The organism is Enhydrobacter sp. (assembly GCA_025808875.1).
Classification (GTDB): Bacteria; Pseudomonadota; Alphaproteobacteria; order Reyranellales; family Reyranellaceae; genus Reyranella.
This window is the reverse complement of sequence record CP075528.1, coordinates 4948309-5063304: the sequence shown is the minus strand read 5'-3', so window position 1 is coordinate 5063304 and position 114996 is coordinate 4948309. Positions and strand designations below refer to the sequence as shown.

The 114996-nt window shown below is 66.9% G+C and carries 102 protein-coding genes, 1 tRNA gene and 1 pseudogene (1 of these 104 only partly in view); 45 read left to right on the top strand and 59 right to left on the bottom strand.

Annotation, left to right across the window (positions count from 1 at the left end; translation table 11 throughout):
- Positions 1-380 precede the first annotated feature (380 nt).
- The 12 genes from KIT25_25065 (at position 381) to KIT25_25010 (ending at position 14341) form a co-directional block, all read left to right on the top strand.
- Positions 381-1013 carry a LysE family translocator gene (locus KIT25_25065; GenBank protein UYN95239.1) on the top strand — a complete coding sequence of 211 codons (633 nt, stop codon included), beginning with the start codon at positions 381-383 and terminating at the stop codon, positions 1011-1013.
- Positions 1014-1034: 21 nt separating this feature from the next.
- Positions 1035-2507: a M81 family metallopeptidase gene (locus tag KIT25_25060; protein UYN95238.1), complete on the top strand. Its 1473-nt coding sequence runs from the start codon at positions 1035-1037 to the stop codon at positions 2505-2507.
- A gap of 10 nt (positions 2508-2517) precedes the next feature.
- Complete coding sequence (locus tag KIT25_25055; protein UYN95237.1) at positions 2518-3333, top strand: universal stress protein; 816 nt, start codon at positions 2518-2520, stop codon at positions 3331-3333.
- Between the two features lie 142 nt (positions 3334-3475).
- The gene (locus KIT25_25050; protein ID UYN95236.1) at positions 3476-4408 is read left to right on the top strand and encodes a ribose-phosphate pyrophosphokinase; all 933 of its coding nucleotides are present in this window, start codon (positions 3476-3478) and stop codon (positions 4406-4408) included.
- Positions 4409-4510: 102 nt separating this feature from the next.
- Positions 4511-5251, top strand: coding sequence for a 50S ribosomal protein L25/general stress protein Ctc (locus KIT25_25045; GenBank protein ID UYN95235.1), 741 nt, complete (start codon positions 4511-4513; stop codon positions 5249-5251).
- A 9-nt stretch (positions 5252-5260) separates the two neighbouring features.
- The gene (gene pth, locus KIT25_25040) at positions 5261-5884 is read left to right on the top strand and encodes an aminoacyl-tRNA hydrolase (protein UYN95234.1); all 624 of its coding nucleotides are present in this window, start codon (positions 5261-5263) and stop codon (positions 5882-5884) included.
- A gap of 4 nt (positions 5885-5888) precedes the next feature.
- Positions 5889-6986 (top strand): redox-regulated ATPase YchF, encoded by a 1098-nt coding sequence (gene ychF / locus KIT25_25035; GenBank protein ID UYN95233.1) that lies wholly within the window; start codon positions 5889-5891, stop codon positions 6984-6986.
- A 32-nt stretch (positions 6987-7018) separates the two neighbouring features.
- Positions 7019-7474: a formate dehydrogenase subunit gamma gene (locus KIT25_25030; GenBank protein ID UYN95232.1), complete on the top strand. Its 456-nt coding sequence runs from the start codon at positions 7019-7021 to the stop codon at positions 7472-7474.
- The gene (locus tag KIT25_25025; GenBank protein ID UYN95231.1) at positions 7471-8973 is read left to right on the top strand and encodes an SLBB domain-containing protein; all 1503 of its coding nucleotides are present in this window, start codon (positions 7471-7473) and stop codon (positions 8971-8973) included. Before KIT25_25030 ends, KIT25_25025 begins: the two co-directional genes overlap by 4 nt.
- Positions 8974-8979: 6 nt before the next feature.
- On the top strand, positions 8980-11823 hold the full coding sequence (gene fdhF / locus KIT25_25020; protein ID UYN95230.1) for a formate dehydrogenase subunit alpha: 2844 nt from the start codon (positions 8980-8982) through the stop codon (positions 11821-11823).
- Between the two features lie 27 nt (positions 11824-11850).
- Positions 11851-12051 carry a formate dehydrogenase subunit delta gene (locus tag KIT25_25015; protein ID UYN98058.1) on the top strand — a complete coding sequence of 67 codons (201 nt, stop codon included), beginning with the start codon at positions 11851-11853 and terminating at the stop codon, positions 12049-12051.
- Between the two features lie 19 nt (positions 12052-12070).
- Positions 12071-14341, top strand: coding sequence for a xanthine dehydrogenase family protein molybdopterin-binding subunit (locus tag KIT25_25010; GenBank protein UYN95229.1), 2271 nt, complete (start codon positions 12071-12073; stop codon positions 14339-14341).
- Here KIT25_25010 and KIT25_25005 read toward each other — a convergent pair.
- The 3 genes from KIT25_25005 to KIT25_24995 form a co-directional block, all read right to left on the bottom strand.
- Positions 14338-16215, bottom strand: coding sequence for a PhoX family phosphatase (locus KIT25_25005; GenBank protein ID UYN95228.1), 1878 nt, complete (start codon positions 16213-16215; stop codon positions 14338-14340). The genes KIT25_25010 and KIT25_25005 overlap by 4 nt on opposite strands.
- Positions 16216-16303: 88 nt before the next feature.
- Entirely contained in the window at positions 16304-17650 is a 1347-nt protein-coding gene (clcA, locus tag KIT25_25000) for a H(+)/Cl(-) exchange transporter ClcA (GenBank protein UYN95227.1), read from the bottom strand.
- A 68-nt stretch (positions 17651-17718) separates the two neighbouring features.
- The gene (locus tag KIT25_24995; GenBank protein UYN95226.1) at positions 17719-18339 is read right to left on the bottom strand and encodes an FMN-binding negative transcriptional regulator; all 621 of its coding nucleotides are present in this window, start codon (positions 18337-18339) and stop codon (positions 17719-17721) included.
- A gap of 67 nt (positions 18340-18406) precedes the next feature.
- Between KIT25_24995 and KIT25_24990 the strand changes: the two genes are divergently transcribed.
- From KIT25_24990 to KIT25_24980, 3 genes are read left to right on the top strand one after another with little or no spacing between them, the layout of a single operon-like run.
- Positions 18407-19075 carry a dienelactone hydrolase family protein gene (locus KIT25_24990; protein UYN95225.1) on the top strand — a complete coding sequence of 223 codons (669 nt, stop codon included), beginning with the start codon at positions 18407-18409 and terminating at the stop codon, positions 19073-19075.
- Positions 19065-20288 (top strand): CoA transferase, encoded by a 1224-nt coding sequence (locus KIT25_24985; GenBank protein ID UYN95224.1) that lies wholly within the window; start codon positions 19065-19067, stop codon positions 20286-20288. Before KIT25_24990 ends, KIT25_24985 begins: the two co-directional genes overlap by 11 nt.
- Positions 20285-21199 (top strand): CoA ester lyase, encoded by a 915-nt coding sequence (locus tag KIT25_24980; GenBank protein UYN95223.1) that lies wholly within the window; start codon positions 20285-20287, stop codon positions 21197-21199. The genes KIT25_24985 and KIT25_24980 overlap by 4 nt, the downstream gene beginning before the upstream one ends.
- Here KIT25_24980 and KIT25_24975 read toward each other — a convergent pair.
- Together KIT25_24975 and KIT25_24970 are read right to left on the bottom strand one after the other, a co-directional pair.
- Positions 21175-22593, bottom strand: a complete 1419-nt coding sequence (locus KIT25_24975) for an FAD-dependent monooxygenase (GenBank protein ID UYN98057.1) — start codon at positions 22591-22593, stop codon at positions 21175-21177. The two genes, KIT25_24980 and KIT25_24975, sit on opposite strands and share 25 nt — an antisense overlap.
- Before the next feature lie 46 nt (positions 22594-22639).
- The gene (locus tag KIT25_24970; GenBank protein UYN95222.1) at positions 22640-23662 is read right to left on the bottom strand and encodes an amino acid ABC transporter substrate-binding protein; all 1023 of its coding nucleotides are present in this window, start codon (positions 23660-23662) and stop codon (positions 22640-22642) included.
- Between the two features lie 153 nt (positions 23663-23815).
- Between KIT25_24970 and KIT25_24965 the strand changes: the two genes are divergently transcribed.
- Positions 23816-24223: a response regulator gene (locus tag KIT25_24965; GenBank protein ID UYN95221.1), complete on the top strand. Its 408-nt coding sequence runs from the start codon at positions 23816-23818 to the stop codon at positions 24221-24223.
- Here KIT25_24965 and KIT25_24960 read toward each other — a convergent pair.
- A complete protein-coding gene (locus KIT25_24960; GenBank protein ID UYN95220.1) occupies positions 24178-24456 on the bottom strand; it encodes a hypothetical protein in 279 nt (92 codons plus the stop codon). The genes KIT25_24965 and KIT25_24960 overlap by 46 nt on opposite strands.
- A 145-nt stretch (positions 24457-24601) precedes the next feature.
- On the opposite strand from KIT25_24960, the gene KIT25_24955 reads away from it, so the two are divergent.
- The gene (locus KIT25_24955; protein UYN95219.1) at positions 24602-24829 is read left to right on the top strand and encodes a hypothetical protein; all 228 of its coding nucleotides are present in this window, start codon (positions 24602-24604) and stop codon (positions 24827-24829) included.
- Positions 24830-24856: 27 nt separating this feature from the next.
- Here KIT25_24955 and KIT25_24950 read toward each other — a convergent pair whose 3' ends face one another.
- From KIT25_24950 to petA, 3 genes are read right to left on the bottom strand one after another with little or no spacing between them, the layout of a single operon-like run.
- Positions 24857-25639, bottom strand: a complete 783-nt coding sequence (locus KIT25_24950) for a cytochrome c1 (GenBank protein UYN98056.1) — start codon at positions 25637-25639, stop codon at positions 24857-24859.
- Between the two features lie 27 nt (positions 25640-25666).
- Positions 25667-26902: a cytochrome b N-terminal domain-containing protein gene (locus KIT25_24945; protein ID UYN95218.1), complete on the bottom strand. Its 1236-nt coding sequence runs from the start codon at positions 26900-26902 to the stop codon at positions 25667-25669.
- Between the two features lie 34 nt (positions 26903-26936).
- Positions 26937-27503, bottom strand: coding sequence for a ubiquinol-cytochrome c reductase iron-sulfur subunit (gene petA, locus KIT25_24940; protein UYN95217.1), 567 nt, complete (start codon positions 27501-27503; stop codon positions 26937-26939).
- 197 nt (positions 27504-27700) lie between these two features.
- Here petA and KIT25_24935 point away from each other — a divergent pair, with 197 nt between their 5' ends.
- The 3 genes from KIT25_24935 (at position 27701) to KIT25_24925 (ending at position 30277) form a co-directional block, all read left to right on the top strand.
- On the top strand, positions 27701-28159 hold the full coding sequence (locus KIT25_24935; GenBank protein UYN95216.1) for a tRNA (cytidine(34)-2'-O)-methyltransferase: 459 nt from the start codon (positions 27701-27703) through the stop codon (positions 28157-28159).
- A 90-nt stretch (positions 28160-28249) separates the two neighbouring features.
- Positions 28250-29101, top strand: a complete 852-nt coding sequence (hemF, locus tag KIT25_24930) for an oxygen-dependent coproporphyrinogen oxidase (protein UYN95215.1) — start codon at positions 28250-28252, stop codon at positions 29099-29101.
- A gap of 798 nt (positions 29102-29899) precedes the next feature.
- Positions 29900-30277, top strand: coding sequence for a hypothetical protein (locus KIT25_24925; GenBank protein UYN95214.1), 378 nt, complete (start codon positions 29900-29902; stop codon positions 30275-30277).
- A gap of 11 nt (positions 30278-30288) precedes the next feature.
- Here the strand turns inward: KIT25_24925 and KIT25_24920 are convergent, their stop codons facing one another.
- From KIT25_24920 to KIT25_24890, 7 genes are all read right to left on the bottom strand, one after another.
- Entirely contained in the window at positions 30289-31254 is a 966-nt protein-coding gene (locus KIT25_24920; protein ID UYN95213.1) for a hypothetical protein, read from the bottom strand.
- 29 nt (positions 31255-31283) lie between these two features.
- Positions 31284-34598, bottom strand: a complete 3315-nt coding sequence (locus KIT25_24915) for a DUF499 domain-containing protein (GenBank protein UYN95212.1) — start codon at positions 34596-34598, stop codon at positions 31284-31286.
- 3 nt (positions 34599-34601) lie between these two features.
- Positions 34602-37481: a DUF1156 domain-containing protein gene (locus tag KIT25_24910; protein UYN95211.1), complete on the bottom strand. Its 2880-nt coding sequence runs from the start codon at positions 37479-37481 to the stop codon at positions 34602-34604.
- 3 nt (positions 37482-37484) lie between these two features.
- Entirely contained in the window at positions 37485-39185 is a 1701-nt protein-coding gene (locus KIT25_24905; protein ID UYN95210.1) for a DUF262 domain-containing protein, read from the bottom strand.
- A gap of 57 nt (positions 39186-39242) precedes the next feature.
- Positions 39243-39818, bottom strand: coding sequence for a hypothetical protein (locus KIT25_24900; GenBank protein UYN95209.1), 576 nt, complete (start codon positions 39816-39818; stop codon positions 39243-39245).
- A 59-nt stretch (positions 39819-39877) separates the two neighbouring features.
- Complete coding sequence (locus KIT25_24895) at positions 39878-43456, bottom strand: DUF3883 domain-containing protein (GenBank protein ID UYN95208.1); 3579 nt, start codon at positions 43454-43456, stop codon at positions 39878-39880.
- A 150-nt stretch (positions 43457-43606) separates the two neighbouring features.
- Complete coding sequence (locus tag KIT25_24890) at positions 43607-44095, bottom strand: hypothetical protein (GenBank protein ID UYN95207.1); 489 nt, start codon at positions 44093-44095, stop codon at positions 43607-43609.
- A gap of 650 nt (positions 44096-44745) precedes the next feature.
- Here KIT25_24890 and KIT25_24885 point away from each other — a divergent pair.
- Entirely contained in the window at positions 44746-45681 is a 936-nt protein-coding gene (locus KIT25_24885; protein ID UYN95206.1) for a glyoxylate/hydroxypyruvate reductase A, read from the top strand.
- Positions 45682-45969: 288 nt separating this feature from the next.
- Here KIT25_24885 and KIT25_24880 read toward each other — a convergent pair whose 3' ends face one another.
- The 5 genes from KIT25_24880 to KIT25_24860 all read right to left on the bottom strand — a co-directional run bounded on the left by KIT25_24880 (position 45970) and on the right by KIT25_24860 (position 50049).
- Entirely contained in the window at positions 45970-47187 is a 1218-nt protein-coding gene (locus KIT25_24880; GenBank protein UYN95205.1) for a class I SAM-dependent methyltransferase, read from the bottom strand.
- 84 nt (positions 47188-47271) lie between these two features.
- Complete coding sequence (locus KIT25_24875; protein ID UYN95204.1) at positions 47272-47670, bottom strand: hypothetical protein; 399 nt, start codon at positions 47668-47670, stop codon at positions 47272-47274.
- A gap of 136 nt (positions 47671-47806) precedes the next feature.
- Positions 47807-49099 carry a CCA tRNA nucleotidyltransferase gene (locus KIT25_24870; GenBank protein UYN95203.1) on the bottom strand — a complete coding sequence of 431 codons (1293 nt, stop codon included), beginning with the start codon at positions 49097-49099 and terminating at the stop codon, positions 47807-47809.
- On the bottom strand, positions 48985-49218 hold the full coding sequence (locus KIT25_24865) for a hypothetical protein (protein UYN95202.1): 234 nt from the start codon (positions 49216-49218) through the stop codon (positions 48985-48987). Before KIT25_24865 ends, KIT25_24870 begins: the two co-directional genes overlap by 115 nt.
- Before the next feature lie 198 nt (positions 49219-49416).
- Entirely contained in the window at positions 49417-50049 is a 633-nt protein-coding gene (locus KIT25_24860) for a CoA pyrophosphatase (protein ID UYN95201.1), read from the bottom strand.
- On the opposite strand from KIT25_24860, the gene KIT25_24855 reads away from it, so the two are divergent.
- From KIT25_24855 to KIT25_24825, 7 genes are all read left to right on the top strand, one after another.
- The gene (locus KIT25_24855; protein ID UYN95200.1) at positions 50048-51130 is read left to right on the top strand and encodes a MoxR family ATPase; all 1083 of its coding nucleotides are present in this window, start codon (positions 50048-50050) and stop codon (positions 51128-51130) included. The genes KIT25_24860 and KIT25_24855 overlap by 2 nt on opposite strands.
- A gap of 178 nt (positions 51131-51308) precedes the next feature.
- On the top strand, positions 51309-52232 hold the full coding sequence (locus KIT25_24850; protein UYN95199.1) for a DUF58 domain-containing protein: 924 nt from the start codon (positions 51309-51311) through the stop codon (positions 52230-52232).
- A 130-nt stretch (positions 52233-52362) separates the two neighbouring features.
- Positions 52363-55158 (top strand): DUF4159 domain-containing protein, encoded by a 2796-nt coding sequence (locus KIT25_24845; protein ID UYN95198.1) that lies wholly within the window; start codon positions 52363-52365, stop codon positions 55156-55158.
- Between the two features lie 70 nt (positions 55159-55228).
- Positions 55229-57343, top strand: coding sequence for a hypothetical protein (locus KIT25_24840; protein ID UYN95197.1), 2115 nt, complete (start codon positions 55229-55231; stop codon positions 57341-57343).
- A 110-nt stretch (positions 57344-57453) separates the two neighbouring features.
- Positions 57454-58170, top strand: coding sequence for a pirin family protein (locus tag KIT25_24835; GenBank protein UYN95196.1), 717 nt, complete (start codon positions 57454-57456; stop codon positions 58168-58170).
- Between the two features lie 149 nt (positions 58171-58319).
- The gene (locus tag KIT25_24830; GenBank protein UYN95195.1) at positions 58320-59093 is read left to right on the top strand and encodes an SDR family oxidoreductase; all 774 of its coding nucleotides are present in this window, start codon (positions 58320-58322) and stop codon (positions 59091-59093) included.
- Positions 59094-59119: 26 nt separating this feature from the next.
- The gene (locus KIT25_24825; GenBank protein UYN95194.1) at positions 59120-59641 is read left to right on the top strand and encodes a hypothetical protein; all 522 of its coding nucleotides are present in this window, start codon (positions 59120-59122) and stop codon (positions 59639-59641) included.
- 32 nt (positions 59642-59673) lie between these two features.
- On the opposite strand, the gene KIT25_24820 is transcribed toward KIT25_24825, so the two are convergent.
- A complete protein-coding gene (locus KIT25_24820) occupies positions 59674-60822 on the bottom strand; it encodes a Rieske 2Fe-2S domain-containing protein (GenBank protein ID UYN95193.1) in 1149 nt (382 codons plus the stop codon).
- A gap of 10 nt (positions 60823-60832) precedes the next feature.
- Positions 60833-61588: a glucose 1-dehydrogenase gene (locus KIT25_24815; protein ID UYN95192.1), complete on the bottom strand. Its 756-nt coding sequence runs from the start codon at positions 61586-61588 to the stop codon at positions 60833-60835.
- A 74-nt stretch (positions 61589-61662) separates the two neighbouring features.
- Between KIT25_24815 and KIT25_24810 the strand changes: the two genes are divergently transcribed.
- On the top strand, positions 61663-62259 hold the full coding sequence (locus KIT25_24810; GenBank protein ID UYN95191.1) for a 2-hydroxychromene-2-carboxylate isomerase: 597 nt from the start codon (positions 61663-61665) through the stop codon (positions 62257-62259).
- Positions 62256-62687: an OmpA family protein gene (locus tag KIT25_24805; GenBank protein UYN95190.1), complete on the top strand. Its 432-nt coding sequence runs from the start codon at positions 62256-62258 to the stop codon at positions 62685-62687. Before KIT25_24810 ends, KIT25_24805 begins: the two co-directional genes overlap by 4 nt.
- Here KIT25_24805 and KIT25_24800 read toward each other — a convergent pair whose 3' ends face one another.
- From KIT25_24800 to KIT25_24780, 5 genes are all read right to left on the bottom strand, one after another.
- A complete protein-coding gene (locus tag KIT25_24800) occupies positions 62688-63665 on the bottom strand; it encodes an NADPH:quinone oxidoreductase family protein (GenBank protein ID UYN95189.1) in 978 nt (325 codons plus the stop codon).
- Between the two features lie 6 nt (positions 63666-63671).
- Positions 63672-65510: a carbamoyltransferase gene (locus tag KIT25_24795; protein UYN95188.1), complete on the bottom strand. Its 1839-nt coding sequence runs from the start codon at positions 65508-65510 to the stop codon at positions 63672-63674.
- Between the two features lie 17 nt (positions 65511-65527).
- Positions 65528-65680 carry a hypothetical protein gene (locus tag KIT25_24790; protein UYN95187.1) on the bottom strand — a complete coding sequence of 51 codons (153 nt, stop codon included), beginning with the start codon at positions 65678-65680 and terminating at the stop codon, positions 65528-65530.
- Positions 65681-65700: 20 nt separating this feature from the next.
- Positions 65701-66132, bottom strand: a complete 432-nt coding sequence (locus tag KIT25_24785; protein UYN95186.1) for a hypothetical protein — start codon at positions 66130-66132, stop codon at positions 65701-65703.
- A gap of 81 nt (positions 66133-66213) precedes the next feature.
- Positions 66214-66870, bottom strand: coding sequence for a TetR/AcrR family transcriptional regulator (locus KIT25_24780; protein UYN95185.1), 657 nt, complete (start codon positions 66868-66870; stop codon positions 66214-66216).
- Positions 66871-66988: 118 nt separating this feature from the next.
- Between KIT25_24780 and KIT25_24775 the strand changes: the two genes are divergently transcribed.
- Genes KIT25_24775 through KIT25_24750 form a run of 6 tightly spaced genes read left to right on the top strand, consistent with a single transcriptional unit; the run spans position 66989 to position 72310 of the window.
- The gene (locus KIT25_24775) at positions 66989-67663 is read left to right on the top strand and encodes an HAD-IA family hydrolase (protein ID UYN95184.1); all 675 of its coding nucleotides are present in this window, start codon (positions 66989-66991) and stop codon (positions 67661-67663) included.
- Positions 67660-69207, top strand: coding sequence for a methylmalonyl-CoA carboxyltransferase (locus KIT25_24770; GenBank protein UYN95183.1), 1548 nt, complete (start codon positions 67660-67662; stop codon positions 69205-69207). Before KIT25_24775 ends, KIT25_24770 begins: the two co-directional genes overlap by 4 nt.
- The gene (locus tag KIT25_24765; protein ID UYN98055.1) at positions 69195-69752 is read left to right on the top strand and encodes a RecX family transcriptional regulator; all 558 of its coding nucleotides are present in this window, start codon (positions 69195-69197) and stop codon (positions 69750-69752) included. The genes KIT25_24770 and KIT25_24765 overlap by 13 nt, the downstream gene beginning before the upstream one ends.
- Positions 69749-70099 (top strand): arsenate reductase (glutaredoxin), encoded by a 351-nt coding sequence (gene arsC / locus KIT25_24760; protein ID UYN95182.1) that lies wholly within the window; start codon positions 69749-69751, stop codon positions 70097-70099. Before KIT25_24765 ends, arsC begins: the two co-directional genes overlap by 4 nt.
- A 4-nt stretch (positions 70100-70103) precedes the next feature.
- Entirely contained in the window at positions 70104-71774 is a 1671-nt protein-coding gene (locus tag KIT25_24755; GenBank protein ID UYN95181.1) for an adenylate/guanylate cyclase domain-containing protein, read from the top strand.
- Positions 71775-71827: 53 nt separating this feature from the next.
- Complete coding sequence (locus tag KIT25_24750; GenBank protein ID UYN95180.1) at positions 71828-72310, top strand: tetratricopeptide repeat protein; 483 nt, start codon at positions 71828-71830, stop codon at positions 72308-72310.
- Here KIT25_24750 and KIT25_24745 read toward each other — a convergent pair.
- Genes KIT25_24745 through KIT25_24735 form a run of 3 tightly spaced genes read right to left on the bottom strand, consistent with a single transcriptional unit; the run spans position 72307 to position 76114 of the window.
- Complete coding sequence (locus tag KIT25_24745; protein UYN95179.1) at positions 72307-74070, bottom strand: patatin-like phospholipase family protein; 1764 nt, start codon at positions 74068-74070, stop codon at positions 72307-72309. The genes KIT25_24750 and KIT25_24745 overlap by 4 nt on opposite strands.
- On the bottom strand, positions 74067-75062 hold the full coding sequence (locus KIT25_24740) for a hypothetical protein (protein ID UYN95178.1): 996 nt from the start codon (positions 75060-75062) through the stop codon (positions 74067-74069). Before KIT25_24740 ends, KIT25_24745 begins: the two co-directional genes overlap by 4 nt.
- A gap of 2 nt (positions 75063-75064) precedes the next feature.
- On the bottom strand, positions 75065-76114 hold the full coding sequence (locus tag KIT25_24735) for a peptidoglycan-binding protein (protein ID UYN95177.1): 1050 nt from the start codon (positions 76112-76114) through the stop codon (positions 75065-75067).
- A gap of 245 nt (positions 76115-76359) precedes the next feature.
- On the opposite strand from KIT25_24735, the gene KIT25_24730 reads away from it, so the two are divergent.
- Complete coding sequence (locus tag KIT25_24730; protein UYN95176.1) at positions 76360-79881, top strand: indolepyruvate ferredoxin oxidoreductase family protein; 3522 nt, start codon at positions 76360-76362, stop codon at positions 79879-79881.
- 180 nt (positions 79882-80061) lie between these two features.
- Here KIT25_24730 and KIT25_24725 read toward each other — a convergent pair whose 3' ends face one another.
- Positions 80062-80661, bottom strand: coding sequence for a YqgE/AlgH family protein (locus KIT25_24725; GenBank protein ID UYN95175.1), 600 nt, complete (start codon positions 80659-80661; stop codon positions 80062-80064).
- 119 nt (positions 80662-80780) lie between these two features.
- On the opposite strand from KIT25_24725, the gene KIT25_24720 reads away from it, so the two are divergent.
- Positions 80781-81263: a peroxiredoxin gene (locus KIT25_24720; protein ID UYN95174.1), complete on the top strand. Its 483-nt coding sequence runs from the start codon at positions 80781-80783 to the stop codon at positions 81261-81263.
- A 70-nt stretch (positions 81264-81333) separates the two neighbouring features.
- Positions 81334-82143, top strand: a complete 810-nt coding sequence (locus KIT25_24715) for an SDR family NAD(P)-dependent oxidoreductase (GenBank protein UYN95173.1) — start codon at positions 81334-81336, stop codon at positions 82141-82143.
- Here KIT25_24715 and KIT25_24710 read toward each other — a convergent pair.
- Positions 82133-82894 (bottom strand): SDR family oxidoreductase, encoded by a 762-nt coding sequence (locus tag KIT25_24710; protein ID UYN95172.1) that lies wholly within the window; start codon positions 82892-82894, stop codon positions 82133-82135. The genes KIT25_24715 and KIT25_24710 overlap by 11 nt on opposite strands.
- A 16-nt stretch (positions 82895-82910) precedes the next feature.
- Positions 82911-82987: transfer RNA gene (locus KIT25_24705), tRNA-Arg, on the bottom strand.
- A gap of 439 nt (positions 82988-83426) precedes the next feature.
- On the opposite strand from KIT25_24705, the gene KIT25_24700 reads away from it, so the two are divergent.
- Genes KIT25_24700 through KIT25_24690 form a run of 3 tightly spaced genes read left to right on the top strand, consistent with a single transcriptional unit; the run spans position 83427 to position 85418 of the window.
- Positions 83427-84038, top strand: coding sequence for a hypothetical protein (locus tag KIT25_24700; protein ID UYN95171.1), 612 nt, complete (start codon positions 83427-83429; stop codon positions 84036-84038).
- Between the two features lie 51 nt (positions 84039-84089).
- Entirely contained in the window at positions 84090-84521 is a 432-nt protein-coding gene (locus KIT25_24695) for a DUF4864 domain-containing protein (protein ID UYN95170.1), read from the top strand.
- Between the two features lie 12 nt (positions 84522-84533).
- Positions 84534-85418 carry a DMT family transporter gene (locus KIT25_24690; protein UYN95169.1) on the top strand — a complete coding sequence of 295 codons (885 nt, stop codon included), beginning with the start codon at positions 84534-84536 and terminating at the stop codon, positions 85416-85418.
- 244 nt (positions 85419-85662) lie between these two features.
- Here KIT25_24690 and KIT25_24685 read toward each other — a convergent pair whose 3' ends face one another.
- Both KIT25_24685 and KIT25_24680 read right to left on the bottom strand, forming a co-directional pair.
- Positions 85663-86505, bottom strand: a complete 843-nt coding sequence (locus KIT25_24685; protein UYN95168.1) for a GNAT family N-acetyltransferase — start codon at positions 86503-86505, stop codon at positions 85663-85665.
- Between the two features lie 7 nt (positions 86506-86512).
- Positions 86513-87841 (bottom strand): LLM class flavin-dependent oxidoreductase, encoded by a 1329-nt coding sequence (locus tag KIT25_24680; protein UYN98054.1) that lies wholly within the window; start codon positions 87839-87841, stop codon positions 86513-86515.
- 144 nt (positions 87842-87985) lie between these two features.
- On the opposite strand from KIT25_24680, the gene KIT25_24675 reads away from it, so the two are divergent.
- Complete coding sequence (locus KIT25_24675; GenBank protein UYN95167.1) at positions 87986-88297, top strand: BON domain-containing protein; 312 nt, start codon at positions 87986-87988, stop codon at positions 88295-88297.
- 7 nt (positions 88298-88304) lie between these two features.
- Here KIT25_24675 and KIT25_24670 read toward each other — a convergent pair whose 3' ends face one another.
- The 4 genes from KIT25_24670 to KIT25_24655 are packed head-to-tail and all read right to left on the bottom strand — an operon-like array spanning position 88305 to position 91213.
- Positions 88305-89696, bottom strand: coding sequence for an amidase (locus tag KIT25_24670; protein UYN95166.1), 1392 nt, complete (start codon positions 89694-89696; stop codon positions 88305-88307).
- Positions 89693-89875, bottom strand: coding sequence for a hypothetical protein (locus KIT25_24665; GenBank protein UYN95165.1), 183 nt, complete (start codon positions 89873-89875; stop codon positions 89693-89695). Before KIT25_24665 ends, KIT25_24670 begins: the two co-directional genes overlap by 4 nt.
- Positions 89876-89892: 17 nt before the next feature.
- Positions 89893-90738, bottom strand: coding sequence for a 6-bladed beta-propeller (locus tag KIT25_24660; GenBank protein ID UYN95164.1), 846 nt, complete (start codon positions 90736-90738; stop codon positions 89893-89895).
- Between the two features lie 4 nt (positions 90739-90742).
- On the bottom strand, positions 90743-91213 hold the full coding sequence (locus KIT25_24655; protein ID UYN95163.1) for a nuclear transport factor 2 family protein: 471 nt from the start codon (positions 91211-91213) through the stop codon (positions 90743-90745).
- 57 nt (positions 91214-91270) lie between these two features.
- On the opposite strand from KIT25_24655, the gene KIT25_24650 reads away from it, so the two are divergent.
- Positions 91271-91915: a glutathione S-transferase family protein gene (locus KIT25_24650; GenBank protein ID UYN95162.1), complete on the top strand. Its 645-nt coding sequence runs from the start codon at positions 91271-91273 to the stop codon at positions 91913-91915.
- 12 nt (positions 91916-91927) lie between these two features.
- On the opposite strand, the gene KIT25_24645 is transcribed toward KIT25_24650, so the two are convergent.
- Genes KIT25_24645 through KIT25_24630 form a run of 4 tightly spaced genes read right to left on the bottom strand, consistent with a single transcriptional unit; the run spans position 91928 to position 98597 of the window.
- On the bottom strand, positions 91928-92497 hold the full coding sequence (locus tag KIT25_24645; protein UYN95161.1) for a disulfide bond formation protein B: 570 nt from the start codon (positions 92495-92497) through the stop codon (positions 91928-91930).
- 6 nt (positions 92498-92503) lie between these two features.
- A complete protein-coding gene (locus KIT25_24640; protein ID UYN95160.1) occupies positions 92504-92659 on the bottom strand; it encodes a hypothetical protein in 156 nt (51 codons plus the stop codon).
- Between the two features lie 38 nt (positions 92660-92697).
- Positions 92698-96738 carry a translocation/assembly module TamB domain-containing protein gene (locus KIT25_24635; protein ID UYN95159.1) on the bottom strand — a complete coding sequence of 1347 codons (4041 nt, stop codon included), beginning with the start codon at positions 96736-96738 and terminating at the stop codon, positions 92698-92700.
- Positions 96738-98597, bottom strand: coding sequence for an outer membrane protein assembly factor (locus KIT25_24630; GenBank protein ID UYN95158.1), 1860 nt, complete (start codon positions 98595-98597; stop codon positions 96738-96740). Before KIT25_24630 ends, KIT25_24635 begins: the two co-directional genes overlap by 1 nt.
- A gap of 111 nt (positions 98598-98708) precedes the next feature.
- On the opposite strand from KIT25_24630, the gene KIT25_24625 reads away from it, so the two are divergent.
- Entirely contained in the window at positions 98709-99554 is an 846-nt protein-coding gene (locus KIT25_24625; GenBank protein ID UYN95157.1) for a TauD/TfdA family dioxygenase, read from the top strand.
- Between the two features lie 30 nt (positions 99555-99584).
- On the opposite strand, the gene KIT25_24620 is transcribed toward KIT25_24625, so the two are convergent.
- The 15 genes and pseudogenes from KIT25_24620 to KIT25_24550 all read right to left on the bottom strand — a co-directional run.
- Complete coding sequence (locus KIT25_24620) at positions 99585-100427, bottom strand: ABC transporter permease (GenBank protein ID UYN95156.1); 843 nt, start codon at positions 100425-100427, stop codon at positions 99585-99587.
- The gene (locus KIT25_24615) at positions 100424-101371 is read right to left on the bottom strand and encodes an ABC transporter permease (GenBank protein UYN95155.1); all 948 of its coding nucleotides are present in this window, start codon (positions 101369-101371) and stop codon (positions 100424-100426) included. The genes KIT25_24620 and KIT25_24615 overlap by 4 nt, the downstream gene beginning before the upstream one ends.
- A 46-nt stretch (positions 101372-101417) precedes the next feature.
- Positions 101418-102914 (bottom strand): ABC transporter substrate-binding protein, encoded by a 1497-nt coding sequence (locus KIT25_24610; protein UYN95154.1) that lies wholly within the window; start codon positions 102912-102914, stop codon positions 101418-101420.
- Between the two features lie 32 nt (positions 102915-102946).
- Entirely contained in the window at positions 102947-103954 is a 1008-nt protein-coding gene (locus KIT25_24605) for a P1 family peptidase (protein ID UYN95153.1), read from the bottom strand.
- 7 nt (positions 103955-103961) lie between these two features.
- Positions 103962-105137, bottom strand: a pseudogene (locus KIT25_24600) (class I SAM-dependent rRNA methyltransferase).
- Positions 105138-105158: 21 nt separating this feature from the next.
- Positions 105159-106787 carry a gamma-glutamyltransferase gene (gene ggt, locus KIT25_24595; protein ID UYN95152.1) on the bottom strand — a complete coding sequence of 543 codons (1629 nt, stop codon included), beginning with the start codon at positions 106785-106787 and terminating at the stop codon, positions 105159-105161.
- Positions 106784-107503: a methyltransferase domain-containing protein gene (locus tag KIT25_24590; GenBank protein ID UYN98053.1), complete on the bottom strand. Its 720-nt coding sequence runs from the start codon at positions 107501-107503 to the stop codon at positions 106784-106786. The genes ggt and KIT25_24590 overlap by 4 nt, the downstream gene beginning before the upstream one ends.
- A gap of 85 nt (positions 107504-107588) precedes the next feature.
- Entirely contained in the window at positions 107589-107987 is a 399-nt protein-coding gene (locus tag KIT25_24585) for a carboxymuconolactone decarboxylase family protein (GenBank protein UYN95151.1), read from the bottom strand.
- A gap of 18 nt (positions 107988-108005) precedes the next feature.
- Entirely contained in the window at positions 108006-108731 is a 726-nt protein-coding gene (gene phbB / locus KIT25_24580) for an acetoacetyl-CoA reductase (protein UYN95150.1), read from the bottom strand.
- 63 nt (positions 108732-108794) lie between these two features.
- The gene (locus KIT25_24575) at positions 108795-110024 is read right to left on the bottom strand and encodes an MFS transporter (protein ID UYN95149.1); all 1230 of its coding nucleotides are present in this window, start codon (positions 110022-110024) and stop codon (positions 108795-108797) included.
- 150 nt (positions 110025-110174) lie between these two features.
- Positions 110175-110597 carry a VOC family protein gene (locus tag KIT25_24570; protein ID UYN95148.1) on the bottom strand — a complete coding sequence of 141 codons (423 nt, stop codon included), beginning with the start codon at positions 110595-110597 and terminating at the stop codon, positions 110175-110177.
- A 40-nt stretch (positions 110598-110637) separates the two neighbouring features.
- The gene (locus KIT25_24565; GenBank protein UYN95147.1) at positions 110638-111819 is read right to left on the bottom strand and encodes an acetyl-CoA C-acetyltransferase; all 1182 of its coding nucleotides are present in this window, start codon (positions 111817-111819) and stop codon (positions 110638-110640) included.
- Between the two features lie 34 nt (positions 111820-111853).
- Positions 111854-113008, bottom strand: a complete 1155-nt coding sequence (locus tag KIT25_24560; GenBank protein ID UYN95146.1) for an acyltransferase — start codon at positions 113006-113008, stop codon at positions 111854-111856.
- A gap of 274 nt (positions 113009-113282) precedes the next feature.
- A complete protein-coding gene (locus KIT25_24555) occupies positions 113283-114122 on the bottom strand; it encodes a LytTR family transcriptional regulator (GenBank protein UYN95145.1) in 840 nt (279 codons plus the stop codon).
- Positions 114122-114996 carry the 3' portion of an alpha/beta fold hydrolase gene (locus tag KIT25_24550; GenBank protein ID UYN98052.1) on the bottom strand. Its footprint extends 160 nt past the window's final position, so 875 of the gene's 1035 nt are visible here — the last part of the coding sequence; its start codon lies beyond the right edge, outside the window; the stop codon is at positions 114122-114124. Before KIT25_24550 ends, KIT25_24555 begins: the two co-directional genes overlap by 1 nt.

The following is a 114996-nucleotide window of genomic DNA, read 5'->3' as shown; positions in this document are numbered from 1 at the left end:
AAACCTGCCGAACAGCTTCGGATGCGGGGCGTGGGCACATGGCCTGTCGTCCTGATCCGCAGGCGAAGGACCTACCAGCACGACCAGCGGCTCTGCGGCTGGCGCGAGATCCTTCCCGTCGACTTCCCTCAGGGCAGGCGTTGCGCTCAGGATGACAAGTTGGGCCAGGGAGTTGGCGCAGTTCGCGCTACCCTGCTACCCCCTGCCATGGGCGTTCGAGGACTCTCTGCGCCGAGCCGTGCGCCGGGCGCGGGGCTCGACTATGCGATAATCCGAAAATCCCCCTCGCAGTGTCCTGCGGAAAGTCCACCTCCCATTTTTCCCATTATTTTAATGACCGCGGTTCAGCTTCCCTGAATCTCTGGTGATAGAGTCAGCCCATGCTCGATCTTTCTACCCTCGCCCTGTTCGCCGTCGCCTGCCTGGCGCTCACCGCAACGCCCGGACCCGACATGCTGCTGATCGCCTCGCGCAGCGCCAGCCAGGGCAGGGCGGCCGGTTGGGCCACGCTTGCCGGCATCCAAGTCGGCACCTATTGCCATGCCCTGGCGGCCGCACTCGGCCTGTCGCAACTCTTCCTCGTCGTGCCAGTCGCCTACGACATCGTGCGCTATGCCGGTGCCGCCTATCTTCTCTACCTGGCCTGGAGGGCCTTTCGCTCCGACGGCACGCCGCTGTCGCCGACGACCGGCCTGTCGCGACTGCCGGTCGGAACCGTGTTTCTGCAGGGCCTCCTGACCAACATCCTCAACCCCAAGATGGCGTTGTTCGTGTTGGCGCTCTTCCCGCAGTTCGTCGATCCGGCCGCCGGGTCGATCGTCCTGCAGATGATGGTGCTGGCGACCGTGATCAACCTGTTCGGCATCGTGGTGAACGGCGGCGTCATCCTGATGGCGAGCCGCCTCGGACGCCTGTTCGCCGGACACGGTCGCCTGCGGCGGTTGCCGCAGATGGTGCTGGGGACGGTGTTCGCCGGCCTGGCGTTGCGGCTTGCCTTCGACAGCAAGCGCTGAGGCACGCTACAGTTACCGACGATGAAGAAGATTTTCACCGCTTGTCTCGGCACCGAGACCAACACCTTCGCCTCCATCCCCACCGGCCATCAGCTCTTTCAGGAGACCTGCCTTTACCGCAAGGGCAGCTACGGCAAGAATGTGCCGATGTTCGGCGCGCCGCTCGCCGTTTGGCGCCAGCGCGCCGAGGCCAAGGGCTGGCAAGTCGTCGAGAGCCTGTGCGCCTTCGCCCAGCCCGCCGGCAAGACGGTCAGGAAAGTCTACGAGTCGTTTCGCGACGAAATCGTCGCCGACCTCGAGGCGGCGATGCCGGTCGACGGCGTGTTCCTGTCGATGCACGGCGCCATGGTCGCCGAAGGCTACGACGATTGCGAAAGCGACCTGCTCGCGCACGTTCGCGGGGTCGTCGGGCCGGAGGTGCCGGTCGGGGTGGAGTTCGATCTACATTGCAATATCGGCGAAGGCACGCTTCGCGACGCGACGGCCCTGGTGCTGTTCAAGGAATACCCGCATGTCGACGTGCCCGACCGCGCCGACGATCTCTTCACGGTGATGGAGGGCGCGATCGAGGGCCGCACAAAGCCGGTGATGGTGGCCTACGACTGCAGGATGATCGGCGTGTTCCACACCACGCGCCAGCCGATGCGCGGCTTCGTCGACAAGCTCAAGGCGATGGAGGGTAAGGACGGCGTACTCTCGCTCTCCATCGGCCACGGCTTCCCATGGGCCGACGTGAGGGAAATGGGCACCCGCATCATCGCCATCACCGACGGCGACAAGCCGAAGGCGGAGAAAATCGCCCGCGAACTCGGTCGCGAATTCTTCGCCATGCGTGCCGAGACCCAGCCGCCTTACGTCACGCTCGAAGCCGCGATGGCCCGGGTCAGCACCCACAACCTGCCTAAGCCCATGGTGTTGGCCGACGTCTCCGACAACGCGGGGGGCGGCGCGGCGTCCGACTCGACCTTCCTGCTCAAGGCGCTGCTCGATCGCAAGGTCAGGGACGCGGCGCTCGGCATGGTGTGGGATCCCGGTGCCGTGAAGCTCGCCTTCGAAGTCGGCGAAGGTGCCGAACTCGACATCCGCCTGGGCGGCAAGCTAGGACCGCAATCCGGCCCGCCGGTCGACGCCCGCGCCAGGGTGCTGAAGGTCGAGAAGGACGTCACCATCGAGTTCGGTGGCGAGCGCAAGAGCGTCGGCTCCATCGGCGACGCCGCCGCGCTCGAGATCGACGGAGTAACCGTCATCGTGAACTCGAGGCGGACGCAGTGCTTGAGCCGTGATTGCTTCACCAAACTCGGTGTCGATCCATCGACCAAGAAAGTCGTCGTGGTCAAGTCGATGCAGCACTTCCATGCCGCCTATGCACCGATCGCATCCGAGGTGGTGTACGTGGCCGCGCCCGGCGCGCTCGTGCCCGACTGGTCTCTGCTGCCCTACACGAAGGTCGACAAGGCACAGTGGCCGTTCCTTGCCGATCCCGACAAGGCGTGAGGATGGCGCCGTGATCAAGTCGATCCTCGCCGTCGCCGAGGGCGGCCCCGATTGTGCCATGGCCTTTCGGACGGCGTCGCAGGTCGCCCGGAACTTCGGCGCTACCGTCGAAGCCGTCTACTTCGCCGCCAAGACGGCCGACGGCGCGAGTCTCGGAGCGCAGGCGATGCCGTTCCTCGCCGAGATGGAGCGGACGCGACTGTTGGCACGCGCGCGCAACGCCAAGTCCGCCTTCGCCGAATTCCTCGCCGCCGATGGCGACAACAGTTTCGACGACGGTGGAGTCGTGCTTTCAAGTCTCGTCGACCGCGGTCGTCGCGCCGACCTGATCGTTCTCGGTCGTCCCGGCATGGATACCGAGAACACCGAACCAGCCAGCGTAGGCGCCGCGATCCACGGCTGCGCCCGCCCGGTGATGATCGCACCACCCGACCCGCAGCCGCGCCCGTTCGGCTCGGTGATCGTGGCCTGGAACGGCAGCCAACAGGCGTCGCGTGCAGTGCATCACGCGTTGCCGATCCTGGCCCGCGCCAACAAGGTCGCGGCGCTGGTGGTGGACGAGGAGCCCGACATCGTGGGCGCCCCTGCGCTTCTCACCTATCTCGCGCGCCACGGAATCGCAGCTTCGGTGCAGGCAATTCGTCCCAATGCAGCGACCGGACGCTCACGTGGCAGGGCATTGCTGGAGTACGTCAGGGCCGAGGGCGCCGACTGCCTGGTGATGGGCGCCTATGGAGGCGGACAGCTCCGCAGCTTCCTCGGCCTCGGCGGCGCGACGGCCAAGGTGGTCTCAGCGTGCCCGATTCCCCTGCTGCTGGCGCACTGAACCGCTACAAAAGGTCCGGTTTCAAGCCGTTTACAGACTTCGGGCGCATTGGTATGTTCCGCCCCGTCGCGGCCGGGGATGGCCGCTTTGTCGTCTCATATCAACGACTTAGCAAGGCCCCGCCCGGCGTGAGGGGCACGCGATGAAGATCATCACCGGCAACAGCAACAAACCGCTGGCGGAAGCCATCTCGGCGAAGCTGGCGTTGCCGCTGGTCAAGGCCAACATCCGGCGCTTCTCCGACAATGAGATCTTCGTCGAGATTCTCGAGAACGTGCGCGGCGAGGACGTCTTCGTCATTCAGTCCACGAGCTTCCCTGCCAACGACCACTTGATGGAACTGCTGATCACGATCGATGCTCTGAGGCGCTCGTCGGCACGCCGCATCACGGCGGTGATGCCCTATTACGGCTATGCCCGACAGGACCGAAAGACCGGATCGCGCACGCCGATCTCGGCCAAGCTGGTCGCCAACCTGATCACCCACGCCGGCGCTCATCGCGTGCTGACCCTCGACCTTCACGCGGGCCAGATCCAGGGCTTCTTCGACATACCGCTCGACAACCTCTATGCCGGCCCGGTCTTCTCGAAGGACATCAACGAGACGCTGTCCAACCGCAACCTCACCGTCGTGTCGCCGGACACCGGTGGCGTGGTGCGGGCCAGGGCGATCGCCAAGCGCATCGAGGCCGATCTGGCCATCATCGACAAGCGGCGCGAGCAGGCCGGTGTCAGCGAGGTCATGAACGTGATCGGCGACGTGAAGGACCGCGATTGCATCCTGATCGACGACATCGTCGATTCGGCGGGCACGTTGTGCAACGCGGCCGTCGCCTTGATGGACCATGGCGCCAAGTCGGTGTCGGCCTATGTCACGCACGGTGTTCTGTCGGGCGGCGCAGTGGCGCGCGTCGCGGCCTCGCCGATGGAGAAGCTGGTCATCACCGACTCGATCCAGCCGACGGAGGCGGTGCGGGTGTCGCCGAACGTGCGGCCGCTCAGCATCGCGCCCCTGATGGCCGAGGCAATGAAGCGCATCGCCGACGAGGCGTCGGTGTCGAGCTTGTTCGACTAGGCCCATTCGACCGAGAAGTTTCAGGAGATCCGGCGCTTGGCACCCCTGGAGGCCACGCCGCGATGACAGAGAGCAACAGAGATAGAGATAGGAGAAGTTGAGATGGCAGAGACGACCAAAGTCGTCGCGAAGAAGCGGGACCGGGCCGGCAAAGGGGGCGCCCGGGCCAGCCGTCGCGATGGACTGATTCCCGCCGTGATTTACGGCGACAAGCAGGCCCCGCTGATGATCGCGGTCGAACCCAAATCGATCGAACGCGAACTGCACAAGGAGGGTTTCTTCAATCACCTGATGAAGATCGACGTCGACGGCCAGGGATTCGATGTCCTGCCGCGGGACGTGCAGGTCGATCCGGTGACGGACAAGCCTCTGCATCTTGACTTCCTGCGCGTCGGTCCCGATTCGGTCATCACCGTGCAGGTGCCCGTGCATTTCAAGAACGAGGCGGCGGCCCCGGGCATCAAGCGCGGCGGCGTGCTCAACATCGTTCTGCACGAGATCGCGGTACGCACCAAACCCGCGACCATCCCGGAGTATTTCGAGGTCGACCTGACCGGCCTCGAGATCGGTCATTCGGTGCACATCTCGGCGCTCAAGGTGCCCGACGGCGTGCGCCTCGTGACGCGCGAGAAGGACGCCACCGTGGCCTCGATCGCCGCTCCGACCGTGGTCCGTGAAGCTGCCGCCGAGGCCGCGGCCGCACCGGCCGCAGCTGCCGACGGTGCCGCCGCTCCGGCGGCCGGGGGTGCTGCCCCCGCAGCAGGCGCCGCGCCGGCCACCGGCGCGTCACCGGCAGCGGGCACCGCTGCAGGTGCCAAGGCGCCGGCACCGGCCAAGAAGTAAGCGCATCCTTTGCTGCTGCTGGTCGGCCTCGGCAATCCCGGGCCGCGCTACGCGGGGCACCGGCATAATGTGGGATTCATGGCGGTGGACGAGATCGTCCGCCGCCGTGTCTTCTCGCCATGGCGTGCACGCTTCCAGGGCGAGGTGGCCGAAGGCCATCTGGGCGGCGAGCGCACGCTCGTGCTGAAACCCCTGACCTTCATGAACGAGTCGAGCCGGGCGGTCGGCGAGGCGGTGCGGTTTCTCAAAGTCCCGCTCGATCGGGTCGTCGTCTTTCACGACGAACTCGACCTCGCGCCGGGGCGGGTGCGCATGAAGAGAGGTGGCGGCGCGGGCGGGCACAACGGTCTGCGCGACATCGACGCCCATGTCGGCAACGACTACCGCCGGGTTCGAATCGGCATCGGCCATCCAGGCCACAAGGATCTGGTGTTGAGCTGGGTTCTGCGCGACTTCGCTCCCGACGAGCGCGATGCCCGGGCCGGCTGGCTCCCCAGGGTGCTGAACGCGCTCGCGGAGGAATCGGCGCTCCTGGTCGAAGGCGGCGCCAAGGCCGACGAGCGCTATATGAGCCGGGTGGCGCACCTCGCGCCGCCACCGGACGTGCCGGCAAGGCTGAACATCAAAGAGTAGGCATATGGGTTTCAATTGCGGCATCGTCGGCCTGCCCAACGTCGGCAAGTCGACCCTCTTCAACGCGCTGACCGCCACGCAGGCGGCACAGGCGGCCAACTACCCGTTCTGTACCATCGAGCCGAATGTCGGCCGCGTCGCCGTTCCCGATCCACGCCTCGACAGGCTCGCGGGCATCGCGAGTTCGGCGAAGATCGTCCACACGCAGCTCGAGTTCGTCGACATCGCGGGCCTGGTGAAGGGTGCCAGCAAGGGCGAGGGACTCGGCAACCAGTTCCTCGCTAACATCCGCGAAGTCGACGCCATCGCCCACGTCCTGCGCTGCTTCGAGGATGGCGACGTCACGCACGTGGCGGGCAGTGTCGATCCCGTCCGCGACGCCGAGATCGTCGAGACCGAGCTGATGCTGGCCGACCTCGATTCACTCGAGAAGCGCCTACCCAACCTCGAAAAGCGCGCGAAGGGCGGCGACAAGGAGGCGGCTGCCGAGATGCCTGCCGTACGGAAGGCGCTCGAGGCACTGCGCGACGGCAGGCCGGCGCGCAATGCCGAGCTCACTGCCGAAGAGCGACCAGTGTTCGGGCGGCTGCAGCTCATCACCGCCAAGCCGATGATGTACGTGCTGAACGTCGAAGAGGCATCGGCCGCGACGGGCAACAAATACAGTGCGACAGCCGAGGCGTGGGCGAGGGAGCGCGGCATCCCCTCCGTCGTCATTTCAGCAGCCATCGAGGCAGAGGTTGCACAACTTCCACCGGAGGATCAGGCCGAGTATCTCGCTTCGCTCGGTCTAGAGGAAACCGGCCTCGCCCGAGTGGTGCGTGCGGGCTATGCGCTGCTCGATCTCGTGACCTTCTTCACCGTCGGGCCCAAGGAAGCGCGCGCCTGGACGGTGCGGCGGGAGGCCAAGGCACCCGAGGCCGCAGGCGTCATCCATACCGACTTCGAGAAAGGCTTCATCCGTGCCGAGACCGTCGCCTACGACGACTACGTGTCGTTGGGCGGCGAGGCCGGCGCCCGCGACGCCGGCAAGCTTCGGCTGGAAGGCAAGGAGTACGCGGTCAGGGACGGTGACGTCTTCCACTTCCGTTTCAACGTCTAGCGGTCGGGGGCGGCGAGCCCTATCATCGGTGCATGTTCGCGCCATGGAGTGAATCGGTCGCGTCCGACATCATCGATCGGCATAGGAGCCGCGAGGGGCCGTTGCTGCCGATCCTGCACGCGCTGCAGGCGGCGTTCGGCTGCATTCCCAGACCTGCCCTGCCCTTCGTTGCCCGGGCACTCAACCTCACGCGTGCCGAGGTTCACGGCGTGGTATCGTTCTACCACGACTTCCGCGAGGAGCCTGCCGGCCGCCAGGTCCTGAAGCTCTGCCGGGCGGAGGCGTGCCAGTCGATGGGCGCCGAGGCATTGGCCCGGCAGATTCTCGACCATTTCGGCGTCGACTGGGGAGCCACGACCGCCGACGGCCGACTCACTATCGAGGCCACCTACTGTCTCGGGCTCTGCGCCTGCGCGCCAGCGGCACTGCTCGACGGCGAACCCTTAGGTCGCTTGACTCCGAATCTCCTGCAAGAGTTCGTGCCATGACGGTGCGCGTTTTCGTTCCCTGCGATGCCGCCGCCCGTGCCGTGGGCGCCGACAAGGTTGCCGCGGCAATCGCGGTGGAGGCGCAACGACGCGGCATGGAGGTCGCTGTGACGCGCACGGGCTCGCGCGGCCTCTTCTGGCTCGAACCCATGATCGAGGTTCAAACGTCACAGGGGCGGATCGCCTTCGGACCCGTGACCCCCGGCGATGTATCGACGTTGCTGCCGTTCGAGCGCAGCCACAGGCTGTGCCTCGGCGACATCGAGAAAATTCCCTTCCTCGCGCGTCAGACCCGCATCACTTTCGCGCGTTGCGGTGCCATCGACCCGCTGACGCTCCTGCCGTGGCGCGGTCTGGAACGGGCGAGAAGCCTCGGTCCGGCCGCGACCCTGGTCGAGGTCGAGAAGTCCGGCCTGCGCGGGCGAGGCGGCGCAGGCTTTCCCACCGGCATCAAGTGGAAAACGGTCGCCGGTACCGCATCCGACCGCAAGTACATCGTCTGCAATGCCGACGAGGGCGATTCCGGCACCTACGCCGATCGCATGATCATGGAGGGCGACCCGTTCCTTCTGATCGAGGGTATGGCGATAGCGGGCTTCGCAGTCGGCGCGTCCAAGGGCTATGTCTACATTCGCTCGGAGTACCCTGACGCGATCCGGACGATGGAGAAGGCGATCGCTGTCGCACGAGCGGCTGGCGCCATCGACGATTTCGACCTGGAACTGCGCGTCGGTGCCGGTGCCTACGTCTGCGGCGAGGAGACGTCGCTGCTCGAGAGCATCGAGGGCAAGCGTGGGCAGGTGCGGGCCAAGCCGCCCCTGCCGGCGCACAAGGGATTGTTCGGCAGGCCGACCGTCATCAACAACGTCCTCACTCTCGCCGCTGCGCCGTCGATCCTGGCCGATGGCGCCGAGGCCTATGCAACGCTCGGACACGGACGCTCGCGGGGTACGATGCCGATCCAGCTCGCCGGCAATGTCCGGCATGCCGGGTTATTCGAGGCACCGTTCGGTCTGACATTGGGCGAGATCGTCGACGACATCGGCGGCGGCACGCGGAGCGGCCGGCCCACGCGCGCCGTGCAAGTCGGCGGGCCGCTCGGCGCCTATTTTCCCCGAGCGTTGTTCGACACACCATTCGACTATGAAGCGTTCGCCGCACGCGACGGGCTGATCGGCCATGGCGGCGTGGTGGTGTTCGACGACACCGTCGACATGGCGCGCCAAGCCCGCTTCGCGCTGGAGTTCTGCGGCATCGAATCCTGCGGCAAGTGCACGCCCTGCCGCATCGGCTCAAAGCGCGGCGTGGAGACCATGGACAGGATCATTCGGGGAGAACGCCGCGAAGCCAACCTCGCCCTGATCGAAGATCTTTGCCAGACGCTTAAATTCGGCTCACTCTGCGCTTTGGGTGGCTTCACCCCCTACCCGGTGATGAGCGCCGTGCGCCACTTCCCCGAGGACTTCGATCGCCCGCCGGCACGGCTGGCGGCGGAATAGAGCATCATGTCGCTGATTCACGAGCACGACTTTGGTACCCCGGCGAGCCACTCGGACGAGGCGGTGACGCTGACGATCGACGGACGAACCGTGACCGTGCCCGCCGGTACGTCGGTGATGCGTGCCGCTCGCGAAGCGGGCATCGGCGTCCCCAAGCTCTGCGCCACCGACTCCGTCGAGGCGTTCGGCTCGTGCCGGCTGTGCCTCGTCGAGATCGCCGGTCGCCCCGGTACGCCGGCGTCCTGCACCACGCCGGTCGCGGCCGGTTTGGTCGTGTCGACGCAGACCGAGCGGCTGAAGCAGATCCGCCGCGGGGTGATGGAGCTCTATATCTCCGATCATCCCCTCGATTGCCTGACCTGCGCCGCCAACGGCGACTGTGAGCTGCAGGACATGGCGGGTGCCGTCGGCCTGCGAGAGGTACGCTACGGCTACGACGGCGAGAGCCACACGATCCAGCCAAAGGACGAATCGAACCCCTATTTCACCTTCGATCCGTCGAAATGCATCGTCTGCTCGCGCTGCGTCAGGGCATGCGAGGAGGTGCAGGGCACCTTCGCCTTGACCATCCAGGGTCGGGGGTTCGACTCCAAGGTGTCTGCGGGCACGGCCGGCGACGACTTCCTCAGTTCCGAGTGCGTGTCGTGCGGCGCCTGCGTGCAAGCCTGCCCGACGGCGACACTGTCCGAGAAAAGCCTGATCGAGATCGGACAACCGGAGCATTCGGTCGTGACGACTTGTGCCTATTGCGGCGTCGGCTGCAGCTTCAAGGCCGAGATGCGCGGCGAGGAACTCGTGCGCATGGTGCCGTGGAAGGATGGCAAAGCCAATCGCGGACATTCCTGCATCAAGGGTCGCTTCGCCTGGGGCTACGCCCAGCACGGCGAGCGCATCCTCGGGCCGCTGATGCGCGAGTCGATCGACCAACCCTGGCGCGAGGTGAGCTGGCAGGAAGCGATCGGCCATGTCGCGTCGGAATTCAAGCGGCTGCAAACCAAGTATGGCCGCGGCTCCGTCGGCGGCATCACCTCCTCGCGCTGTACCAACGAGGAGACCTATCTGGTGCAGAAGCTGGTTCGGGGCGGCTTCGGCAACAACAACGTCGACACCTGTGCGCGCGTGTGCCACTCGCCGACCGGCTATGGCCTCAAGACGGCGTTCGGCACATCGGCCGGCACGCAGGACTTCGATTCGGTCGAGCAGGCCGACGTGATCCTGGTGATTGGCGCCAATCCGACCGATGCGCACCCGGTCTTCGCGTCACGGATGAAGAAGCGGTTGCGGCAAGGAGCCAAGCTCATTGTCATCGATCCGAGACGCATCGACCTCGTTCGCATGCCTCATGTCGAGGCCGCTCATCATCTTGCCCTGCGACCGGGCACCAATGCCGCGATCCTCAATGCGCTGGCCCACGTGATCGTTGTCGAAGGCCTGGTGAACGACGGGTTCGTCCGCCAGTTCTGCGATCTCGATGCCTTCGAGCATTGGGCGGCATTTGTCGCCGAACCTAGCAACAGCCCCGAGACTGTCGCCCTGCTATCAGGCGTCCCCGCCGAGACGATCCGCGCCGCGGCCCGGCTCTACGCGAGCGGCGGCAACGCCGCGATCTACTACGGGCTCGGCGTCACAGAGCACAGTCAAGGCACGACGGCGGTGATGGCGCTCGCCAATCTCGCCATGGCGACCGGCAACCTCGGCCGGCCCGGCGTCGGCGTGAATCCCCTGCGCGGGCAGAACAACGTCCAGGGCTCGTGCGACATGGGATCCTTCCCGCACGAAGTGACCGGCTATCGCCACATCTCGGACGAGACGACACGCGCGAGCTTCGAGGCGCTTTGGGGGCGGCCGCTCGATGCCGAGCCGGGCCTGCGTATCCCCAACATGTTCGATGCCGCGCTCGACGGCACGTTCAAGGGCCTATACGTGCAGGGTGAGGACATCCTGCAGTCCGATCCCGACACGGCTCATGTCGCCGCCGCCCTGAAGGCGATGGAGTGCGTGGTGGTGCAGGACCTGTTCCTCAACGAGACGGCGGCCTACGCTCACGTCTTCCTGCCGGGCTCCACGTTCCTGGAGAAGGACGGCACCTTCACCAATGCCGAGCGACGGATCAACCGCGTCCGCAAGGTGATGACTCCCCGGAACGGCATGGCCGATTGGGAAATTACGCTCGCCATCGCGAAGGCGATGGGCTTCGATATGCACTATGACCACCCGGCGCAGATCATGGACGAGATCGCGCAGTTGACGCCGACATTCGCAGGCGTGTCCTACGACCTCCTCGATTGCGTCGGATCCGTCCAGTGGCCGTGCAACGAAGCGGCGCCGCTCGGCACGCCGGTCATGCATATCGGCGGCTTCGTGCGCGGCAAGGGCAATTTCATGATCACCGAGTACGTGCCGACCGATGAACGCGCGGGACCGCGCTTTCCCCTGCTTCTCACCACCGGCCGGATCCTGTCGCAATACAATGTCGGTGCCCAGACACGGCGAACGAGGAATGTCGTCTGGCACGACCAGGACGTTCTGGAAATCCATCCGCACGACGCGGAGCAACGCGGCGTGCGCCACGGCGACTGGGTGAAGCTGGAAAGTCGCAAGGGCGGTACGACCCTGCGCGCGGAGATCACAGACCGCGTCGCGCCCGGAGTCGTCTACACGACGTTCCATTTCCCCGAGACGCAAACCAACGTCGTGACCACGGAGTTCTCGGACTGGGCCACCAACTGCCCCGAATACAAGGTCACCGCCGTCCAGGTGTCGCCGTCCAACGGGCCGAGCGATTGGCAGCGCGACTACCGGGCAGAGACCGAACGCGGGCGGCGCATCGCCGAGGCAGCGGCGGAGTAGACGTTCGTGTCGACTGACAAGCTCGTGATGATGGCCAATCAGATCGGCAGATTCTTCGTGCCTCAGAAGAGCGGCGACCCCGTCGATGCCATCGCCGACCATCTGAGGAAGTTCTGGGATCCGCGGATGCGGTCGGCCATTCTCGATCATCTCGACAAGGGCGGCGCCGGGCTCGACGTGCCGGTGCGCGAGGCGGTGCGACGTCTTCGCCGCCCAGGTTCCGCCTGATCGACCGTACCGGATCCAGATGAAGAGCGGCATCGGCGTTGCGCTACCGAGGCTGGAGGACGGTCGCCTGCTGACCGGCGGCGGCCAGTACAGCGACGACTTCGCCATGCCGGGTCAAGCTTACGCCGTCGTGGTGCGTTCCATGCACGCACATGCCCGCATCGTTTCGGTGGATGCCGATGCGGCGAGCGCAATGCCCGGCGTCTTGGCGATACTGACCGCAGCCGATCTTCTCGTCGACGGTCTGAAGCCGATTCCGCACATCCCGGCGGCGATGAGCCCGCCGGACATCCGCCTCGACAACAGCGACGGCTCGCCACACAAGATCCTGCACCCGACACTTCTCGCCACGGAGGTCGTTCGCCATGTGGGCGAGGCAGTCGCGTTCGTGGTGGCCGATACGCTTGCCGCAGCGAAGGACGCAGCAGAGGCAGTGGAAGTCGAGTACGAGCCGCTGCCGGCGCTGGTCGAAGCGGCGGCGGCGGTTGGCGATCCCCGGCGCGTCGCTGTCGACGCGCGCGTCGGTGAACCCGACGCTGTGCGGTCCGGTTTCACGGCAGCAGCCTACGTAGTGCGGCTTTCCACCGACATTCAGCGCGTCACGGGCGTACCCATGGAGCCGCGCGCCGCGCTCGGCCAGTACGAAGCGGCGACCGGCCGCTATACGCTTCATGCCGGTGGCGGCGCCGTGGTCAGGCCGAAGAAGGAGATCGCGCTGATCCTCGGCATCGAACCCGCCAGGGTACGGGTGATCGCGCGCGACATAGGCGGCAACTTCGGGACACGCAATTTCTTCTTTCCCGAGTTCGCTCTCGTCTGCTGGGCAGCCCGCCGCATCGGAAGGCCAGTCAAGTGGGTCTGCGAACGGCAGGAGGCCTTCCTGAGCGACTATGCCGGGCGCGACTTCCACATCGCTTCGGCGCTCGCGCTCGCCGCCGACGGCACCTTCCTCGGACTCGAGGCGACGAGCATCAGCAACGTCGGTGCCTACACCGCGTCCTTCGTGCCCCTCACCAAGGGCACGCAGCTCATGTCCAGCCTCTACCGTCTGCCCGCGGCGGCGCGTGCCTGTGGCGTGCTGACCAATACGCCGCCAACCGCGCCTTTTCGCAGTGCCGGCCGCCCCGAGGTGATGTTCGTCATGGAGCGTTTGATCGATCTGGCCGCCCGCGACCATGGTTTCGATCGCATCGAGCTGCGTCGCCGCAACCTGATTCGCGACATGCCGCATACGAACTCCTTCGGTGTCACCTACGATACGGGTGACTACGGTGCGGCGCTCGACGCGATCCTGGCTCTTTCGGACTGGAGCGGTTTCGGCGCGCGACGCGACCGCTCGCGCCGCAACGGGTTGTGGCGAGGTATCGGCATTGGCGGCTACGTCGAGGCACAGAGCGGCGCGCCGCATGAACGCGCCGAGGTCTCGGTGCTGCCCGAGGGCGTCGTGGAGATCGTCATCGGCACGTTATCGGCAGGCCAGGGCCATGCCACCAGTTTTGCGCAGCTCGCCTCCGAGTGGCTCGGCATCGCCGCCGACAAGGTGCGCCTCGTCACCGACGACAGCGACCGCCTCGCGGTGGGTGGCGGTTCGCACTCCGGCCGCTCGCTTCGTCTGGCCGCCACGACGGTCCACGCCGCTGCGCAGGGCATCGTCGCCAAGGGACTGAAGCTCGCAGCTCAGTCGTTCGAGGCCGATGAAGGCGACATTTCCTTTGCCGATGGCCGCTTCACCGTGCGCGGAACGGACCGATCCGTTGGGCTATTCGAGCTCGCCGCACGCCACGGCCCGCTCGTCGATGCCGCGAACGTCGACAGCCGTGTCGGCTCCTATCCCTATGGCTGGCATGTTTGCGAGGTCGAGGTCGATGCGGCGACGGGCGTGGTGCGGCTCGATCGCTACGCCGCCATCGACGATGTCGGCCGCGCCGTGAATCCCCTGATCCTTCATGGCCAGACACACGGCGGCATCGCCCAGGGGGCAGGCCAGGCGCTGATGGAACGCTGCGTCTACGAGCCCGGCAGCGGGCAGCTGCTGAGCGCTTCCCTGCTCGACTATGCGCTGCCGCGGGCCGACGACTTGCCGGCATTCGTCACGGCGCTGAGCGAGGTGCCGTCGACCAACCATCCGCTCGGCTTCCGCGGCGGCGGCGAGGGCGGCATCACGCCCGCTCTGGGCGTCATCGTGAATGCCATCGTCGACGCCCTGTCCGAGTTAGGCGTACGGCACATCGACATGCCGGCCACGCCCGAGCGGGTGTGGCGCGCCATCGAGACCGCAAAGCGACGCTAGGAGCCTATGGTGCCGCCGTCCTTCCTGACGATGGCGATGACCGAAGGGCGCGGCGGCATGCCGTCCTTGAAGTCGGGCCAACGGGTCACCGGTCGGTCGAACGTCGATCCTCTCAGTTCGCCGGGATGCTGTATGGCGAGAAAGAGCGCACGATCGTCGGGCGTGAAGATCGGACCGCAGACCTCCGCACCGGCGGGCGACTGGTAGAAGAGCCGGGTCAAGGCGCGGCCATAGCCCTCGGTATCGCAGCCCCAGACCCCATCCGCGACGCCAGCCGCCACCGGGCCGCCATCGGTCGAGATCCAGAGCCGGCCCTTGCTATCGAACGCCACGTTGTCGGGGCAGGAGAGCCAGCCACTGGCCGACGTCGCGCGATGGTAGCGCGCCCCGGCATCCTGCCCCGGCTTGCCGGCCAGCAGAAAGATCGACCAGGTTCCGTCCGCCGAGGCATGGTCCCCGTCCTTCGGCACGATCTCGACGATGTGGCCGTGATCGTTCCGGGCGCGCGGATTGGCAGCCGAAATCTGGTCCGGCCTGCGACTGCCGTTGTTGGTCATGACGACATAGACCTTGCCGGTCGTCGGGCTCGCCTCGACATCCTCCGGCCGATCCATCGGCGTCGCCTTCAACAGGTCGGCGGCCAGGCGCGTGTTGATGACGACGTCGGCCTGGCTGGCAAAGCCATTCTCCGGGGTCAGCGGGCCTTGGCCCTGAACCAGCGGCAGCCACTCGACCTTGCCGTCGTCGGAGAAGCGCGCGACATGGAGCGTGCCCTCGTCGAGCAAGTCCTTGTTGGCGGCGCGGTCGCTCGGGTTCCAGGGGCGCGAAGTGACGAACTTGTAGACGTAGTCGAAGCGCTCGTCGTCGCCCGAATAGAACGCGACCCGCCCATCCCTGCACAATGCATAGGTACAGCCCTCGTGCTTGAAGCGACCGAGTGCCGTGCGCTTCACGGGGATCGAAGCTGGATCGTACGGATCGATCTCGACCACCCAGCCGAATCGGTTTGGCTCGTTCGGCTCCTTTGCGAGGTCGAAGCGGTCGACGTACCTGCTCCACGCCTGCCGCGAGCGACGGAAACCGTAGCGCTTGAGGGACGCCGCGTCGGGATGCTTGGTGGCATCGCCGCCGAAGTAGACGTCGAAGTTCTCTTCGCAGGTGAGCCAGGTCCCCCAAGGCGTGTTGCCGCCCGCGCAGTTGTTCAACATGCCGAGCACGGTGCGTCCGGCAGGGTCGGCCGAGGTCCTCATCTTGTCGTGACCCGCCGCGGGTCCCGAGATCTGCATCGGCGTGTGCGCAGTCAGGCGACGGGCATATTTGCTGCCTTGGACCGGCTTCCACCGTCCGTTATCGAGCGCGATCTCGAGGACGGAGCCGCCATGGGCGGCCATCTCGACTTCGGCCTGGGCCCGCGTTGCGTTCGCACCGCCACCTCGCCCGCCTGGAAACATGAGTGCGGCACTGGTGTACTCGTGGTTGACCACCAGCAGGAAGCGATCGTTGCCCCCGCTGTCGGCAGGCAACGGATACAAGCCGAGATAGTCGTTGTTGTAGCCGAACTGGAGCTCCTGTGCCGATGCGGCCTGATTCATCGCATCGAATTCGGGGGCACCCGGCAGCACGGGGTCTCCCCAACGGACGACGATCTGCGCCTCGTATCCATCCGGTACGTGCTGCTGCTCGTCGAGCCGATGCCCGATCTCGTTGAAGGTCAGGCTCGAGGGGCCGCCGCTTTGCGCCCATGCGGGCGCCGCCGACAGGGCGGCTATGCCCGCCAGACCTTGCAGGGCCTCTCTTCGGCCGAGGCGGCGCTCGATCAACTCGCCGATGGATGCTTCGCGGCTCGAATTGGAACCGCGGTCGTCGTCCTGCATGATGCCCTCCACGTCGCCAGGAGCATCTAGCGTCGACCGGCGATGCTGGCGCGACAGTTCTGTTGCGCTTTCAAGGCGACCTCGCCGATCAGGTAGAAGACCGGCCGCCCGGCTGCCGGTCACGCTGCAGGGTACGCTCGCGCAACGAATCGTAGATCGGCGCGTCGCGCAGCAAAGTCGGCACCAGCATGGCCGCGAAACACGCTCCCAGCATCGGCAGCAGCAGCGTGAAAGCCGCCGTCATCTCCGTGATCAGCACGATGCCCGTGAGGGGTGCCCGGACGACGCCGGTGAAGAAGGCCGCCATCCCGACGACCGCGAAGGCCGCCGGCGTCAAGGCCAACCCGGGAAACAGCCATGCGCAGGCCACACCGAACATCAGGCCCATCTGCGCACCCAGCACCAGCAGGGGCGCGAACAGGCCACCCGGCGTCCCGGCGGCATAGGATACCGCCCCCATCAGGGCCCGCAGCAGGAAGATCAGGGGCAGCAGGAGGAGCGGCTCGGCGCCCGACAGCGCGCGTTGAGTCAGTGCATCGCCTCCGCCGACCAGTCCGGGCGCGAACCAGACCACGACCGCCACCGACATGCCCACCGCGGCTGCCCGGAGTTCGACCGGCCAGCGGCCGAGGCGGTCGAACAAGGCCAGAGTTCCCAACAGGGTCCGGTTGTAGGCAATGCCTAGCAATCCCGCGACCACCCCCAGCACGATGAAAAGAGGCTGACCGAGCGGAGCGATGTGATCGAGCGGCGGCAACACGAAATCGGGAGCATCGCCGATGATGGCGCGGGCGACCGCGATGGCGGTCGCCGAAGCCGCAAGCGCCGCAATGGCAATGCGGCGCTCGAAGCGTTGTACCAGCTCCTCCAGCACGAAGATGGCACCGGCGATCGGCGCGTTGAACGCTGTTGCCAGTCCCGCGCCGGCCCCGGCCGCGATCAGCACGCGGCAATCCGGCCAGGATCGGCGCGCCAGATCGGCGACGGCATGCGCGACGGTCGCCCCCATTTGAACGCTCGGCCCCTCACGCCCGAGGGCGAGGCCGGAGCCGATCGCCAGCACGCCGCCGACGAACTTCACGGGCAGCAGGATATAGGGAGCCGGCGCCAGTTCCCTGCGCAGGACGGCCTCGACATGAGGAATGCCGCTGCCCGACGCATGGGGTGAGAATCGCCGCACCAACCAGACCGCCAGCGCAGCACAGACCGCGCCGCCGCCGAGCACCAGGACGAAGCCGAGCAGGGAATGGCCATGCGCCCAGCCGACGGCCGCGTCGCGCCATCGGTCGGCCTGTTCGAGGCACAGTCGGAAAAGCGCACCGACCGCGCCAGCCGCCGCGCCGACCAGCAGGGCCAGCAGGGCCAGGATCACGAGGCTACCGTGTCCTGTGTCGTCAGATTGCCGCGTCGCGGGCGACGTTCTCTCGCTTGTCACGCAACCAAGGTAGCAGGGGCTCACTCAAGAGGGCGAGTACGATCCGGCTGCTGCACGGACGGCAATCCTCAGAGCACCCGCTTCATCCAGCGCGCCGTGGCCTGCGCATCCTGACCGTCGCTCGCTTCGAGCCTGGCAATGACGCGCTGACGGTCCTCGAGATCGCGGTTCTGGCTGAGCTTGATCTTGGTCTCCAGCCGCACAATCGGCATGCGAAAGGCAACGATACCGCGGGTCTGCACCTCGGCGTTGCCGGGCGGCAGACGATCCAGCCCCCAAGCCTCGGATCCTATCCCCTCGTAGAGCGTCGCCAGCCTGGCCAGCACGTCGAGCGCACCGGCGGTATCGGCGACGATCTCCGGTCTTCCGTAGGCATGGACCGTCACGTAGTTCCACGTCGGCACCTTGGCGCCGGGGGTGTACCAGGTCGGCGAGACATAGGCATGGGGACCCCAGAAAAGGGCCATCGATTCGGCCGGACGCTCAAACAGCTTCCAGTGCGGGTTGGCTCGAGCCATGTGGCCGATCAGGCTGCCCCACGGTCCGCCGTCCTGCTGCCAGAGGAGCGAAAGATGGGTGGCGAATGGCGCTCCATCCTCGCCTGTGCCGATCAGCACCGCCCAGCTATGGGCCTGCATGATCTCCTGCGCGACGGCGTCGTCGCCTGCGAAATGCTTGGGTAGGTACATGGCGGAGGTTCCTTGAACCGCGCAGCCTTACCATGGTCCAATGCCGCCGGCAGATGGAGGAAATCTCATGGGCGAGACTATCACTCTTAAGTCCAAGGCGGGCGATATCGGCGGTTACCTCGCGGCGCCCAAGGGGACGCCGAAGGGCGGCATCGTGGTGATCCAGGAGATCTTCGGGGTCAATCATCACATTCGTGCGGTGACCGACAAGCTCGCAGCCGATGGATATCTCGCGCTCGCTCCGCAATTCTTCGATCACATCCGCAAGGGCATCGAGCTCGGCTACACTCCCGACACGATCGCCGAGGGCCGCAAGCACGTGATGGAGCTCGGCTTCGACAAGGCGGTGCAGGACGTCGATGCGGCGATCGCCGAGCTGAAAAAGCGCGGCGTCAAGAAGGTCGGCGTCACCGGCTTCTGCTGGGGCGGCACCATCACCTGGCTCGCCTCGACCCGGCTCAAGCCCGATGCGGCGGTCGCCTACTATGGCGGCGGCATCCACGGCACGCGCAACGAGAAGCCCCAGGCGCCGACCATGATGCATTTCGGCGACAAGGACATGCACATCCCGATGGATCACGTGAACGAACTCCGGAAGCTGCATCCCGGCGTGACCATCTACGACTATCCCGCCGATCACGGATTCCATTGCGACGAACGGGGCTCGTGGGACGCCGCCGCGTCGAAGCAGGCGATGGCGCGCACCATGGAGTTCTTCGCCAAGCATGTCGGCTAGGAAACCGGCAAGGCGCCCCTTCGAGCCGGAAGCGCGCGGGCCCCTGAACGGGGTCCGCGTCGTCGACCTGTCTCGCCTGGTCGCCGGCAATGTGCTCACCCTGCAGCTCGCCGATTTCGGCGCCGAGGTGATCAAGATCGAGCCGCCGGAGGGCGACACGCTGCGCTCCTGGCGCGTCAAGGGCGTGGAGACGGCGTGGAAAGTCTATAGCCGGAACAAGAAGAGCGTGGCGCTCGACCTGCGCTCCGCGGAAGGCCGCGGGATCGTTCGCAGGCTCGCCACGGATGCCGCCATCGTGGTCGAGAGCTTTCGGCCGGGCGTGATGGAGGACATGGGCCTCTCTCCCGCCGAGCTTCACGCACTCAACCCGAAGCTCATCGTGGTGCGTATTTCGGGCTGGGGCCAGGATGGCCGCTATCGCCACAAGCCGGGCTTCGGCACGTTGATCGAGGGCTATTCGGGCTTTGCCTCGATGAACGGCTTCGCCGACCGCGAACCCGTCCTGCCGCCGATGTATTTGGCGGATTGCATGGCGGCGCTGAACGGCTATGGCGCCGTCATGGTGGCGTTGCGCGAGGTCGAGATCAACGGCGGCAAGGGGCAGGTGCTCGATCTGCCCCTGTTCGACCCCTTGTTCTCCATGCTGGGTCCGCAAGCCGCCAACTACAGGCTGACGGGCGAGGTCAAGGTGCGGACCGGCAGTCGGTCGACCAACGCCGCGCCGCGCAACGTCTACCAGACCAAGGACGGTCATTGGGTGTGTCTCTCCGCCTCGACCCAGGGCATGGCCGAGCGCGTTCTCGTCAAGATCGGGAGGCCGGACCTGGTGAAGGATCCGCGCTTCGCCACCAACATCGAGCGCGTGCGCAACGGGATAGAGCTCGATCGCCTGATCGGCGAATTCGTCGGAGCCCGCGACCTCGCCGACAACCTCAGATACTTCGACGAGGCCGGGGTGACCATCGGACCGGTGAACGACATCGCCCAGATCGTGCAGGACGAGTACGTGCTGGAGCGCGAGGCGCTGATCGAGATCCCCGACGACGACATGGGCGAGCTGCCGACCCATCCCATCGTACCCCGCCTGTCCGGCACGCCGGGAGCGCTGAAGAGCGCCGCGCCGAAAGTCGGCGAGCACAACGAGGCCCTGCTCAAGCCGCTTCTCGGCGCCGCCGAGTACGACCGGCTGAAGCAGTGCGGTGTCATCAGATGAACCGCCCCACGCCTCCGGTCTGGCGCTCGATCCTCTACGTGCCGGGCAATGTGCCGAAATTCATCGACAAGGCGCACGAACGCGGCGCCGACTGCGTGCTGGTCGATCTCGAGGACAGCGTCACGGTGGCCGAGAAGCCGAGGGCGCGCGCGATGCTGGCCGAGACGATGACGAAGGTCGTCCGCGGCGGAGCGGACGTCGCCGTCCGCATCAATCGTCCGCTGCGTCTCGCCATCGCCGATATCGAGGCCGCGGTGCGGCCGGGCCTCTCCGCCCTTTTCGTCACCAAGACCGAAGGCGTGCAGCATCTCAGGCTGCTCGACGAGGCCGTCGGCGAACTCGAGCGGGAACGCGGAATGGCGGTCGGCAGCGTCGGTTTTGGCGCCATGATCGAGCATCCGCGCGCGCTGGCCCACATCCACGACATCGCCGAGCACGGACCGCGCGTCATCGCCATGATGCTGGGCGGCGAGGATTTCGCCCTGGAAACAGGCTCGGTGCCGGGCGACGAGACGCTCGAGCTGCCCAAGCGGCTGGTTGCCTTCGCTGCCCAGGCGCATGCCGTACCCATGATCGGCATCCTGGGGACCGTCGCCGACTACGCCGATCCCGTCGCCTACAGGGAGAGCGCCGAGCGGGCGCGACGTTTCGGCTTCTCGGGCGGCACCTGCGTGCATCCCGGCCTGGTGCAGGCGCTGAACGAAGCCTTCACGCCCACGGCCGACGAGGTCGCCCACGCCCGCAAGCTGCTCGAGGCCGACGCCAGGGCGGCCGCCGAGGGTCGCGGCTCCTTCCAGCTCGACGGCAAGATGATCGACATTCCGGTCATCGAGCGCGCCCGCAAGTTGCTGGCGCGGCACGAGGCGATCGAGCGCCGGCTGCGCCGTCAGGGCGCGAGCGCCGCCAGATAGGAATCGGCCTGCGGCTGGTCGCCGGGGCCGCCCGCGAAGCCGACATAGCCGTCCGGCCGGATCAGAAGCAGCGTTGAGCCTTGCTCGGGCGCCGCGACGACCAGCCCGGGATATCCGGCCGCGAGCGCCTCGACGGCCGCCGCCGGCCCGACGGCCGTGAAGCGCGCGCCGCCCGCGCCCGCCGGCAGCCGATGCGGCCACCGCACGCCCGCTTTCGGGCCACGCGACAGCGGGCTCTCGGGATAGCCGATATCCATCTCGGTGAGCTGGTCGGCGATCCTGTGCTGGATGGCGGGAAAGCCCGTCGCGAAGCGGACCACGGCGTTGCGCAGGCCCTGGGCGATCGGATTGCGCATCACGGCCATCTCGGTCAGCCGGCCGGCATTGCGCAGCACCCGCTCGCCGACCGCGCTGCGCTCGGGGGAATAGCTGTCGAGCAGGGACGCGCGCGCGCGGCCCTCGATCACCATGGCCAGCTTCCAGGCGAGATTGAACGCATCCTGCATGCCGGTGTTCATGCCCTGGCCACCGGCCGGGCTGTGGATGTGCGCCGCATCACCCGCCAGGAACACGCACCCGCGGCGATAGTCCTTCACCTTGCGCTCGTTGATGCGGAAGGCGGCGAGCCAGAACGGGTTCGCGAAGGTGAGGCCGGACTTGCCGCGTCCCGTCAGCAGGGCCTGCACCTCGGGCACGGTCGGATCGGCGCGCTTGCCCTCCCCCTCTGCCGGGCCGAGGTCGGCGACGACGCGCCAGCGATCGGCGCCGATCGGGAAGCAGGCGAGGATGCCGTCGCGGTGCCAGAAGATCTGGATGCGGTCCTTGTGATCGAGGCCCGAGATCAGGCCGTCGGCCAGCACCCAGTCGCTTTGCAGCGTCTCGCCCTCGAAGGCGAGGCCGAGCCCGTGCCGCACCGTCGAGTGCGCGCCGTCGCAGCCGATCAGCCACTCGGCCGTCACCCGCTCCTCCACGCCCGACGGCCCGAGCACCGTCGCCTCGACCTCGTCTCCCTTGTCCGCGAAGCCGGTGAGTTCGACGCGGCGTTCGACCTCCACGCCCGCCGATCCGAGCCGTTCCTCGAGCACGCGCTCCGTCTCCGACTGCGGAATCATCAGGGCATGCGGGAAGCGGCTGTCGATCGCATCGAACGGCACCTGGGCGATGAGCTCCCGGCCGGTCGAGATCTCGGCACCATGCGCCAGGATGCCGAACGGCAGGAAAGCGGCGGCATAGCCCGCGTCGTCGAACAGCTCGAGCGTGCGGCTCCACAGCACCAGCGCCTTCGACTTGTCCGTGCGCGCCGCCGCCTTGTCGACGATGCGCACCCGGACGCCGAGGCGCACCAGCTCGTTGGCCAGCGTCAGGCCGACCGGCCCGGCGCCGGCGATCAGCACCTGCGGCGCCTTCGTCACCCGGGTTTCCTCCGGCCGTCGGTCGAGCTCAACGCAGCGGCAGCGGATACATCAGGCCGCCCTTGGTCCACAGCGCATTGAGGCCGCGGGCGAAGCCGAGCGCCGAGCGCGCGCCGATGTTGCGCTCGAAGCTTTCGCTGTAGTTGCCGACCTGGTGGATGATGTTGAAGGCCCACTTCTCGTCGAGGCCGAGCGTGGCGCCGTTGCCTGGTGTCACGCCGAGGAAGATCTTGACCGCCGCGTCGGTCGCCTCGAGCTTGCCGGTGACGTTGTTCTGCGTGATCTCGCGCTCCTCGGCCTCGATCATCGCGTTGAACGTCCAGCGCACCACGTTCAGCCAGCGGTCGTCGCCGGTGCGCACCAGCGGCCCGAGCGGCTCCTTGGAGATGATGTCGGGCAGCATCATGTGGTCGGCCGCCTTGCCGCTGCGCACGATGGTGGCGGCGAGCGCGCTCACGTCCTGCGTCACGGCGATGCAGCGGCCGGCGAAGAAGGCATCGTACATGGCCTTCTGATTGTCGAACGGCATCGGCACGACGGTGAGCGCGCGCAGCCTGAACCAGCCCGTCATGTTGAATTCGTGGGTGGTGCCCTTCTGGACGCAGACATTGGCGCCGCGCAGCTGGGTCATGCGCTCGATCTTCATGCGCTTGGGCACCGCGAAGCCCTGGCCGTCGTAGTAGTTGATGGCGGCGAAGGTGATCTTGGGGCCGGCCGTGCGCTGGAGCGTCACCGTGGTGTTGCGCGCCAGCAGGTCGATCTCGCCCGCTTCGAGCGCGGCGAAGCGCTGCTGGGCGTTGAGCGGGACGAACTTGACCTTCTTGGCGTCGCCCAGCACCGCGGCGGCGACGGCGCGGCAGAACTCGACATCGAGCCCTTCCCACTCCTTCACGGCATTGAGCAGCGAAAAGCCCGGCAGGTCGCCGTTCACGCCGCAGACCAGTTCACCGCGCTGCTTGACCGTATCCAGCGTCGACTGGGCGAAGCCCGCCGAGGCGGACGCCAGCCACGCCAGACAGGCCGCCATCGCGACCCGAGCAACACCCCCCATGGCGCCCTCCCTCTTGGTTCGATAGGCAACATAGCCATCGGCGGACCATCGCGCCACTTTGCCGCGCCCCCACGCTTTGGTCACAGGATAGCGGCTTCCCTTTGGGACCAAGTCGCGGTTGCATGGGGGTGGGAGAACGCCACCGCCGGCAAGATGATCAAGGAAGTGCCCCATCCCGACCGCTTGAAGGCGCCGCTCGCGCGACGGGCGGCGGCGCGTGTCCTGATCGTCGAGGACGACGCCCTGGCCGCCGAGGCCCTGCAGATGAACCTCGAGGACGCCGGCTACGGCACCGTGGCGCCGGCGGAGTCGGTGCAGGCGGCCCTGACGAGCCTCGAGCGCCATGCCGTCGACGCGGCCCTGCTCGACATCCACTTGCGCGGCGAGCTGGTGTTTCCGGTGGCCGACGAACTGGCGGCGCGCGGCGTGCCGTTCGTCTTCGTCACCTCGCAGCGGCGGTCCACCATCCCGTCGCGGCATCGCGACCGGCCGGTCGTCGCCAAGCCCTTCCAGGATCAGGAACTGCTGAGCGGCCTCGCCCAGGCGCTCGGGTCCGGCTGAGGGGGATCGCCCCGAGCCGCCCGGTCGGGAAGGGCCAGCGTGCCGCGTTCCGCGTCGGCGCGCAGCCGCTCGACCGCCTGGGCGACGGGATCCAGCCCCTGCCGCCACGCTTCCGTTGCAGCGTCGATCGCCACGGTGCCGGCCAGGGCGAGCCGGCGCTCGCCCTCGAACAGCCAGAGCTCCCACGCCTCGTCGACCGGCACCACGCGCACCTCCAGCCGACGAGCCCCCACGGACAGGGCAAAGCGCCGTCCCATCGTTTCCCTCGCGACAATTCCCACGGGCAGGAAAACGACGGTCGATCCGGGCGGTTGCGCCCGCCGACATGAGGCGTATAAGTCGTTAGGCGCTCTGCAAATTGTTGGGACCGCACGTCGGATGGGTCTGCGTCACGTTCTTTGGGCCGTCGCCTGGATGGGCCTCGGCCTGCTGATCACCCTGGCCGCCGCCAGTGTCCTGCAGGGCGTGGCGACCAATCAGCGTCCGCATTCCGGACCGGTCTTCGAGGCGCCGCCGCAGCTCGATTCGCCGCAGCAGCGGCGCGTGCCGGGCGATCCCGGCCGCAGCCTGATCCTGGTGTCGCGCGGCTCTGGCGTCGACCAGTAGGCCGCCCGCCGGCCCCCCGGCCGACGCTCAGTGCTTGTCGGCCCACACCGACCGCTTCACCGCATACATCAGCCCGGCCAGCGCCAGCATGAACAGGATGACCCGCACGCCGGTGCGATGGCGATCCTCGAGATGCGGCTCCGACGCCCAGGTCAGGAACACCGTCACGTCGGACGACATCTGGTCGACCGTCGCCTTGGTGCCGTCGACGTAGGTCAGCTTGTCGTCGGCCAGCGGCGGCGCCATCGCGATCTTGTGGCCCGGGAAGTAGAGGTTGAAGTTGTCGTCCTGGGTGACGGCATATTCCTTCACCTGTTCGGGCGGGATCTTGTCGAACGGCACGTAGCCGACCAGCAGGCCATGGATGTAATCCGCCCCGCCGCTGCGCGCCTTGACGATGACGCTGAGGTCGGGCGGCGCCTTGCCGTTGTTGGCCGCCGCCGCCGCCAGCACGTTGGGGAACGGGTTCTTGAAGCGGTCCGACAGGCGCGCCGGCCGTTCGATCGGCTGGCCGTCGTCGTTGAGGTCCGGCACGGTGATGTCGGCGATCAGCCCCTTCACCTGGTTCTCGGTCAGGCCAAGATCCATCAGGTTGCGGTAGGCGACCAGATGGAGGCCGTGGCAGGCCGCGCAGACGTCGCGATAGACCTGGTAGCCGCGCTGGGCGGCGGCGCGGTCGTAGGTGCCGAACGGCCCCGAGAAGCTCCACTGCTTCTTGGGCGGCGTCGGCGCGCCGCCGGCGGCGATCGCCACCGTGCCCAGGCCGAGGGCGGAGAGTGCGATCGCACCCGTCAGGAACAGCTTGCGCATGGGCGTGGGCATGGACAGGGGCATGGCTCAGGCCGCCTTCTTCTTGAGCACCGCGTCGGCGATGCTGGGTGGCAGGGGCAAGGGTCGTTCGATCTTGCCCAGGATCGGCAGCAGAAGGAGGAAGTGGAAGAAGTAGTAGGCCGTGGCGAGCTGGGCGATCGGCACCCAGATGCCTTCCGCCGGCTTGGCGCCGCAGATGCCGAGCACGATCACGTCGATCACCAGCACGCCCATGAACCACTTGTAGATCGGCCGGAAGGTGCAGGAGCGCACGCGGCTGGTGTCGAGCCACGGCAGCACGAACAGCACGCCGATGGCGGCGAACATCGCCAGCACGCCACCCAGCTTGTCGGGGATGGCGCGCAGGATGGCGTAGAACGGCAGGAAGTACCATTCCGGCACGATGTGCGCCGGCGTCACCAGCGGATCGGCCGGGATGTAGTTGTCGGCATGGCCGAGATAATCGGGCGCGAAGAACACGAAGCCGGCATAGACGATCAGGAAGATCATCACGCCGAAGCCGTCCTTCATCGTGTAGTAGGGATGGAACGGCACGGTGTCCTGCGGACCCTTGGGGTCGATGCCCAGCGGGTTGTTCGAACCGTGCACGTGCAGCGCCACGACGTGCAGCGCCACCACCGCGACGATGATGAAGGGCAGCAGGTAGTGCAGCGCGTAGAAGCGGTTGAGCGTCGGGTTGTCGATGGCGAAGCCGCCCCACAGCCAGGTGACGATCGAATCGCCGACGATCGGGATGGCCGAGAACAGGTTGGTGATGACGGTGGCGCCCCAGAAGCTCATCTGGCCCCACGGCAGCACGTAGCCCATGAAGGCCGTTGCCATCATCAGCAGGAAGATCACCACGCCCAGGATCCACAGCAGCTCGCGCGGCGCCTTGTAGGAGCCGTAGTACATGCCGCGGAAGATGTGGACGTAGACGGCGATGAAGAAGAACGACGCGCCGTTCATGTGCAGGTCGCGGATCAGCCAGCCCTGCGGCACGTCGCGGTCGATGCGCTCGACCGAATCGAAGGCCATCAGCACGTGCGGCGTGTAGTTGGTCGCCAGCACCACGCCGGTGGCGATCATCAGCACCAGCATCACGGTGGCGATCGCGCCGAAATTCCAGAAATAGTTGAAATTCCGCGGCGTCGGGAAGGTGTGATATTCCTTCTCGAGGTAGGAGAAGATCGGCAGGCGGTGATCGATCCAGGCGATCACCTTGTTGCTGAAGACCGGCGGAGCGCCGTGCTGCGAGGCCATTCTCTGAACTCCGGAGCGATTCGTTGGGCGGCGATCAGCCGATGCGGACGAGCGTGTCCGACGTGAACAGGTATTCGGGCACCACGAGGTTCTTCGGCGCCGGCCCTTTGCGGATGCGGCCCGAGGTGTCGTAGTGCGAGCCGTGGCAGGGGCAGAACCAGCCGCCGTAGTCGCCCTTGGGATCGCCCGGCTTGTTGCCGAGCGGCACGCAGCCGAGATGGGTGCAGACGCCGATCATGATCAGCCACGGCGGCCGCACCTTCTTGTCGAGGTCGGTGACGCGGGCATTGTCGGTCTGCGGGTCGGGCAGCACCGACATCGGCACGGCCTCGGCCTCCTTGATCTCCTGCTCGGTGCGATGGCGGATGAACACGGGCTTGCCGCGCCACTTCACCGTGATCGCCTGGCCGACCTCGATGGGCGCCACGTTCACCTCGATCGAGGCGAGCGCCAGGGTGTCGGCGGCAGGGTTCAGGTTGTTGATGAAGGGCCAGGCCGTCGCGACGGCGCCGATGCCGGCCAGTGAGCCGGTCGCGACCATGAGGAAGTCGCGCCGCGTCGGCTCGCCGTGACCGCCGGCCGTTGTGCTGGATGCTGCCATCTCTCTACCGTCCATCCCCCGATCGATTGACCCGCTTATAGCCGACAAACCGCCTTATGTTTCAAGGTCTTTGGTCGCAGGGCCCGGTGCGCCGTTCATGCGGCACCCTGCCGCACAAGGCGCTTTCCGCGTCGCGGATTGGAGTGGCGAAGACTCGAGTTCCTCTCCCCCGCTGGGGGAGAGGAGTATGAAGGGGTATGCGTCTCGCCCTCTTCCAGCCCGACATCCCGCAGAACCTGGGGGCCTTCATCCGGCTCTCGGCCTGCCTCGGGGTGCCGCTGGACATCGTCGAGCCCTGCGGCTTTCCGGTCGACGACAGGCGCATGCGGCGGGCGGCCATGGATTACATCGACCTCGCCCGCATCGCCCGTCATGCCTCCTGGGAGGCGTTCCGGCGCGACCGGCAGCCGGGCCGGCTGGTGCTGCTGACCACGGCGGCCGCGCTGCGCCTGCCCGACATGGCCTTCCGGCCCGACGATATCTTGCTGGTCGGCCGCGAGAGCGCCGGCGTGCCGGACGACGTCCACCAGGCGGCCGACCTCAGGCTGCGCATCCCGCTGCAGAAAGGCACCCGCTCGCTCAATGTCGCGCTGGCGGCGGCGATGGTATTGAGCGAGGCGCTGCGACAGACCGGGGGATATGAGGGGTTGGCATGACTCATGACCCCTCCGGCCGCTGCGCGGCCATAGAGTTCTCCTCCCCAACGAAGTTGGGGAGGTGTCGCGGTAATCCGCGACGGAGGGGTCATGACTGACATCGCTGAACGCAAGGACAAGGCGCGGGCGTGGTTCGAAAGCCTGCGCGACCGGATCTGCGCCGAGTTCGAGCGGCTCGAGGACGAAGGCAGGGGCGAGCTGCCGCCCGGGCGCTTCGAGCGCAAGGCGTGGGAGCGGCCGTCGGGTGGCGGCGGTGTCATGTCGATCATGCGCGGGCGGGTGTTCGAGAAGGTGGGCGTCAACGTCTCCACGGTGTTCGGCGAGTTCAGCGAGGAGTTCCGCAAGCAGATCCCCGGCGCGGCCGACGATCCGCGCTTCTTCGCCACGGGCATCTCGCTGGTGGCCCATATGCGCTCGCCCAAGGTGCCGGCGGTGCACATGAACACCCGCTTCATCGCCACCACCAGGAGCTGGTTCGGCGGCGGCGCCGACCTCACGCCCATGGTGCCGAACGAAGCCGACACGCGCGCCTTCCATGCCGCGCTGAAGGCGGCCTGCGACGCGGCCGATCCGGCGTACTACGAAAAATTCAAGAAATGGTGCGACGAATATTTCTTCCTGCCGCACCGGGGCGAGCCGCGCGGCGTCGGCGGCATCTTCTACGACTATCTCGACAGCAGCGCCGAGGGCGGCGACTGGGCCAGGGACTTCGCCTTCACGCGCGCCGTCGGCGAGGCCTTCCTCGACGTCTATCCCAGGATCGTGCGGGCGCGCAGGGACGAGCCGTGGACGGCGGAGGAGCGCGCGCACCAGCTGGTGCGGCGCGGCCGCTATGTCGAGTTCAACCTGCTGCACGACCGCGGCACCAAGTTCGGCCTGATGACCGGCGGCAACGTCGAGGCGATCCTGATGAGCCTGCCGCCCGAGGTGAGGTGGCCGTGATTGGCCTTGCTGGGGACGCGTCATGTTCTCCTCCCCATTCTGATGGGGAGGTGCCCGCGTCTTCGTGGGCGGAGGGGTCATGAGTCGCGGCAAGCGTCGACTCATGACCCCTCCGTCGGCGTAAGACGCCGACACCTCCCCTTGCTCAGCAAGGGGAGGAATATGAAGCGATGACGATCAGCGCTTGATCGGGATGCGCCTGGTTTCGACCTCCTCCCAATCGTCGCGAGCGACAGTGGCTTTGAGCGCAGCGAAGGCGCGGCCGCCAGGTTCCCGCCGTCTCACCGTACCTACCAGACGCGCGCAACATCGTTACAACCTGACCGTGGTTGGCGGAGCAGGGTGACGGTCGAGGCGATGGTCGCCTCCAGATGTTGTGTGAGGGGACGCGGGTCCTTCCGCCGAAACAAGACCGACTCACCCTGAGGAGCGGTCCGCAGGACCGCGTCTCGAAGGGTGGGCGCGAGCCTAGGCCCGTTGCCCTTGCCGTTCCAATCTGGTCAACGATTCGCGAATCGCGCTTTGATTCTCCACGACAAATCTTGCGCTGCTTGACCATGCGGATGACGCGAATCAGACGGGCTTTTGACGGTGGGCCCTTTGGGCAGGCGATGGGGAACGCGGATGACATGACGCGGATGCTACGCCAGGGGCGAGCGCGGAATCGAATCTGGTTCACCGGGTCGGATCGCTGCCTTGATTCTCCACGCGAATTTTTCCACCGGTGAACCAAATTCGATTCCGGCGAAGCGCTCCTCCACTCTCCGCGCAGTTTCAACCGCGTTCGGAGAAAGAGAGATGACCCGCAATACCAACGGCACCTTCGGCAAAGGCAACAAATTCGGCAAAGGCCGCCTCAGGGGCAGCCGCAACTGGGCGACGATCGTGAAGCGCCACCTGCGCGAGGGCGACCCCCGGGTGCCCGGCATGCTGCTGGACGACCAGCTCGATCGGGGCCGCCGCTGGGCGGTACAGGTGATGCTGGGTGTCCTGCCCCGGCCCCGGGAGCCGTTGCCCGAGTTCGACATGTCGGACATCCGGACGCTCGACGACCTCATCGGCGCGCAAGGCGAGATCCTCTCGGCGACCGCCTCGGGGCGGATCGCGCCTTATGCCGGCAAGAGGCTCATGGATCGGCTCGAGCGCCGGCGTGCCAAGCTGATCGGCGCTCGTTGAGGCAGGCGGCGCTATTGAGGTGGATCACCCTCGAAGCGAGGCATCCGACCAAAATCCGTTATCGGAATGGCCTTGTGAACGCCGGCGGCAATCAAGGCCCGGTCCAGGACGTCCCTGACTTCTTGTCGGTTCATGCCGGGGTCGTCGCCCATCCGGACCGTCCTGATTTCTTCGTCCGAGTAGCCGAAGGCAATCCTGCGGATATCGGAGATGGCTCTTTGCGGGTTGAGCTTCGGGTCTTTGCCGGCCAGTGCCCAGATCAACGGGCCGAGGGTCGTGTACCGTCGAACGATCGAGACCAGGTCGACGGCATCGCGGGCGGCGCTATGGCGCCGCGCGGCACACAGGACCTTGTTCACGGCAGCATCTGCGGGATGCAGGCGGAAGCCCAGCTCCTCGTCATACAGTGCCGGGAAGAAGCGTCGTGACGTTTCCTCTTCGTGCATCCACTGTATCCTGGTCTCGAAGCCGTATTCCCTGACGATGGCTTCGACCATCCATTCGTCGCGCGTCGTCACTCGAACGGTGAAGCCTGCGTCCTCGAGTGCTTTCAACTCGAGCATGGCCGCGTTGGGAAGCGACGCCCGATCGCTGAAGATGTCCATATCGTCGGAGAGACGCGGCCATCTTTGATTGAGGGCCGCGCCTCCACCGACATAGCTACTCGTTGAGCGGAAGTGCCTGAGTGTCCGAACGACGCGCCGCTGCAGAGGCGTACCGGTTGCCACAGGAATCCTTTCCTTCGTGGCAGTCCAATCTGGAAGTTTATTGATGGCAAACAGCAGGGCGTCTTCTATCAAGCGCCCATGGCGCTTCTTGATGCTGTCGATCTCAGAAACGAGCGTTGAAAGGCGTTGAGCCCGCTTGAGAAGCGGATCGCATGGAATGGCCGCGGCGGCTGCCTTGGCATCCGATATGATCGTCCTTGCGCGCCGTTTCCACAATTGGGCCTCGGCATACTCAAGCTGAAGGCACAATTAGAACCTCCCCGAGCATTTCGAGATCGTCACTCCTTCTCGAACCCCTGGCTGTCGAACTTCAGCGTCCGGCTGTTCTCAGTGACGGTACGCACGAGCTGGTCGTTGGCGCCGTTGGGCAGCTTGGCTTCGATCTCAATCGTCACCGTGACTTCGGCGCCCATCTGCCCGGCCAGATGGGCGATGACCTCTTCGGCGATGCGGCCGGCGTCGCGTCCCACCCGCGAAGAATCCAGTCGGACGGTACCGTGGAAGCGCCGCAATACCTGGGCGGCCGGTGCGCTCGATCCTCCGCCCGTCGGGGCCGGATCGTTGTCCGGCGTCGGAGGTGTGGGCGGATTGGGCGGGGGTACTTCGGAATCGAGCTGACGGCCCGCGACATCCGGTTTGACGAGCAGGCCCGTACTGTCGGGCGCCAAAGCGATCTCACGTCCACCGCGCAGGCCGCGGTAGCGGCCGGTCGCCTCATCGAAGCTCTCCGCGTAGCCGAACGTATCAGCCCGCCACGTCAGCAAGCCGATGCCGTCGCGCGCCGCCTGGATGAGCACTTCGGGGCCGGCCAGCCGCGGCAGGTACAGGTAACGGGCGAAATCGTCGACCAGCTGCCGGATCGCGACGTTGTCGTTGCGCCAGAGCGGTACATCGTCGAGATGCTTGCGCAGGATGGTCGAGCCGAGGCTCGCGATCAGGAGTTCGTCGCTGCGCAGCTTCTTGCTGGCGCGCGCCGCCAGCGCATCGCTTCCGGTCAAGCGCGTCGCCTGCCATACGACCGATGCCTGCGGCGTCGCCTGTTCGGGCACGAGCAGCCACTGGTAGGTCTCGGGCAATCGGGCGGTGACGGCACCGTCGGCGGCCTGCTTCTGCGTCTCCGCCTGGCGCGCCTGGTGCGGGTCGAGGTTCAGTGCGTCCTTCTCCTCCACGATCGACGACCAGGCGAGATACTTGCCGACCGCCTCCTCGAGATCCTGCAGGCGCACCTTGTCCGCCGCCAGGAAGACCAGCGTATTGCGATAGAGGCGCGGCGTGTTCCCGCGCGACTCAAGGATCGCCTTGGCCGCCACTTCCGCAGCATTGCCGGGTTCCCGGCTATAAGGATGATCCTCCGACAGCACCACAAGGCGTGCGTCGAGATCGTCGGGCACGTCGGCGCCCGAACTCGGCAGGGCGTGGATGCGGGCAAAGTCGCCGCTGCGCCTCAGATCGGCACGCAGGCGGGACTCGAGTTCGGCATGGACCTTGTCCTTGTTGCGCCTGAACTGCTCGGCCCGATCCTCGGCGAGCTTGGTGACCGTCGGCTGCGTCGAGTACCAGGCGCGCGGACCGTCCTGATAGAGATAGGTCGCCGCGGCCGCGAGCCGGCGCAGCCCATCGCCGAACACGGCGGGCGATTCGCCCGGCATAACGCAGCCCAGCTTGACCTGGCGATCCTCCAGCCCGCGATGCGCGGCCGCCGCCGTCGGGGCGGAGCCGAGATAGATCGTGCGGGCCACACGCCGCGTCGCAGACAGGCGGCCCAGCGCGGGCAGGTCCGTATCGATCTTGAGCGGCAGCGAACTGGCGCCATCGATGTCCTTCTCGATGATCGGCGTCCAGACGTCCGACAGATAGCGCGTCAGCTCGAACTGGACGCGCGGATCGTCGATCGGGATGGTGGACGGCAGGATCAGCGGATTGCGGTCGCCCTTCTCCCACAGGCAATGGATCACCGCCGCCATCAGCCGCAGCACGCCGCGCGTGCGCTGGAATTTCACCAGGGTCGACCAGTCGGTGTAGAGCCGGTCGAATATTTCCGGATGAATGGGGAAGGCTGCCTGGATGCGCTTCTCGTAGTCGGCGCTGCGGCATTCCGGGGGGAACTGGTCGGACTGGGTGCGGTAAAGCTCGGCGAAGGCGCGGGCCGTCACATCGCGCTGCTTGAAGAGTTCGCCTGCGATCGGCTCGAACAGGCGGCGGCGCACGATCTCGAAGCCTTCCTCGGCCGTCGCCGGCCGCCACGAGGATTCCAGGCGCCCGACCACATTGCGCAGGCGGTCGAGCGCCTCGCGGCCGCGGATGCCGCCGACCTCTACATCGTCGGCCTGGGTGTGCGGCGAGCCCGCCGTGTCCGACGCCGGGAGCGACACGACCAGCAGGCAGTTGTTCGCAAGCTTTGCCGATTCGGTCAGTGCCTGGGCAAACGAGAATTGGGTTTCGAAGTTGCCTCCGGGCAGGTCGCCCTGGTCGTGGAGCTGGCGGGCATAGGCGACCCATTCGTCGATCAGCACGAGGCACGGCCCGTGCTCGACGAACAGCTCGCGCAAGACGTCGCCCGGGCTGGTCGCCTTCTCGTCGTCCCTGGCGATGCGCGCAAAGGCCTTCTTGCCGCCGAGCTGGTAGGCCAGCTCGCCCCACAGGGTGCGGACCACCGTGCCGTCCGGCTTGGTGACCGGATTGCCGGGCGAGACCTTGTTGCCGACCAGCACGACGCGCCGGGCCTTGGGTGCGGCTTTCACGCCGGCATCGGCCAGCACGGCATCGATGCCGACCAGTTCGCCCGGCGCCGCGCCGCCGAACAGATGATAGAGCGCCAGCATGGAGTGGGTCTTGCCGCCGCCGAAATTGGTCTGGAGCTGCACCACCGGATCGCCGCCCTTGCCCGACAGACGCTGCACGCCGCCGACGAGGAGGCGCTTCAGGCTCTCGGTCAGGAAGGTGCGGCGGAAGAATTCAACGGGCTTGCGGTATTCGTCGCTGCCCTGGCCGAGATGGACCTGCCAGAGATCGGCCGCAAACTCGGCCTGCTGATAGCGGCCGCTGGCCACGTCGGCGTGCGGCGTCACGACCTCGCGCCACGGCTTCAGGTTGCCCGCCGCCGCCGGCTCGACAAGGGAGCCGCCGACCTTGCGCTTCTCGCCGCGGACCTGCTCGTCGAAGATGAGCCGGCGCAGGTCCTGCTTCATTTTGTTGACCTCATCGGCCTGCGGCGTCGCCGAGACGGCCGTGAGCAGGCGAGAGATGGAATCCAGCGCTCGGTCGGTGTCGTCGCCCGAGAACGGATTCTGGTGGGCCCACTTGTTGCGGACCTCACGGATCTCCGAGATCAGCGAGCGTTCGGCCTGGCCCAGGGTCCGCCGGAAGATCGTGTTCCATTGTGTGAACAGCACCGACATCAGCGAGGCGACGTCCCACTTCAGCGCCTTCGAATCCTGGAACAGGCGGACCTGGGTCTCGCTCACCGACTGGCGCACGATGCCGAGCCAGCCCTGCGCATCCTGCGCTTTGAGCTCGCGCTCGACGAACGGCGTCAATCCGATCCGCAGAAGATCAAGCGCCTTGGCGACACGTTCCTGGTTGGTGATGGCCATCGATCAGGCCTCCGTCTCTTCGAACAAACCGGCCTGTGCCGGACTCCTGGATGCCGATTCCTGTGCCAGGCGCAGGATCTCGGGCCAGCTCTGGACAAGACCGTTATAGGCAAGCGCCTCTGCGGCGCGTTTCTTGCGCTCGGCAATCACGTAAAGCCGATAGGCGAGCTCGCGGGCCGCTTCGGCCTTGGCGCCGAGTCTGGCGACGAGGTCCGCGGCTGCGCTCTCGCCGCCGGCATCGAGCGCCCGGACGAGCTGGTGCACCGTTTCCCAGGCGGTCAGTCTCTGGTCGGTCGCCGGATTCCAGCCGGCGGGCAGCTCCTCCGACCTGAGGAGGCGGACCTTGCCGCGCTTGGATTCGAGGACGCCTGCCACTGCAAGGCCGCCGACGCTGGTGTTCTTGGCGCGGGCCAGGACGTCGGCGACGCCAAATTCTCCTTCCGTGAAACCCTGCTGTTCGAACCACGCGACGGCGAAGCGGCTGTCGGCGTCGAAGTCGCCTTCCTGCTCTGCCAATGCCTCGTCGAGGGTAGTGTTGATAAGCGACAGCGCATCCCGGACCGAGACGGGGTTGCCCTCGACGTCTACAACCTTGGCATAGCGCGTGAATACCGCCATGCCAGGGCCAATGGAGGCTTGTGCGAGGTCTACTGGCGCAATGTTGCCTTCCTGCAAATGCCGCAATGCCATAGGCAGCTCAGATTTGAGCTCAGCAAAGAATTCGCGCCGTGTCGCTGTTGGCGCGCTCGAAGATCTCGGGCGGCAGACTAAGACAATGCTGGAAGCAAGAGCATTTGTACCGATGCCAATTGATCGCGTGCCTCGTTCAGTTCTTATCGGCCAAGTGCCGCTTATGCCAAGGCCGGCCCTAATTATCGCATCAAGAAATATCTCCCAACCTGTGCTCGCAGTCCCAGAACCAGATTCGGCCTCGGACTGCTTGAAGGCGTAATAAACAGTGACTGGGAAGGCTGGATGCGCTTGTTCGGCAAGGCGCTGCATCGCGCGAGTGATACCATGGAGGAAGAAGGCTTCGGCATTGTCCCGGTTCCCATGTCGGTAGGGAGTTGCAACCAGTTCCTCGGTCTTCGGCACTGCGAGCGTCGAAAACAAACTGGGGAATACCGAACGCAGTGAACGACGGAGCCAAACATAGAAGAAATCTGAAAGATCGGCGTAGCCAATGTTGTCGTAGTAGGGCGGATCGGTCGAAACTACAGCTCCGGCGCAATCATCAGATTGAACGGCATCAAGCTGACGGGCTGTGGCAAATCTTCCTTCCGGAGCACAACCTGCAAGGGCGCCTGAAACGATTCCGGCCGACGCGATAAAAGTCCCTCCAATGTTAGCTAGAGGGTTTACCTCAGCAAAGTCCCAGACCATTGGAATGGCGTGTCGTGCAAAAAGGCCTTTGGGTCGATCTTCTTTCGCGTACCAGGGCACGATCGTGCAGCCGTATTCGGCTGTCTTGTCTTGCGCGAACGCCAAATAGACCGCTACGGCTTCCGCATATGCACTGGCGCCAAGGCCGCCGTCTCGGAGAGACTTATTGTCGTCCTTGAGGCCAGACGCGATGGCGTCAGTGCGAACTATCTCTCGAGCTTCACCGACAAGATCGGAGAAAGTTGTCAGGGCCACGAGTTGTCGGGGCGTGAAGAGATCGCGCCACTTCGCCATTCCGTACTCTTGCACTCGAAAGCCGAGCGCCTTTGCCGGCAACTCTGTATCAGGTGCATCTTCTGGCATTGCACTCATTGCCGCCGATTCCATTTCAGAGCTTGGTGACAGGTACACCCGACCTCGAACTCCTTCGACAACTGCTGCGATCAGACGCATACCCATTCGGCCTGCCTTCGCCTCTGTACGAATATATTCGAATGGCATTGGCGTTCCGGACATCAGGCACCGAAAACTACTTCCGCTGCTTCCGGACTTTGTTCCCTTTCTCGTCTTCTGTGCATCCCTCGGCTTTCCGACCTTCACTGTGAATCGGTACCTACCGCCCTCGATTACCGGATCAACATAGGTCTCCCTGCCTGCCTTGGTGGAGAGCATGAATGTGGAGGCGAGCGGTACGTCTACACTGGCGAAAGCCGGATTCGGGCTCTTCACGGTGCGCGCCCATAACCAAGCTATGACGGTAAGCTTCAGGCCACTCAGGGGCTTGAGGTCCGGCCGCTCGTTAGCCACGTCGGCCGTTATCTCGATCTTTGGATAGAGATACCCAATGCGCTTCTCCGCTTCGTCGCGCATCCATTCGCCATAATAACGTACATCCTCGGCCAGCCCCTGCACGCCCTTCCAGTGCACGTGCAGGTCTCGCTTCGGGTTCACCGGCGGCTTGCCGGCGAACTTCGGCGGAATTTCGATCATCGCCTTGTTGATCAACACCGCGACCGGGTTGAGGTCGCTGGCATGCGCCTCCAGCCCGAGCCTCTGCGCTTCGAGCGGTAGGGCGCCGCCGCCGGCAAAGGGATCGTGGAAGACCGGAAGCCTGTTGCGGTCGAACAACTCCCGGGCGCGCGGATGGTCGACGTTCTCGGCACAGGCACGGCGCCAGCTCGTCCAGATCTCGTCGCGCGCCTTCTGCAGCACCGTCTCATCGGTGGTGTTTTCCCACTTCACCAGGTCCTCGATGATGCGGAACAGCCGCTCGCGCTCTTTCTCCTGCTTCTTCTCGGTCGGGAACAGGTCGGGCCAAGAGGATGGATCGTCCACCATTTGCGAAAAGATCACGGCGCGTGCTGCCGCCAACGGGCGCTGTGCCCACCATTTGTGAAGCGCCGAAGGATTCCCTCGATATATGAAGCCCTCACGTACTGACGCTTTGTTGATGGCGTCGAGCGGCAGGGCGACTTCGATGAGTTTCTTGCGGACCTTCATGACTCAGGCCTCGCTGACTTCGAGGTCAGTGGCAACAGTGATACCCGTCACGCGCTTGATCTCCGCCCACAATTCGCTTTGCCGCCAGGCCAGGAAGGCTGAGTAGTCGTCACTCAACAGCGGTGAAGCGCGCTCAGGCGGAAGGCAGTGTGACTTCAGTACCTGCTCGAACGGGAAGCCGGGTGTCTTCCGCAGCTCCTCCAGATACTGCGAAGGCGCGCGGTTGCTGATCATTTGATTTGTCGTGCGGTCGATCAGGGTGCGATTGAGGACGCAGTCCCGCGCCCGCGCCGATGTAATGCCCTTCTTCTTCTCCAGGAAGTCGGCAGGAAATACATGGTGATCGTCGATGCCCTGATCGGCGATCAACTGGGAGCTGATGACGGCGCCGGTGTGGAAATCGCGCGACTGCTTGCTCGCCAGTATCAGGCAGATCGTGCCGCGGTAGATCGAGCGCTGACGCGGCGTGACGTCACGCAGCGCATTGGGATCGAAGCGCAGGTCCGACACCGACTCAGGCTCCTTGCCGCCTTCGAGCCAGACCGTGATGTCCGTCACGTCGCGTGCCGATTGGCTGTTGGGTGCGCTTTCATACGCTTGCCCGAACACCGCACACCAGAACCAACGAGCGAGCCTGGCCCGGCGCACGCCCTCCGCCGCCGTGCCGGGCATGCCCGTCCTGGCGACGACTGCCGATAGCGGCGCCAGCATGGTCTGATAGGGCAGCCATTTCGGCTGCACGACTTTGCAATCGTCGCGAAGGATCTCAAGCCCAAGCGCAAGTCCCTGAATGACCTTGTCCCACCACTCGTTAATTGCAGAAGCGTCGAGCGTAAGAACATCACCACGCTTGCAGGAGGCGGCCTTGCGGCTCGCCAGCGAAATGCCTTGAAGCACGTAGTAAGGATCGACCTCGAAGGCCTCGATGATGGGATGCGCCACGACGGCCGCCTCCCAGAGCTCCCGCAGATTGACACCTTGCGGCCAGAAACGCGCGGTGAGCAACTCGAACACGCTCAGCTTCACGCCCGTACGGTTCAGGGTTTCGAAGATGGTGCAGAGCGCGTCGGGTTCGGTCCTGTCTGAGAGGGTCACGACCGGGAAGTGATAGTCGTCGATCGTCTTGACCCACTGCTCGTTGAGGCGCGTCAGTGCGTCGAGCATCGCCATCCGCTTGTTGGCTTCCATTGGATTTGTGACCTGGAGGACCCATTGGAGATAGCCGCCGGCTCCACCCTTCAACACGGAGAGCGGCAGAATCAATTCGTCGGCTTGAGCTTCGAACCCTTGCAGCTTCTTGGCCCACTTGGTCGTTGCGCGCACATGAAAGATCGCTTCGTCGAAGTCGGCACCCGCCTGCAACTTACGCAGGTCGAGATAGTAACGGTGGTCCCCCACGCCATAGAACGCCTGGTACAGCGACGTCAGACGCTGCTGACCATCGAGGACCAGAAAAGTGTGCAGCGAGCCATTGAGAACGGGTGCTCCTTCGAACTCTCGGGCGGCAAACGCTCGCTTCGCATCCCTGACGCGCAGGATGCTGCCTGCCGGGTAGTTGTTGGCGATGGAAACGATCAGCTCCTGGGTCGCGCCCGGCTCCCAAACAAAGTCGCGCTGGAAATCAGGCAGAACGGAGACGCGGCCATGGATCTCGCCGAGTAGTTCCTTGAGTGCGCGCGGATTTGTGTCTTCAAAGATGCTCATTGCCTGCTCAAGTAGTTGTAGGGCGAAAGTACGAACTCAACGGGGTTTCCCAAGGCACTATCGGCTTTCGTGGGCGGCGAGATACAGGAGCTTCCGCGCTTGATAGTCAGCCCGCAATGTCTCCAGTGCCTCCGGTGTTGGAGCCTGCAACCTTCGATCACCGATGAAGCACTCGAAGTGCTCTTCATAAAAGCGCGACAAACTGCGCGAGTAGAGGTCGTGCGGATTCCGACTGATTGTAGACAGGACTGCCAGCGCCGGAACGATGGTGATGCCGCTACGGGAGTAGAGGAAAACAAAGCTATCCGGGCTGCTAGACAACATGCCTTCACACTGACGCTGAAGGCGACCGAATTCACCAGGTGGCAGTCGTTCGCTCGGTTCGATCATCTTGGCCTGAGCCAAGAAGCCCTTATTGACCTTGTAGCCGGGCAAGCTAATCGAAAGGACTCCGGCAAAGTCGGCGCCGTATCGGCTCTCCTGAGAGCCGCGGCCCCGATCTGTCAGAGTCTTCGCCACCCACTTGACGCCACGCGCCTCAAAGCCATGCATGGCAGCCTCGATATACCCGAGCATGCGGTCTGTAATTGCGGGTTCTTGCTCTGTCCGTCGGTCCTGGATGGCTTTGGTCACGCGGCCGGCCGCCTCCGCCGCGCGAGATGCCGCTTCGCGGACTACATGATAGTCCCTGATCACGACGGCGCCTCTGTGCGCCCCAGTAACTCGGAAAATGCGTAGTTCACGCTGGTGACGCCGAAGTCCGGTTCGCGGCCGAAGGGCCTGCGCAAGTAGTGGACTTTGTGATGCCCTCCGTCGAGGAACTCCACGATCGCTAGAATGAAGTCGTCGGGCTTATTCAACGAGTAGAGGACCTCGTTGCGAGTAACCGTGATCGTGTCCGCTCCGGTAACGCGCCCTTTAACTTCGATGAAGCGCAACTTGCCGGTGCCAGGGACGGCGCTCTCGATGTCGTAGCCGAGTCGTTCGGTCTCGCGATCAACCGGCAGAAAGCCGAGCTTGCGCTCCACCTCCATGACGATGGCACGGGCCCGTGCCGCCGACGCCTGCGTGTCCGGTAGCGCCGCCTCTGCCTTTACTCCACCCGTCATGGCGTCGACCAGTCCGCGCGGCACGACGAGCACGCCGCCCAAGGCAACGGGCGGCAGTGGCGCAAGTTGGCGTTCGCGCTTGATCTCTTCCAGCCGCTTCTGCAGCCGGGCCTGGAGGTCGTCGGCGCGCTTGCGGGCTTCAGCCGAATTGAGTCTGGCGTTGGGCTTGCCGGCGCGCTCCTGGTCCTTGAGCTGCTCGGCCCGGTAGTCCCAGTAGTTTATCTCCTTGGTCAGCCGGTCCTTCACCGCTGCTTCGGTCTTGTCGAGCAGGTCCAGCTTGCGGTCGCGCACCTCCTTCAGGTGCTCCGGCACGACGCGGGCAATGGCATAGTCCAGGGCTTTCGCCTCGACCTCCCGACCGATCCAGCTGCATTCAGGACGCGCCAGGATGGCATCGATGCCAGGCTCGTCCTCAGCCAGCGGCCGATAGTCAAGGTAGGGAGCGTAGTTGAGGTGCCGCGCCGTGCCGTCGGCGCCTATCTCGACGAACAGCAGGCGCTTGGAGACGACGCGACGCTCGCCGGCGCGGGTCAGGCTGGCGTCCTGGATGGCGTGCTCGAGGAAGAACAAGAGGCGCGGCTCTGTGCCCGTATCGCGTTCATCGACGAGCACGGCGCCACGCCGCAGCAGCTCGCGGTGCCGCTCCAAGGTGAGATCGATCACCGAACTGAGCAGCGGATGGCCGGGAAAGACGAAGTCGGCCGGCGGCGGCCCAACCAGCATGCCCTTGTCGAAGGCGATGCGTTCGTAGCGTGGCTGGACCGGACGGCCGAAGCCGATCAGGCGGTCGCGAGCGCGCACCAGTCCCGGCACGTTGGTCAATTCATAGCGCCGCGGTTCGCGCAGCCGCGCCGTGCCGCCCAGGCGCTTGAAGGCTTCGACGAAGAACGATTCGACATAGTGCGGCTGCAGGCGGCGCGCGTCGGCCCGTTCCATTTCCTCGCGGATGCGGAACACGCGCGAGGCGTCCATCGCATCATGGGCGAGCGCCCGCTCCTCCAGAAGGTCCTGCAGCGTTCGACGGTCGAACGCATTGTCCACCACCCGGGTTAGCCGGGCGCGCACCTCGGGCTGCTCGCCGTAGCGGATCGCCTCGATCAGCAGCTCGCGCAGCGGCTTGCCGTCGAACTGCAGCTTGCCCAGCACGTCGAAGACCTGGCCGCCCAGCGCCGTGCGCGCCTGCTCCAGCTTCTCCAGCAGGCGCCGGTAGACGTCGCCTTCGCGGGTCTCGTCGGCGACGAGGTTCCAGAGATGGCAGACCTCGGTCTGGCCAATGCGGTGGATGCGGCCGAAGCGCTGCTCCAGGCGATTGGGATTCCACGGCAGGTCGTAGTTCACCATCAGGTGGGCGCGCTGCAGGTTGATGCCCTCGCCCGCCGCATCGGTGGCGAGCAGGACCTGTACCTCCGGATCGTTGCGAAAGGCTTCCTGAGTGTTCAGGCGGTCCTCGCGCCCCATCCCGCCGTGGATGGTGACAACGGTGCCGTGGCGGCCGAGCAGCGTGCGGATGCGCGCCGTGAGATAATTCAGCGTGTCGCGATGCTCGGTGAAGATGACGAGTTTCTGGCGCGGCGACGGCGTCGGCTTGGGTGCAGGAGGAGCGCCCGAATCGTACTCCTTCTGGTCCTCGGCCAGCGCGTTGACGATGGACGTGGGCGTGAAGATCGTGCCGAGCAGCGTGGCGAGCTCACGCCACTTGCGATCCTCGCCGCTGCGGCGCAATGCCTGCGCCATGTCCTCCAGACGATTGAGCGTGTCTATCTCGAGGCGCAGCTCCTCGATCGAGCGCGCCGCGGTGGACTGATCAAGCACCTGTTCCTCGGCTGCCTCGACTTCCGACTCGGGCGCCTCCTCCAGATCCTCCACGTCCTCTTCGTCGAGGAGCGGGCCCTGGATGGCTTGCAGCTCCGCCGTCCGGCCGCCGCGCTGCAGGATCTCCAGCTCGCGCAACCGGCTCTCCAGCCGCTCGCGGCGGCGATGCAGCGACTGGTAGATGGCTTCCGGCGACGAGGCGAGGCGGCGCTGCAGAATGGTGAGGGCGAAGCCGACGGTGCCGGCACGCTTGTCGTTCTGCAGCGCATCGGCGCGGTCGAATTCGTTGCGCACGTAGTCAGTGACGGCCTTATAGAGGGCGGCCTCAGCATCGGAGAGCTTGTAGGAAACGGTGCGGGCGATCCGCTCGGGGAAGAGGTGTGTGCCGTCGAACTTGAGCAGGCTCTCCTTGACCATGCGGCGCATCAAGTCCGACACGTCGACGGTGTGAACGCCGTCGCGGAAGCGGCCCTCGAAGCGGTCGCCGTCGAGCAGCGCCATGAAAAGCTGGAAGTCCTCTTCCTTGCCGTTGTGCGGCGTGGCCGTCATCAGCAGGAAGTGCCGCGTCAGGGACGACAGGAGCTGCGCTAGGCGGTAGCGCTTGGTGTACTTGATCTCGCCGCCGAAGAAGGTCGCCGACAGCTTGTGCGCCTCGTCACAGACCACGAGGTCCCACCGGCAATCGGGCGCCTGCAGCTTGAGCTGCACGTCCTCGTCGCGCGACAGCTTGTCGAGGCGCGCGATGACCAGGTTGGTTTCGAGGAACCAGTTGCCGCTGCCCGCCGCTTCGAGCTTGTCATTGGTGAGGATCTCGAAATGCAGGTTGAAGCGGCTGCGCAGTTCGTCCTGCCACTGCTCGGCCAGGCTGCCCGGACAGACGATGAGGCAGCGCTGCAGGTCGCCGCGCGCGACCAGCTCCTTGATCAGCAGGCCGGCCATGATGGTCTTGCCGGCGCCGGGGTCGTCGGCCAGCAGGAAGCGCAGCGGCTGGCGCGGCAGCATGCTCTCGTAGACGGCGGTGATCTGGTGCGGCAGCGGCTCGACCACCGACGTGTGGACCGCCAGCACCGGGTCGAACAAATGGGCAAGATGGATGCGCTGCGCCTCTGAGACGAGGCGGAACAGCGCGCCATCGCCGTCGAAACTCCACGGGCGGCCCTGCTCGACGAGCTCAAGGTCGGCCTCGCGGTCACGATAGAGCAGTTCGTTGGCGACCTTTCCCGTCGGGTCCTTGTACGTTAGCTCCAGCGCGTCCGAGCCGAACCAGTGGACGCTGACGACCGTCACGACGGCGTTCGGCAGTATCCCTCGAACCGCGCAGTTCGGCTTGATGTCTTCGAGCCGCGTCATGCGCGGGCGCCCCAGTTGTTCATCTTGCCTGCCCCTCGGTAAACGTCGCAGAGCAGCCAAGTCATTTCAATGTGGCAATGAGTCTGTTGGCTGAGTTTCTTTGCGGTACTGCGACCGCTGCTTGCAGAGCGGGCGGCCGTCGCGCCTCCCTCACAACTCGCCGGAAGACTTCAGAAGCGCGGCAACGTTTACGCCCGCTCTTTCGAGCCTGTCTCGGGCAGCGGTCACGACTTCCGGGTCGAATTGACTGGCATGCCGAAGCACAATCGCTTCACCGGTGAGCTCCGGCATGTTTCGCTCCATCAGCATCGTGAAGCCATCGGTGTCCGTGGTTCTCTTAGCCCAGCTCATGAGCGTCGCGACGACACCGACTCGGGCAACCATCTGGCGGGTGCGGCTGAGCCGCACTGTCTTTCCGCGCTCCTCCTTGAGGATATGCTCGAACGCGTGAACCGTTTGCCAGAAATCGTGCTCGAGGGTTCCGGGCGTCTCGGCAGGAAGTATTGCGATGAGCCTGCGAAAGGCAGCGGCCGCAAGATCCGGATGGGCCGCTTTGAGGGCATTGGCGTGCCATGACCTCAGCTTCTCAGGGTCATCACAAGTGCCAATAAGGCCGAGCATCTTCTGCACATCTTTCATCGTGGCTCCCGCAGCTTGCACACAATGTAGGACAGCCATGGCTTTTAGCCTGCTTCGCCATGGCCAGCCTGACCCAGAAAGCCGCAGCGCCGAGGTCTGCCGCTACGGATCATGAGGCGCGGTCCAAATGAGCATGAGCGGCACTGGAGTGCAGCACTTCCAGCAATGGCGGGCTCGGAGGCCCGCAGTCCATCACTTCGTCAAGCTTTCCCTTTGCTCGCTCTGACACAAGCGGCCCGAACGACCGCGCCTCGAATGATGCGAGGTAGTACCTCGTATGGCCCACCCTTCGAGACGCCGCGCTACGCGCGGCCCTCAGGGTGAGGTGGGTTGGTTGATGTATCGAGGGACCCAGTTTGAGGGAGATTAGGGAGTTTATGGGAACGCGATAAGCTTCTGCCGCACCGGCCGGTTTGGCGCCGGTAGCTCACGACGAGGCGCGCCGGCTATCGGCCCGGCGTGCACTCGAGCGCCTTGCTGTAGAGACATACTCCACAGGTCATGACCCCTCCGGCCCTGCGGGCCACCTCCCCATGCTGCGCATGGGGAGGAGAAAGCAAGTGCTCGACGGGATCATGCTCCCCGCCCCTGGTTTGGGCCGCTCGATCTTCTCCTCTATCCTCCCGGCCACCGCGCGGGAGGAAGCCGTCATGGCGCTGCTCATCGTCAACCTGGACAAGGTCATCGGCAGCGCCGAGGAATTCCGCGCCGCGTTCGGCGAGCGGCTGCCCGGCCTGCCGATCCGCTTCTGGCCCGACGTCGGCGAGCCGAGGGACATCGAATACCTCGCCTTCATGCATCCGGATTTCGACAAGCTGCCTTCCTTCCCCAACCTCAGGGCCATGTTCAGCCGGTCGGCCGGCGTCGAGGCCTTCGCCCGGCATCCCAGGCTGCCGAAGGCGCCGCTCGGCAAGGTGGAACCGGCGGAGGGCGATCCGATGATGACGGAATACGTCGTCATGCACGTGCTGCGCCTGCATCGCGACATGCCGGGCTACCAGGCCGCGCAGGCGCGCAAGGAATGGCGCCGCGTGCCGATCGTGCGGCCCGAGCAGCGGCGGATCGGCTTCCTGGGGCTGGGCCTGATGGCGACGGCGCCGGCGCTGGTGCTGCGGTCGCTGGGTTTCCCGGTCTCGGCGTGGGTGCGCTCGCCGCGGCCGGCGGCGGAGGTGCCGCTGTTCCACGGCGACGACCAGCTGGAGCGGTTCCTCGGCCAGACGGATATCGCCGTCTGCCTGCTGCCGCTGACGCCGGCGACCGAGGGCATCCTCAGCGCGCGCACCTTCGCGATGATGCCGCGCGGCGCCATGCTGGTGAATGTCGGGCGCGGCAAGCACGTGGTGGACGAGGATTTGATCGCGGCGCTCGACTCGGGGCAGCTCGCCCATGCCGCGCTCGATGCGCTGTGGCCCGAGCCGCTGCCGCCGGAGAGCCCGTTGTGGACTCACCCCAAGGTCACGGTGATGCCGCACGTGGCGCGGCGGCCGACCGTCGGCCAGCTGGTCGCCGAGGTCGCGGCGAACATCAGGAGCCTCGAGGCGGGCGGACGGCTGCTGCAGGAAGTCGACGTGGCGCGGGGGTATTGAGGGGGATCCATCGTTCTCCTCCCCATCGTGGATGCGATGGGGAGGTGCCCCGCAGGGGCGGAGGGGTCATGAGCCTTGACCCCTCCGTCGCTGTAGGACAGCGACACCTCCCCGGCTTCGCCGGGGAGGAAAGGAAAGCGAGGCGACATCCGATCTTCTCCTCCCCTTGCGTAGCAAGGGGAGGTGTCGGCGTCTCACGCCGACGGAGGGGTCATGATTCTCGACCCCTCCGTCGCTGTATGACAGCGACACCTCCCCAGCTTCGCTGGGGAGGAGAAAAGAAGGCGATCAGCGGATCTCGACGCCCGCCTCGGTGAACTGCGGGTATTCGATGATCATGCGGTAGCAGTCGAGGCTGCCGCTCAGGAACTCGTAGGCGGCGCCCCACAGATAGAGCCGGAAGCGGCGGTAGTTGAACTCGCCGAAGCGGGCGATCACGGCGTCGCGGTTGCGGTCGAAGTTGCGCGCCCATTCCTGGAAGGTGAGGAAATAGTCGTGGCGGTCGTTGTAGAGCTCGCGCACGCGCAGCGGCGTGCGGGCCATCTGGGTGAGGAAGTCGTGCAGCACCAGGAAGGAATGGTTGCCGCCGTAAATGTACTTCACCATGAAGCTCGACAGCTCGTACTTCTTCGTGCAGGCGCTGCCGTCGAGGAAGACGCGGCCGCCCGGCTTGAGCAGCGACTGGAACTTGGCGAGCACGGCGCCGTAGTCGGGCAGGTGCTCGATCACGCCCATGATGACGATGGCGTCGTACTTCTCCGTCGCCTGGTAGGCGAGGAAGTCGCAGTCGACGACGGTCCAGTCGTGGCCCAGCTCGGCGGCGCGGCGCTCGAGGAAGGCCTTCGACGCGGTCGAGATGGTGAGGCCGGTGCACTTCACACCGCGCTGCGAGGCGTAGATGAACCACGCGCCCCAGCCCGGGCCGATCTCGAGGATGCGGTCGCCGGGCTTGAGCCCGAGCTTCTCGAAGCAATAGTCGAACTTGCGGACCGTGGCGGCGGCGAGCGTGTCGTCGGGGCGGTCGTAGACGCCCTGCGTGTACATCGGGTGCTCGCGGTCGAGGAAGCTCAGGAAGAAGTCCGGGTCGATGTCGTAGTGGCTGGCGATCGCCTTGCGGTTGGTGTGGACCTGGCCGAACATCAGGGGCTGCAGGAAGCGCCACAGGGTGACGAGGTAGTGCCGGTCGCCCATCGAGCGGCGGACCTCGAAGGGCCGCAGCATGTCGCCCTCGATGTCGACATGGCCCGCGACATAGGCGTCGCCGACCCGGCCCTCGTCCATGCTGGCGAAGGCGCGCAGGGCCTCGCGGTTGCGCAGGGTGAGCGTGAAGCTCGGCGGCCCCTCGCCGAAGCTGCGGCGGCGGCCGTCGGGGAAGACGATCTCGAAGGGCGTCGACGAGCGGGTGAATCGGCCGAGGATGCGGTCGACCAGCCCCGAAGAGGGGGCCTGGCCCTGGGTCGTGGACGTGCCCGGCGTGCTGGTGGTGGGGTAGGTCGGATCAGTCATGTTCCGACCGAATCTAGCGCCGTTTCCGATTCGATGGAACTCGGTCGATGTATCGCCTCCCCTTGCAAAGCAAGGGGAGGGGGACTAGCGGCGCAGCGCGAGTCCGGCGATGAGCGGCGCGGCGAATAGCGCGGCGACCAGGATGGGATAGGGCGCGCCCCACCAGAAGGCGAAGCGGTCGAGGAACGACGCCGTCTCCTCGCCGAAGGTCAGCCGCGCATAGGCGAAGTCGGCGAGCACGGTGGAGACGGGCCACAGCAGCGCGGCGAGCGCCGCGGCCGCGAGCCATTGCGGACCCGCCGTGCGGCGCGCATGGATGACCGCCATCATCGCGACATAGGGCAGCGGCACCAGCACCTTGTACCATTCGACGGCGCGCACCGAGAGCGCGGCGGCGATCCAGGTGTCGCCGACGATGTCGTTCAGGATCACCACGGCGGCGATGCCGAGCCACAGCGCGAAGGTGAGGCCGGGCCGGGTCAATTGCACTCCTCCCCATTCCTATGGGGAGGTGCCCGCGTCTTCGCGGGCGGAGGGGTCATGACTCGGTACAGGTTCCGAATCATGACCCCTCCGTCGGCGCAAGACGCCGACACCTCCCCCGCAGACGGGGGAGGAATCATTGTGCCTCCGCCAGCCGCTTCAGTTCGGCGAGGCAGGCGGCGCGGTCGGCGGCGAAGTCGCCGGCGATCCACCAGCGTTCGACGGCGTCCAGCAATTCGCCGACCTTCGGTCCGGGCTTCAGCCCGAGCTCGAGCGCGTCGGCGCCGCTCACCGGCAGCTCGGGCGGCGTCCAGCGCCGCGCGAGCGCGAGCGCGTCCCGCCAGCCGGACGGGCCCTGCAGCAGCAGGCGGTCGACGAAGAGCGTCGTGCCCAGCCGATGGAGCTCGGCACGCGGCTCGAGGCCGACGACCGGTTCGCGCGCCAGCATCACGTCGAGACGCAGCGCCTCCTGGGTCGAGAGCCTGAGCCGCCTGCCGATCGCCGCGGCATCGGCGCCGACGGGCAGCAGCGCGGCCAGACGGCGCAGCGCGTCGGGCTTCTCGGCGCCCGCCTCCTCGCGGGCGATCAGCGCGGCCAGGCGTGCCGTGCCCTCGACCTCCGGCAGCCAGCGGTCGAGGGCGCCCACCTCGATCATCGCCTCGACCGAATCGGCGGGATGCGGCGCGGCGAGCAGCTTCAGCAGCTCCTTCGCCACGCGCTCGGCGCTGAGCGCCTCCAGGGTGCCTGAATGGCGCCGGCAGGCGGCGACGCCCGCGTCGTCGATCGGCGGCCGGCCGTACCAGGCGTGAAAGCGGAAGAAGCGCAGCACGCGCAGGCGATCCTCGGCGATGCGCCGGTCGGGATCGCCGATGAAGCGCACGCGGCCGGCGGCGAGATCGGCGCGGCCGTCGAACCAGTCGTGGATGGTGCCGTCGGGCTCGGCGTAGAGCGCGTTGAAGGTGAAGTCGCGGCGCGAGGCGTCCTCGCGCCAGTCGTCGGTGTAGGCGACGACGGCGCGGCGGCCGTCGGTCTCGACGTCGCGGCGCAGCGAGGTCAGTTCGAAGGCATGCCGGTCGATCACCGCCGTCACGGTGCCGTGCTTCAGCCCGGTGGGAACCACCTTGATCGCCGCCGCGGCGAGCGCCGCCATCACCGTGCCGGGCGGCCGATTGACGGCGATGTCGATGTCGTCGACCGGCCGGCCGAGCACCGAATTGCGCACGCAGCCGCCGACGAAGCGGCCCTCGATGCCCGCCCTGGCCAGCGCCGCGAGCAGCGTGCGGACCTCGGTCGCGTCCATCCAGGCGAAGGCGCTCACGAGAAGAGGCCGCCGTAGCCCTGGTCCTGGGTGAAGAACATGACGACGAAGCCGACGATGGCGCAGGCGAGGCCGCTGATCGCCAGCCAGGTGAGCGGCAGGTCCTGCCATTCGGGCAGGGTGCCGGAGAGCTTGCGCTGCTCCTTTATCTTCACGCCCCAGGCCCACACGAAGAACGCCGCCGTCGGCGCCAGGGTCAGGACGAGGATGACGGCGACGATACGGATCATGCGTTCACCTTCCTCCCCTTGGCGGAGTCCGCCAAGGGGAGGTGTCCGCGTCATCGCGGACGGAGGGGTCGGAAGTCACGCGACTCATGACCCCTTCGTCGCCTAAGCCGCTTTCGGCGCCAATGGCGCCGAAACGGCGAGACGGCGACACTTCCCCTTCGCGGACTCCGCGAAGGGGCAGAAAAGAGGAGGCGTGTGTCATCTGTCCCTATCGGCCGTCAGAATGAAATGCAGGTTCTTCAGCATACCCGCCGTGGCCCCCCAGATGTAGCGCTTGCCGAAGGGCATGGCGTAGTAGCGCCGCTCCCTGCCCTGCCAGACGCGGCTGTCGATCCTGTGGTTGCGCTCGTCGAGGAAATGGGCGAGCGGCACCTCGAAGACGTCGGCGACCTCGCGCGGATCGGCATGGGTCGCAAAGCCCGGCTCGACGATGCCGACCACCGGCGTGATCTCGTAGCCGGTGCCGGTGCGGTAGCGGTCGAGCGAACCGATCACGTCGACGAAGCGGCGCTCGAGGCCGACCTCTTCTTCCGTCTCGCGCAACGCGGTGGCGACGGCGTCCTTGTCTTCCTTCTGCTGGCGGCCGCCGGGAAAGGCGATCTGGCCGGCATGGCTCGGCATGTCGTCGGTGCGCTGGGTCAGCAGCACCGTCAGGCCGGGCGCCCGCCGCACCAGCGGCACCAGCACCGCCGCCGGCCGCCAGGTCTCGGGCGCCGAGACCAGGCCGTTCAGGGAGAAGTCGCTGCCAAGCGGGGGCTGGGGGACGGGCAAACCGGATGCCAGACGGACGCTTCGGTTGCGCACCCGATGCACGATTTCGTCAACGGTCATGCCCTTGTTCCGGCCTTATTTCTGGGCTTCCCTCGCACTTCAAATCCCCTCACCAAGGAGCGCCCAGGTGGCCCCCGATACCTCGACCGCAACCGACGCCGATGCGCAGGCCGCGCTCGCCGACATCGAGCGCCTGGGCGGCCAGTTGCGCGCCGCGCGCGACGCCATCGGCAAGGTCATTTATGGCCAGCAGGACGTGATCGATCAAACCCTGGTTGCGCTGCTGTCGGGCGGCCATCTGCTGCTGATCGGCGTGCCCGGCCTCGCCAAGACCAAGCTGGTCGAGACCCTGGGCATCGTGCTCGGCATGGACGCCAAGCGCATCCAGTTCACGCCCGACCTGATGCCGGCCGACATCCTGGGCTCGGAAGTGCTGGAGGAGACCGACAGCGGCCGCCGCTCCTTCCGCTTCATCCAGGGCCCGGTGTTCGCCCAGCTGCTGATGGCCGACGAGATCAACCGCGCCAGCCCGCGCACCCAGTCGGCGCTGCTGCAGTCGATGCAGGAGCGGCACGTCACGGTGGCCGGCAAGCGCTACGACCTTCCCGCCCCCTTTCATGTGCTCGCCACGCAGAACCCGCTCGAGCAGGAAGGGACCTATCCGCTGCCCGAGGCCCAGCTCGACCGCTTCCTGCTGCAGGTCGATGTCGGCTATCCCGACGAGGCGGCCGAGCGGCAGATCATGATCGCCACCACCGGCGCCAACGTGCCCGAGGCGCTTCAGGCGCTGACGCCCGGCGAGCTGATGGCGGCGCAGGCGCTGGTGCGCCGCCTGCCGATCGGCCAGAGCGTGGTCGACGCCATCCTCAAGCTGGTGCGCGCCGGCCGCCCCGAATCGAGCGACCTCGACGTCGTGCGCCAGCGCGTCGCCTGGGGCCCCGGCCCGCGCGCCAGCCAGGCCTTCATGCTGGCCTGCCGCGCCCGCGCCATCATCCAGGGCCGCCTCGCGCCGTCGGTCGACGACGTGGTGGCGCTGGCCGGCCCGATCCTGCGCCATCGCATGGCGGTGAACTTCTCCGCCCGCGCCGAAGGCGTCACGGTGGAGACCGTCATCGCCCAGATGTGCGCGCGGCTGGGGTGACGATGCGCCCCTTTCCTCCCCCGTCTTCGGGGGAGGTGCCCCCGAAGGGGGCGGAGGGGGAAGGCAACAGAAAAGGTCGTATGATCACCGTCGCAACCAAAGTTTCGTTTGTGGCTTTCCCCCTCCGGCCCTACGGGCCACCTCCCCCGTCTGACGGGGGAGGCAAGCGATTCCAAAGATGACCGACACCTCAACCCTTCACCGCTCGCTCGAACTCGCCGGCACCCTGCCGGCGCTGATGGTGGCGGCCGACCGCGTGGCGGCGACGGTGATCCAGGGCGTGCATGGCCGGCGGCGCGTCGGCCAGGGCGACGCCTTCTGGCAGTACCGGCCCTATCGCGACGGCGACAGCGCCGGCCAGATCGACTGGCGCCAGAGCGCGCGCAGCCGCCACCTCTTCGTGCGCGAGACCGAATGGGAGGCCGCGGCCAGCGTGTGGCTGTGGCGCGATGCCTCGCCGTCCATGCAGTACGCCTCGCTGCGCGGACTCGACACCAAGGCGGTGCGCGCCGAACTGATCGTGCTCGCGCTGGCGAGCCTGCTGTCGGACGCCAGCGAACGGATCGCCGTGCTGGGCAGCGGCATGCGCCCGATCACCGGCCGGGTCGCCGTGCGCCGCATCGCCGAGCAGCTGTTCGACGAGACGCGCGAGGAGACGCGCGAGGAGACGCGCACGTCACCCAGCCTGCCGCCGCCAAGTCTGCCCCCCCTCGTGCCGCTGCCGGCGCACGGAACCGTCGTGCTGGTGTCGGACTGGCTCGATCCGCTCGAGAAGATCGAACAGGTCGTGCGGCACTATGCCAGCGCCGGCGTGCGCGGCCATGTCGTGCAGGTGCTCGATCCGGCCGAGGAGGACCTGCCGTTCGACGGCCACGTCAAGTTCGAGGGACTCGAGGCCGAGGGCCAGCACACGATTCGCCGGGTCGAGGCGGTGCGCATCGCCTATGGCGCGCGCCTCGCCGCGCAGCGCGAGGGACTGCAACGGCTGGCGCGGCCGGCCGACTGGACCGTGCACCTGCACCGCACCGACAAGCCACCGCAGACCATCCTGCTGGCGCTCTATCTCGCCATGGCCGACCTGCGTCGGCTGACGGCGGCGTGATGACGATGCCTCATTGCTGGGAGCGGGCCACCAAGGCGGAGGTTACTCCGCCGCGAGTGGCGCATCTTCTTCGCGCGGCAGCACCGCATGAGCGGCACTGGAGTGCCGCGCTCCCAGCAAAGACCGTGTCATGCTGAACCTCGGCGCGTTCGCCTTCGCCGCGCCGGGCATGCTGGCGCTGCTGCTGGCGCTGCCGGTGATCTACTGGCTGCTGCGCCTGATGCCGCCGCTGCCCAGGCTGGTGCGCTTCCCGGCGATCCGCCTGCTGATCGGGCTCGAGCCGACCGAGCAGACGCCGGTGAAGATGCCGTGGTGGCTGCTGCTGCTGCGCCTGCTGCTGGCGGCGGCGCTGATCCTCGCCATCGCGCGGCCGCTGCTGAACCCGCAGGCCGAGCTGCCGGGCAACGGCCCGTTGCTGCTGGTGATCGACGACGGCTGGTCGTCGGCGCCGGGCTGGACGACGCGCATCGCCCATGCCGAGCGGCTGATCCAGCGCGCCGAGCGCGCCGGCCGGCCGATCGCGCTGATGGGCACCGCGCCGCCGCCGCTCGATGCGCCGGTCGCGCGCCGCGGCGCCCTGCGCGCCGACGAAGTGCGCGCCGTGCTGCGCGCCTTCCGGCCCAAGCCCTGGCCGACCGACCGCGCGGCCGCGGCGGCCGAACTCGACCGCCTGCAGGTCGACCCGGCGGCCTACGCCGTGTGGCTGAGCGACGGCATCGGCGCCGGACCGGGCGACGAGGGCGCGGCGCGCCTCACCGAACGGCTGCGCCGCTTCTCCGATTTGCAGGTCTTGCTGCCCGACCAGGCGAGCACGCCGCTGCTGCTGCTGCCGCCGGTGGCCGAGGGCCGCGACCTCAAGCTGCGCGCGCTGCGGCCGGCGGCCGACGGACCGCGCAAGATCGCGGTGCAGGCCGCCGACGAACAGGGCCGCGTCGTCGCCCGCATCGACATCGATTTCGCCGCCGACGCCACGCAAGGCGAAGGCATGCTGCCGGCGCCGGCCGAGCTGCGCAACCGCATGGCCCGCCTCGACATCGAGGCGCAGGGCGGCGCGGGCAGCGCCGTGCTGCTCGACGAGCGCCATCGCCGCCGGCCGGTGTCGATCCTCGGCGAGCGCCCGATGGCGGCCGGCCAGCCGCTCCTGCAGGAAGTCTATTTCCTCGAGCGCGCGCTCGATCCCTATGTCAGCCTGCAGATCGGCGATCGCGAGGCCGTGCTCGGCCGCAACACCGCCGTCCTGCTGATCCCCGACAGCGCCGCCCCGTCGGCGGCCGACCGCGACGAGATCGCCAAGTGGATCGAGCGCGGCGGCGTCGCCGTGCGCTTCGCCGGACCGAATCTCGCGCAGGGCAACGATTCGCTGGTGCCGACGCCGCTCAGGCTGGGCGACCGCGCGCTGGGCGGCGTCATGAGCTGGGGCCAGCCGAGCGCGCTCGCCGAGTTTCCCGCCAACAGCCCGTTCCTCGGCGTGCCGATCCCGCGCGACGTGCGCATCCAGCAGCAGGTGCTGGCCGAGCCGACGGCGGATCTCGCCGACAAGACCTGGGCGCGGCTGGCCGACGGCACGCCGCTGGTCACCGGGGAGAAGCGCGGCCAGGGATATCTCGTCCTGTTCCACACGACGGCGAACACGAACTGGAGCAACATGTCGCTCTCGGGGCTGTTCGTGAACATGCTGCAACGTCTGGTGACCCTGTCGCGCGGAGTGGCCGGAGACGGCGTCAACAAGGCGCTGAAGCCGTGGCGCACGCTCGACGGATTCGGGCGGCTGGGCGCGCCGCCGGCCGGCGTGCAGATCCTGCCCGCCGACGCCAACGAGACCTTCCAGCCGCGGCCGACGACGCCGCCCGGCCTCTATGGCGACGAGCACGCGCAGGTCGCGTTCAACATCGGCGGCCGGGTGCCGACGCCGCGCCCGCTGGCGCTGCCGTCGGGCGTCGCCACCGACCGTCTCTCCGAGGGCGGCGAGACCGATCTGGCGAAGTGGTTCCTGCTGGCGGCGGCACTGCTGCTGCTGCTCGACCTGGCGATCTCGCTGTGGCTGCGCGGCCTGCTGGGGCGCGCGGTGCGGATCGGCCGGGCGGCACCCGCCGGCCTGCTCGTCCTGGCCGGCCTCGCCGTCGCCGCGCCCGACGCCCCGGCGCAGCCGGCGGCGGTGCAGCCCACCATCCAGCCCGTCGCCGACCAGCGCCCCGGTCCCGCGCCGCTCAGCGAGGAGCAGGCGCTCAGGGGCTCGCTCGACGTGCGGCTGGCCTACATCGTCACCGGCGACAGGGAGGTCGACGAGCTGAGCCACACCGGGCTGCAGGGCCTGAGCGAGATCCTGCGCAACCGCACGTCGGTCGAGCCGGCCGATCCGGTCGGACTCGATCTCGAGCGCGACGAGGCGCGGCTCTATCCCTTCATCTACTGGCCGATCACGCCGAGCCAGCCGGCGCTCAGCCCGCGCGCCGCGGCCAATCTCGACCGCTACCTGCGCACCGGCGGCATCGTGTTCATCGACACGCGCGACCAGCATCTCAGCTTCGACCGGCCGGCCGGCGGCAATCCCGACCTCAAGCGGCTGCTCGGCGGCATCGAGACGCCGCCGCTGGTCGCCATGCCGGCCGACCATGTGCTGACCAAGGCGTTCTACCTTCTGTCGGACGTGCCGGGGCGCTGGCAGGGCGGCAAGCTGTGGATCGAGGCCGGCAGCGGCCGGGTCAACGACGGCGTCACCACCATCGTGATCGGCTCCAACGACTATGTCGGCGCCTGGGCGGTCGACAATCGCGGCCGCGGCCAGCTCCCGGTGTCGCCGGGCGGCGAGACGCAGCGCGAGATGGCCTTCCGCTTCGGCGTCAATCTCGTGATGCATGCCCTGACCGGCAACTACAAGGACGACCAGGTCCACCTGCCCGACATCATGCAGAGGTTGAGGCGATGAGGATTCGCCAAGGGCACGAGTCTTACCTTCCCCTTGGCGGATTCCGCCAAAGGGAGGAAAGGATCGAACGATGAACCCGACCTCGGCCGTCTCGATCGCGTTCGATCCGCTGCTGCCGTGGGGCGTGCTGGCGGCGCTGGGCGGCGTGGCGCTCTTGCTGGTGCTGCTCGGCCTGCGCGCCGGCGCGCGCGGCACGGCGTGGCGGTTCCTGTCGGTGCTGGTCGTGCTGGCGGCCCTCGCCAACCCGGCGCTGATCGAGGAGCAGCGCAAGCCGATCGCCGACGTGGCGCTGGTCGTGGTCGACGACAGCGATTCGATGGCGATCGGCGAGCGCCGCGCGCAGGTGCAGGCGGCGCGCGACGGGCTGAAGCGCAAGCTGGCGCAGCAGGACGGGCTCGAGGTGCGCGAGGTGGTGCTGCCGCCGGCGCAAATCCAGCTCGGCAGCGACCGGCCCGGCGGCACGCGGCTGATCGACACGATGCGCTCGGCGCTGGTCGAGGTGCCGCCCGAACGGCTCGCCGGCGTGGTGCTGCTGACCGACGGGCAGGTGCACGACGTGCCGGCGGCCGACGGCAAGGCCGGCCTGCCGCCGGAGCTGGGCAGCGCCCCCCTGCATGCCCTGATCGCCGGCCGCAAGAACGAGCGCGACCGGCTGATCGTGCTCGAACAGTCGCCGCGCTTCGGCGTCGTCGGCCGCGAGGTGATCGCCAGGTTCCGCATCGACGATCCGGCGGGCGGCACCGCGCCGGTGACGCTGTCGGTCGGCGGCGAGGTGACACGGCGGCTCGACGTCCCGGTCGGCCGCCCGGTCGAGCTGCCGATCACCGTCGCCAATCCCGGCGCCAACGTGGTCGAACTCGAGGTCGGCGCCGGCCCCAACGAACTCACGCTCGACAACAACCGCGCGCTCTTCACCATCAACGGCGTGCGCGACCGTCTGCGCGTGCTGCTGGTCTCGGGAGAGCCCTACCAGGGCGAGCGGGCGTGGCGGAACCTGCTGAAGAGCGACCCCGCCGTCGACCTCGTGCACTTCACCATCCTGCGCACGCCGCAGAAGGACGACTTCACGCCGGTGCGCGAGCTCAGCCTGATCGTGTTCCCGATGCGCGAGCTCTTCGAGCAGAAGCTCAAGGAGTTCGACCTCATCATCTTCGACCGCTACGAATCGGGCAACCTGATCACGCGCGACTACTTCCGCAACATCGCCGAGTACGTGCGCGGTGGCGGCGCGCTGCTGGTCTCCGTCGGACCGGTGTTCGCGACCCAGCGCTCGCTCTACCGCACGCCGCTCGGCGGCGTGCTGCCGGCGGCGCCGCTCGGCGACGTGCTCGAGACGCCCTTCAAGCCGAAGATCACCGACATCGGCCAGCGCCATCCCGTGACGGCCAACCTGCCGCAGGCCGGCGATCCGGGCCAGGAACCGCTGTGGGGCCGCTGGTTCCGCCTGGTCACGGCGCGCAGCGAGCAGGGCAACACCATCCTTTCCGGCGCCGAGGACCGGCCGCTGGTCGTGCTCGATCGCGTCGGCGAGGGCCGCGTCGCCCAGCTCATGTCGGATCATCTCTGGCTGTGGAACCGCGGCATCGACGGCGGCGGGCCGCAGCCCGAGCTGGTGCGGCGTGTGGCGCACTGGCTGATGAAGGAGCCCGACCTCGAGGAGGAGGCGCTGCGCGCCACCGCGGTCGGCGGCCGCATCGAGGTGACGCGGCGGACGCTTTCGACGACCTTCCCGCAGGTCACGATGACCGCGCCGGCGCCGCCGCAGGGCGAGGCGGCGACGCGCAGCCTCGAGCTGCGTCAGATCGCGCCGGGCCTCGGCCACGCCGTGGTCGACGTCGACAAGCCCGGCCTCTACCGCTTCACCGACGGCACGCTCAAGGCGGTGGCCGCCGTGGGCAGCCCCGATCCGCTCGAATTCTCCGACGTGCGCGCCACCGATGCGAAGCTGAAGCCGATCGTCGAGGCCTCCAACGGCGCGCTGCTGTGGCTCGCCGACCAGAACGATCCGGACATCCGCTCGACGCGGCCGGGCCGCGCCGCCGGCGGCTCGGACTGGATCGGCCTGCGTCGCAACGAGGGCTACACGGTGGCCGGCATCAACCAGCTGCCGCTGCTGCCCGGCCTCCTCGTGGCGCTCGCCTTCCTGCTGGCGATCTGCAGCGCGTGGTGGCGCGAGGGGCGTTAGTCTCATGGCCGGGCGCGCGCGACTCCGGTAGCGCGCGCCCCGCGCACCGTTACCAATCCGAAACTTGATCGAGGGTCGCCCGGCGCCATCTTGGGGGCCGAGAGGTAACCATGATCGAACGCAGACCCTTCGAGAAGCTGGGCAAGTCGGACCACGGCTGGCTCAACGCCAACTTCCATTTCTCCTTCGCCGAGTATCGCGATCCGTCGCGCGTGCATTGGGGCGCGCTGCGCGTGTGGAACAACGACCGCATCGCGCCGCAGTCGGGCTTCCCGCCGCACCCGCACCGCGACATGGAGATCGTGACCTATGTCATCAAGGGCGCGATCACGCACCAGGACCATCTCGGCAACGAGGGCCGCACCGAGGCCGGCCAGATCCAGGTGATGAGCGCGGGCCAGGGCATCCAGCACGCCGAGTACAACATGGAGCAGGACGAGACCGAGCTGTTCCAGATCTGGATCCTGCCCAACAAGCAGGGCGTGCCGGCCCGCTGGGAGACGGTGCAGTTCCCCGCCGAGGGGCGCGACGGCAGGCTGGTGCCGCTGGCGTCGGGCCGCGGTCATGACGGCGCGATCCCGCTCCACGCCGATGGCGCGCTCTATGCCGGCACCTTGAAGGCGGGGCAATCGATCCGCCAGGTGCTGGACGGCAAGCCGGCCTATCTCGTGCCGGCCAAGGGTCGCATCGAGGTGCTCGGCGCCGACGGCAAGGCCGTCACGGCCGACCGTCGCGACGGTGTCGCCGTGGTAGACGAGGCCGAGATCGAGCTGCGCGCCAGCGAGGACGCGGAGATCGTGCTGGTCGAGACCGACCGGCTGAACTGACCTCGACTGACGGCCGGTTTCATGTTTCATCCTCCTCTCCCCCGCCAGGGGGGAGAGGACGGGTGAGGGGGCGAGGCACGTCGATTCCCCCTCTCCTAGCCTCTCCCCCCTAACGGGGGAGAGGAAAAGAAGGAGAGAGGGAACTTCCGATGGCCTATCGCGGCTTCGATCTCACGGGCAAGGCGTCGCTGATCACCGGCGGCAACGGCGGCATCGGCTTCGGCATGGCCGACGCGCTGGCGGAGGCCGGCGCCGACGTCTGCATCTGGGGCACGCGCAAGGAGAAGAACGACGCGGCCCTCGAGAAGCTCAAGCGCCATGGACGCAAGGTGCATGCCCAGGTCGTCGATGTCGGCGACGAAAAGCAGGTCGAGGCCGCCTTCGCCGAGACGGTGAAGGTGCTGGGCAAGGTCGACAACTGCGTCGCCAATGCCGGCGTGTCGGGCCGCGGCAAGGGCTCGATCCTCGAGATGGACTACGAGGAGTGGCGCCGCGTCACGCGCGTCAACCTCGACGGCGTGTTCTTCACCTTCCGCGCCGCCGCCCGGCACATGGTCGAGCGCGGTCAGGGCGGGTCGCTGGTGGCGATGGCCAGCACCGCGGCCATCGAGGGCGCGGCGCGTTCCAGCCACTACGGCGCCAGCAAGGGCGGCGTCTGCGCCATGGTGCGCGCGCTGGCCGTCGAGCTGGCCCGCCACAGGATCACGGCCAACTCGATCCTGCCGGGCTGGATCGAGACCGAGATGACGGCCAACGCCGTCGCCAATCCGAAGTTCGCCGGCAACGTCCTGCCGCGCATCCCGCAGCGCCGCTGGGGCGTCGGTGCGGATTTCGGGCCGATCGCGGTCTACCTGGCGAGCGAAGCGACGCAGTACACGACGGGGCGCGACTTCGTCATCGATGGCGGCTATACGTTGTTCTAGACCTCGATCGACTGGGAGAGCCTGGAATGAAGAAGCTGTCGGCCGGCCTCGCGCTGGCATTGATGATCGCCGCCGCGCCCGCGCTGGCCCAGACGGCCAAGCCGGCCGCGCCCGCCAAGACCGCGGCCGCCGCGACCGACGACCGCTATGTCGGCTACTACTACCCCAAGCCGACCTCGACCGAGGTCTTCGAGACGGACATGCAGACCGTGCAGGGCGTCGATCGCGCCCAGCGCATCCAGTTCGTCACCGTCGTGTCGCAGGGCACGCTGCAATCGGCCTATCGCGTGCCGTACGCGGTGTTCGCCAAGGGCGACAAGGCCGACAAGATGATCATCGTCGGCCTGCAGGCGGGCGAGCTGAGCACGATCTATCGCATGCGCGCGCTGCTCGCCAACATGACGACCATGTCGCGCCTGTCGCCGTTCTTCCAGGAGCGCACGGTGGCCGAGGATGCGACCTTCTTCCATCTGCTGAAGCTGCTCGGCTTCCAGTCGGTCACCATCACCGACGGCGACAAGATCACCCATCAGGTGACGATCAAGTAAGGCGCGCACAAGCGCGCTCGGCAGCGGGCGTCCTACGCGATCGCCCGCGCGATCTCGTCGTGATACCAGCCGAGCGCCTTCTCGAACTTGCCGAAGGTCTGGACCTTGTTGGCGCCCGCGCGGAAATTGGCCTGGATGGAGGCGCCGACGGTGAAGTCCTCGTCGAGCGCGGCCAGGATCAGCTCCTGGTTCTTCTTCCAGTAGTCCTCCGGCTTCTTCGCCCGTTCCGCCGGGTCGACCAGCACCGACACGTTGATCAGCGATTCGTCCGGCGACACGGGAAAGCTGGTGAACACGCCGCAATGGTCCTCGGTGTAGGCCAGCACCGTGTTGGGGAAGAGGTTGTAGAGGATGACGGCGTGGTCGCGCAGCCGCCAGGTCTCGCGCGGCTGCGTCTCGACCTCGAGCAGCGACGGCTTGCAGACGGCGAAGCGCGAATGCCGGTCGCGCCGCTCGTAGCTCGTGATGTTGTCGAGGAAGAGCGGCGCCACGCTGGCCCCGTGCAGGTAGCGGAAGTGGTAGAGCTCGAGGAAGGTGTCGATCACCAGTTTCCAGTTCATGCGCGGGCGGATCGGCACGGTGCTGTGGACTTCCCAGCCCTGCATGTCCCACGACCTGAGATCGTTGGCGACGGGGCCGAGGAAAGAGTCCATGTCGATGTCGGCGCTCTGCCCCGGCTCCAGCATCCTCGGCACCACGAAGACCAGGCCGCAGCGCTCGGCGACGGCCAGCGGCCGGAGGCCGTGCGTCGCCTTGTCGACCTCGCCGAACCAGGCGCCGTCGGTGATGCCGACCAGCCGGCCCGTCAGGTCGTAGCTCCAGCCGTGATAGGGGCAGACGAAGGCACGCTTGTTCGATCCGCAGGGCTTCAGCTCGACGGTCGCGGTGCGATGCCGGCAGACATTGAGGAAGGCCCGCAGCCTGCCGTCGGTGCCGCGCGCCACCAGGATCGGCTGGCCGGTGTCGTTGCTGGTGATGAAGTCGCCCGGCCTGCGCAGCTGGGCAGAGAAGCCGACGACGATCGGATAGTTGCGGAAGATGATCGCCTTCTCGCGCTCCAGCCGCGCGGGATCGAAATACTCCTCGACCGGGGTGTAGCTCAGCTCGCCGTCGTCGCGTGCATTGGCACGCGCCATGGTGAACATGCGCTCGATGAAGGCGACCTGGTCCGCATGCTGCATGATCCCTCCGTCAGATGGCGTTCATGCCGCCGTCGATCACCAGCTCGGCGCCGGTGACGAAGCGAGATTCGTCGGAAATCAGATACAGGATACCGTAGGCGATGTCCTCCGGCGCGCCGAAATGGCCGATCGGAATGGTCTTGAGCGCCCGTTCCCGCGCCTTGTCGTTGGGCAGGATACCCTCGCCCATCGGCGTCATGATGATGCCCGGATGCACCGAGTTGCAGCGCACCTTGTAGCCCTTGCGGGCACAATCCATCGCGACGGTCTTGGTGAACTGGCGCACCGCGCCCTTGCTGGCGCCGTAGGCCGACAGCGCCGGCGTGCCGACGAAGGCGGCCAGCGAGGAGGTGTTGACGATCGATCCGCCGCCCGACCGGCGCATGGCCGGAACGGCGTACTTGCAGCCGAGGAACACGCCCTCGACATTGATCGACAGCATGCGCTTCCACTGCTCGACGGTCTCGGTCTCGAAGGTCGAGGGGAACGGCCCGGCGATCCCGGCATTGTTGACCAGCCCGTCGAGCCGGCCCTCGCGCGCCACGATGCCATCGACGATGCGCTTCCAATCGGCTTCGCGGGCCGTGTCGTGCGGCTCGAAGCGGGCCTTGCCACCAATTTGCTGGACCGTTTCCTGCCCGCCGGTCTCGTTGATGTCGCTGACGATCACCGCGGCGCCTTCCCGCGCAAGGATCGTGGCGGCGGCCCGACCGATGCCCGATCCGGCGCCCGTCACCAGTACCACCTTGCCCGCAACCCGGCTCATGCCTTCCGTCCCCGAACTTTCTTGAGCCGAGGCTAGAAGCGTCGCAGGCTCGCCACAAGCAAGGAGGCGCCGGCATGGCTCGCACACTGGAATTCTTCTTCGACTACGGCAGTCCCTACAGCTATCTGGCCGACACCCAGGTCGAGACCATCGCCAGGCGCACGGGGGCCACCCTGGTCCGCCGGCCGATGCTGCTCGGCGGCGTGTTCAAGGCGACCGGCAATGCCTCGCCCATGACGGTCGCGGCGAAGTCGCAATGGGCCGGCACGGACATGCCGCTGTGGGCGCGGTTCTACGGCGTGCCGTTCAACCGCAATCCGCACTTCCCGGTGAACACGCTGAACCTCATGCGCGGCGCGGCGGCGGCCGAGATCGACGGCGTCTTCGAGACGTATCATCCCGCCCTGTACCGGGCGATGTGGGTCGACGGCCGCAACCTCAACGACATGGCCGAGGTCGCCCGGGTGCTGACCGGGGCCGGTCTCGACGCCGGCACGTTCGGCAAGCGCGTCCAGGACCAGGACGTCAAGGACCGGCTGAAGGCCACGACCGACGAGGCGGTGTCGCGCGGCGTGTTCGGCGCGCCAACCGCCTTCGTCGGCGATAGGATGTTCTTCGGCAACGACCGGCTCCATTTCGTGGAACTGGCACTGAAGGGAGAACTGCCATGACGAGACTTGGACTCATCGCCATCGCCGGCCTGCTCGCCGCCGCGGCACCCGCGTTCGGACAGACCGTCGGCTCGTGCCAGCGCGGCGCGTCGATCGGCCCGAACACGCCGTGGGTCCTGTTCGATCTCGGCAGTGCGGCGTTGCGCGCGGAAGCCCGGCCGATCATCGCCGAGGCCGTGAAGCAGGCGAAGGCCACCCAGGCGGTGAGCGTCTGCCTGGTCGGCCACACCGACAAGCTGGGCGACAAGGCCATGAACGCCAAGCTCGCCGAAGCGCGGGCGCGCTCCGTCGCCACGGAGATGGTGAAGCTCGGCTATCCGGCGAAGAACATCGTGATCGCCGCCGATCCCGAGGCCTTCGGCAATTTGAGCTTCGGCGGCAGCAACGCCTCGGAGAAGGACCGCCGCGTCTCGATCCTGATCAAGTAGTCAGGCGATCTCGATCACGGCCTTGCCGACCACCTGGCGGTCGATCAGGGCGCGATAGGCCTCGGCGGCGCGCTCCATCGGCACGCGATGCGAGATGTGCGGGCGCATCACGCCGAGCGCCGCGAGCTTCGGCAACTCGGCGTAGCTGTAGCCCAGGCGGGGCTGGCGCCGCAGCGTCTCTCCGGCGCGCACGCCCAGGATGCTGAGCCCCTTTATGAGAACGTGGTTCGACATCAGCCGGCTCGGCCCGCCCGAGGTGAAGCCGACGACCAACAGCCGCGCGCCGTAGCCCGCCGCCCGCATCGACTTCTCGAGCACCTCGCCGCCGACCGGATCGTAGACGACGTCGCAACCCTTGCCGCCGGTGATCTCCTTCACGGCGGCGACGAAATCGGAGGTGCGGTAGTTGACGACGAGGTCGGCGCCCCTGGCGCGCACGACGGCGAGCCGCTCGTCGTCGCCTCCGGTCGCGACGACCGTCGCGCCAAGATGCTTGCCGAGCTGCACCGCGGCCAGGCCGACCCCGCCGGCGGCGCCGTGCACCAGCAGCACCTCGCCGCTCTTCAGCGCGGCACGGTGGACGAGGGAGTGATAGGCGGTCTGCGCACCCACGCGGAAGCCGGCGCCCTCGGCGAAGCTCCAGTCGTCGGGCAGGCGGATCGGCCGGCTCGCCGCCGGGATCTTCACGTACTCGGCGAAGGCGCCGGGCCGCACGCCGAAGATCACCCGGTCGCCGACGCGCCACTCCATGACCTCTCGTCCGACCGCCGCGACGGTGCCCGCGCCTTCCATGCCGGGGATGAACGGCAGCTCGGGCTTGTGCTGGTAGCCCGCGCTCAGCATCAGCACGTCGGGGAAGTTGACGCTGGCCGCGCCGACCTTGACCAGGATGTCGGCGTCGCCGGGAACGGGAACCGGCCGCTGTTCGATCTTGAGGACGGACGGATCGCCGAGCCGATCGACGACGAGGGCTCGCATCGCGCGCTAGTCGAGCTCGAAGGCGTTCTTGTAGTCGAGCTTCAGTGCCGGATCCTGCTCTTCCTTGAGCAGGAAGCAGTTGCCGACGACCAGCACCTCGATCTCGCTGCCCATGAAACAGCGGAAGGCGTCCTCGGGCGTGCAGACGATGGGCTCGCCGCGCACGTTGAACGACGTGTTCACCAGCACCGAGCAACCGGTCTTGGCCTTGAAGGCGGCCAGCAGTTCATGGAAGTCGGGGTTGGTTTCCTTGTGCACCGTCTGGATGCGCGCGGAGTAGTCGACGTGCGTGACCGCCGGGATGTCCGAGCGCGGCACGTTGAGCTTGTCGATGCCGAACAGCGCCTGTTCCTCGGCCGTCATGGCGCGACGGCGATCCTCGTTCACCGGCGCCACCATCAGCATGTAGGGGCTGTCGGTCGCGATGTCGAAATATTCGCCCAGATCCTCGCGCAGCACCGCCGGCGCGAACGGCCGAAAGGATTCGCGGTACTTCACCTTGAGGTTCAGGGTCTTCTGCATGGAGGGCGAACGGGCGTCGCCCAGGATCGAGCGGGCGCCGAGCGAGCGCGGGCCGAACTCCATGCGGCCCTGCATCCAGCCGACGGCCTTCGCATCGGCCAGCGCCTGGGCCGTCCGATCGATCATCTCGTGGCGGCTCAGCCGGGCGAATTTCGCGCCGGCCCTGGTCAGCCGCTCGGCGATCTCGTCATCCTCGTACTTCGGCCCGAGATAGGAGCCCGCCATGCCGTCCATGTGGCCGTTGAGCTGGCGCGGCTGGCCGAGGAAACCGTGATAGGCGGCGAATGCCGCGCCCACCGCGCCGCCGGCGTCGCCGGCCGCGGGCTGCACCCAGATGCCGTCGAAGATGTTCTCGCGCAGGAGCTTGCCGTTGGCGACGCAGTTCAGCGCCACGCCGCCGGCCAGGCAGATGTTCTTCGCCCCGGTTTCCTTCTTCACCGAGCGACCCAGCCGCAGCACGATCTCCTCGGTGACGGCCTGCACCGAGGCGGCGAGATCCATGTGCTTCTGCGCCAGCAGCTCCTTGTCGGGCTTGCGCGCCGGTCCGCCGAACAGGTCGGCGAACTTGTCGTTGGTCATGCGCAGGCCGGTGCAGTAATCGAAGTAGCTCTGGTCGAGCCGGAAGGTGCCGTCGTCCTTCAGGTCGACGATCTTGTCGAGGATCAGGTCCTTGTACTTCGGCTCGCCATAGGGCGCGAGGCCCATGACCTTGTACTCGCCCGAGTTGACCTTGAAGCCGGTGTAGTAGGTGAAGGCCGAGTAGAGCAGGCCGAGCGAGTGCGGGAAGTGAATCTCGCGCAGCATCTCGAGCTTGTTGCCCTGGCCCCAGCCGAGCGACGTCGTCGCCCACTCGCCGACCCCGTCCATGCACAGGATCGCCGCCTCCTCGTAGGGCGACGGGAAAAAGGCGGAGGCGGCATGGCTCTGGTGATGCTCGCCGAACAGCAGCCGGGTGTTCCAGTCGAAGTCGGGCTGCCACTTCTTCATCTCGTCGCGCAACAGGGTCTTCTGGAAGAGCTTCTCCTTGAGCCACAGCGGCATGGCCATGCGGAACGAGGTGAAGCCGCGTGGCGCGTAGGCGAGATAGGTTTCGAGCAGGCGCTCGAACTTGAGGAACGGCTTGTCGTAGAAGGCGACGTAGTCGACGTCCGCCAGCTTGATGCCGGCGGTATCGAGGCAATACTGGACGGCATTCTGCGGGAAGCCCGAATCGTGCTTCTTGCGGGTGAAGCGCTCTTCCTGCGCCGCACCCACCAGGCGCCCATCCTCGATCAACGCGGCGGCGCTGTCGTGATAGAAGGCCGAGATTCCGAGGACCCGCATGGATTCCCGCGCTCCGTCTAGAACAGCGTGTAGATGAACGGCGCGATCGCCGAGCCCTTGGTGAGCACGATCAGGCCGCCGAAGATCACCATCATGATGAGGATCGGCAACAGCCAGAACTTCTTGCGCTCCCGCATGAAGGCCCAGAGTTCGACGATGATGGAGCCCATTGCTTCAGGTCCTTTCGGAATCAGAACTGGTTTTTCATGGATTGCGGCGGCGGGCCCGGCGGCGTGCGCACGATCCAGTAGCTCGAGGCGTTGCGATCGAGCTTGAGGCGCAGGAAGTCCTTGCCGAAGGCGCGCATCACGAGACCGATCGGCATGATGGTGACGAAGAACAGCAGGCCGAGAATCAGCGGGTTCATCACCTTGTAGAGCAGCAGGCCGAACTTCAGCCACAGCCGGTTGAGCGGTGCGAGCAGCTTCGGATGGACCAGCGCCACCACCAGGAAAGCCGCCGCCAGAGGCAGCGACCAGTGCCAGGTCGTACCGCTGCGCCACAGGGATATGGCGGTCACGATGCCGAACACGCCGGCAAACACGTAGCCGAAGCCGCGGTCGGAACCGCCTTCGACGTGTTCCTCGCGCGAGAAGTCCTCGTGAAGCTGACCGGGCGCCATTTCCGTACGGGTAAAAGCCTCTGACAGGGGGCTTTAACTCTCCGATTGGCGACCTTTAGTCAAATGGCGACAGGCCGACCGCTATTTCACCGCGCTCGCTGCCAGACCGTGCTCCATCAGGGCGGTAAGCGTGCGCCGCCAGACGGCGACGGCACGTTCCAGGCCGAGACCGTCGCGCCGACGCAGGACCACCCAGGCGTCGAGCGACAGGGCCGCGCCGACGGCATCGGCCAGCTCCTCGCGGGTCTCAGGCCCCAGGGCGGCGAATTCCGGCGCGAAGACCTCGAGCGCGGTCTCCCGCAGCTGTTGCTTGAGGAAGCGCGAGCGGTCGACGAGGGCCGGATGGCTCGGGAAATGGCCAGCCGCGACCCGCAGCGGCACGATGCGATCGAACACCTCGGCCAGATTCCGCACGACCGTATCGATACGCTCTGCCAGGGGACCCGTGGCCGGGGGCGGCGGCGGTACGACGATGTCATCCTTGACGCTGTCGACCACAGTTACGAAAAGTGACTCAACATCTCCGAAGTGCTGGAAGACCGAGCGGACCGAGACGTCGGCCCGCCGGGCCACACCGACGACCGTCGGCGCTTCGCTGGTCTCGGCGATCATGGCCTTGGCGGCCTCGATGATCTTTCTCCGGGTCTCGGCCGCCCTTCGATTGCGGCCGTCGCTCGGAACGGTAGTGCTCATCTGCGCCACGGCATCGCCGCGCGGGAGAACCGCTGCTTCAGTCATTTCTGCTTCCCAAACGGAGTGAAGGCTGTCGGGTGGTCAAGTCGAAGCCCGTCGCCTATGGAGGGCGTGAAATAAGATCGGACTAGGGCAGGAACAAGGTAAAGACGGTCGCAGGACCATGAATCTGAGCAATGCAGAATCTCCCCTCGCCGTACTCTGGGATTTCGGTGGCGTGATCCTGACGAGCCCGTTCGAGGCGTTCCGCCGCTACGAGAAGGAAGCCGGCCTGCCCGAAGATTTCATCCGGGGCCTCAATGCGCGCAATCCCGACACCAATGCCTGGGCCCGGATGGAACGAAGTGAAGTCTCGCGGGCGGAGTTCGTCGATCTCTTCCAGGAGGAGGCCCGCGTGCAGGGCCACACGCTCGACGGGTGGCGCGTCCTCCAGGCGATCAGCGGCGACATTCGGCCGCAGATGGTCGAGGCGTTGCGCCGGTGCAAGCAGGCTTTTCGGGTCGCCTGCATCACCAACAACATGAAGTCTGGCGAAGGCCCGTCGATGGCGCGCACGCCGGACCAGGCCAAGGCCGTCGCCGATGTCATGGCGCTGTTCGAGCACGTCGTGGAATCGAGCAGGCTCGGCTGGCGCAAGCCCGATCCGCGCATCTATCGGCATGCCTGTGACCTTTTGGGGGTCGCACCCGAGCGCTGCGCCTATCTCGACGACCTCGGCATCAACCTCAAGCCCGCACGCGCGATGGGCATGCGCACCATCAAGGTCGGCGATCCGGACGCGGCGATCGGCGAGCTCGAGGCGATCGTCGGCATTCCCTTGAGAGGACGGACGGCATGAGCTGGCAACCGGAGATCGACGATCTGCGGCGGCGCGAGGAGATGGCGCGCCGCATGGGCGGGCCGGACAAGATCAAGCGCCAGCACGATGGCGGCAAGCTCACGGTGCGCGAGCGCATCGAGCGGCTGCTCGACAAGGACTCATTCCACGAAATCGGCGCCATCGCCGGCAAGGCCGAGTACGACGACCAGGGCAACCTCATCGACTTCATGGCGTCCAATTTCGTGATGGGCCGCGGCCGCATCGACGGCCGCACCGTCGCAGTCGGCGCCGACGACTTCACGGTGCGCGGCGGCGCCGCCGACGCCTCGATCCACGAAAAGCAGGTCGTATCGGAACAGATGGCCGGGGAGCTCGGCATTCCCATGGTGCGCCTGGTCGACGGCACGGGCGGCGGCGGCTCGGTGAAGAGCTACGAAATGACCGGCTTCACCTACGTGCCGCGCAACCCCGGCTGGGAACATGTCGTCGACAATCTCTCCAGGGTTCCCGTGGTGGCGCTCGGACTGGGTTCCGTCGCCGGCCTCGGATCCGCGCGCCTCGTCACCTCGCACTATTCGCTGATGGTGAAAGGCATCTCGCAGATGTTCGTCGCCGGCCCGCCGGTCGTGGCGCGGCTCGGCGAGAAGGTCACCAAGGAGGAGCTCGGCGGCACGGACATCCACACCCGCAACGGCGCGGTCGACGACGAGGTCGACAGCGAGGACGAAGCGTTCGCGCGCGTCAGGCGCTTTCTTTCCTACCTGCCCTCGTCGATCGACGGCCTGGCCGAGCGGCAACCGACCAACGACGATCCCAACCGTCGCGAGGCAGCCCTGCTGGGGGCGATCCCGCGCGATCGCCGCAAGGTCTATCGCATCAGGCCCATCGTCGAGGCCTGCGTCGACCGCGGCACGTTCTTCGAGATCGGCAAGATGTGGGGTCGATCCGTCGTGACCGGCCTTGCGCGCCTCGACGGCTGGCCAGTGGCGGTGCTGGCGAGCGACCCGTTCTTCTATGGTGGCGGCTGGACCAGCGACGCCAGCCACAAGGTGATCCGCTTCGTCGACTTCGCGGAAACCTTCCATCTGCCGGTGGTGCACTTCGTCGACATCCCCGGCTTCGTGATCGGCGTGGCGGGCGAAAGGGCGGCCACCATCCGCCATGGCGCCCGCGCACTCGCCGCCGTCTACCAGAGCAGGGCGCCGTGGTGCTCGCTGCTCCTGCGCAAGGCGTTCGGCGTGGCGGGTGCCGCCCACCAGAACTGGCAGAAGTACAATTTCCGCTATGCCTGGCCATCGGGCGACTGGGGATCCCTGCCGCTCGAGGGTGGCATCGAGGCCGCCTACAAGGCCGAGCTTGCCGCTGCGGCCGATCCGGCCGCGCATCTCGCCGCCATCGAGGCACGCCTCAACAAGGTGCGCTCGCCCTTCCGTACCGCCGAGCGCTTCGGCGTCGAGGAGATCGTCGATCCGCGCGACACCCGCCGCCTGCTCTGCGAGTTCGCCAATCTCACCGCGCCTATGCGCAAGGCCGGGCCGCGGAGCTTCGGATATCGTCCGTGAGGAAGGTCGCCCGGCCGATCACCGCAAGGTATCTGGAAAACGCCGCTTCGTTCTATCTCGAGCGCTATCCGGCGACGGCCGAGGGGTTGAAGCGCGTTCTCGGCAGGCGCGTGCGCCGGGCCAGGATGCTCGAGGCACCGATCATCGCCGACGTGCAGCGCGTGATCGACGGCATCGTGGCCAGGTACGTCCAGTCCGGCGTGATCGACGACAAGGCCTTCGCCCAGACCAAGGCACGATCACTTCATCGCCGCGGTGCCTCGACCAAGGCGACGCGCCAGAAACTCCGTCTGGCCGGCATCGACGCCGACACACTCGACGAGGCGCTGGCCGGCCTCGACCGCGAACTCGATCTCGATCCCCGCCAGCGCGAATGGCAGGCCGCCCTCGCCCTGGCACGCCGGCGGCGCCTCGGACCATTCCGGCAAGAGGATCGAGAGGGATACCGCGATCGCGACCTTGCGGTCATGGGGCGCGCCGGTTTCGCCTACGACCTCGCCCGCAGGGTGATCGACGCGAAGGAACGCGATATCATCGATCCATGACCGTGACGATCTGGCACAATCCCCGCTGCAGCAAGTCGCGGCAGACCCTCGACCTGCTGCGTAGCAAGGGCATCGACCCTGCGATTAGGGAGTATCTCAAGGCACCCCCCAGCAGAGCCGAGATCGAAAGGCTGATCGAGCTGGTCGGTGGCGAACCGGCGGCGCTGGTGCGCGACGGCGAGCCGGAGTTCAAGAAGCTCGGCCAGAAGAAGGGGGAGCTTTCGAAGGCCGACATCGTCAGGGCGATCGCCGCCCATCCCGTCCTGCTGCAGCGACCGATCGTGGTGTCGGGCAAGCGTGCCGCCATCGGCCGGCCGCCGGAAGCGGTGCTGCCGCTCTTGAAGTGACGCCATGGTCGGGCGGCTGCGACTCTGGTCGGGCTATGTCCTGGTCTTCTACGTCACGACCCATCTGCTCAACCATGCACTCGGACTGATCTCGCTCCGCGTGCTCGAGAGCGGCCGCGTATGGTTCGTCTTCCTCTGGCACAATCCGCTCGGTCAGATCGCGCTCTATGGCGCGCTGCTGCTCCATCTCGCGCTATCGCTGTGGTCGCTGTTCCGCCGGAGAACCCTCAAGCTGTCGGTGTGGGAGTGGGCCCAGCTGATCCTCGGCATACTCATCGTTCCACTCGGGACGCTGCACGTCGTCGGCACCCGCATCGCCCAGGACCATTTCGGCGTCCAGAGCGGCTATCCCTGGGTGTTGGGGTCGCTGCTCGCCGGCCCCTGGGACGGCATCGTCCGCCAGTTCAGCCTGCCGCTGGTGGTGTGGCTTCACGCCTGTATCGGCCTGCACTTCGCCTGGCGCCTCAGGCCCTGGTATCCGGGATGGCTGCCGGCTCTCTATGCCGTGGCCTTGCTCGTTCCGGCGGCGGGGATGGGCGGCGCCGCCATCGCGCTGCGCGACTTCGCCGAGCTGGCGCGCCAGCCCGGCTTCCTCGAGAACGTGTTCGCCCGTGCCAATGCGCCCGATGCCACCGGCATCGCAGCCATCTACGCCATCGCCGACACCCTGATGGCGACGACGGCGCTTCTGCTGATGGCGAGTCTGGCGGCGAGACCGGTGCGCGACTTCTGGCAGCGACGGGCCGGCGTCGTCCGCCTCGACTATGGCGAGGGAAAGCGCGTGTCGTGGCCGGCCGGGCACAGCGTGCTCGACATGAGCCGGATCGCCGGCATCGCGCACGCCTCGGTCTGCGGAGGCCGCGGCCGGTGTTCGACCTGTCGGGTGCGCGTCGGCGGAGCCGATCGCGCCTTGTTGCCCGTACCGTCGGCCGAGGAACGCAGGGTGCTCGATCGTATCGGCGCTCCCGACAACGTGCGCCTGGCCTGCCAGCTGCGGCCGCCCCCCGGCCGATACAGCATCGCCCCGCTGCTGCCGGCGTCGGCCGGCCCGGTCGAAGCCTATACCCGCCAGCCGCAGGCGCATGGCAGCGAACGCTACATCGCCATCCTGTTCGCCGATATCAGGGGCTTCACCTCGATCTCGGAAGGCAAACTGCCTTACGACGTCGTGTTCCTGCTCAACCGCTATTTCCGGGCGACGGGCCAAGCCATCGAGTCCGCCGGCGGGCGGCTCGACAAGTTCATCGGCGACGGGGTGATGGCGATCTTCGGATTGCAGGCCGACCCCGACACCGCCTGTCGCCAGGCACTCGACGCCGCGCGGCGCATGGCGCTGGCGCTCGACGACCTCAACGAGGCGCTGTCGGGCGATCTCGACCGGCCCTTGCGCATCGGCATCGGCCTGCATGCCGGCGCCACCATCGTTGGCGAGATGGGATACGAGCGCGCCACCCAGCTGACGGCGATCGGCGACACGGTCAATACCGCGAGCCGCCTCGAGAACCTGACCAAGGAGTTCGCCGTCGAGCTCGTGGTCTCCCAGGAACTGCTCGACCGTGCGGGTGTCGAACCGTCGGACGCCCCCGCCCACGAGGTCGAAATTCGGGGCCGGCAGGGTAGACTCAAGGTCCGGGCCGTCGCACGGGCGGCCGGTCTCACGGGCTTGTCATCATAAAGCCGTTGCTTCGCGCCACGGAGCCGCAAGAATTGCCGGACAGGAGGTTCTCCATGCGCGCAATGCTTCTCGTTACCGTGGCCACGATGGCCCTTGCCCTGGCGCCGGTCAGCTTCGCGGCGGGCGGCGGCGGCACCGTCGACAGCACGCCCAGGGCCGCAGCCGATCCGAACTTTGCCCGCGCCAAGGCGATGATCGAGGCCAAGGACTACAAGGGCGCGATGCCCCTCCTGCAGCAGGTCGTCGCCAAGGACCCCAAGAACGCCGATGCCTACAACCTGATGGGCTTCGCCACGCGCAAGTCGGGCGATCCGAACGGCTCGCTGCAGTACTACAGCCAGGCTCTCACCATCGACCCCAAGCACATCGGTGCGCATGAATATGTCGGCGAGGCGTACCTGATGCTCGACCGCTTGCCGGAAGCCGAACAGCACCTGGCGCGACTCGACTCGCTCTGCGTCTTCGGCTGCACCGAGTATCGCCAGCTAAAGGCGGCGATCGCCAACTACAAGGCCGGCAAGAAGCCGACGAATTAGAGCTTCTGGGCGCGCAGGCCCTTGGTCAACGCCTCAACGATGGCGTTGCGCAATCTGGGCCGGATGAAGATGGCCCACGGCAGCGCGAGGCCCACGTCGGTCAGGAACCGGAAGAAGCGCGACGTCAGCAGCTCCTGCTTCACCTTGCGGTAGATCAGGTCGAGGCGGGCATCGACCGCCCTGGAGAACCCTGGGGGTAGATCGGTCGGTGCCGGCCAATCGATCGGCTTGGGTTCGGCGATCCCCTTCATCAGGGGGATGATCGGCAGGAACTTGTCGCCGGTCTTGGGATCGACGTGCCGATACTCGTTCTTCTGGTCGTCGGTCCAGCCGGCGAACAGCGGATTGCCGGCGTCCTCCGGCATCATCAGATGCCTCTTCAGAAAGCCATAAGCGTTCACCCGGCCCAGCATGTAGTCGTGACGCAGCAATTTGGCGTCGACGAACCCCAGAAAGCCCCCCAGCCCGCCCGAGGCGATAGCCGCCTTGCCGACGATCTTGGCCGTGCCTCCCCATCGCACCGGTGCGACCAGGAAGCGACTGTAGACGTTCTCGCTGTCCGCGAGCGCGAGATCATGGGGCTTGAAGCGCGGCTGCTGGATCAACGCACCCAACAACGGTCCCAGCATCGCCGTCAGCTTGCCGGTATCGGGAACACTGAGCATTTCAGCATCAGTGAAGGGATCGATGACGACGATGGCGCGCCGTGCTTCGTCCGCCTTGCGCGGATTGCGACTGCCCATTCCCGCCATGGCCGTGCGTGCAAGGTCCATGGGTTCGTTGTTGAAAGTGCCGCCGTCGACATTGGCGAACGGCGCAACGTCCGAATCGCTCTCGCCGCGCGGCAGCGACTTCCAGCGCGGCACGAGCTGCTTGACCGTCGTACCGGCGCCGGACTCGTCGGGAATGGCGAAGGCCCGGTATCCGGTGACCTTCAGGGCGCGCTCCAGGCGCCTTGCCTTGAAGGCGAACGGAAAGGCGCTGGTCGCAAGGGCTGCATCGCGGACGAGCGTCCAGTTGGCCATCGATGCCGACGACAGGGCAAACTCATCCGGTCGCGATGCCGGCTGCTGCGCGACACCGCCCGACACGGCGAGGGCGAAGCGGAGGTAGTCGGCATGCGCCACCAGTTCATGGGCAAGGCCGCTCTCACCCTCCAGCGGCAGGCTGTAGGGGATGCCGGTGACGTTGCCCACGGTCATGAACAGGCGCAGCGGATCGGCGAGATAGGATCGTTGCGCCGGCGAGGTCGAGGTACCGAGAGGGCTGCCCTTGTTCCAGGCGATCGCCATCTCGGCGGTATCCTCGATCGGCTTGCAATTGAGCACCGATGCAAGGCCCGCGCTGTCGCCGACCGGCGACAGCAGCTTCATCAGGTCGACGCCCTCGGTCCATGTATGGAAGAACGGATTGTCGGCATGCGCACCATGCGGGAATTCCCGTCCCGCTCCGCGCAGCAGGATCGCGCCGTTGATGGCACCGCCCGAAGCGCCGGCGATTGTGGTGATCACCACACGGTGGCGAGGCACATCCGGGTGGCCGGCGTCCTGCGCCTTCTGCCAGGCGTCGAGTGCCTCCACCAGGAAATCCAGCACGCCGCCGGTGTAGGCGCCCGCCGAGACCGTTCCGCCGAGCACCAGTCCGAGTTCGAAGGTGCGGTTCGGCACCGGCTGCGTCTTGACCGGGAAAAACTCGTCGATCTCGGCTGGCGTCAGCTTCTCGGGCTCGTCGTCGCCTCGTTCCAGTTCCGGCGGCGTCATGTGCGCACCCCCTGTTCGCCGCTGTCGGAGCGCGGGGGCTTGGGGCCCGCATTGCGCATGTTGAGCAGCTTCTGAAGGGCAGTGAACCAGAACGGTGCGCCGAACGACACGGCCAATGCGGTGATCGCCCAGCCGAGGAACAGCCAGAGACCCGATCCGTCCTTCTTGAACAGCCGATCCTCGAACAGTCCGTAGGCCGTCTTCGCCTCCTTCGCGAGATCCGGGCCGCTGCCTTCCTTGCAAGTCCTGGCGATCGCGTCGGTGTCGCGCCAGCCGATCGGCAACCCGAGCACGGCAAGGTCGCAGCGCGCCCTGTTCAGGGTCTCCTTCGGATCGGCCGCGACGGCCGGCGGCCCGTCCTTGTTCGCTTGGGCGTACTGCTCGGCCGACGCCACGACTGCGGCACGCAACGCCGGGTCCGACCACAGCGAGCGCGCGAGATTGATCGAATCGACGTTCAGCACGACGGCCAGGGCGAAGCCGAAGAGGAGCGTGAAGTAGGTCGAAAAGCGGCGGTACTCGCCGGTCAACCGGTCCATGCCGTCGTCGAACCAGACCTCCACTCGCTTCTGCAGGGCATCGACGTCGCCCTTCGCCTCGGAGAGGAATGCCGTGAGACTCTGCCGCGCCGTGCCGCTGGGCAGCGCCGTCACGCCCTGCTCGATCCGGCTGAAGAGCGGTCCGCTGCCGCCCTGTTTCAGTGCCTCGAACAAGGCAAGCGAGAAATTGCGCGCCGGAACATAGGACGGCAGGCCCTTCTTCGACAGGTCGGCGATCAAGGCGTGCCCGAACACCGTCTCGAAGAGGGTGGAATGCGGCTTGCCGTTCTTGTCGAGCCCGGCGAGCAGGCCGGCGATGCCTTGGCGCAGGTCCTTGCCGCGCCATTGGAGCTTGCCGGCGACGATCTCCTGAACGCCCGACACCATGATAGCGAGCAGGAGGTAGGTGAAGACAAGGCCGATCATGACCTCGATGACGGCACCAAGGGACATCGTCAGCTCCAGGAAGCGGGTGGCTCGGACAGCAGGTTGAGCAGGATGCGTGTCTGGTAGTGGAAGGAGTTGATGCCGCCGCCGTTGTAGCGCCGCGCGGCATAGGGCCAGTCGCACAGGAAATCCGAGCGGTCGGGCACACCGCCATAGGTCGCCGAGCGGTAGTACTGCGTGACGTCGTAGCGGATCGAGGCACCCTCATAGGCGGGCGTGCCACGCTCGATGTCGACCTTTCGCGCGGCGGCCGCGCAGGCCCGGCAATCGCGCATGTAGCGCGGGTCGGCCGGCGCATAGCGGCAAAGCCTCGGTTCCTTCAGCAGAGGATGCTCGCGGCTGCGGTCGTCGGCCCTGTCGATGGGCCCGGCGATCCATTTGTCGAACTTCAGGCGCAGTTCGCCGAACGCATGCGCCACGTTGCGCACCGGATCGACGATGAAATCCTCGACCTCCTCCGGACGCGGCGGATGATGAAACAACGTGTACTGCCCAACGCCATAGCCGCGCGAGGTGACGATGTCCTGGTTGCCGGCGACGTTGCGATCGAGGCCGACCACCACGAAGTCGTCGTGATCGTTGCCGCCGGGCACCCTGAAGTGCATCGCGCTGCTTTCCTGTCGGATCATGGCGGCGATGAAGGGCGGCGGTGCCTTGTGTCCCACCATGGCGCGGATTGCCGCGAGTGCCTCGCGATTGGCGGCGGCAGGATCGGCGCTGGAGGGCAATTTTGGCACGCGCGGGTCGGCCAGCAGATCGGCAATGCAGGCAGCGACTCTTTCGTCGATCACCGCGACGACGGCCGCGACCCTGCCCCTGTTGTAGTCGGCGATGGCGACCGGCGCCGGGCCGTCGTTGCCGGTCGACGCGCCCTTGTTGTGCAACAAGTCCCAGGTCAGCGACCGTACTGCCTGCGCCGTGCCGGCACCGAAGTCACCATCGATGCCGGAACGAAGGTAGCCGAGGCTGCGCAGGTCGCGCTGCAGGGCGCGAACCAGCGCTCGGTCGGACTCGCCCACCCCCAAGGAACGCGCGGGTTGCTGATAGACCAGCGGCATTCGCAGCCCCCTCTGCCTGCCGACCATCGATCGTTCGGCACCCGGTCAGCACGACCGAAGCGCGCGACGTGCGCACATCGATACCACCATAACGAGTATCACCGCGCAAGCTGGACGCCGATGGCGGCATTGTCCACCGGGACACATGCTGCAGTGGCTGCGAAATTCCCCCCTTCTAAGGTGGCCGCGAGGGGCTATGCTGCCGTGAACGCCCATTCACGCTGCCGCCCGGAGGGCCTCGCGCGATGACCACAGACACTCCTCTTCCCCTCGTCTTCGGTGACTACGCCCTCGAGGACCGCTATCGCCTCGGCAAGGGCCGAGTCTACCTCACCGGCATCCAGGCGCTGGTGCGCCTGCCGATGATGCAGAAGCAGCGCGACGCCGCGGCCGGGCTCAACACCGGCGGCTTCATCTCCGGCTATCGCGGCTCGCCGCTCGGCATGTACGACAATGCCCTGTGGGGGGCGAAGCGCTACCTCAAGGAAAACAACATCCACTTCCAGCCGGGCCTCAACGAGGATCTCGCGGCGACCGCGGTGTGGGGCACCCAGCAGGTCAATCTCTTCCCTGGCGCCAAGGTCGATGGCGTCTTCGCCATCTGGTACGGCAAGGGCCCTGGCGTCGATCGCTCGATGGACGTGCTCAAGCACGGCAACGCCGCCGGCTCGTCGCCGCACGGCGGCGTCATCGCCCTGGCAGGCGACGATCATGGCTGCCAGTCCTCGACCCTGCCGCACCAAAGCGAGCAGGTCTTTTCGGCGGCGATGATTCCCGTCGTCAACCCGGCCAACGTGCAGGAATACCTCGACTTCGGCATCCTGGGCTTCGCGCTGTCGCGCTACTCGGGCTGCTGGGTCGGCTTCAAGGCGATCTCCGAGACCGTCGAGTCAGGCGCTTCCGTGTGGGTCGATCCCGAACGCATCAAGATCGCCATGCCGACCGACTTCCAGCTGCCGCCGGGCGGGCTGGGCATGCGCAATCCCGACCCACCGCTCGAAGCCGAGAAGCGCCTGCACGGACCGAAGATGGCGGCCGTGCGCGCCTTCGTGCGCGCCAACGGCTTCGACAAGGTGGTGATCGATCCAGTGCAGTCGGGACACAAGGCGCGCATCGGCATCATGACCACGGGCAAGGCCTATCTCGACACGCGCCAGGCGCTGGAGGATCTCGGCATCGGCGAGCAGCGCGCGCGCGAGCTGGGTATCCGCCTCTACAAGGTCGGCGTCACCTGGCCGCTCGAACCGGAAGGTGCACGGCGCTTCGCCGAGGGACTGCAGGAAGTCATCGTCATCGAGGAGAAGCGCTCCAACCTCGAGGACCAGCTCGTCGCCATCCTCTACAATGCCCCGGCCAGCAGCCGTCCGCTGGTGATCGGCAAGTCCGACGAAACGGGCCGCATCATCCTGCCGAGCGAGGGCGAGCTCACCCCGACCGGCGTCGCCATGGTGATCGCCGGCCGGCTGATGAAGCACAGCGGCGAATCGCCCGAGCTGCGCCAGCGTCTGGCCCGTCTCGAAGCCAAGGAGAAGCTGCTGGCCGCACCGCCGCCCAAAGTGGCGCGTACGCCGTTCTTCTGCTCCGGCTGCCCGCACAACACCTCGACGCGCGTGCCCGACGGCAGCCGCGCCATGGCCGGCATCGGCTGCCACGGCATGGCGATCTGGATGCCTGAACGTCGGACGGCATTGATCAGCCACATGGGTGGCGAGGGCGTGCCGTGGGTCGGCCAGGCGCCGTTCAGTGGCGACAACCACATCTTCCAGAACCTCGGCGACGGCACCTACTATCACTCCGGCTTGATGGCGATCCGGCAGGCGGCGGCGGCCGGAGTCAACATCACCTACAAGATCCTGTTCAACGACGCGGTCGCCATGACCGGCGGCCAGCCGCACGATGGGCCGCTGACGGTGCCGGAGATCACCAAGCAGGTCGCCGCCGAAGGCGCCAAGCGCGTCGTCGTCGTCACCGACGAGCCCGACAAGTACGGCCTCAATCCAGGCTTCGCGCACGGCGTCACGATTCGCCATCGCGACGAGCTCGATGCCGTACAGCGCGAATTGCGCGACATTCCGGGACTCACCGTCATCGTCTACGACCAGACCTGCGCCGCCGAGAAGCGGCGGCGGCGCAAGCGCGGCACCTTCCCCGATCCGGCCAAGCGCGTGTTCATCAACGACGCGGTCTGCGAGGGTTGTGGCGACTGCTCGGACAAAAGCAACTGCGTGTCGGTCAAGCCGCTCGAGACCGAGCTCGGCCGCAAGCGCCAGATCGACCAGAGCAACTGCAACAAGGACTTCTCCTGCCTGAACGGCTTCTGTCCGAGCTTCGTCTCGGTGCATGGCGGCGCCGTGCGCAGGGCGCGCCGACCGAACCTCAAGGTCGTGCAGGACGATCCCTTCGCGTCTCTGCCGATGCCGACCTTGCGGCCGCTCAGTGAAGCCTACGGAATCCTGATCACCGGCATCGGCGGCACGGGCGTCATCACCGTGGGCGCGCTGATCGGCATGGCCGCCCACCTCGAGGGCAAGGGCTGCACCGTGCTCGACTTCACCGGCCTTGCCCAGAAGAACGGCGCAGTGATGAGTCACGTGCGGCTCGCGCCGAAACCCGAGGATCTGCATGCCGTGCGCATCGCCGCCGGCGGCGCCAACCTGGTCCTGGGCTGCGACATGGTCGTGGCGGCCTCGCCCGCGGCGCTGTCGCGCATCGAGCAGGGCGTCACCAAGGCGGTCATCAACGGCTACGTCCAGCCGGTCGCCGCGTTCGTCATGAATGGCGACATGGATCTCGGGGCCGAGGCCATGATGAAGACCATCCGCGATGCCGCCGGCGACGAGGCCGTCTCGTTCGTCGACGGTACGGGCCTCGCCACCGCGATCCTGGGCGATTCGATCGCCACCAACCTCTTCATGCTCGGCTACGCCTGGCAGAAAGGTCTTGTGCCGCTGTCGCTCGATGCCATCGAGCGGGCGATCGAGCTCAACGGCGTATCGGTCGACACCTCCAAGCGCACCTTCGCCTGGGGCCGGTTGGCGGCGCACAATCTCGCCGCCGTGCAGGCGGCCGCCAAGCCCACGCTGCGCGTCGAGAAGCCGGTCGCACGCACCCTGGCCGAGATCGTGAGCAAGCGAGTCGAACTGCTGACGTCCTACCAGGACAAGGCGTACGCCGAGCGCTACCGCACGTTCGTCGACAAGGTCGCCAGAGCGGAAAAGGAGAGGGCGCGCGGTCGTTCGGGCCTCGCCGAGGCCGTCGCCAAGTCGCTCTACAAGCTGATGGCCTACAAGGACGAGTACGAGGTTGCCCGCCTCTACAGCGACAGCGACTTCCTGAAGAAGCTCGGCCAGCAGTTCGAAGGCGACTACAAGCTCACCTTCCATCTCGCCCCGCCGTTGTTCGCCGAGCGTGATCCGACGACCGGCCAGCTGCAGAAGAGCGAGTTCGGCGCCTGGATGCTTCCGGCCTTCCGCTTGCTTGCGGGGTTGAAGCGCTTGCGCGGCACGAAGCTCGACATTTTCGGCTACACCGAGGAGCGCAAGACGGAACGCCGGTTGATCGGCGAGTACGAAGCCACCATCGACAGGATCTTGGCCACGCTCGGCCAGGACAACCACGCGCTCGCGGTGCAGATCGCCTCCGTGCCCGAGAGCATGCGTGGCTTCGGCCACATCAAGGAGAAGAACGTGAAGGCGGCGAAGGAGCGCGAGAAGAGCCTGCTGGCCGCCTACGCCGATCCCGCCCACCAGGCCGTGGCGGCGGAGTAGTTCGCCCAAACAAGCGGGACGTCACCGCTCCGGGGTTGGGGAAGGGAGCGAAGACGTCCCGGGTACGCGCGCGGCGCGCAAAGGGAGGAATGCCGCCGTGCTGCTTCCTCTATAAGTCCGTCGTCCTGGGGAAAGGAAGTGCAATCTACAGTCGAGAATTGCATACCTGACGCAATTGCGTCAGGCGCGGCCCGTTTGCGTCGAGTAGGACGCCGGGTCGAAATGACCGCGAAAGCCGCTCTTGCTGCCGAGACGATCGAGCGCCCGCTGCCACTTCGCGTCGAAGTTCGAATCGAACACCAGATCGGGATCGCCGTCGACGACCAGCCAGGCATTGTCCTGCATCTCGCGATCGAGCTGCCCCGGCGCCCAGCCCGAATGGCCGAGCGCCAGCCACGCCTGCTTCGGACCGGTGCCGCCGGCCATGTCCTTGAGGATTTCGAGCGATGCGGTGAGCGCGAGATTTTCGTCGATCATCAAGGTCTCGTCGCGCTTGTAGTCCGCCGAATGCAGGACGAGTCCGCGTGACGTCTCGACAGGGCCGCCGAACAAGACGGGCCGTTCGGCGACCGCTGTCGCAGCGTCGATGCCGAGCTGCTTGTAGACTTGGGCAAGTGGCAAATCCTCGACCTTGTTGTTGACGATGATTCCCAGCGCGCCGTCGTCGTCGTGTTTGCATACGAAGACCACGCTCTTTTGGAAGCGCTCGTCAGGCATGGTGGGCGCTGCGACCAGGAAGCGGCCGACCAACGAAGCGGCAGGAGAGCTGGACCCGGACATGTCGATATGTTCCCTCAAATGCATGGGGATTGTCCGGTCAAAGGTCAAGGAGGTCCGTGCCATGGACAAAGCGCAACCCCTCGCCTAGGGTCCACGAGTCTGAAAAAGGGAGCATTGGCATGGCCAAAGTCGGCGACAAGGTGCCCAGCGCCACGTTGCGCATGATGGGCCCGGAAGGCCCGAAAGCGATCACGACCGAAGAACTTTTCGCACCCGGCAAGAAGGTGGTGATGTTCGCCTTGCCCGGTGCCTTCACACCCACTTGTTCGGCAAAGCACGTGCCCGGTTTCGTGGCCGACGCTGACAAGTTCAAGGGCAAGGGCATCGACACCATCGCCTGCGTCTCCGTCAACGACGCGTTCGTGATGGGCGCCTGGGGCAAGGACCAGAAGGCAGGCGACAAGGTCATTATGCTGGCCGACGGCAACTGCGAGTTCACCGAGGCCATGGGTTTGACGCTCGACGCGAGCAAGGCCGGCCTCGGCAAGCGCAGCCAGCGCTATGCGATGGTGGTCGACAACGGCGTCATCAAGGACCTGTTCGTCGAGAAACCCGGCGCGTTCGAAGTCTCGTCGGCGGAGAACGTCCTCAAGCATTTGTGATCGACCGCACCACCACGCGATCTCGACGGCGGGACGAAAGTCCCGCCGTTCGCATTTCCGGAGAGGCATCATGCAGACGGCGCTCATCACCGGCTCGACCGACGGCGTGGGGCGGGTCGTTGCCCGGCGGCTGGCAGCACTCGGCTGGCGCGTCCTCGTGCACGGGCGCGATGCGGCGCGTGGCGCGGCTTTGGTGTCGGAGATCGAACGTGCCGGGGGCACGGCAGCGTTCATGCCTGCCGACCTGGCGTCGCTCACCGAGGTGAGACGGCTGGCCGACGACGTGACCAGTGTCACCGACAGCTTGTCTTTGCTGGTGAACAATGCCGGCATCGGCACATCCAGCGGCGGCCCGCGGCGGCAAACGAGCGCCGACGGTCACGAACTGCGTTTCGCGGTCAACTACCTCGCGGGATTCCTGCTCACGCGGCGCCTCCTGCCCCTGCTGAAGGCGAGTGCGCCGGCCCGCATCGTCAACGTTTCATCGGCGGGCCAGCAGGCGATCGACTTCTCCGACGTCATGCTGACACGCGGCTACAGCGGCGTGCGCGCCTACTGCCAGAGCAAGCTGGCTCAGATCCTCTTCACCGTCGACCTCGCCGGGGAACTCGCGGGATTCGGGGTAACGGCGAACGCACTGCACCCCTCGACCTACATGAACACCACCATGGTGCGGCAGGCGGGCGTCTCGCCCGTGAGCCGGGTCGAAGATGGTGCCGAGGCAATCCTGCGGCTTGCCGTGTCGCCCGAGCTCGAGGGCCGCAGCGGGCTCTACTTCAACGTGCTGCGCGAGGCGCGCGCCGATCCGCAGGCCTACGATGCCGCCGCGCGCAGCCGCTTGCGGGCGCTCAGCCTGGAGCTCTGCGGCCTCAGGGCGTGAGGCCGCCGTCGACATGGATGGTCTGGCCGGTGATGTAGGCGGCCGCATCGGAAGCGAGGAAGGCGATCACCGCCGCCACCTCGGTCGGTGTGCCGTATCGACGCATCGGGATCATCCCGCTCATGGCGTCGCGCATGTCGATCGACACGGCGGCATGGGCGTCGGCATCCTTCTCGATGAACCCCGGGGCGACGCAATTGACCGTGGCGCCCGACGGCGCGAGTTCGACCGCGACGGCGCGCGCCAGCGCCTCCATCCCCGCCTTGGCCGCCGCCGAGACGGGAAAGGTCACGATGCCGCGGGAAAAGGCATGAGCTACGAACGACGACACGGCGATGAGGCGACCCCCGCGGCCCGCCTCGACGAGCCAGGGCTTGGCAGCGGTCGCCAACTCGAAGAAGGCGCCCGTCATCGCCGCCAAACTGTCGTCCAGTGCAGCCCGATCGACCTCGCCGACAGGCCGGCGGTTGGCGAAACCCGCGTTGCTGACCACGACGTCAAGGCGTCCGAACCGGTCGGTGGCCTGTCGGACCAGGCCGGCGGCGGTCTCCGGCCGCGACAGATCGCCCTCCAGGATGAGGGCTTCGCCGCCCGCCTTGCCGACATCGACGGCGACACGGTCGGCACCCACCCGGTTCTTGCGGGCGTGCAACACGATCGCCCGGCCCGGGCCGGCCAAGAGGCGCGCGGAAGCAGCGCCGATGCCCGAGGACGAGCCGGTGATCAGGATAACGCGTTCGATGGAGGCCAAGGAAAACCCGAAGAAATGGCGCGCCCGAAGAGATTCGAACTCCTAACCTTCTGATCCGTAGTCAGATGCTCTATCCAGTTGAGCTACGGGCGCACGACCGATGACCTTGCTAGACAAGGCCCGGCAAAGAGGCGCGCACCCTAATGAAAGTGCTCCGGGCTTGCAAGCAAAGGCGATTCGGGGCGACGGACGCCTGCATAACGCCCGCCAAGTGGCTCAGAAGGCTGGCAAAACGGCCTTTCGATTTATCCCTCTTTCAAGTAGCATGGCGCCGACTGGATTTTGGGGGCTGGCGCCCCGAATCGGGCCGGTGCTGCTTGGCCGGCTTGTTTCGGTGGCGCCCAACAGACAGGCCAGGGCAGTTTCGAGGCCGATGATGGCGCTTTGGGTCAGACGCTCCGCTCTCCTCTTGGCGGCAGTCGTTCTCAGCGGATGCGAACAGGGGGGACCTTTCGCGGCTGCGGGGAGCGGCGGCGAGGGGGCCAGAAGTCCAGCAGTCAGCCAGACCGGCACCCAGACTGTCCGTCAGCGTGTGCAACAGCTGCGTGCCGACCAAACGGCGCTCGCCAACGGCATTTCGCGTCAGCAGGGACAGCTCGCGTCCACGCGCGGCCAGATCCAGAGCGACAGCCAAGCCTATTCGTCGCTGGTCGGCTCGATCACCTCTCGACTACAAACCGGCACGACGCCGGGCAATCCCGAGCTCGTCAACCAGTGGAACGATGCCCAGGGCAAGCTCGATGCGATCACGCTCGGCCTTGGCCAACTCAATTCTCTGGCGAGCCAGGTCACCACGCAGGCCTCGGTGGCGGGCTACATCGTCGACAACGTGCGCGCGACCTATGCCGTGGGCGGCGCCGTCGAGGAAGACCATCGCAACCTGCGCGCTATCGAGGGCGAAGCGACCCGTTCCATCCAGGACGTCGATCGCCTGATCGGCGACCTCAATGCCGAGATCTCGCGGCAGAATGGATTTCTGGCTCGCGAACGCACCAACCTCGCCGCTCTTTCCTACGGGATCAATGTGGGACGCCTCGGCACGCCGGGCTTCCAGCAGCAGGGCCCCGGCCGGCCGATGCCCCGTCGGGTCGTCTCGGCACCGGCGACGGGCACGCCAACGCAGCTCGGCGCCGCACAGCGCTGACATCATCGGCCCGAGTCGCGCCGACATGGCCATCGACGTATGATGGCGGCCATGGCCTTTCGCATTCTCGGCCTCCTCGCGCTGATGCTCGGTTTGGCGCTCGGCGCCCAAGCGCAACCGGCACCCCTGTCCGAGGCCGATCGCCAATCAATCCGCGCCGTTATTCAGTCCCAAGTCGATGCGTTCCGGCATGACGATGGCGAAAGGGCGTTCGGCTATGCATCGCCCGGCATCCAGCGGATGTTCGGCAGTGCCGACATCTTCATGGATATGGTCCGGCAGGGTTACCAGCCGGTCTACCGGCCGCGCGTCTTCGATTTTGCCGAGATCGTCACCCTGCACGGCCAGATCACGCAGAAGGTCGATGTCGTCGGCCCGGACGGAAGACGTGTCGTTGCCTTCTATCCCATGACGCAGCTCCCCGACGGGAGCTGGCGCATCGACGGCTGCTTCCTCCAGGCACCGGAAGACCGTCAGGCCTGACCGCGTCCCAACGTGATGACTCGCGTCTCGCCCAAGGTGCTGGCGCTACTGGCCCTGCTCACGTTCGTTTGGGGGACCAACTGGCCGCTGTTCAGCATCGCGCTCGCCGAACTGCCGGTGCTCACCTTCCGCACGATCGTGCTGACTGCCGCCCTCGTCGTGCTCTATTGCCTGTTGCGCCTGCGCGGCGAATCCTTCGCCGTACCGCGCGACAAGTGGCTGCCGCTGGTCGCCGCCTCCTCGATGAACCTGCTGGTCTGGAACATCGCCACCTCGCTCGCCGTGCTCTACATCCCCTCGGGGCATGCCTCGGTGCTCTCCTACACGATGCCGCTCTGGGTGGCGGCGATCGGCTTCGTCGTCTTCCATCAGCCGCTCACCGGCCGGCTGCTGCTGGCGCTGCTGATCGGCGCCGCCGCCGTCGTGGCCCTGATGGCCCCCAACTTCGGCAGCTACGCCAACGCGCCCTGGGGCCTGTTCTGGGGTCTCTGCGCGGGCTTCTGCTGGGCGATCGGCACTTTCATCGTCAAGCGCACGAACTGGCCGGGCATGGGCCTGTCGCTCACCTTCTGGCAGGTCGCCGTGTCGTGGCCACCGATCGCGCTGGGGGCCCTGGTGATCGACGGCCTGCCCACGTCCTGGCCATCGACGACAGCGCTCGTGGCCACGATCTACACCGGCGCCGTTCCGATGGCGCTCGGCACGGCTGCCTGGTTCACCCTGGTCAAGCTCCTGCCGGCACAGGTCGCGGCGCTCTCCTCGATCGCCATTCCCATCGTCGCCGTGATCAGCGGCGTCATTATCCTGTCCGAGCCGCTGTCGCCGCTACAGGCCGCGGCGATCGGTTCGACGGTGATCTCGCTCTGGCTCGCCCTGATGCCCGGCCGACAACGCTAGCGTCGGTCCGGCCGGGGTAGAGCCACTTCTGCGTCCTCGCGCGAGTCCTCACCGGCGAGGACCGCTCCGATGCCGATGCCATCGGCATCGGAGCCGAATCGTCCTCGAGTCCTCGCAGTCCCCTGCGGTCCTCGGAGTCCACTCATCCACAGGCCGCCGAAGCCGACACCACAAGCCATTGATCGGAATGGACAATGCACGCCCGGCACCCTCCCGCGCGGCGATCCGGAGAGGCCGAGGGCGTCTAGCCGAGTTCGAGGCTCGTCACACCGTACAGGCCGGCCAACTCGATTTCAGGGTCGGCACCCGTGTACATGCGCGCCGTCTCGAATGAAGGCTTCAAGCCAAGTTGCCCGGCGAGCGCCATCGCCGGCCTGTTGATGTCGGGCACGTCGATCGCCACGCTCTTCGCCCCGAGACGCGCGGCGAGATCGCTCACCAGCGCAGCGGCGATGTCGGGCGAGGCTGCGTAGAGCGGGCCGACACGCGAGGCGGCGCGGCAAACGCGCATCACGCCAAGGCCGACGATCTCACCGTCGCGCAACGCCACCGCCGACGCCCGCTCCGGCAGCGCGAACCACGGCGCCAGGAAGGAATCGCGCGCTTCGGGAAAAAAGCGGCGGTCGTAGGCCGCGAGCTTGGGGAACGGCACGCCACGCGCATCCGCCAACGCAACACCCACCGGCGCAGCGGCGCGCGGCGCGGCGCCTTCGTGACGAACGTTGTTCCAGGCGAGCCGAAAGCCCGATTTTCGATAGTTGCCTTGCTGCGCCACCACGCCATCGAGCCCGACATTGCGGCCGGCGAGTCGCGCCATGCCGGCGCGCCAGACTTGGATGCCATGGCCCCGTCCGCGGATCTCGGGCCGCGCGATGTAGAAACCGAGGAACCCGAAGCCGGCGCCGTACTTCACGACGGAGATGCAGGCGACGGGCTTGCCGTCGAATCGGCCGATCAGGAAGCCGCCGGGATCGGCCGCAGCAAAGGCCAGCCAGTCGGTGTTGCCCGGATTCCAGCCCTCGTCGCCCGCCCAGTCGGCCATGCGGGCGACATCGTCGATGCTGGCGACGGAAACCTCGAACGCCATCCCGGCCTCACTCCGCCGCCTTGGCCGCCGTCACGAAGAAGCGATTGTCCGGCCGCGGCAGGCCGAGATTCTCGCGCAGTGTCTTTCCTTCGTACTCGGCGCGGAAGAGACCGCGGCGCTGCAGCTCGGGAACGACCTTGTCGACGAAATCGTCGAGGCCGCCCGGCAGGTAAGGGAACATGACGTTGAAGCCGTCGCAGGCGCCGGTCATCAGCCATTCCTCCATCTGGTCGGCGATCATCGCGGGCGTGCCCACCATGCCGAGCCCACCATAGCCGCCGAGACGTCCGGCGATCTGGCGCACCGTCAGGTTCTCGCGCTTGGCGAGCGCGATCACCCGCTCGCGGCCGCTCTTGCTCTGGTTGGTCTCGGGGATCTCGGGCAGTGGCCCGTCGGGATCGAATTTGCGGGCATCGACGCCGATGGCAATCGACAGCGCGGCGATGCCGCTGTCGTAGCTCACCAGACTGTCGAGTTTCAGTCGCTTGTCCTGCGCCTCCTGCAACGATTCGCCGATCACGACGAAGGCGCCAGGCAGGATCTTGAGGTGGTCGGGATTGCGCCCGGCCCTGGCGGCGCGGCCTTTCACGTCGGCATAGAAGGCGCGGCCGGCCTCGATCGGGCCGCCGGCGGCAAACACGACCTCGGCCGTCTCAGCGGCGAGCTGGCGCCCGGCGTCCGATGCGCCCGCCTGCACGATCACCGGCCAGCCCTGGATCGGCCGCGCGATGTTCAGCGGTCCGCGCACCTTCAGGTACTTGCCCCTGTGGTTCAGCACATGGAGCTTGGCGGGATCGAAATAGATGCCGGCCTCGACGTCGCGGATGAAGGCATCGTCGGCCCACGAATCCCACAGGCCAGTCACGACGTCGTAGAACTCGCGCGCCCGGGCATAGCGCTCGTCATGCTCCATCTGGTCGTCCATGCCGAAATTCTGCGCCGCATCGGGATTGGACGTCGTCACGATGTTCCAGCCGGCGCGGCCCTCCGAGATGTGGTCGAGCGAGGCGAAGCGGCGGGCGATGGTATAGGCCGGCTCGAAGGTGGTCGAAGCGGTGGCGATCAGGCCGAGATGCCGGGTGTGCTGGGCGAGTGCGGGCAGGAGCGTCAGCGGATCGAACGATGTCACCGTGGCGCTACGCTTCAGCGCCTCCATCGGCATGTTCAACACCGCCAGATGGTCGGCCATGAAGAAGGCGTCGAACTTGCCGCGCTCGAGCGTCTTCGCGTAGGCGATCAGCGCCTTGAGATTGAAGTTGGCGTCGGGCGTGCCGCCCGGGTAGCGCCAGGAAGCGGTGTGGATGCTGACCGGGCGCATGAAGGCGCCGAGGCGCATCTGACGTTTGCTGCTCATGGACCCCTATCTTGCAGCGACGCCCGGCCGCGGCAAGGCCGGCCGGACGAGAAGAGCTAATTCAACGGATTACCGGCAACGCTTCCCGCCGGCATCCGTTTCGAGTCGGTAACCGGGAGCCTCGACATGAACGACGACGACGAACGCATGCGCGATGCCATTCACGATGCCCTGACGCGCGCCAACATCGACGCCCGCAGCCTCTCGATCGAAGTGCGCGCCGGTGCCATCGAGATCACCGGCACGGTGCCGACGGAGGAGCAGCGGCGCCAGGTAGCGCCGGTCGCCGTCGACGCGGCGATGGCCGACCGCTGCCGCATCGATATCGGCGTCCGGCCGGTGGCGCCGATCGATTCCGGGGACGGCCGCGGCCGCTCGCCCGCTACCGGCACATCCGCCGATTCCGAGCACGAGAGCAAGCACCAGACGGATCGGTAGTGCCGTCTCAAATCGGTGGATACTTCTTGTCGGTGCCCGCCGCCAGTTCCCACACCCGCGCGACCTGGAACAGGGTCGCCTCGTCGAAATAGCGCCCGACGAACTGTACCGAGAGCGGCAGCCCTCCGCTGGAAAGGCCAGCCATCATGGCGATGGCGGGATGGCCGGTGATGTTGAAGGGCGTGCGTGCCTGGCGCGGATAGGTGCGCTCGACGTCGGCCGCATGGTCGATGCGGCAGGCTGGATCCATCGAGCTCGCACAGAGCAGCACGTCGAAGTCGTGCAACGCCTCCTCGACCCGGGCAATCATGGCGGTGCGCAGGCGCTGGGCCTGGACGTAGTCGCCCGCCGACATGAAGGCGCCGGCCATCAGGCGCTGGCGCGCCAGCTTGCCGTAGTCGCCCGGCCGCCCACGCAGCCACCGGGCATGGATCGCCCAGGCTTCGCTCTGCAGGATGACACGGTTGACGTCGCGGAACTCGCCGAGCGCCGGCAACACCGCGTCGCGCACCTCGGCGCCCGCCATCTGCAATTCACGCGCGACATGCTGCAGCGCCGCCGTGACCTCGGGATCGGCTGGCAGGTCGGTCTCGTGGAAGTGACGCACGAATCCGACCTTGAGGTTCCGCACGCCGCGCTCGAGGCGCTCTGAATAGCGGCCGGCCCGCGCCGCCATGCTGCCCGGATCGAGCGGGTCGTAGCCTGCAATCGCGTTAAGCATCAGCGCATTGTCGCTAACAGTGCGGGTCATCGGACCGACATGGTCGAGCGTGAAAGAGAGCGGAAACACGCCGCGCCGCGATACGAGACCGTAGGTCGGCTTCAGCCCGACAATGCCACAGCAGCTCGCCGGATTGCGCACACTGCCGCCGGTATCGGAACCCAGTGCCATGGGGAAGAGACCCGCGGCGATGCCCGCGCCCGAGCCCGACGAGGAGCCGCCGGGATGATGGTCGGGATTCCAGGGATTGCGCGCCGGCGGCCACGGCAGGTCGAAGCTCGGCCCGCCGATGGCGAACTCGTGCGTCGAGAGCTTGCCCAGTACGATCGCGCCGGCCTGGCGCAGCTTCGAGACACAGACCGCGTCGCTCGAGGCGACATTGCCGTCGAGAATCTTCGAGTGGCACGTCGTCGGCAGTCCCGCCACGTCGACGATGTCCTTGATGCCGACGGGCACGCCGTGCAGCGGCCCACGCCGACGGCCCGCCGCGATCTCGTTCTCTGCGGCGTGTGCCTCGGCAAGCGCACCCTCAGCGTCGAGCCGGATGAAGACATTGAGCGTCGGATCGAGCTTCTCGATGCGCCTCAGCAGTGCCTGCATCAGCTCGACCGGCGAAAGCTCCCGGGCGGCTATCGCCGTCGCGGCCTGAGCGACCGAGAGGCGGTGCAGCTCGCTCACAGGCCGTCTCCCGGCCGCATCGGCGGCCACGGCTCGGCGGCGGGGGAGTCGACCGGCTTCAGTCGCTCGGTCGCGGCGGCGGCCTGGGCGGCGGCGGCGGCGACGTCGTCCGGATGCTCGGCCAAGGCCTTGCGCAGTCCGGCGCGTTTGGCCAGCAGCTCCATCGTCGCCTTGTCCACGTCCTCCTCCTCCGGCGCTAGTCGAGGCGCTCGAGCTTGGTGATTTCCTGCGGCGGCAGCTCGGCGAGATAGAGGTTGCCCTCCGCGTCGCCCGACAGCCCATGCGCGCCGTTGATGGCGCCGCGGCAACGGCCGATCAACCCGCCGCCGGGACCGAACAGGCTGATGCGCGGCGTCTGGTCGGTGACGAAGACCATGCCGCGTCCGTCGATCCAGATCTGCATCGGATGGTAGAGATCGCCCCAAGCGTCGAGGAATCGACCGTCGCCATCGAAGACCTGGATGCGATTGTTCTCGCGATCGCCGACCAGCACGCGCCCCTCCGCGTCGATGGCGATGGCATGCGGCGTGGTGAAGGCGCCAGGCCCGGCACCGCGTCCACCCCAGGTGCGGACCAGCGCCCCGTCCGCGGCGAAACAATGCACGCTCGAATTGCCGTAGCCGTCGGCCACGTAAATCTGTCCGTCGGAGGCCAGGGCGGCGGCCGTCGGATGATTGAAGGGTGCGTCGAGCGAGGGCCAATGACGACGGCCCAGCGCCTGGAGCAGCCTGCCGTCGCCGTCGAAACGCAGCACCTGATGGGCGTCGCGGTCGGCGACGAGGATCGTGCCGTCGTGGCCCGCCGTGATGTAGTGCGGTTCCGCCAGCACTCCCTCGCCCCAGGCGCCGCGATAGCCGCCATCGGGACCGAACACCAGCACGGGACGATCGGTCCCGCGCTGCGCGACATGAACCCTGCCATCGCCGTCGACCATCACGTCGGAAATGAAACCGAATGCGTCGCCGGGCGGCAGCCTTGCCCACTTTCGATGCACGGCGTAGCGGCGATCACCGAGGATGACGGTGTAGGCCTCGTCCGACATGGGATCAGGCGGGCGGCCGGGGACCGGGCTTGCTGGAGGCGTAGAGATAGCTGCGGATCTTCCAGGCGTCACCGACGCGGCGGAAGACGACCAGCGTGTTGAACGCCTCCTCCGATTCGCGTCCGGTCGCGAGGAACTTGATGCGGCCGCCGGAGGTCGCGCGCAGCCAGGCGAGGTCGCCGGAGGTCTCGGCCTCCTTGACCGTGAAGGCGAGATCGACCTTGAGGGTCGCGAAGACTTCCTTGTAGGCCGCCCGCAAGGCGGTGGTGCCGATGGCCGGCTGCATGTTCTCGCGCACGAAGGAACCGTCGGCGGCGTAGAGCCCGACCAAGGTCTCGACGTTGCCGGCCTTGAGGGCGGCGGCATAGCGCTCGATGACGGCGACGACGTCGGCCGGCGACTGGCCGGCGGCGGAGGCGGCGAAAGCCACCGAACCGGCGGCGGCGAGGGCGAGGCGGCGTGAAACGATGGTCATGCGGCCAGATAGGCAGGGTTCGCGTCGCGGTGCAAGATGCAAGCGGAGGAAGCCAGCATGCCCGACAGCCCAGACCGCCTTGTTCTTCACGGCAGCTTTACGTCCAGCTCGAGCTACAAGCCGATGCTGTTCCTGGCTCTCGCCGGACTGTCCTTCTCCTTTCGAACCGTCAACCTCAAGAACGGCGTTCAGAAGCAACCCGAACACCTCGCGATCAATCGATATGGACAGGTGCCGGTGTTGCGCCATCGCGGACTCACTCTGGTGATGTCCAACGTCATCCTCGACTATCTCGCCCGCTCGACCGGCCATTTCGAGGCAACGACCGAGCAGGCGCGCTGGCAGGCCCGCGAGTGGCTCGCCTGGGAGAACGACGCCATCACCAACGTGGCGCGGATCCGCCATTTCGCACGCTTCCGCCCCGACGTCGCACCGGCGATCGTCGACTACTTTCGGGCGCCTGCCGAAGCCGCGCTCGACTTCATCGACAAGTCTCTCGACGGACGGCAATGGCTGGTCGGCGACAAATGCACGATCGCCGACATCGGCTGCTGGGGTCGCATGGTGTTCATGGCCGAGGGCGGGCTTTCCCTGGACCGCCGGCCGCATGCCCGCGCCTGGCGCGAGCGGATCATGTCGATGCCGGGCTTCGCCCTGCCCTACGACCTGATCCCCAAGAAGGATACCGAGTTCGACAGGTGATCGCCCGCACGGTCAGCCGAAGAACCGCTCGATCAGCCAGTAGCTCGTCGGATTGTCCGGACATTCGATCGGCCCGCACTGCACGAAACTCATCGCGGCGTTGGCAAGCGTGACGAGGACCAGAAGGTAGCACGCGGCCTTGGCGAGGCCGTGGAACGGACCGGGATGTCGCGGGCTGCTGCGATGGCTTTCGAAACTCACCGTGCCGGCGACCAGCAGCAAAAACGCGATGCCCGCGATCGTCGCCAGGAAAATCAGGAACGACCAGCTGTAGAGGTGAAGGCCGAGGATGGCCGAGCCGTAGTGGCCCGTGTCGCTCGCGATGTGCAACAGCACCTGGCGTCCGGACACAGCGAGGCCGAACAGCGCGGCGACCAGTCCAAGACCGTAGTGATAAGGGTGCGATCCGAAGCGCAGGTTCAACGCGAAGGCAAAGCCGCAAAGGACGAAGGCGATCCGCTGCAGATTGCACAACGGGCAAGGCAATTCGTGCCGGGCGAATTGCATGACGAACGCCGCCAGCAGCACCAGCGCCATGCCGCTCGCGCCGATGGTGTTGCCGAAACGCACGAGGCCAGGCATCGCGGCCTACAGGAACACGGTGAGCGGGTCGGTCAGGTGGTGCACGAACCACGCGACCGAGCCGACAAAGGAGAGGGCAAACAGGACCGTGGCGACGTCGCGCCGACCCGCCACTGCCGTCAGCAAGGCGATGCCGAGCACGAGGAAGATCAGGGTCGTCACGGGATGTCAGTGTCTCAGCAACCGACGGGTGAACGCAATCAATAATCCCATTCCATCTTGACGCCCAACCGGCTGTTCACATCGGCACCCACGTCGGCTTCGACTTTGGTATTGGGAAACACCTCGATTTCAACCACGCCACGGCTCGACCCGGCGCCGGCACCTTGACGGGCGCCGACATAGACGCCCGGCGCCAGATAGCGGCCTGCGCCGAGCGACGGACCTTGGCCGCCGGCCCCGTCGACCGAGAGCTGGTCCAGCCCCAGGCTGCGACGCAGGCGACCGAGGAAACCCTGCGCGGGCGATGTTCGGCCGCTCAGTTCGCCGATCGCTTCGGCGGCGCTCAGGATCTCGAAGGGGCTCAGTCCGGCGGACGGCTTGCCGAACAGCAGCATCGCCATCGCCTCGTCCTGGGGCAGTGGCGGACTTGCACTAACGCTGAAGGTGGGTGCCCGCGACGTGCCGCCGATCGCCACTTCTATGGTCGTCGATTGAACGGAGGTCGTGGCCACGAAATCGAGGAGCGGATCGAGGGTGTCGGCGGTGAGGAGCGAGACGTTGCCGCGCGTGAAGTTCAGGCGGCGACCGGCGAGATTGAAGGTGCCGCGGCGCAGGGTGAGATTGCCAAGCACACTGGGCCGACTCGCGGTGCCGGCGACCTGCAATTGCCCGCTCATCTCCGCGTCCAGTCCACGGCCGCGCACGAACACCGCGTCCGGCGCGGCGATCTCGAGAGCGAGCCGCACCGGCAATCCCGCCGCATCGCCGCCGGGTGCGATGGCGTCGCTCTCGCCGGCCGGCAGATTGATCTCGCGCACCGGGATCGTCGGATACCCTGCCGCCTGCTGAGCGCCGATGGCGATTTCGGTGCGATCGAGCCGGAGGTTGCCGCCGACGTCCACGCCGTCGACCATGGAGCCGGTCACCTTGACGTCGCTGGTAACAGCAACGACCAGATCGGGACGACTGACAGCCAAAGCCCGTTGTGTCTCGATCGCGAGGTCGAGCGGAAAGCCGCGTTCGGGATCGAGCGCAACGGTGCCCGCGGCGCCGACACGCCCACCGCCTGCTGTCTGGAAGGCGAGACGCTGCAAGCGCAACACGTCGCCCGCCAAGGCCAGCGTGCCCTCGCCGCCGCTCAGTCGCAAACCGCTGTCCGGCAGCGCGAACGCCACGCCGGCAAGAGCAGCCGAGCCGTCGCCCGCAATGCCATCCGGCGTGATCGCGAGTCGCAAGTTCGGCCGCAACGTGCCCGACACGTTGCGGATGCTGTTGCCCAGCAACGGCGAGAAAGGACCGATGTCGACGCTGCCGCCGATCGCCACACGAGCGTCGAAAGGCGCCAGTGTCGCGTCGCCTCTCAACGTCAGGTTGGTCGAGCCGCCGCCGCCCAGTCGGATATCGAAGGTTGCGCGCCGCTCGACCAGGGAAGCCGATCCTCTCAGGGCGATACTCGGCAACAACGCCGTGCCGGGCCGCCGCAACCGCAGTCCCGTCGCATTGTAGGTCGCCTGCAAGCGCGGATTGGCCGCCGGTCCATGGGCGCGCAGTCTTGCCTGCAATGTGCCCTCGATGTCGACACCCGGCGTCAGCGACGACAGCAGCGCGAGCGGCAAGGCGGCGATGTCGGCCTCGAGGTTGCTGGTCTGCGGATCGACGGTCCCGGCGATGCGGACATTGCCGCTGCCAAGGCGCAACGATGCGGGTTCGATGGTCGTCCGCTCCCCTCGGATCGTCGCCCGCAAGGCACCGGCCAGCCCAACGGGCACGCCCCGATAGCGGCCCGTGAAGCGCGACACCGCGAGACGAATCTCATCGGCGGTCCTCTCGACACGGGCCGCGAGATCGGCCGACAGGTTCGTGCCGCCTGCCCGCAGCGCGACGTCGACGGCATGCCGGTCGCCCTTCGCCGTCGCCTCCAGGCGTCCGACTTCGTCGACACCAGCGATACCATCGGCGTCCAGATGCGCGTCGGTTTCGGCCGCACCGAAGGGATCTCGCACAGTGCCGTCGAATGCCAGCCTGGCGACGCGCCTATCGCCGCTGCGCAGCGCTTCGCCGCGCAGCACGACCATCACCGCGCCACCGGGGTTCGGTTCGGTTGCAACCTTCAGATCGATCGAGCCATCCATCGGTACACCGACAAGCACCGAGAAATCCGCCAGACTCGATATCCGGAGATGGCCGTGACCGGTCGCGCCGCGCGGCGAGATTTCGAGATCGGTGACGTTCACCACAGCGCTTGCCCAGTCGCCTTGCGCGCCCGGGACCGACAATGCGCCGTCGGCACCGCGTCGAAACCGGCCATCCAGGCGGGCCGGTCGGTCGGCGAGCGTCCCCTGCACGCGCAACTCGCCGGCGACCGTCTCGTTCGAGACGCTCAGATCGGCCGTGGCTTCGAGCGCACCCGTGATCTCCGGCTGCAGCGCTTCGACCCGAGGGACGGAAGCGGAGAGCCTGAGATCGCCGTTGCGTTCGTGGCCGCGTCCGTCGACCTGCAGCGAGAGCGCCGGCGACCCGACGCGCAACGCTTCGACGATCCACGCGCCGTCGGCAAATTCGACGGCGCCGCGGGTGCTTACCGACGGTCGCGTGATCCGCTCCGGCACGCCGGGCAAGGTCAATGCGTCGAAGCTTCCGTTCCAGCGCAGGCGCACGCGCTCCTTGTCGACGCGCGCTGAAAGCTCGAGTTCGCCGACTCCGCCGAGCGTCACACCGGCGAGCGGCGAGTATCGATCCAGGTCGGCGATCCTCAGTCGTGCCGTCATCTCACCGACCGACGTCGAGGGCCGATAGCTGCCGCCGAATCGCGCGACCGCACCCGCTTCCGAGAGGGTGCCGTCCTGTACGATCAAATTCCCTCCCTTGCGCAACTCGATCGTGGCGGCGGCCTCCAGGCGACCGGATGGCATCCCGCGCACATCGTCCACCGTCGCCGTGACCGTCGCCGTCCCGGACGGATCGCGGGCAAGGTCGCGCAGCTCCGAACGGATGGTGGCTCGCAGGTCGCGCCACCCGGCGCCCCCGGCAAGCGCGGAGTATGGGCCGGCATCCGGGACCATGACGTCCACGCTGGCCTCGAGTTTGTCCGTGGCCATGTCGTATCGTCCGGTGCCCTCGATCCTGGTCGGACCCGATTCGAGTGTCAGTCGCTCGACACTCCACGTTCGAGCGGCGTCGAACCGGGCGGAACCCTGCAGCTCGAGCGGCTGGGCGAGTGCACGGGCGAGTGGACTGTCGGGCAGGCCGGAAGTCGCCGCCTGCAGCCGAAGGGATACTTGCGTGTCGGCGCCGACACGCTCCCAATGCACCCGTCCTTCCGAGGTAACGGCATCGCCGGCGCCGGCCGTCAACACGACGTTGCCGGACTGGGCGTTGCCCCGGGCCGTCATCTCGAGCGACGTGCGCTCGAGATCGGGCCGTCCGATCAGCTCCGCCACCAGCCCGCCGCGCGTGGATTCCTCGACCGCGATCCTTCCGTCGATCGAGAGCGGGGCCAGTCGAAACCTCAGGTCGGCCGAGGCATGGGCTGCCGGCCCGTCCGTGCGATCGAGCGTCACGTGAAGATGGCTGGCGCCGTCATCCGCCGGCAAGGAAGCGGCGGCATCCAGTTTCCAGTTCGACCGCACGCCGGCGACGGACTCGTGCAGGTTCAACTCGGGCACGGAAGCGAGACGCAAGTCGACGGCGAACGGCAGCCCGGTGAACTCACCGGACGAAGGCTCATCGGTCCTCGATGGGTAGGGAAGGCGACGTACGTCGATCTGTCGTGCCGTGAGGTTGTCGATGCGCAGCCATCCGGAGAACAATGGCGCAATCGACCAGGAAAGACGCACTTCTTCGGCACGCAGCCAAACGCCCTCTCGATCCGCCACTTCGAGCTCGCCGATGGTCAGGTCTGTCGGTATGAATCCGTCCAGTTCTCTCAGTTCGACCCGCATTTCCCCCGAAGACGCGAGCCGCGACATGGTCGCCGCCACCCAGTGCCTGGCCGGCGCCGACTGCAGTACGGCGAGCAACAGCGCGACGGCGGCAGCAAAGCCGCCGATCATCCCGCCGAGGATCCTGAGGGCGCGCATCAGAACGCCTGCCCGAGGCTGACGTAGATGCCGAAGGGCGCATCGCCGGAGCGCCGGTTGAGCGGCACGGCAACGTCGAGGCGGGCCGGCCCGAAGCCGGTGTAGTAGCGAAGGCCGACGCCAGCACCGACACGCGGCGGCAGGCTCGCAAAGTCCGGCCAGACGTCGAGATAGGCGCTGCCGGCATCGACGAACGCGACCGCGCCGAACGACTGGCCAATGCGCTGGCGAAACTCGAGGCTTCCCTCCACCACGCTCGCCCCGCCGATCGGCGTGTTGAAGGCATCGCGTGGACCGGCACTCTGATAGGCGAAGCCACGCACCGAACCACCGCCGCCGGCATAGAAGAGCTTGTCGGGCGGGGTCAGACTCGTGCTTGCCCCGGGGATCATGCCGTAGGATGCGCGGCCGGCGAGAACGCTGCGACCGTTCCCGCTGATATCGAGATAGCCCGCCCCGGTGAGCCGCAGGATGCTGAAGACGTCGTTCTGGTTCTTGGCATCCATGTAGGGCGCCGCCGCCAGGGTGAAACGGTATCCCTTGGTCGGTTCGACCGCGCTGTTGGCCCGGTCGAGCGTCACCGACATCGGCAGACCCACAAGCGCAAAGGTGCGCGTGGTCCCATGGGCCTCGATCTCGGAGTAGTCGCCCGCGAGACTCACCTTGGCCCGCCAATGCGGGGAGAATGTCCGCTCGAACCCAAAGGAGCCGACCACCGCCTTGCGGCGATAGGCATCGAACACCTCCCGCACGACCTGCGCCTGCGCCACCGCATCCTGCTGGGGCAACCACCAGTCGGGCTTGCGGAAGTCCGCCTTGAAGGCATAGCCCGAGTCCTGGAAGAACGCGCCCTGTCCGATACGATTCATCTCCGTGGCGAGGCGCAAGCTCTCGGCTTGACCGAACAGGTTGCGGTGCAGCCAGTAGGCGTTGACCGAGAAGCCGAGCTGCGTCTCGTAGGCGACGCCGAAGCCGACCGATCGCTGCGCCCGGTCGCGAAGCTCGACGTCGATCGGCAGCCTGCCGTCGGCTTCGAGTTGGCTGGCCGGCGTGACGCGCACGGAGTTGAACACACCGAGTGACGTCATCCGGTCGCGCAATTCATTGACCCTGCCCGGCCGATAGGGCTCGCCCTGCGAGAAGGGGACACGGCGCTGCAGGTACTTCGTGTCGATCTCTTGCGTTCCCGAGAATCGCACCGGACCCATCGAGGCCAAGGGTCCCTCCTCGATCACGTAGGTGACGTAGGCTTCCTTGACGGCGTAGTCGATCACGACTTCGCGCGGCCGCGCCGCCGCCAGCGCATGGCCGCGCTCGCGAAGCTGCTCGAGTATTTGCTGTTCGGTCTTCAGGATCTCGGCGGCGTCGGCGGGACTGCCCACCTTCAGCGACAGTTGGTCCAGATCGATGGCAAGCGACGTCGTCGCCTGTCCTGCGGGACGGATCGCCAGGGTGGCGACGCGATAGCGCGATCCTGTCTGGATCAGAACCGCAAAATTGATCGTCTCCGAAGCGGGCGCAACCGCAATGGCATCGAGAGCCTCCGGCTCGTCGATCGTGCGCCCCGAATACGTCGTGTGAACCTCCGCGTCGTAGAAGCCACGCGAACGCAGGGCCGTCTCAAGACGGGCGCGCCGGGCCTGTGCGCCCTGCAACAACGACAGGGCATCGCCGGAGAGCGGTGTATCCTTGTCGAGAGCATCGATCAGTCCTTGGAGCTCGGCGGCCATGCGCTGGTCGCCGACGATCGACAGGGTGATTTCGGCCTTGCGCGCATGGGCGGCCTGGGCGGCAAGGACCATCGCCGCCGAAACGACCAGACATCGCCAGATGTTGTCGAGGCGGGTTCGCCGCTGCATCGGAATCCTTCGTAGTTCGGCGAACATGGCGACAGTATGGAAACCTAACGTCTCAAAGGACCGTTGGATGCCTCATCCGACACTGCTAGGCTCTACTAGCAGGAGGTCGCCATGAGGAACAGCCGCATCGAGGTGAAGCAGCTCTCGGGCGCTGGCGGCGCGGAGATTTCGGGCGTCGATGTCGCCCAGGACCTCGACGACGACACGGTGCGCGAGATTCGCGACGCCCTGAACGAGCACTGCGTCGTGTTCTTCCGCGACCAGGAACTCGATGTCGCACGCCACAAAGCCTTTGCCCGAAAGTTCGGCGAGATATTCGTGCATCCCAACTACAAGGGCATGGGAGACGATCCCGAGATCGTCATGGTGCGGCGCGAGCCGGGCGACACCGGCTACGTCGGCGAGGACTGGCATGCCGATACCACGATGTGGCCCGAGCCGCCGATGGGCGCGATCCTCTACGGCATCGATGTGCCGCCCTACGGTGGCGACACGATGTTCGCCAACCAGTACCTGGCCTACGAAGCGCTGTCGGACGGCATGAAGAAGATGCTGCACGGTCTGCGGGCCGTGCACAGCGACATCATGGTGGCGGGGCCGCAGGCCGGCAAGAACAAGGGGCGTTCGACGAAGCACCGCGATGGAGCGGACTGGCGCGAGACACGCAGTGTCCACCCGGTCGTGCGCACGAACCCCGAGAACGGCCGCAAGATGCTGTTCGTCAACAAGTCTTACACCGTCGCCTTCGAAGGCATGACGGAAGCCGAGAGCAAGCCGCTGCTCGACTTCCTGATGGAGCACGGCAACCGGCCGGAATTCACTTTCCGCTTCCGATGGCAGAAGGGCTCGATTGCGTTCTGGGACAATCGAAGCGCCAAGCACATCGCGTTGGGCGATACCGGGCCGTTTCGCCGTCTCATGCGGCGCATCCAGATTTGCGGCGACCGGCCGGTCTGACGGTCCGCTCCCGGGCTCGACAATCGAGGCCTATCCCACGCGCATCAGGCGAAGCCGCGGATCTAGCAGATCGCGCAGGCCGTCCCCCAGCATGTTCAGGCCGAGCACGGCCGCGGCAATGGCGCAGCCCGGCCATACTGCCAACCCCGGTGCTTGGAAGATGTAGGTCTGCGCATCGCGCAGCATCCGCCCCCACGACGGCACCGGCGGCTGGGCACCGAGCCCGAGATAGGAGAGCCCCGCTTCGGCCAAGATCGCCACCGCGAACTGAATCGTCGCCTGGACGATCAGGATGCTGGCTATGTTGGGCAGGACATGATGCAGGGTGATGCCGACCGGACCCCGCCCCATGGCCGTCGCCGCACGCACGAAGTCGCGGCCCCACATCGACAACGCAGCGCCGCGGGTCACGCGCGCGAACACCGGAACGTTGAAGATGGCGATGGCGAGAATGGCGTTTTGTGCGCTGGCTCCCAGGACGGACGTAATGAGAATGGCGATCAGCACCGCCGGGAAGGCGAAGATGAGATCGGAGGTACGCGACAGCGCCTCGTCGACCCAACCACCTCGCGCCGCAGCCCATGCGCCCAGCGCGACGCCCGCCGACATGCCGAGGACGACAGCGATCAGGCCGACCGCGATCGACGTCTGGGCGCCCACCATGATGCGCGAGAGCACGTCGCGGCCGAGATGATCTGTTCCCAGCCAGTACTTTGCGGAGGATGGCATCAGCTTGGCCCGCATCTGCAGTTCTTCGACCGGATGCGGCGTCCAGAAGAGAGACACGAGGGCGGTACCGATGAACAGGAGCAACAGCACCGCGCCGATCTGGAATCCGACGTGTCGCCCGGCACGCGCCAGAAAATTCTTCATGCGCGAATCCGCGGTCGCGGATCGAGCAGCGCGTAGGCGAGGTCGACCAGCAGGTTCACCGCCAGCACGAGTACCGTAAACAGGATCACGACATTCTTGATCACGATCAGATCGCGATTGTTGATCGAGTCGTAGACGAGTTGTCCGACCCCGGGCAGGCGGAAGACGCTTTCGATGATCACCGCACCAGCAATGAGGAAACCCGCGATCAGGCCGGCGACCGTCGTCACCGGAATCAGTGCGTTGCGCAGCGCATGCCGGAAAAGAACAGTCCGCTCGGGCGCCCCCTTGGCGCGGGCCGTACGCACATAGTCCTCGCGCAGGGTGTCGAGCATCGCCGATCGGGTGACGCGGGTAAGGATGGCGATCTCGCCCAGCGACAACGCCGCCGCCGGCAGCACCAGTGCATGCAGGGACTTGACGACATCCTGTCCCCATCCCGGAAAGCCACCCGCCGGGAAGAGCTGCCAGGTCACGGCAAACACCAGCACCAAGACAATGCCGAACCAGAAGTTCGGGATCGAGATGCCGATCTGGGTGAAACCCATCACGCCCCAGTCACCCGGCCGGCCGTGCCGCCAGGCAGCGAACACGCCGAGCGGAATCGCCACCAATGTCGCCCACGACAGCGCCATGGCACCGAGTGGCAGGGTGACGACCAGCCGATCGCCGATGAGCTTGGAGACCGGTGTGCCATAGGCGTGGCTGGCGCCGAGATCGAACGTCGCCAGCCCGCCGATCCAGGTCGCGTAACGCTCGACCAGTGGACGATCGAAGCCGTATTTTGCCCGCAGGGCGGCAAGCGTGTCGGGCCGCGCCTCGGTGCCGAGCATGACTTCCGCGGGATCGCCAGGTAGCACCTCGACGACCGCGAACACGACGACCGTCGCCATCGCCAAGGTCACCAACGCGGCAACGAGCCGCCGCGAGAGGAACTCGATCATAGCGACAGCATCGTCAGCCCGTGGCCTTCAGCTTGGGGGGCGGCCACTACCTCCAGTACACGCCCGCGAGATTGGCCTGCGGCGAAGGCGAGTTCTCCCACATGCCGACGAGATCCTTCTTCCAAACGCCGATCTTGGCGAGCTGATAGAGAAACCCGTTGACGGCATCGCGCGCAATGATGCGCTGGCACTCCTTCAGGAGCTCGTCGCGCCTGGCGAAGTCGGTCGACGACAAGACTTCCCGCCACTTGGCTCGGAACTCCGCCGAATTGTAGTTCCAGTAGTAGTTCTCCCGCGCGTAGCGATCCAGGTCGTTGGCCTCGGTGTGGGCAACCACCGTCAAGTCGTAGTTCTTCTCCCGGAACACCTCGGCCAGCCACTGCGGCCATTGAAGCTGTGTAATCGCCACCTTGATGCCGATCTTGCCGAGCTGGCTCGCCAGCACTTCGCCTGCGCGCTGGGCGTATCCGACAGGCGGCAATTTCAGGCTCGCCTCGAACCCGTTGGGATGACCGGCCTCGGCGAGCAGCGCCTTGGCCTTTGCGATGTCGAACGGATACGTCCCGGTGAGATCGACATATGCCTTGTTGTGCGGCGGGAAGTGGCTGCCGATCGGCGTCCCAAACCCCGATTCGGCAGCGATCAACTCCTCGCGATTGAGAGCATGGGCCATCGCCTGGCGCACCTTAGGATTGTCGAACGGCTTCTTGCCGTTGTTGGTCGCCATGATGACTTCACCTTCGGTAGTGCCGACGACGACGGCGAAGCGGGCATCCCTCTTCAGCCGTTCGACCAACTCCGGCGCCTGGAATCCGGGGAATGTGTCGACATCGCCTGCCAAGAGAGAGCTCACCTGGGCCGACGGATCCTTGACCACCTTGAAGACCACGGTCTTGAGCTTGATGTCGCCGAGGTCGCGGTATCCCGGCCATCTCTCCAACGTGACAGAATCGCCTTCCTTGCGCTCCTTGAACACGAAGGGTCCGGTGCCGACCGGCTTCTTGTCGTTGGTCGCCATCGACTTGGGGTGCATGATCCCGGCGTCGCCGAGCGACAGCGCATAGAGCAGATAGGAATTGGGCGACTTCAGCGTGATCCTGACAGTCGCCTCGTCGACGGCCTCGACCGTTTCGATGTCGGTAAACAGCGACTTGGCCGGCACCGTGGAATCCTTGGCATAGAGTCGCTCCAACGAGGACTTGGCCACCGACGCATCGAATGCCTCACCATCGTGGAACCTCACGCCCCGCCGCAGCTTGAAGACGTATTCCTTTCCGTCCTCGGAGATCGACCAGCTCTCGGCCAGGTTCGGTTGAATGGCTCCGGTTCGATCGATTCGGCCGAGAGCCTCGTAGATACTGGGGCTGGTGATCTCGCGGATGGCGGCCGCGGCATTCTTGGTCGGATCGAGGACCGGCGGCTCCAGCGACATGCCGATCACCAAGCGATCCTTGGTTTGTGCCCATACATCGGGGCCGAAACCGAGTGTTGCCGTCGCTGCCGCCGCGGCTGCCACGAATTGACGGCGAGAAGGAGAATTCACGGATAGTCCTCCGGTGTTGCAGCGGCAGTCTATCAACGGCCGAACACGTCCCGCCAGCCGCGTGACGCCCCGAGCGTCGCGGCGTGATAGACGCCGCGCGCCACCGCCCGCGCCAGGCAATCCGCAGCCAGCGTGCCGAGTTCGCCCAAGGCCAGCGCATCGCTGCCAAGCTCGATCGCACCGGTCGCCACCGCGAACACGGTATCGCCGTCCTGCGGCGTGTGCACCGGTCGGATGGAGCGCGCCAAACCATCCTGGGCCATCATGGCCATGCGCTGGGCCGAGGCCTTGTCGAGCCCGGCATTGGTCGCGACGATGGCGATGGTGGTGTTGCCACGCGGATCGCCGTGGGTCAGATCGGCGCGATTGTGAGCGATCGGCAAGGCGATACCATGTCCGGGCGGAGGCAGACCGCCAAACTCACCGTCCTGCTCCAGCGCCCATGCCCAGAATTGCGGCATATCACCCATGGTGGCGTAGCCTCGTGCATTGACGGCGACCAGCGCGCCGACTTGGAGGCCTGTCGCCGGATCGACCGCCGACGCACTGCCCAAGCCGCCCTTCAGGTTGCCCGCGTTGGCGCCCATGCCGGCGCCCGTGTTGCCGAGCTCGAAGTCGAGCCCCGCCCGCTCCGCCGCCTGATAGGCGAGTTCGCGATAGGGCGGCCACTGCCAGTTCTTGTCGCCCCCGTTCAGCAGGTCGAAGAGGATCGCCGTCGGCACGATCGGCACCACCACATCGGCGATCGCCACGCCGCGTCCACGTTCCTTCAGCCAGCGCATCACGCCGTCGGCGGCGGAAAGACCGAACGCCGACCCTCCCGAGAGGCAAATCGCATCGACGCGATCGACGCGGCACGACGGATCGAGCAGATCGGTCTCGCGCGTTCCCGGTGCGCCGCCGCGCACGTCGACCGATGCGACCGACGGGCGATCGCACAGCAGGACGGTGACGCCCGAACGCAACTTCGTATCCGCGACGCTGCCGACGGCAAGGCCATCGACATCGGTGATAAGGTTGCGTGGACCCGGCCCGAGCATGCCGCGATCAATCGAGCTGCAGGGTGAGCGCCTTGAGATAGGCGGTCTCGGGCAGGCCGGGATGCACGGGATGATCGAGCGCGGCTCCAGAACTGCGCAGAATGCGGCCGTCGCGCTCGGCGTCACGCAAGCCGCGGCGAACCTGCTCGGCGAACAGCGAGGGATCGACCAGGTGCGAACACGAGGCAACGAAGAGGAATCCACCTGGCGTGACCAACGGCGCCGCCAGCCGCACCAGCTTGCGATAGCCCTGTGCGCCGACCTTCAAGTCCTTGCGGCTTTTCACGAAAGCAGGGGGATCGCAGATCACGACCTCGAACCGGCGGCCCGCAGCACCGAGTTCCTCGAGCGTCTCGAAAGCCTCGCTCTTTTCGAACCCGACCCTGTCCTCGACGCCGTTGAGCCGGGCCGCCTGACGGGCCGAGTCGAGAGCAGCCTGCGAGCGGTCGACACAGACCACCGACCGCGCGCCCTCCTTCGCCGCCAGTACGCCGAAGCCGCCGCTGTAGCTATAGACGTCGAGCACGCTCGCATCTCTGGAGAGATCCGCCATGAAGCGACGATTGTCCCGCTGGTCGTAGAACCAGCCGGTCTTCTGGCCGCCCGAGAGATCGGCGACGAAACGTGCGTCATTCTCGATCAGCTCGATGGGTTGATCGACCTCGCCCTTGGAGATGACAACCTCGCGCTTCAGTCCTTCCAACGCGCGTACGGGTGAATCGTTCTTCAGGACAATGACCTTGGGCGAGAGCTCTGCTTCGAGCGCCTCAAGAAGCACAGACGCAAGCCCATCCATGCCCGCGCTATTGACCTGGACCGCCAGCACGTCGCCGAACCGATCGACGATCAGGCCGGGCAGCCCGTCGGCCTCGGCATGGATCAGCCTGTAGTAGGGAACGCCGATCAGGCGGTCGCGCAAGGCCGCGGCCCGGGCCAGACGCCGGCCGAAGAACAAGGCATCGACAGCGACCTCGGCGTTCTGCGACAGCACACGCGCGGCGATCAGCGAATGCGGATTGAACGTCGCGAGCCCCAGCGCCTCTCCACCCGGCGCCCGCAGGACAACGAGCGACCCTGCCGGCAGCGCCCTGGTCTCGGCGTCCATCAGGATCTCGTTGGAGAAAGCCCAGGGATGACCGGCGCGCACGCGACGATCCTCGCCGGCACGCAGCAGGACACTGGGCAACTTTTTCTGGGCCAAGTCCTACTCTCCTTTGGCGACTCCGTCGCGCCTCGGGTCGGCTCCACCTTCCCATCCGCCCTCGATGCGACGGATGGCGGTCAGACCGCCCTCGTGGCGGCGCCCTTGTACTCGATGGCCCAGCGCGCGCAAGGCGTCCGTCCGGGCCGGCAGATCGCCGCGTTCTTCGAGCTCGGTTGGCCCATTGACATTCAGCACCCGCGGCAGATCGATCGCATCCTGGGCCGAAAGATTCCAATCGAGCATGCCGATCAGGGCATGCGCCACATCGCCGATGATGCGCGGCCCACCGGCCGAGCCGACGACTGCCACCAACCGTCGATCGTTGTCCAGGACGACGGTCGGCGCCATCGACGACCTCGGCCGCTTGCCGGGCTGGACCCGGTTGGCGACGACACGGCCCTCGATCTCGGGCCGCGCGGTGAAGTCGGTCAATTCATTGTTGAGGAAGAATCCCCCCACCATCATCTGCGCACCGAACGGCGCTTCGATGGTCGTGGTGAAGCTCACGGCGTTGCCTTGGCCGTCGACGATGCTGACATGGCTGGTGCCACGTTCGGGATATCCTGGCTCGACCGGCTGCCGTGCCATGCTCCTCTCGGGCGACATCAGCTTGCGCCGCTCGGCCAGGTAAGCCGGCGCCAGCAGCCCGCGCACCGGCACATCGACGAAGGCGGGATCGGCGAGATAGCGGGCCCGGTCGGCGAAGGCGAGACGGCTCGCCTCGGCAATCAGATGAAGGGCACGCACCGAATTGGGCGGATCGCGCGAGAGCTCGAAAGGTTCGATCAAGCCGAGTATCTGCAGGATCGCCACGCCACCTGACGACGGTGGCGACATGCTGCAAATCAGCCAGAACCGATAGGGGCCACACACCGGCTCTCGCTCAACGGGGCGATAGGCGGCGAGATCGGCCGGCGACAACGTGCCCGGCCGGACATGCCGGCGCACGCGCGCCACCATCGCCTCGGCGATCACCCCCTCGCGCAGCGCGAGCGATCCCCGAGTTGCGATGAGTTGCATCGTGTCGGCGAGCGCAGGATTGACGACGCGCCGCTTCGGCGTGCCGTCGTCGTTCAGATAGACCGACCGTGCCGCCGGGTCGTCGGCGACCGACTTGAAGATCGTCAGTGCCCGCGCCAGCCGTGGCGGCGTCTCGAAGCCGTCGCGCGCCAGTGAAATTGCCGCGGCGAACAGATCGGCCCACGGCAGTCTTCCACTCTCCCGGTGCGCCTGCTCCAGCATAGCCACCACGCCAGGCACGCCGACAGACATCCCCGAAAGGACGGCTTCGCGGAAGTCGAGGGGCTTGCCGCTCGCATCCAGGAACATGGTGCCGACGGCTCCGGCCGGTGCCGTTTCGCGGCCGTCATAGGCCCGGATTGCACGTTCGGTGGTGTCGTAGTGCAGCAGAAAACCCCCGCCACCGATACCAGACGCCTGGGGCTCGACGACGCCCAGCACCATTTGCACCGCCACCGCGGCGTCGACGGCCGTGCCGCCGCGTCGCAGAACGTCGAGGCCCGCCTCGACCGCCAAGGGATGAGCCGCAGCAACCATGACCTGGGGCGCGGCCTCGACCCGCCACGCACCCAACGCGAATGCAAACGCAAGAAGGACGCGGCGCTTCATGCGCGACGGGCGACGATGAACAACCGGCGGAAGGGAAAGAGCGTAATGCCGTCGGCACGCGTCGGATAGGCTTCGGCGACCAGGCGGGCATAAGTGGCAAAGAACTCGGACCGCTCCGGTTCGGTCAGGGCATCGAGGAACGGTCTCAGACCGGTGCCGGCGGTCCAGTGCGCGACGGGGTCCTCGCCAGTCAGCGGTTGCTGGTAGATCGTCTCCCAGACTTCCAGCTCCGAGCAGAGCGACTTCAGTACATCGTAGTAGCGTGCCGGTGCCGACACCGGCCCGATGCCGCGCACCTCGGCGAGCTTGGCCTTCCAGGGCCCGGCTTCCGCCGCGGTTCGCATCAGGGTGTGCGACGCCGCCTCGTGGTTGCGCGGCATCTGGATCGCGAGCTGTCCGCCAGACGGCAGCTTCTTCAGCAATCCCGGAAACAGATCGATGTGCCCTTCGAGCCAGTGATAGGCCGCATTGCTGTAGAGCACGGCTGGCGGCACCGTCGGTTCGAATCGTGCGAGATCGCCTTTGGCAAAGGTGACGCGCGCGTCGCTCGTCTGGGTGCGCGCCTTGGCCAGCATGTCGTCCGACGAATCGATGCCGATGATCGGGCTCTCCGGGAAACGCTCCGCCAGGATGCGTGCGACGTTACCCGCGCCGCACCCCAGATCGTATATCGCGTGACCAGGGCGCATGCCGTTTGCAGGATCGAGCCGTGCCATCAGGTCGAGGGCCGGTCGCGTCCGATGGTCGGCGAATTTCAGGTAAAGGCCGGCGTCCCAACTCGGCGATTTCGCGACGGCCAAATCACTTCTCCTCGAAGGCGGGATCGACCGGCACGCGGTAGGCCATGGCGATCTTGTTACCCTTCTGGGCTGCCAGCACGACGGCCATGAACTCCTGGAACATCCCTTCGTCCATGCCCTTCTGGCGGGCCATCGTGCCGTGCGAGGCGATGCAGTAGTCGCACTGGTTGGCGATGCTGACGGCGAGGTAGATCAGTTCCTTGGCGAGCGGATCTATCCTGCCCGGAGCGAAGGCCGCCTTCATCTCCGCGGCAAAGCGCTCCATGACGTCGGGGTGGCGGGCCAGCGCTTTCCACACGTTGTTGATGCCGGCAGGATCGATGCCGCGGCGGCCGGCGATCTCGTCGACCACCGCCTTCGCCTGCGGGCCCATGTCCTTGTATTCGATCAGCTTGGCCATGAGCCTCTCCCTGAGTACTCAGTACATGTGCTGGCCGCCATTGATGGACAAGGTCGACCCGGTGATGAAGCCCGCGTCGTCGGCGACCAGGAACAGCACGCCGCGTGCGATCTCGTCGGCCTTGCCGAGGCGCCCGACCGGGATCTTGGCGATGATCTTCTCCAGCACGTTGGCCGGCACGGCCGAGACCATGTCGGTGTCGGTGTAACCCGGCGCGATGGCATTGACCGTGACGCCCTTGGCGGCACCTTCCTGCGCCAGCGCCTTGGTGAAGCCGTGGATGCCCGACTTGGCGGCGGCGTAGTTGACCTGGCCATACTGACCGCCCTGGCCGTTGATCGAGCCGATATTGACGATGCGGCCGAACCCGCGGGTATTCATGCCGTCCCACACGGCCTTGCTGACGTTGAAGCAGGAGCCGAGATTCGTGTCGATCACGGCGTCCCACATGCTGCGGTCGAGACGGCGCATGGTGGCATCGCGCGTGATGCCGGCGTTGTTGACGACGATGTCGATCGGGCCGAGTTCCTTCTCGATCTGGGCGACCGCGGCCCTCACCGCGTCGAAGTCGCCGACATCGAATTTGTAGACCGGAATGCCCGTCTCCTCCTTGAAGGTCTTGGCGGCAACGTCGTTGCCGGCATAGTTCGCCGCGACATTGTAGCCGCGCAGCTTGAGCATCCTCGAGATGGCCGCGCCAATTCCACGCGTTCCACCCGTCACCAATGCGACACGTCCGGCCATCCGATCCTCCCTTGCCTGGTCGCCCACTCTAGCCGGATTCGCCAGAAGGGAGGAAACACCCGCTTAGTCACCTGCCATCTCGGGCTGTCGGGCGAGAGCGACGGCGCGCGACAGGAGGATGATGACCATCTGCAACGCAAAGCCGGCCACGGAGAGGTAGAGACAGGCCTCCGCTCCGAACATGCCCCCGACCAGCGCTCCCAGGCCGGCGCCCAGCGGCCGTGCCCCGTACGACATGATGTTGATGGCCGACACCCGCCCGAGCAGGCGCGGCGGCGTCACCGCCTGGCGTAGGGTCGTCGTACTGATGACCCAGAGAATCGGCCCGGCACCCAGCAGAAAGAAGCTGGCCGCCGCCAGAATTGGAGTCGGAAAGACGATCGTGAGGGCCATGACACCCGACGCGATGAAACCGGCAACCGGGCCCAATCCGACGACGGTACCGAAGGAAAGTCGCCGCATGATGCGCGTCGCGAGCAGGGCGCCGACGACCATGCCGCCGCCGTACATCGCCAAGGTCGTGCCGACCCCGGCCGCAGACAGGCCGAGATGGCGGACGGCATAGGGCACGAACACCGCGAACAGGACGAACGAAGCGGTGTTGAACACGAACTGGGTGATGAAGACGGGGCGCAACAGAGGGTGACGGAAGACGAATTCGGCGCCTTCCCGGATCTCCTGCAGTGGTCGCCGCCGCGTCACCTGCGGGCGCGACGGCTCGTGGATGCCGGCAAGCAGGAACGCCGCCAGAATCGACAGACCGGCGGCAATGCCGAAGGCCGGCCCGCCACCGGTCCAGCCCACCAGCAGACCGCCCAGCGCAGGCCCCGACGCGAAGGCCACCGTCCGCGCGAGTTCGATGCGTGCATTGGCCGCCGGGAGGGCGTGTGGCGCCACCAGGGACGGCACGAGAGACGGCGTGGCCACGCTGTAGGCCACCGTGCCGCAGACCGCGACAAAGCCCAACAGCGCCAGCAGCGGCACGGTGAGCAGGTCGAACCAGACCAGGGCCAGGATCGCGAACAGCGCCACCGCCCGCAGCACCTCCGCGCCGGCCATCAGCCGACGGCGCGACCAACGATCGGCCAACAGGCCCGCCGGAATGGCCAACAGGATGAAGGGCAGCGTCAGCGCGGTCTGCAGCAGACCGGTCTGGCCTTCGCCCGCCCCCAGCAGCAGCACCGCCACGATCGGAGCCGCCGCCAGGGCGATTTGCTCGGCCGACTGTGCGGCGAGATTGGACCACGCCAATCGGTTGAAGGTCGGCGGCAGCTCAACGTCGGTGGAAGACATCGGGACTCCTCGGTTCGCTTTGCGCGAACCTAGGGGGCTCCCCCGACCTGCCTCTATCCGTGGGCAGCCGCATATCGAGAAGAATTTTCCGCCGGGCGCGGATAGTCCGCTGCACCCGCCAAGGCTTCGCGAAGCAGTTGGCGGTTTGAGCTATGGGCGTCGCTCACCGAGATCGCTGAAGAAGCGGAGCAGATAGCCGTCGGGATCCGACATGACGAACTGCCGGTTTCCCACTTCGCTCTGGCCCTGGCGATACCATCGCTGCTCCAGCGGAACGACAACTTTCAAGGTGGCGCGCTCTACATTCGCGTAGAGGGCATCGACGTCGTTCACTTCGACTTGAAAGTTCACGCCGCGGCCGAAAGGATGCTCGAGGGGCGCGGTTCGGAAGCGTCTGCCGGGGCCCGCCGCTTCCTGCAGCATCAGGTGCGCATCGCCGCGAATGAGATAGGCGAAGCGCTCTTCCTGGCGGCTGAACTCGCATCTGAAGCCCAGCACGTCGACATAGATCGCAAGGGACCGGTCGAGGTCGGTGACATCGAGCTCAGGAACAAGGGAAGGCGCACATTGCATGGCACCTCCCCTTGCCAGAACAGAAGCGCTTCGTCGAACGCTAGTCGCGCTGCACGCACATGGCGATGCCCATGCCGCCGCCGATGCAGAGGGTGGCGAGGCCCTTCTTGGCGTCGCGCTTCTGCATCTCGTAGAGTAGCGTGGTGAGCACACGCGCGCCCGAGGCGCCGATCGGATGGCCGAGCGCGATCGCCCCGCCATTGACGTTGAGCTTCTGCGGATCGAGACCGAGCTGCTTGCCGACGGCGACGGCCTGCGCCGCGAAGGCTTCGTTGGCCTCGACGAGATCGAGGTCCTTGACCGTCCAGCCGGCCTTCTTCAACGCCTCCTGGGTGGCGGTGACGGGACCGATGCCCATGATCGACGGATCGACCCCGGTGGTCGCCCACGACACGATCCTGGCCAGCGGCTCGACGCCACGCTTCCTGGCCTCGTCGGCCGTCATCAGCACGAGCGCCGCCGCACCGTCATTGATGCCCGAGGCATTGCCCGCGGTGACCGAGCCGCCTTCCTTGGCGAAGGCCGGGCGCAGCTTGGCGAGCGCCTCGGCCGTGGTGCCGTGACGCGGGAACTCGTCGGTGTCGACCACGACATCGCCCTTGCGGGTCTTCACCGTGACCGGGACGATCTCGTCCTTGAAGCGGCCGCTCTTCTGGGCCGCCTCAGCCTTGTTCTGCGACGAGGCCGCGAAAGCGTCCTGCTCGACGCGCGTGATCTGGAACTTCTGCGCCACGTTCTCGGCGGTGTTGCCCATGTGATAGCCGTGGAAGGCATCCCACAGTCCGTCCTTGAGCATCGAATCGATCATCTTCATTTCGCCCATCTTCACGCCGTCGCGCAGATGGGCGACGTGGGGGGCCTGGCTCATGCTCTCCTGGCCGCCGACCACCATGATGGAGGCGTCGCCGTTGCGGATCGCCTGCCAGCCGAAGGCGACGGCGCGCAGGCCGGAGCCGCAGAGCTGGTTGATGCCGAGCGCAGTCTTCTCGACCGGGATGCCCGAATTGATTGCCGCCTGACGCGCCGGGTTCTGGCCCTGACCGGCGCTCAGGATCTGGCCCATGATGACTTCGTCGACTTCCTCGGGTTTGACTTTGGCGCGCTCGAGCGCGCCCTTGATCGCGACCTTGCCGAGGTCATGCGCCGGCACGCCGCCGAGTGCGCCGTTGAACGAGCCGATGGGTGTGCGTGCCGCGCTCGCGATCACGATGTCCGATGCCATGCTGTCCTCCTTGCGGGCCGCCCCAGGGGCGATCTTATAGGGCGGCCACCCGGACCGGCAAAGGGCCGGCTTTCATTCCGAACAGCGGCCGGATGGGGGCGAAGGGTCGCACCAATGCAAGATAGACCGCCAGGCTGCCAAGGAAGGTCGCCGCCACGGCGAGGGCGAAGCCTGCGACCGATGGGATCTGCCATTTCAGCAACCAGTAGACGGCAATCACCGTCACCGTCTGGTGGATCATGTAGAAGGGATAGACCGCCTCGGTCGCCTCGCCCAGGAGCCGCGGCCGCCGCGTCAGGTGCCGATGGGCGAACCCCGTGATCGCGAACAGACACGCCATCGTGTTCATGCCCGACAGCAAGGCATAGAGCGGGCGTTCGGCGGACGGTATTGCCGGAACGACGGTACCGGCGAAGTACATTGCATACAGGGCCCCGTAGCTCGCGACGCCGACGGCGAGCGACAGCCAGCGCTGGCGTGCGACGGCGGACTGCATCTCATGCGTCCCGAACAGGAACGCGCCATAGGCCAGCAGCGTGCCGTAATAGAAAAGCCCGTGCCAATCGCCGACCAGGCCGTTGGGATTGCGCGACAGCGGGACCAGCCACAGGATCGATGCGGCGAGCGGCAGGGCCATCAGCCAATGCAGGCCGGTCCGGCCCGCCAGCCGCGCCACGGCGCTCTGGACCCGGCGCCCGGATTGGCTCCGCGCCCACAGGAAATAGGGCAGCAGCACGAACGTCAGCACCAGCACATAGGCAATGAACCAGAGATGGTGCCAACTCACGTTGCCGGCGGGATAGGCGCCGCCGGCGAAGGCCTGCGGCAGCCAGTCGAGGAACGAGCCGTTGAACTGGCCGCGAAACAGTCGCTCGGCATAAATCTGGGGCGGCACCAGCACGATCATGCCGAAGACCAGCGGCAGCAACAGCCGACGCAAGCGATCGAGCGCGAACACACCGGCCGTCCGATGCCCAAGGGCCAGCACCACCGCCCCTCCCGACACGAGGAAGAGGAGCGGCATGCGCCAGCGGTTGACGAACCGCATGCCCTCGCGCAGCCAGGCGATCGGCTCGGCACTGGTGAGATGCCAATGCCAGCCCGACCAGGCCATGCCGGAGTGGTAGAGAATGAGCAGCCCGAAGGCGAGAACGCGCAGCCAGTCGAGATCGGGGCGGCGGATGGTCATGTCGGAACCTCGTGTCGTGGTCCCGGCGTCCTACCCGCCGAACCGTTGATTCCGCCCCCGATTGTGACGACCGGCGAGCCAGATGGGACGATCGGCGATCAGTCGGGGACAAGCGGCCCGCAGCGCTCGTCCTCAATGCGTCCACACCCGCGTGGACGGCACGGATGCCGTTGCCATCGACATCCGAGGCGATTCGTCCACGAGTCTGCGCAGTCCACCCGAGTCCATGGTGTCCACTCATCCACCGGCCGAAGTGGCCCCGTTTCCCGGTCCCTTATGTCCGAACGGGCGCCAAGGCCTCGAACCTCCGGCGGTAGCGACGACTGAGATTGACCTCGGCGCCATCCTGCATGCGGATGCGCCAATCTCCGCTCACCCATGGCGTCACTTCGGCGACCCGGGCGATGTTCACCACATGAGATTTGTGGACTCTGACGAAACGCCGGGGATCCAGTTCGCTTTCCAGTCGGGCCAGCGAGGAGCGGATTTCGAAGGTCTCGCCGCCGACATGCAGGATGGCGTAGTTGCCGGCCGCCTCGATCCAGTCGATGTCGGCCACCTCGACCATCACCTCGTTGCCGCCGCGCTTGCGGACGGCAAATCGTTCGGGTCGCGACGCGTCCGCCGCGACCACCGCGGCGGGCGGCTCGGGCTCCGATCTGCGCAGGAAATGGCGCAACGCGATCACCGCGCCGCTCAACATGCCGTAGTTGACGACGTCCTTGGAGAATTCATAGGCGAAGCGATCGAAAGTGAGCGGAAAGACATAGTTCTCGCCCATCAGCCCGGCGAACCAGAGGAAACGCAAGGCCGCCATGCCGAGCGTGTGGGCGATGCTGAAGGGAATGAGCGCTGCGACGTGGATCGCGAGATGGCCCGGTTGTCCGCCGCCGATCGGCCAGCGCCGGTGCAGCCAGTAGATCGCCGGCAGCAGGGCGGCGACGACGAGATGGCTCGACGCCTCGATGATCGCAGCCCGACCGAAGCCGATGGCATTGCCGCGGCTCGCCTCGTTGTTCACTTCGACATAGGCATGAGCCAACACCGACACCGTGAGCAGCACGGCCCAGATCGCGAACAGACGCCCATCGACGCGACGTTCCCCGGCCAACATCACAGCTTCCCGAGCCAGCCGATCAACGGCGTCCAGCAGAGTTCGCGCGCGCGGCCGCTCACCACCATGCCGATATGGCCGAGCGGCAGATCGATCCGAGTCACGTTCTTCAGGCCGCGATTCGGATCGGCCAGCGCCGCCGCCGACAGGGGCGGCACGATGCGATCGCCCGACGGGATCATCACCAGGGCGGGCTTGGCGATCTTCGCGGGCACCACGCGCTTGCCGCCGACCACCCACTTGGCCGTCCCCGGCAGGTTGTCGCCGTACCAGTCGACCAGGCATTCACGGGCGACGGGACCGGCGAGCGGCGGTCCGCCATTCAGCCAATCCTCGAGCAGCACGAAGTCGCGCGCAGACTCACCATCCGGATCCATGGCGAGAAACCGGCCGAACTTCTTCACCGAGAGCCAGGGATCGAGCGACCAAAACAGCGTCTGCAGGACGTCGACCGGCAATTCGCCGACCTGATCCGCCATCCGCGCGAGCAAGGGTCCGGCCGACAGGAGAAAGGCATGGCCGGTGCGGTCGGCGCTGAAGTCCCACGGTGCGGCCAGCAAGGCGAGCCCGGCGACCCGCCGCGGCTGGCGCGCCGCAAGCGCGACGGCAAGCGTGCCGCCCATGCAATAGCCTGCGACGGCGGGCGCGCGGCGCGCGCGCCTGGCGACGAAGGCAAGCGCGCGTTCAAGCCGCGCGACATAGGCCGTGAGGTCGAAGCGTCGCTCCTCCGCGGTCGGCGCGCCCCAATCGACGAGATACGGCCGCAGACCTTCCGCCGCCATGGCCCGCAGCAGGCTTTTGTCGGCGGTGAGATCCAGCACCTCCCAGCGGTTGATCAGCGAGGGCACGACCAGCACGGCGCGGACGCGCCGCG

Excerpts from the sequence above, each read along its gene's own strand:
- KIT25_25065 (UYN95239.1), top strand. The coding sequence starts at position 381 with ATGCTCGATCTTTCTACCCTCGCCCTGTTCGCCGTCGCCTGCCTGGCG.
- KIT25_25060 (UYN95238.1), top strand. The coding sequence starts at position 1,035 with ATGAAGAAGATTTTCACCGCTTGTCTCGGCACCGAGACCAACACCTTC.
- KIT25_25050 (UYN95236.1), top strand. The coding sequence starts at position 3,476 with ATGAAGATCATCACCGGCAACAGCAACAAACCGCTGGCGGAAGCCATC.
- KIT25_25045 (UYN95235.1), top strand. The coding sequence starts at position 4,511 with ATGGCAGAGACGACCAAAGTCGTCGCGAAGAAGCGGGACCGGGCCGGC.
- ychF (UYN95233.1), top strand. The coding sequence starts at position 5,889 with ATGGGTTTCAATTGCGGCATCGTCGGCCTGCCCAACGTCGGCAAGTCG.
- KIT25_25030 (UYN95232.1), top strand. The coding sequence starts at position 7,019 with ATGTTCGCGCCATGGAGTGAATCGGTCGCGTCCGACATCATCGATCGG.
- KIT25_25025 (UYN95231.1), top strand. The coding sequence starts at position 7,471 with ATGACGGTGCGCGTTTTCGTTCCCTGCGATGCCGCCGCCCGTGCCGTG.
- fdhF (UYN95230.1), top strand. The coding sequence starts at position 8,980 with ATGTCGCTGATTCACGAGCACGACTTTGGTACCCCGGCGAGCCACTCG.
- KIT25_25015 (UYN98058.1), top strand. The coding sequence starts at position 11,851 with ATGATGGCCAATCAGATCGGCAGATTCTTCGTGCCTCAGAAGAGCGGC.
- KIT25_25010 (UYN95229.1), top strand. The coding sequence starts at position 12,071 with ATGAAGAGCGGCATCGGCGTTGCGCTACCGAGGCTGGAGGACGGTCGC.
- KIT25_25005 (UYN95228.1), bottom strand. The coding sequence starts at position 16,215 with ATGCAGGACGACGACCGCGGTTCCAATTCGAGCCGCGAAGCATCCATC.
- KIT25_24995 (UYN95226.1), bottom strand. The coding sequence starts at position 18,339 with ATGTACCTACCCAAGCATTTCGCAGGCGACGACGCCGTCGCGCAGGAG.
- KIT25_24990 (UYN95225.1), top strand. The coding sequence starts at position 18,407 with ATGGGCGAGACTATCACTCTTAAGTCCAAGGCGGGCGATATCGGCGGT.
- KIT25_24985 (UYN95224.1), top strand. The coding sequence starts at position 19,065 with ATGTCGGCTAGGAAACCGGCAAGGCGCCCCTTCGAGCCGGAAGCGCGC.
- KIT25_24980 (UYN95223.1), top strand. The coding sequence starts at position 20,285 with ATGAACCGCCCCACGCCTCCGGTCTGGCGCTCGATCCTCTACGTGCCG.
- KIT25_24970 (UYN95222.1), bottom strand. The coding sequence starts at position 23,662 with ATGGGGGGTGTTGCTCGGGTCGCGATGGCGGCCTGTCTGGCGTGGCTG.
- KIT25_24965 (UYN95221.1), top strand. The coding sequence starts at position 23,816 with ATGATCAAGGAAGTGCCCCATCCCGACCGCTTGAAGGCGCCGCTCGCG.
- KIT25_24955 (UYN95219.1), top strand. The coding sequence starts at position 24,602 with ATGGGTCTGCGTCACGTTCTTTGGGCCGTCGCCTGGATGGGCCTCGGC.
- KIT25_24950 (UYN98056.1), bottom strand. The coding sequence starts at position 25,639 with ATGCGCAAGCTGTTCCTGACGGGTGCGATCGCACTCTCCGCCCTCGGC.
- KIT25_24945 (UYN95218.1), bottom strand. The coding sequence starts at position 26,902 with ATGGCCTCGCAGCACGGCGCTCCGCCGGTCTTCAGCAACAAGGTGATC.
- petA (UYN95217.1), bottom strand. The coding sequence starts at position 27,503 with ATGGCAGCATCCAGCACAACGGCCGGCGGTCACGGCGAGCCGACGCGG.
- KIT25_24935 (UYN95216.1), top strand. The coding sequence starts at position 27,701 with ATGCGTCTCGCCCTCTTCCAGCCCGACATCCCGCAGAACCTGGGGGCC.
- hemF (UYN95215.1), top strand. The coding sequence starts at position 28,250 with ATGACTGACATCGCTGAACGCAAGGACAAGGCGCGGGCGTGGTTCGAA.
- KIT25_24925 (UYN95214.1), top strand. The coding sequence starts at position 29,900 with ATGACCCGCAATACCAACGGCACCTTCGGCAAAGGCAACAAATTCGGC.
- KIT25_24915 (UYN95212.1), bottom strand. The coding sequence starts at position 34,598 with ATGGCCATCACCAACCAGGAACGTGTCGCCAAGGCGCTTGATCTTCTG.
- KIT25_24910 (UYN95211.1), bottom strand. The coding sequence starts at position 37,481 with ATGAAGGTCCGCAAGAAACTCATCGAAGTCGCCCTGCCGCTCGACGCC.
- KIT25_24905 (UYN95210.1), bottom strand. The coding sequence starts at position 39,185 with ATGAGCATCTTTGAAGACACAAATCCGCGCGCACTCAAGGAACTACTC.
- KIT25_24895 (UYN95208.1), bottom strand. The coding sequence starts at position 43,456 with ATGACGCGGCTCGAAGACATCAAGCCGAACTGCGCGGTTCGAGGGATA.
- KIT25_24890 (UYN95207.1), bottom strand. The coding sequence starts at position 44,095 with ATGAAAGATGTGCAGAAGATGCTCGGCCTTATTGGCACTTGTGATGAC.
- KIT25_24885 (UYN95206.1), top strand. The coding sequence starts at position 44,746 with ATGGCGCTGCTCATCGTCAACCTGGACAAGGTCATCGGCAGCGCCGAG.
- KIT25_24880 (UYN95205.1), bottom strand. The coding sequence starts at position 47,187 with ATGACTGATCCGACCTACCCCACCACCAGCACGCCGGGCACGTCCACG.
- KIT25_24870 (UYN95203.1), bottom strand. The coding sequence starts at position 49,099 with ATGGCAGGACCTGCCGCTCACCTGGCTGGCGATCAGCGGCCTCGCCTG.
- KIT25_24865 (UYN95202.1), bottom strand. The coding sequence starts at position 49,218 with ATGATCCGTATCGTCGCCGTCATCCTCGTCCTGACCCTGGCGCCGACG.
- KIT25_24855 (UYN95200.1), top strand. The coding sequence starts at position 50,048 with ATGCCCTTGTTCCGGCCTTATTTCTGGGCTTCCCTCGCACTTCAAATC.
- KIT25_24860 (UYN95201.1), bottom strand. The coding sequence starts at position 50,049 with ATGACCGTTGACGAAATCGTGCATCGGGTGCGCAACCGAAGCGTCCGT.
- KIT25_24850 (UYN95199.1), top strand. The coding sequence starts at position 51,309 with ATGACCGACACCTCAACCCTTCACCGCTCGCTCGAACTCGCCGGCACC.
- KIT25_24845 (UYN95198.1), top strand. The coding sequence starts at position 52,363 with ATGCTGAACCTCGGCGCGTTCGCCTTCGCCGCGCCGGGCATGCTGGCG.
- KIT25_24840 (UYN95197.1), top strand. The coding sequence starts at position 55,229 with ATGAACCCGACCTCGGCCGTCTCGATCGCGTTCGATCCGCTGCTGCCG.
- KIT25_24835 (UYN95196.1), top strand. The coding sequence starts at position 57,454 with ATGATCGAACGCAGACCCTTCGAGAAGCTGGGCAAGTCGGACCACGGC.
- KIT25_24830 (UYN95195.1), top strand. The coding sequence starts at position 58,320 with ATGGCCTATCGCGGCTTCGATCTCACGGGCAAGGCGTCGCTGATCACC.
- KIT25_24825 (UYN95194.1), top strand. The coding sequence starts at position 59,120 with ATGAAGAAGCTGTCGGCCGGCCTCGCGCTGGCATTGATGATCGCCGCC.
- KIT25_24820 (UYN95193.1), bottom strand. The coding sequence starts at position 60,822 with ATGCAGCATGCGGACCAGGTCGCCTTCATCGAGCGCATGTTCACCATG.
- KIT25_24815 (UYN95192.1), bottom strand. The coding sequence starts at position 61,588 with ATGAGCCGGGTTGCGGGCAAGGTGGTACTGGTGACGGGCGCCGGATCG.
- KIT25_24810 (UYN95191.1), top strand. The coding sequence starts at position 61,663 with ATGGCTCGCACACTGGAATTCTTCTTCGACTACGGCAGTCCCTACAGC.
- KIT25_24805 (UYN95190.1), top strand. The coding sequence starts at position 62,256 with ATGACGAGACTTGGACTCATCGCCATCGCCGGCCTGCTCGCCGCCGCG.
- KIT25_24800 (UYN95189.1), bottom strand. The coding sequence starts at position 63,665 with ATGCGAGCCCTCGTCGTCGATCGGCTCGGCGATCCGTCCGTCCTCAAG.
- KIT25_24795 (UYN95188.1), bottom strand. The coding sequence starts at position 65,510 with ATGCGGGTCCTCGGAATCTCGGCCTTCTATCACGACAGCGCCGCCGCG.
- KIT25_24790 (UYN95187.1), bottom strand. The coding sequence starts at position 65,680 with ATGGGCTCCATCATCGTCGAACTCTGGGCCTTCATGCGGGAGCGCAAG.
- KIT25_24785 (UYN95186.1), bottom strand. The coding sequence starts at position 66,132 with ATGGCGCCCGGTCAGCTTCACGAGGACTTCTCGCGCGAGGAACACGTC.
- KIT25_24780 (UYN95185.1), bottom strand. The coding sequence starts at position 66,870 with ATGACTGAAGCAGCGGTTCTCCCGCGCGGCGATGCCGTGGCGCAGATG.
- KIT25_24775 (UYN95184.1), top strand. The coding sequence starts at position 66,989 with ATGAATCTGAGCAATGCAGAATCTCCCCTCGCCGTACTCTGGGATTTC.
- KIT25_24770 (UYN95183.1), top strand. The coding sequence starts at position 67,660 with ATGAGCTGGCAACCGGAGATCGACGATCTGCGGCGGCGCGAGGAGATG.
- arsC (UYN95182.1), top strand. The coding sequence starts at position 69,749 with ATGACCGTGACGATCTGGCACAATCCCCGCTGCAGCAAGTCGCGGCAG.
- KIT25_24755 (UYN95181.1), top strand. The coding sequence starts at position 70,104 with ATGGTCGGGCGGCTGCGACTCTGGTCGGGCTATGTCCTGGTCTTCTAC.
- KIT25_24750 (UYN95180.1), top strand. The coding sequence starts at position 71,828 with ATGCGCGCAATGCTTCTCGTTACCGTGGCCACGATGGCCCTTGCCCTG.
- KIT25_24745 (UYN95179.1), bottom strand. The coding sequence starts at position 74,070 with ATGACGCCGCCGGAACTGGAACGAGGCGACGACGAGCCCGAGAAGCTG.
- KIT25_24740 (UYN95178.1), bottom strand. The coding sequence starts at position 75,062 with ATGTCCCTTGGTGCCGTCATCGAGGTCATGATCGGCCTTGTCTTCACC.
- KIT25_24735 (UYN95177.1), bottom strand. The coding sequence starts at position 76,114 with ATGCCGCTGGTCTATCAGCAACCCGCGCGTTCCTTGGGGGTGGGCGAG.
- KIT25_24730 (UYN95176.1), top strand. The coding sequence starts at position 76,360 with ATGACCACAGACACTCCTCTTCCCCTCGTCTTCGGTGACTACGCCCTC.
- KIT25_24725 (UYN95175.1), bottom strand. The coding sequence starts at position 80,661 with ATGTCCGGGTCCAGCTCTCCTGCCGCTTCGTTGGTCGGCCGCTTCCTG.
- KIT25_24720 (UYN95174.1), top strand. The coding sequence starts at position 80,781 with ATGGCCAAAGTCGGCGACAAGGTGCCCAGCGCCACGTTGCGCATGATG.
- KIT25_24715 (UYN95173.1), top strand. The coding sequence starts at position 81,334 with ATGCAGACGGCGCTCATCACCGGCTCGACCGACGGCGTGGGGCGGGTC.
- KIT25_24695 (UYN95170.1), top strand. The coding sequence starts at position 84,090 with ATGGCCTTTCGCATTCTCGGCCTCCTCGCGCTGATGCTCGGTTTGGCG.
- KIT25_24685 (UYN95168.1), bottom strand. The coding sequence starts at position 86,505 with ATGGCGTTCGAGGTTTCCGTCGCCAGCATCGACGATGTCGCCCGCATG.
- KIT25_24680 (UYN98054.1), bottom strand. The coding sequence starts at position 87,841 with ATGCGCCTCGGCGCCTTCATGCGCCCGGTCAGCATCCACACCGCTTCC.
- KIT25_24675 (UYN95167.1), top strand. The coding sequence starts at position 87,986 with ATGAACGACGACGACGAACGCATGCGCGATGCCATTCACGATGCCCTG.
- KIT25_24660 (UYN95164.1), bottom strand. The coding sequence starts at position 90,738 with ATGTCGGACGAGGCCTACACCGTCATCCTCGGTGATCGCCGCTACGCC.
- KIT25_24655 (UYN95163.1), bottom strand. The coding sequence starts at position 91,213 with ATGACCATCGTTTCACGCCGCCTCGCCCTCGCCGCCGCCGGTTCGGTG.
- KIT25_24650 (UYN95162.1), top strand. The coding sequence starts at position 91,271 with ATGCCCGACAGCCCAGACCGCCTTGTTCTTCACGGCAGCTTTACGTCC.
- KIT25_24645 (UYN95161.1), bottom strand. The coding sequence starts at position 92,497 with ATGCCTGGCCTCGTGCGTTTCGGCAACACCATCGGCGCGAGCGGCATG.
- KIT25_24635 (UYN95159.1), bottom strand. The coding sequence starts at position 96,738 with ATGCGCGCCCTCAGGATCCTCGGCGGGATGATCGGCGGCTTTGCTGCC.
- KIT25_24630 (UYN95158.1), bottom strand. The coding sequence starts at position 98,597 with ATGCAGCGGCGAACCCGCCTCGACAACATCTGGCGATGTCTGGTCGTT.
- KIT25_24625 (UYN95157.1), top strand. The coding sequence starts at position 98,709 with ATGAGGAACAGCCGCATCGAGGTGAAGCAGCTCTCGGGCGCTGGCGGC.
- KIT25_24620 (UYN95156.1), bottom strand. The coding sequence starts at position 100,427 with ATGAAGAATTTTCTGGCGCGTGCCGGGCGACACGTCGGATTCCAGATC.
- KIT25_24615 (UYN95155.1), bottom strand. The coding sequence starts at position 101,371 with ATGATCGAGTTCCTCTCGCGGCGGCTCGTTGCCGCGTTGGTGACCTTG.
- KIT25_24605 (UYN95153.1), bottom strand. The coding sequence starts at position 103,954 with ATGCTCGGGCCGGGTCCACGCAACCTTATCACCGATGTCGATGGCCTT.
- ggt (UYN95152.1), bottom strand. The coding sequence starts at position 106,787 with ATGAAGCGCCGCGTCCTTCTTGCGTTTGCATTCGCGTTGGGTGCGTGG.
- KIT25_24590 (UYN98053.1), bottom strand. The coding sequence starts at position 107,503 with ATGGCACGGCTCGATCCTGCAAACGGCATGCGCCCTGGTCACGCGATA.
- KIT25_24585 (UYN95151.1), bottom strand. The coding sequence starts at position 107,987 with ATGGCCAAGCTGATCGAATACAAGGACATGGGCCCGCAGGCGAAGGCG.
- phbB (UYN95150.1), bottom strand. The coding sequence starts at position 108,731 with ATGGCCGGACGTGTCGCATTGGTGACGGGTGGAACGCGTGGAATTGGC.
- KIT25_24575 (UYN95149.1), bottom strand. The coding sequence starts at position 110,024 with ATGTCTTCCACCGACGTTGAGCTGCCGCCGACCTTCAACCGATTGGCG.
- KIT25_24570 (UYN95148.1), bottom strand. The coding sequence starts at position 110,597 with ATGCAATGTGCGCCTTCCCTTGTTCCTGAGCTCGATGTCACCGACCTC.
- KIT25_24565 (UYN95147.1), bottom strand. The coding sequence starts at position 111,819 with ATGGCATCGGACATCGTGATCGCGAGCGCGGCACGCACACCCATCGGC.
- KIT25_24560 (UYN95146.1), bottom strand. The coding sequence starts at position 113,008 with ATGACCATCCGCCGCCCCGATCTCGACTGGCTGCGCGTTCTCGCCTTC.
- KIT25_24555 (UYN95145.1), bottom strand. The coding sequence starts at position 114,122 with ATGTTGGCCGGGGAACGTCGCGTCGATGGGCGTCTGTTCGCGATCTGG.